We start from the raw sequence: 115,343 nt of genomic DNA on the forward strand, positions 1-115,343 counted from the left end.
GGCGACATCGACCCCGGAGTGCGAGGGCTGGGTGATGCGGGTGCGGTAACGACCGTCGAGGGTGGCGGTCGCGGTGATGTCGGTAAAGGTCACGATGGAGTGGAATGAGTCCAGTCCGAGCGCGTGCGCGGTGCGGGCCATCGCCCATTTCACCCGATAGGACGCCATGCCTGCCCCGAGCAGCGTCGCCCCGACTGCGGCGGAGGCTTCGGACCGCACGGTCAGCGAATCCGCTAGGGCGGGTACAGGGTGGGTGGTCGTGGGGACAGCAGAGCGGGTGCTCGTGGGGGCAACAGCACGGCCCGCTGTCTCGGGTTTGTCAGTCACGTTCACACTCCCCAAATTTCAAAGGTCACCACGTATTGCGCGATGTAGACCGCGATGAGGACAAGCATCGCCAGACGCGGATGACGTTCCACCAGGGTGAGAGCTCCGGGGACGGTCCGGTTCATGTCGCGAGGGGTGATGGATGAGATGTCTTCGCACCTCACTCCGTGCGCCTGCGCTTGCCTACGCACCTCCGCTTGAGCGTTTTGCCCAAAGAATCGGCTGGATAGGTTGGCGTAGCGTCTGGTTCCCGCTCCCATCACGATCACAGATTCGTAGGACGCGTCTTCTGGTGTCATAAGTTCGGCGGGGCTGAGGCTTCGGCTGAGGTCGCGGATAAACCAGATTGTCGAGATGTCTTTCCAGGCGACGGTGGCGCTGCTGACGATGCCTCGAACCCGCAGTCCGGTATTGCTGACGCAGAGCCGAGCTGCCATGGTACGCACTACGAACACGATGGCGATCAGTGCGAAGAGGATCCATAGCGCTGCGGGCAGCGTGAACAGGAGATCATGAAAGAGCCGTGGGTCCTCCCATAGCTTTTGCCCCACAAAGCTGACGATCACCATGAATTCGAGGATCACCACGAAAACTATGGCGGCGACGACTGCGCCGATCTTCGCGGCATACGGGGGACGGAAGGTGCGTTCTGCTTCCTGCCTCATCACCCGATTCTCCTTGAGTCGTAACCTTTGCTCATCCACAACCATCCTAGGATCTGACCGGCCCGGTTCCCGGTAGCATTCCGAGGGTCCGCACCGTATAGAGGAGCTTCTATGCAGGCATCCCGTCATGTTCCGCTAGTTCCCACTTCGGGGGGACGACCTGCGGTTATCGTCTCTCTGACCGGGGTGGATCCTGCGATTTTGCGCTGTCAGGCGCGCGCGGCGTCCGCGGCGCCATGTGACATAGTCGAATGGCGGGTGGATCTGCTCCGCAACCCCGACGATCTCGTCCCCTGTACCCCCACCGATCTCACTCGTGTCCCTCACGACGATCCCGTCGAGCCCATAACGGCACCGCCTGGACTGCTGGAGTTGGGCCATGAGCTGCGCGCTCTGATCGCCCCGAAGCCGCTTCTACTCACGGTGCGTACGCGAACCGAAGGCGGGGCGGCAGATCTAGATACCGTGGCCTATGCCCAGACGGTGGTTTCACTGCTGCCCGCCGCCGATGCGGTCGATATAGAGCTGAATCGCGGGGAACAGGCCGCACAAATGATTCTCAAGGAAGCGGTGGCGAACGGCGTGTTTTCTATCGCCTCGTTCCACGACTTTGGTGGCACACCGTCGCGCGCACGGCTGCACGCGGTGTTTTCGAGGATGCATACCTTGGGTGTAGATGCATGGAAAGTGGCAGTGACCCCGGGCGATGCGAATGACGTGCTGCGCATGCTCACGGTGTGCCGCGAGGTGACCGTGCAGAATCCGAAAGTTCCGGTGATCGCGATTTCGATGGGCTCGCTAGGTGTGGTGACCCGCATTGCCGGGCATGTGTTCGGCAGTGCCGCCACATTTGCCGCATTGGGTGATGCCGCGAGCGCCCCGGGGCAGCTGGACGCGGATCGTCTCTGTGAGGCATTGGATTTGTTCTGACCAGCCCTTAGCGGAAGCGCGCCACACCACCATTCACAACAACCGCGCCCTACCAAATCTCCATATGGCAATGCCCCGGCCACCATAGGGTGACCGGGGCATTGCGCCTACGGGCGTGAAGCGCCGGGGCCGATCAGTGCGCGTGGCCGGGGGCGGCCGGCGCGGCTTCTTCCTCGGGCTTGTCGACGACCAGCGTCTCGGTGGTGAGCACCAGCGCGGCGATGGAGGACGCGTTGCGCAGAGCGGAACGAGTCACCTTCACCGGGTCGATGATGCCCTCAGCGAGCAGATCGACGTAGTCGCCGGTGGCGGCGTTCAGACCGTGACCGGGCTGAGCTTCCTTCACCTTTTCGACCACGACGTAACCCTCGTGGCCGGCGTTTTCGGCGATCCAGCGCAGCGGCTCAACCAGGGCCTTGGCCACGGCGCGCACACCGACGGCCTGGTCGCCACTGGTTCCGAGGTCGCCGTCCAGCGCTTTGACGGCCTGCACCAGGGCAGAGCCACCGCCGGACACGATGCCCTCTTCGATGGCGGCGCGGGTTGCAGAGACCGCGTCCTCGATGCGCATCTTCTTTTCTTTGAGCTCGACCTCGGTGTGGGCGCCCACCTTGATGACGGACACGCCGCCTGCGAGCTTGGCGAGGCGCTCCTGGAGCTTCTCACGGTCCCAGTCGGAGTCGGTGCGCTCAATTTCGGCGCGGATCTGTGCGACGCGATCGGCCACAGCTTCGTCGTCACCAGCGCCACCCACGATAGTGGTGGTCTCCTTGGTGATCACGACGCGGTGGGCGGTGCCGAGCACCTCCAGGCCGACGGACTTCAGGTCGAGGCCGATATCCGAGCTGACCACCTGTGCGCCGGTGAGGATCGCGATGTCCTGCATCATCGCCTTGCGGCGGTCGCCGAAAGCCGGAGCTTTCACAGCAGCGCCCTTGAAGGTGCCGCGGATACGGTTAAGGACCAGGGTGGACAGAGCCTCGCCCTCGACATCCTCAGCGATGATGAACAGCGGTTTGCCAGTGTCGATAGCCTTTTCCAGGACTGGCAGCAGATCAGCCAAAGCGGAGATCTTGCCCTGATTGATCAGGATGTTGGCATTCTCCAGAACGACTTCCTGCCGGTCTGCATCGGTGACGAAGTGGGGCGAGATGAAGCCCTTGTCGAACTGCATGCCCTCGGTGAAGTCGAGCTCCATCGCGGTGGTGGAGGACTCCTCCACCGTGATCACGCCGTCCTTGCCAACCTTGTCGAAGGCTTCGGCGATGAGCTCGCCGATTTCGCGGTCCTGGCTGGAGATCGCAGCAACGTTCGCGATCTGCTCTTTGCCCTCGACGTCCTTCGCCAGCTCGGAGAGCTTCTGGGAGACGGCCTCAACGGCCTCTTCCATGCCACGCTTGAGAGCGGAGGGGGCGGCGCCGGAAGCGACGTTACGCATGCCTTCGTGCACGAGTGCCTGGGCCAGAACGGTCGCGGTGGTGGTGCCGTCACCAGCGACATCGTTGGTCTTGGTGGCAACCTCTTTGGCTAGCTGAGCGCCGAGGTTCTCGAATGGGTCCTCGAGCTCAACTTCGCGCGCAATGGTCACGCCGTCGTTGGTGATGGTCGGCGCGCCCCACTTTTTGTCGAGCACCACGTTGCGGCCCTTGGGGCCGAGGGTGACCTTCACGGTGTTGGCGAGCTTGTCCACACCGCGCTCAAGGGCGCGACGGGCGTCCTCGTCGTAGATGATTTCTTTAGCCATGGATCAGCCCTGGACGATCGCGAGGATGTCGCGGGAGCCGAGGATCAGCAGCTCTTCGTTGCCGTACTTCACCTCGGTGCCGCCGTACTTGCTGAAGATGACCTTGTCGCCGACCTTGACGTCCATGGGGACGCGCTCGCCCTTGTCGTCGAAACGTCCGTCACCGACGGCGATGACCTCGCCCTCCTGCGGCTTCTCCTTGGCAGTGTCCGGGATAACCAGGCCGGAGGCCGTGGTGCGCTCCGCCTCCAGCGGGCGAACAACGACGCGGTCCTCGAGGGGCTTGATGGAGACCGACATGCGACCTCTCCTTCGTGACTCGGTGAAACGATGTCTTGATGTCTTTGTGTCTTGTAGACAAAAGAGGTGGACGAAACGGGTGCTTCGTCGAGGAGTCCTTACGTGGTCGTCGTCGCGGTGCCAACCCCGAAGACTCCGGGTCGTTGGCACTCTCACCGTGAGACTGCCAACGCAATCCAATCTAAAGCCAGATTGGCACTCGCGCAAGGTGAGTGCTAACTATCCCCGCTTCAACCGCTACCCAATCGCTACCCGATTGCTCGCGACTGATGCGCCACAGATCACGACTGGAGGGCAATACGTCCCGCTGTGACGCACCTCCCCCCAAAAAATCTCACGATATGGAATGTCGCGTCTTATTCACGAGCGCATACCGGTCACGAAACCATAGCGTTAATACCGAGACGCACCGGCGATCCCGGGCCTCACCAGCACTAACCGACCATCACTAGGAGTGACCCTTCATCATGATGCTCAAGACCAACAAGAAGCATGCGAACCGCCGGGAGCTGCGCCTGCTCGACGTTCTGCGCCGCCGTTCCAGCCGTCCCGTTGCTGGCCCGACCGACGGACAAACCGGCACCACGTACTCGCACCTCCTGAACGCGCGCTCCGGCCAACCCATCGGAAGCTTTTCCATCCCCCGCTGAGGCCACCTAAGCCGTTTCAGTCCGTACCCCAAGCCAACTCAGACGACCTACAAGCCCACTCAAACGGACTAACAGCCATGCGGGCTTGTAGCACTGACTAGCTGCATCCAACCAAAGCTGCCGACCGACGCCCCGCCAAGAACGTCCGAGCCGTCCAGACACCTCCTACACGACAGCTCGTACGAGACACCTCCTTATTCGAGAGCACCAACCCATTCGCTTGAGCCATCCGTAAACGCCTGCTCCTTCCATATGGGCAGGCGTTTTTTCACGGTATCAACGAGGTCATCGCATGCAATAAACGCCAGTTTGCGATGGGCGGCAGCCACCGCGCAGGCGAGCGCCGTCTCCCCCACACTCAGCGTGCCCACCCGGTGCGCCAGTGCCAAGATCACTCCTGGGTAGCGTGTAGCTACCTCCCGGGCCACCTCTTCGATGACCTCCTGGGCGCTCGGGTGCGCGCTATAGACCAGACGCACCACACCGCGTCCCTCATCGTGGTCGCGCACAGCACCGTCGAAGGTGACCACGGCACCGCACCGCGGATCAATCACCATACTCGCCATCCGCATGGTGGAAATCTCGTCGGTGGTGACCTGTGTGTACCGGATTCTCTCCGCGATATCTCCGAACGCAGGATCACCCGGATGCCCAAGCACTGCCACATCCGTCATCTGTGTACCACTGCGGTCGGCGTGATTCTTCTCGGCCGTAGCATCTTGATCTGTATCGCGGTCGTGCTCGGCCACACCATTCTCCCGCCCGGCAAGGCCTTTATTCTCCCGCCCGACATGGCCTTTCTCGCTCACATGGTCGTGCTGGGTCATCAGTGCCCTCCCCCTCGGAACTGGTCGTACACATGCGCCAGAATCGGCTCCAGCACACTGATTCCATCGCGGACACCGCCTCGCGACCCGGGCAGGTTCACCACCAGGGTGCGCCCCGCAGTACCAGCAATGCCTCGGCTCAAAATAGCAGCCGGAGTCTTACTCGCCCCGAGGGCTCGAATAGCCTCGGGGATTCCGGGAAGCTGCCTGTCTAGAAACGGCAGGGTCTGTTCCGGGGTGACATCAGAGGGTGAGATCCCCGTTCCGCCGGAGGTGATGAGCAGATCGACCTGTTCATCCAGGCCCGTCTTCACCGCCTCGCCGACGGCGGGACCATCTGGAACCACCACGGGCGCAGGCACACGGTAGCCGAGTTCGCTGAGCCACGCCGTGAGAATGGGACCGGTTCGGTCCTCGTATGTACCATCGGCGGCACGGGTCGACGCAATCACGACCAGCGCCCGACGGCTATCTCCGCCCTCGACATTCACGACGTCTCCTCCAGCGACCAGTCCCCGCTTTTGCCCCCGGACTTGGCAAGCACCTCGATATCGGTGATCCGCGCGTGCTTATCGACGGCCTTAATCATGTCGTAGAGGGTGAGCGCCGCCGTGCTGACCGCTGTCAGCGCTTCCATTTCCACACCGGTGCGCGAGCTGGTGCGCACAGTCGCTCGAATCTCCACCTGGTCACCGTCCGGGGCGAAGTCCACCGTGATGGCGCCAAGTGGCAGTGGATGGCACAGCGGAATCAGATCGCTAGTGCGCTTGGCCCCCAAAATCCCTGCGATCCGAGCGACCGGCAGAGCCTCCCCCTTAGGCAAGTCGCCGTCAGCGATCCTCTGCACAACATCCGTCCTGGTCAGGAGTCGGGCCCGGGCTGTGGCTTGGCGCGAGGTCACGGCTTTGGCGGTCACATCGACCATGTGCGCCGACCCATCGCCCCGGACGTGACTCAAACCTCCGCTGCCCGCCGGTTTAGTCACGGGCGTCTCATCTGGACGCGGAATTGTTGACGTCATCCCAGAATCCTTACATCGACCTCGTCGCCGTCGCGCAGAATAGTCACGTCGGCGGGAACCCGGATTAAACAGTTTGAATCAGCAAAAGCACCGAGCAAGTGCGATGAGGGGCCTCCGACCAGGGACACCCCATCCCCAGCGACCCGGGCACGCCGCCACTGCACCAAACCCTCCGGTGAGGTCACCGTCCCCTCGGGAAGTCGCAGCGGTAGCCGGGCAAGAACCCGGCCAGAAGTTCCGCCGCGCAGGGCCGGTCGGACGAACAGTTCGACGCTGAGCAGGGCCGAGACCGGGTTACCCGGAAGAGCGATCCACGGAATCTGAGCTGCCCCGAGCGTCACCGTGCCGAGCCCCTGGGGACCGCCCGGTTGCATTCCGACCCGGGTGAAGGTGAGGTCGATAGCAGGCTTACCCGGGAGCTGTGCCGCTTGCTTCACCACTTCAAACGCCCCGGCGCTCACGCCACCCGAGCTCACCACCAGGTCAATCATGCCGGTGTAGGTGCCGATCAGTTCGCGCAAAGCCATCGGGTCATCGCTGACCACTTCGCTTGCGATCACTTCGGCGCCCATATCTTCCAGCATTGCCCTGATCCCGGTGGTGTTCGCATCGAACGCCAAACCGTCAGTGCGCAGAGCACCCGGGGCGACGAGTTCGGTGCCGGTGGACAGCACGAGCACTCGCCGTGGCCTGACCACTTCGACTTCGCTGATCCCGCAGGAGGCCAGCAGAGCTAACCGAGAGGGGGTGAGCCGGTCCCCGGCAGCGACCAAGTTCGCACCCGCGTGTGTGTCTGAACCGCGACGGCGAACATAGAGGCCTGCCAGCGGTTTATTCATCATCTCGACGGGGATGCGCAGCTCCACCCGGTCAGCTGCCTCGTGTGAAAACCGTCCGAGTGCTGAGCATTCGACGGGAATGACGCAGTCGGCACCGTGCGGCATGGCGGCACCGGTCATAATGGGCGCGGCGTGCCCGGGGGGAAGATCGACAGGCGGTGCCCCAGCTGGGGTCATGCTCGCCAGCGGAAGATCAATCCGATAGGCCGTGGCGTCAGAGGTCAGCACCCCGCGCGCACTCGACGAATCTTGGGTCACCATGCCGTTGTCGAGCAGCGTCGGCAGATCCTCCGCGCGCACCGCGTAGCCGTCCATGGCGGAGTTATCCACACCAGGCACGTCGACCGACGAGGTGATTTCATCCCACGCGCAGCGACCGAGCGCTGCGCTCAGGGGCAGAGTCAATGGCTCTCGTGAGGATGCGAGCAGGGCCCGCACTCGATCCGCATAGGTGTCGATATCCTCTCGTGCGGTGTCCGCTGGCACGCCTTGGCGCGCAGACGAATGGCGCGCAGTCGAGTGGTGCATAGTTAAACCTCACAGACGTCGGGGAACCGAGCGGCGGATGAGCGGGTAACACTTCCCATCATGGCACTTTCGTCGCGCCATGATCATCACAGCAAGTGGTGCCGTTACCGCCTCCATGAGCAGCGGCGTGGTGCTCCCGTTGCCTGACATGACGGCTATCCAGGTGATCAGTGCCTTGATCGTCACAGTGAGTAAGGAACAGATCAGACCTTTTCACTGCCCATCAGGATCGACGTGAGGATGCTCATCTCTCCGCGACCGCGCGCCTCGCTATGCTGGGGAGGCATCGCACAACGAGGGCGAGCCGACAGCAACCACCATGAAGAACCGTGAGGAGGTCGGATGCCCCGCAAGCGTGTCGAGCTGGGAATGCCGCGCATGTCGCGCAGCGTTGACCCGGTCACTATACCCGGACGGTCTTTGCCGCATGACGGCACTGGCGATGAGCGCACCCGCCCTGCGTCATCGGGTCTTGTCGATACGTATGGGCGCACCGCTACCGATCTGCGGGTTTCGCTGACGGACTTCTGCAATTTGCGTTGCACTTACTGCATGCCAGCTCAGGGGTTAGATTTTCTGCGCAAAAACCAGTTGATGAGCACTGATGAAATCGTTCGGCTCGTCGATATTGCGGTTCATCATCTCGGCGTTCAGCAGGTGCGGTTTACCGGCGGGGAACCGCTCACTCGACCTGAACTACCCGAGATCCTCTCGGCGGTTGCGTCGCTATCGCCGCGTCCTGATCTATCGCTGACCACAAATGCGATTGGTTTGGATACCCGCGCCGAGGCGCTGCGCCAGGCGGGGCTCAACCGGGTCAATGTGTCGCTGGATTCCGTGGTGTCCGAAACTTTCGAGCGTCTGACCCGCCGTCCGCTGCTGCACCGGGTTCTGGATGGGATCGACGGGGCGCTGGCTGCGGGGCTTACGCCGCTGAAGGTGAATGCGGTCCTCATGCCGGGAATCAACGATCATGAAGCCGCTGATCTTCTGGCGTGGTGCCTCGACCGCGGTCTGCAACTGCGCTTTATTGAGCAGATGCCTTTAGACGCGGGGCATACTTGGCAGCGGCGTCAGATTGTGACGGCGTCCGATGTGCTGGACCTGCTGTCGCAGCGTTTTACCCTCACTGCCCATTCAGCTCCACGCAATGGCTCACCCGCGGAACTGTTCGATGTCCGGCAGGCAGGTAGCTCGACGAGTGATCCGGTGCTGGGGCAGGTTGGCGTGATTGCCTCTGTGACCCGTCCGTTCTGCGGCGATTGCCGACGCACCCGGCTCACTGCCGAAGGCCGCGTGCGCACCTGCTTGTTTGCGCGCGAGGAAACAGATCTGCTTACCTCGCTGCGGTCCGGGGCTAGCGACACGGAGATCGCTGATCTGTGGCGCCTCGCTCACTGGGGCAAACAGGCTGGTCACGGTATGAATCGTGAGGACTTCGTGCAGCCTGAGCGGCCAATGAGCGCAATTGGCGGGTAACCCGCCGTGCACCGCATCCCTCTTCGTACCGCACCCGCCGTCATGGCGTCCGTCGAGACAGACCCAAGGAGCCTCCCATGCCCGCTGTAAACCTCCGCTTTTTCGCTGCCGCCGCCGCGACGATGCGCACCGACGAACTATCCGTTGACGCCTGCACACTCGGCGACGCCTTATCGGCGGCCAAGGCTCACGGCGAGGCGAACGGTGACTCCACCGCCGCCACGGTGATTGACCGGTCTAGCTACCTGCTTAACCGCGTCTCGTGCGCTGACCTGACCACTGGACTCTCCAACGGGGACCAGATCGACGTTTTGCCGCCTTTTGCGGGTGGGTGAGTGCGCCCACGCGCGAGGTTGGCATGGGTTGGCATCACTTCGCTAGGCCCCATGTCGATCAAGCCCCGCATCACCGCACGATCCGTCTGTCACCCCAGGACATATTTGCCGATTCGGCAAACCTGATTGCCAATCCGGTTTCCTCCTAGCGACGGTAGGTTCCCACTACCAAAACTAGGAGCACAGCATGCGACTTTCACAGGGTCAGATCTGCCAGGCGATCATCGTGGGGGTCGGAGCGACCGCCGTTATGGACGCAACGGCTGAGGTACTTCGACGCACCCGCGGGACTCGTTCCCTGGACTATGCACTGGTAGGGCGATGGCTCGGCCACATGAAGCGCGGCCAATTCCGCCACGACTCCATCAGCGCAGCGCAACCCGTCCCCCACGAACGCGCCCTCGGATGGAGTGCCCACTACGGGATTGGCGCGAGTTTCGCGGTGACCATGGCCGCAATCAAACCTCAGCTGCTCGACCGGCCCAAGCTGCTTCCAGCAGTCACGATGGGTCTCGCCACACTAGCGGCACCGTGGTTCCTCATGCAGCCAGCCTTCGGATTCGGTGTGGCCGCCTCGAAGACACCAAACCCCGCCCAAGCTCGTCTCGGGAGCATCCGCGCACACGGAGCCTACGGAGTAGGACTGTGGCTGTCCGGAATCGCGTGCACGCGGGCTCACCGCCTCATCTCGACCCCATCCCCTCACCGTCGGGCCCTATGAGGTGCATTCGCTGGCCTTGCAAACCGAGCAGACTTAAGACTTCCACGGGAGCGGAGCCAGTGCTTCCAAACCAGTGCGGGGTGCGGGTGTCGAATTCCGCCGCTTGCCCAGGACTCAGAACCTGGTCATAGTCGCCGACAATCAGTCTGAGGTCCCCAGACAGCACATACAGCCACTCATAGCCTTCATGACGGCACAGGTGTGGCGTGTTCCTCGTCGTCGGAAAAACCATCTTCACGGCCTGCTGAGGCCCGGGCACATGGGTTAGAGGGATGACCGTTATTCCGTTGCGCCGCACCGGGCGTGGGTGCACCCGAGGATCTCCAACTGCGGGTGCACCCACAAGATCATCTAGCGGCACTCCATAGACCCGAGATAACGGCAGGAGTAGCTCCAGGGTTGGCTTGCGCCCACCAGATTCCAGCCGCGACAGCGTCGAGACTGAGATCCCCGTGGTCCGGGCGAGCTCGTCCAAGGTGATGCCGCGCGCGTGCCGAACGCTGCGCAGACGCCGCCCAACTTCTCCGATCAGATCACCCAAAACTCTCCTCCGTCACCCATCCACAGGCATGATGCCTATCACTTAGCTGCCCCTAAGTCGGCTAACAAACCTCCCACAGCGCGGTCCTAAGCCCGACATGGCCCACAGCCGGGACCTTAGACCTCAATAAATCCCCTGGTCGAAGCTAAAAAAAGCTAGCTTATACCACAGTCAAGTCCCTCCCCGTCTTTCAGCTCGCTTTAATAAACCCGGGTGGACCCTGAAAAGATCACCGTGTCCGGTCGCAGAACCCCTCCTCCGGACTGTCGCGGTCCCGCGACATCGATCGTTTTCTACACCGGACGCACCCCGAGTGCGTCCAACTCATGAGAGCCCCGGAGGATCACGTGTCCACCACGTCCACCCGCCCGCGACGCCACGTCATAGAGTCCTGGAACCCTGAGGACCCCAAGAAGTGGAGCGCCAAGACCGCCTGGATAACCCTGGCCGTCTCCACCTACTCCATGACCATCGCGTTTTGCGTGTGGTTCCTGGTCAGCGCTATTGCACCGAAGCTGAACGACATCGGCTTCCACTTCGATAAGGGCCAGCTGTACTGGCTCGCAGCCATGCCAGGCCTATCAGCAGGTCTGATCCGGCTGTGTTACATGTTTTTGCCCCCGATCATCGGCACCCGCAAACTGATCGGGTTCTCGTCCCTGCTCTACATCATCCCGATGGTGGGCTGGTTCTTCGCGGTGCAGAACTCGCACACCTCGTACGTCACTCTGCTGATCTTGGCCTTTATCTGCGGTATCGGCGGCGGTTCCTTTTCCGGCTACATGCCCTCGACCGGCTACTTCTTCCCCAAGCGCCTGCAGGGAACCGCGCTGGGTATCCAAGCCGGCATCGGTAACCTCGGCATGTCGATCATCCAGTTGGCCAGCCCCCTGCTGATGGGTGTCGGCCTGTTCGGTATCACCTTCATTCCAGCGCAAAAACTCAACGATGGCGGCCAGCTGTGGGTTCACAACGCGGCCATCTTCTTCGTTCCGTGGACCATCATCGCTGCGATCTTCGCCTTCACCCTGCTAAAAGACGTTCCGGTGAAAGCGAACCTGCGTCAACAGATGCACATTTTCAGCAATGTGAACACTTGGCTGATGACCATCCTGTACGTGATGACCTTCGGCCTGTTTGCCGGGTTCTCAGCCCAGTTCGCCCTGCTGATCAACAACAGCTTCGGCAAAGCCAGCGACTTCGCCGGACACTTCGATCATCTGCCCGCAGGCGCCACCTACGCCTTCCTCGGCCCGCTCATTGGTTCGCTGGTACGCGTCATCTGGGGACCGCTGTGCGATAAGTTCGGCGGCGCGATCTGGACCTTCGTCTCCGCAGTCGGTATGGCCATCACACTGTTCATCTGCGCCGCGTTCCTCGCGCCCACCAGCCCCTCCCAGTTCCCGTTCTTCCTGTGGGGCATGCTCGCCATGTTCTTCTTCTCGGGAATTGGCAACGCTGGCACCTTCAAACAGATGCCGATGATCATGCCTAAAATCCAGGCCAGCGGAGCCATCGGATTCACCGCCGCCATCGCGTCCTTTGGCCCGTTCTTCGTCGGTATCGCGCTCAGCGGCCTCGGCCCAGTCACCTGGTTCGTGATCTGCGGTATCTACTGCGTGATCTGCGCGATCATCTGCTGGATCCAGTACGCCAGGCCCAAAGCACCCTTCCCGGGCTGATCCGCCTGTGCGGGCGCGAGCCAGTGCTGAGCCAGGACACCACCCAGTCCCTCATCCACCGATAGCACGGTTCGCGCCCATCATCTTCCTCTCGTCACTCGCCGCCATCCATTCGAGGAGTCACCTTCGATGAGCGACCCCACTCACACCACCTCGCAGACCTCCGGCTCAGCTCTGCTGCGCTTCGGTTCCTGGCTGCGCCGCGGCAAAGCCTCACCCGATGCTCGCCAGATCTTCCTCGACGGCGGACGCGATGCCGACACCTTCTACCGCGACCGGTGGAGTTACGACAAGGTCGTACGATCCACTCACGGGGTGAACTGCACCGGTTCCTGTTCGTGGCGGGTGTATGTCAAGGACGGTTTGATTACTTGGGAATCCCAGGAGATCGACTATCCGTCGACCGGCCCCGACCTGCCCGAGTATGAACCTCGCGGATGCCCGCGCGGCGCGGCGTTCTCGTGGTACGAGTATTCCCCGACCCGGATCCGTTTCCCGTACGTACGCAGCGTGCTGCTGGAAATGTATCGCTCAGCCCGCAGCCAGGGCATGGATCCGGTGGAAGCCTGGGCATCTATCGTCGAGGACCCGACTAAAGCCCGCCGTTACAAAAAAGCCCGTGGAAAAGGCGGGATGGTGCGTTGTACCTGGGATGAGGCGATGGAAATCGTCGCCGCCGCCAATGTGCACACCATCAAGACCTACGGTCCGGACCGCGTCGCCGGGTTCTCGGTGCTGCCCGCCACTTCGCTGGTGTCCTTCGGTTCGGGGTCGCGCTATCTACAGCTGATCGGTGGTGTGAACCTGTCGTTCTACGACTGGTATGCGGACCTCCCACCCGCTTCCCCCCAGGTGTTCGGCGATCAGACCGATGTCCCCGAAGCCGGTGACTGGTTCAACTCCCAGTACCTCATCATGTGGGGATCCAATATTCCGGTCACCCGCACCCCTGATGCACACTTTATGACCGAGGCGCGCTACCACGGTCAGAAAGTGGTTACGGTCTCCCCTGACTTCGCCGACAACACCAAGTTCGGTGACGAGTGGCTGCGGGTTAACCCGGGCACGGATGGGGCTCTGGCGCTGGCCATGGGGCACGTGATTCTCTCCGAGTTCCATGTGGACCGCCAAACCCCACGGTTCCTCGACTATATGAAGCGCTACACGGACTCGTGCTTCCTCATCTCCTTGGAGGAGAGCGACGAGGGCCTGATCCCCGGCCACTTCCTGACCGCTAAAGACCTGGGCGGACAGCTCGCAGAGACCGAGAATGCCGACTACCGTCTGCTGGTAATGGACCAGTCCGGGGAGGTCAAAGATCCAGGCGGCACCCTCGCGGACCGTTATGGGGAAGCCGGGAAGGGCCGCTGGAACCTCACCCTGGATGGGGTCGATCCGCTGATTAGCCTGTTCTCTGAGACCGCAGAGACTGCTGAGGTGTGCCTGCCCCGCTTCGATTTGCCCGGGGAGAAAACTCCCGAGGGTCCGGTCGGTGCCGGGGTGCTGCGCCGAGGTGTGCCGGTGCGCAGGGTGGCAGGCAAGTTGGTGACCACCGTGTATGACTTGCTGCTTGCCCAGTACGGGGTGGCGCGAAGCAACCTGCCTGGGTCGTGGCCGACGGGCTACGAGGACTCCACCCAGGTCGGAACCCCTGCGTGGGCGGAGGAACTGACCGGTGTGCCCGCCAACGCGATTGCGAGGATTGGCCGGGAATTCGCGATGAATGCGGAAGAAACCGGTGGTCGCTCCATGGTGGTGATGGGTGCGGGGATCAACCACTACTACCATGCCGATACGATTTACCGCACGATTCTTGCTCTGACCAGTATGTGCGGGACCCAGGGCGTGAATGGCGGTGGCTGGGCTCATTATGTTGGACAGGAGAAAGTTCGCCCGACCACCGGATGGGCGCAGTTCTCGTTTGCTTTGGACTGGCAGCGCCCGGCCCGACAGATGATCGCGACTGGTTTTTGGTATCTCATCACCGATCAGTGGCGCTACGACGCCACCATGGCCGACCGGCTCGCCTCCCCGCTGTCCGGGGACACCTTTAAGAACATGACCGCTGCGGATACCTTGGTGGAGGCAGCTCAACGAGGATGGATGCCCGCATATCCGACCTTTAATCGGTCCAGTTTGCAGCTGGCTGACGAGGCGGAAGCCGCGGGAATGGAGGTTCCCGCCTACATCGCGCAGGAACTCACCGCCGGTCGACTCGGATTCGCCTGCGAGGATCCCGATGGCCCGACCAACCATGCCCGGGTGCTGTTTAACTGGCGCACCAACTTGATGGGCTCCTCAGCCAAAGGCACCGAGTTTTTCCTGCGTCACATGCTCGGGGTGGATTCCGATGCCTCGGCACCGGAACTTGAGGAACCGATGCGCCCGCGTTCGATCCGGTGGCACGACAAAGCCCCCGAGGGCAAGCTCGACCTCATGGTGACTGCCGACTTCCGCAACACCTCGACCACCATCGTTTCGGATGTTGTGTTGCCTGCGGCCACCTGGTACGAAAAGTACGACCTGTCCAGCACTGATATGCATCCATTTGTGCATTCCTTCAACGCGGCGATTGATCCGCCGTGGGAAGCTCGCACCGACTTCGCGCTCTTCCAGGATCTCGCCGGTCGGGTTTCGCAGCTGGCAGCAAGGCATTTGGGTACTCGCAAAGATGTAGTCGCAGCCCCGCTGATGCACGACACTCCCGACGAGTTGCACGGTGCCGGTGGCGCGGTGCCTCCGCGCGAGGTCTGCGGCTGGGTTCCGGGCGTCACCATGCCGAAACTCTCCGTCATTGAACGCGATTACACGGCAATCAGGGAGAAGTACGACGCGATTGGGCCGCTGCTAGAAAAGGTCGGCATGGCCACCAAGGGTGTGCATTTCGATCCCACTCCCGAGGTCCAAGCGCATGGTAAAAAGCACGGTCTGCTCCCCACTCCGATCGGCCCCCGCCCAGCAATCGACACCGACATCAAAGCGGCAGAGATGATCCTGTCGATGTCAGGAACGACCAACGGGCGCCTGGCGTACACCGGGTTTAAGAACCTCGATGCGCGCACCGGCACCCAGACCGCCGATCTGGCCGAGGGATCACTCGATAAGCGCATTAGCTTTGCCGATGTGCAGTCACAGCCTCAATCCGTGGTGACCTCACCGGAATGGTCGGGCTCGGAGCACGGAGGTCGCCGGTACACCTCATTCGCAATTAACGTCGAACGCAATAAGCCGTGGCACACCCTGTCGGGCCGTATGCACTATTTCATCGACCACGACTGGTTCCGCGCCATGGGCGAATCGATGCCGGTGTTCCGTCCCCCGTTGGATCTGCATCATCTCTACGGTGAAGCCGCTCCCGGAATGCGCAGCCGAAGCGGGGATGGTGCCGCTGAGGTCGCGGTGCGGTATTTAACGCCGCACAACAAGTGGGCTATTCACTCCCAGTATTTCGACAACGAGCTGATGCTCACCCTAGGCCGCGGCGGTCAGGTGGTGTGGATGTCACCCGCCGACGCCGAGAAGATCGGTGTCAAAGACAACGAGTGGATTGAGGCCCGCAACCGCAACGGCGTGGTCACTGCTCGCGCGGTGGTCTCGCACCGTATCCCCGAGGGCACCGTGTTCTTGCACCACGCGTCTGAGCGGACCATGAACACGCCGCTGAATGCGTCGACCGGGCGCCGTGGCGGCACGCATAACTCGCTCACCCGGATCATTTTGAAGCCGTCGCATATGGCTGGTGGCTACGGTCACCTGACCTACGCCTACAACTACATCGGCCCCACGGGCAACCAACGCGACGAGGTCACCGTGATCCGTCGCACCACCCAGGAGGTGCAGTTCTGATGCGTGTCATGGCACAGATCGCCATGGTGATGAATCTCGATAAGTGTATCGGGTGTCATACCTGTTCGGTGACCTGCAAGCAGGCGTGGACCAACCGCGAGGGCACCGAGTACGTCTGGTTCAACAATGTGGAGACGCGCCCGGGCGTGGGCTATCCCCGCACCTGGGAGGACCAGGATCGGTGGAAGGGCGGCTGGGAACGCGATCAGCGGGGTCGTTTAAAGCCTCGCCAGGGCGGGCGGCTGCGGACGCTGGAGAAGATCTTCGCGAACCCGGATATGCCTGAGCTAAAGGACTACTACGAGCCGTGGACGTACGAATACGACAAACTGTTGCAGGCCCCGGCCGGGCAACAGAATCTTCCGGTGGCCCGGGCGGTCTCGAAGATCACGGGCGAGCATCAGGACACGCTGTCCTGGGGCCCTAACTGGGACGATAACCTCGGCGGTTCCATGGAGACGCTGGATAGCGACCCGGTGCTCAAGCAGATGAATCTCTCGGTCACCAAGTCCATCGAGAGCTCGTTCATGTTCTACCTGCCGCGCATTTGTGAACACTGCTTGAATCCGACCTGCGTGTCCTCCTGCCCGTCGGGCGCGATGTATAAGCGCTCCGAGGACGGCATTGTACTGGTGGACCAGGATCGTTGCCGCGGCTGGCGCATGTGCGTGTCCGGTTGCCCGTACAAGAAGGTGTACTTCAACCATCACACGGGTAAGGCCGAGAAATGCACAATGTGCTACCCGCGTCTTGAAGTTGGGCAGCCGACAGTGTGCTCGGAGACCTGCGTGGGCCGTCTGCGCTATCTCGGTGTGCTGTTGTACGACGCCGACCGGGTCGGGGAGGCTGCCGCCACCGAAAATCCACAGGACCTGTATCGGGCTCAACGTGACATTCTGCTGGACCCGCACGATCCCGAAATCGCTGGCCAGGCCCTTGCCAATGGGGTTCCGGCGTCCTGGATTGAAGCGGCCCGCCGCTCCCCGGTATGGGATCTGATCTCCCGGTACGAAGTGGCTCTGCCGCTGCACCCGGAATACCGCACGCTGCCGATGGTCTGGTACATCCCGCCGCTGTCTCCCGTCGTGGACGAGGTGACGGCCTCGGGCAACGACGGTGAGAACCACCGGATTTTGTTTACGGCGATCTCCCGGATGCGGATCCCGCTGGAATACCTGGCGGGGCTGTTCACCGCGGGTGACACCAAGCCGGTGGAGTACTCACTGCGCCGTCTGGCTGCCATGCGCAGCTACATGCGCGATGACTTCAACGGCAAAACTCCCGACGAGGAAATTGCCCGGGCTGTCGGCACCACCGGCGAGGACCTGAAAGCGATGTACCGGCTGCTGTCCATTGCGAAGTACGACGATCGTTTCGTCGTACCCACGACCCATCCGGAGCTACCCCGGGGCATTTCCGAGCTGGAAGGGTGTCCGCTGAACAACCCGGGCGGGCCGGGCATGGATTCGATCGGGTCCTTCCACGGCATTGCCGAGGGCCGCAAGCGTCTCCCCCTGACGGTGGTCTGAGATGGCAGCCACCTTCGTGGGCGCTCCTCGATTGCCGTTCGCTACCCAGGTGGAGTGCACCCCGGAGCAGAAAAGGGTGCTGTTCATGGCGCTTTCGCTGCTGCTGGATTATCCGGGAGAGGATGCCTTCCAGCACCTGGACGCGGTGGAGCAGGCGCTCGATGAACTGCCCGAGCACTTGGCGCACAACATCAGCGCTTTTGCGTCGTCGGCACGTGACCTGGGGTTGTCCTGCTTGCAGTCCCATTACGTCGATACCTTCGATCAGCGCCGACGGTGCGCCCTGTATCTGACCTATTACACCGATGGGGATACCCGCACCCGGGGTTCAGCGCTAGTGGCTTTCCGTGAGTTACTGGCCCGCTCGGGGTGGGAGATTCAGCGTGGTGAACTGCCCGATTATCTTCCGCTCGTGCTGGAGTTCTGCGCCCGAGAAAATTCTGAGGAGGCTGGCGAGCTGCTGCGAGCAAGCCGAGAGGGACTGGAGGTGATCCGGTCCGCACTGATGGGGTACAACTCGCCCTATCAGCACCTCCTCACCGCCCTGTGTGCAGCGTTACCGCCGCTGACCGAGGAGAAACTGCGCGCCTACCGTCGCCTCATCAGCCAGGGTCCACCCACTGAGCTGGTCGGGATCCAGGACGGCACTATGCCGCCCTTTGGTGCCAACCACGGGTCGATACCGGCCGCGCTCGCCGCAACCCAGCCGACGACTGGCCATCATGCTCCTGCCTCCGATGGCCGTGAGCAGCTGCAACCCCTGAGCAGCGAAAGCACCCTTCATCCGTCAGCGGTTGCGCCCGACTCCGCTACCCGCCCCGATTCGACCGAGGAGTGAGGACATGAACGCCCTCGACATCATCCTGTGGATCGTCCTTCCGTACCTGTCCATCGTGATTTTGATCGCCGGATTGATCTGGCGCTATCGCACGGACCAATTCGGGTGGACCAGCCGATCCAGCCAGATTTATGAGCGCCGTATCCTGCGCTGGTCTTCTCCCCTGTTCCATATCGGGATGCTGTTTGTGTTTATCGGGCACCTGATGGGCCTGGCGATTCCCGAGTCCTGGACGTCTGCTATCGGGATCTCCGAGTACGCCTACCACTTGATCGCCACGATTCCCGGCACTATTGCTGCCCTCATGGTGATCGTCGGGCTCGCCGGTTTGATCTGGCGGCGGATTGTCAATAAGTCCGTGCGCCTGGCGACCTCCCCGATGGACAAGGTTATGTACGTCCTGCTGTCGATTCCGATTCTGCTCGGTGGTGCCGCAACCGTTATTCACCAAATCTTCGGTGGCGGGTACGATTATCGTCAGACAATCAGTCCGTGGTTCAGGTCCATCGCGCTCCTGCATCCCGATCCACAGCTCATGTTGTCGGTTCCGCTGGTCTACCAGTTGCACATTATCGCCGGCATGCTACTTCTGTGCCTATGGCCGTTTACTCGGCTCGTGCACGTGGTGTCTGCACCGGTGGGATATGTGAGCAGGCCGCATGTGGTCTACCGCTCACGGCGCCCCGCAACCTCGACCACACCCCGTCGTCGAGGCTGGTGATAGGCGCCGGCACCGCTCGACCCGCTTGTCGCCCCTCCCCCGAAAGGACGCAGGCATGCACCACACGAGGAGATGTTGTGTCCGATCACACCGCACGGCTGGACTTGAGCGCGCTGCTGCGCACCATGAGCACGCTGACCCCTGCTCAGCAAACCGTTTTAAATACGATTGATTCCTTTGATGCACCGGTGACGGTGGCTGAGCTGGCGGCCAAGCTCGGGCTGCACGCCAATTCGGTGCGGGAGTCCATTGATGCACTGTGCGCGCTCGGGGTGGCCCGGCGCGAGCGTCTTCCGGTAAAGGGCCGGGGTCGTCCGGCGTGGGGGTATACGGCGCTGGTTCCCAGCCAGCCTGATTTCCCGATTCTGCTGATGCGGCTGTTTGTGGACGCCACCGTGCAGTTTTTGCACGAGAACTCATCTCAGCCCACCCAGGATGCCACCCGCATTGGCAAGCTGTGGGCTCAGCAGCTGGTCCGTGCCGGAACCATTCCCGACCACTCCGGCAGCATCCCCGGGGTCGGGGCCGGGGGTACACACGGAGCGTCCGCCACTGCGGCCGCAAATGACGCGTCACTCCCGTCCGGCGGGGGTTCCTCTTCCGGCGGGGCCTTCTCTTACGGAAGCGACCCGAGCAAGACTTTCCGGTCCCGGGTCGCAAAGCTGCGTCATCTGCTCGCCGCGATGGGTTTTGGCGCTACCATGCCCGAGGACTCTAATCTGCGGATTGACCTGCACTCATGCCCGTTTATCGATAATGGCACCGTGGACCCGTTGGTGTGCGCTATCCATGCCGGGCTGATGCAAGGGATTCTCGACAACACGTCACAGGGTCGAATCGGCGCCGACCTTGAACGCGGCCAGGCGGATGGCAGTCACGACGGCACCTGCGCTGTCACGCTGGTTCCGACCGGTCATCACGGCCCACCCGTTCAGACTCTGGCGACCGCGGTACCGAGTGCCCCTGCGGCTGCGGCGGCCACTGTGGTGTCCGGCAGCCGTCGTCGCGCTGAGTCTGCTAGCCGACAGGTGCTCACACAATAGTCGCCGCCCATGCCCATGCCCATGCCCATGCCCATGCCCATGCCCATGCCCATGCCGTAGTTGGCGTCAGCTCCATAGCTGTTGTCAACGTCCAAAGCTGTTATCGATGCCCGAAGCTGTTATCAATGCCCAAGCATGCTCTGGGCAGCCGAGTACCCGCCATTCATAGTGAGCGCATTGAACCCGGCCTCAGCCAGGCGTGACCGGGCAGCTGCCGACCGAATCCCCCCTTGGCAGTACAAAACAGCGCCGCTCAGGCCCGTCGCAATGCGGTAGCGTTCACGCAAAAGGCGGTCGGCCGCATGCGGATCATCGAGCAGACGATCCATCGGAATGTGCACCGCCCCGGGCAGCATCCCAAAAGCTACTTCGTCATCGTTGCGAATATCAACCAGGGCCCGGCCAGAATCCACGAGCGCGGCGACATCTGCGATACCAACCCCACCATCTGCCCGCGGAACCCCGCAAAAATCCTGGTAATCGACCAGTTCGGTGACGGCAGCCCGGTTCGGGTTGCGCGCAATATCCAGGTGCGTCCAGCGCGCGCCTAACGCGTCGTACAGGGCGATACGCTCGAGCAACACGTCTCCGATCCCGGTCAGGATTTTTACCGCTTCATTTGCCATCGCGGATCCGATCTGGCCGCACAGCATGCCGAGCACTCCGGCTTCCGCACAGTTTTGTACGCTGCCCGGTGGCGGCGGAGTGGGGTGCACATCGCGGTAGGTGACACCGCGGCCACCCGCGTTCCAGAACACCGCGAGCTGGCCGTCGAACGCGAGGATCGATCCCCAGACTAGGGGGAGGTCAAGAATCTCGCAGGCATCCGAGACCAGATAGCGGGTGGGGAAATTGTCGGTCCCGTCGATCACAACATCGTGGCCCGCAAGGATGTCCAAGGCGTTGCTGGAATCGAGCACCTGGGGAATGCAGCTCACCGTAACCAAGGGGTTGATGGCCGCGATCCGTGCAGCAGCGGAGTCAACTTTCAAGGTGCCGAGGGTGTCGTGGCCGTGGATGATTTGGCGTTGAAGATTCGTGTCATCGACCTTGTCTGCGTCAATCACCGTCAGGTGCCCGACACCTGCGGCTGCCAAATAGAGCAACACGGGTGAGCCGAGTCCTCCCGCGCCGACAACGGCGACGCGGGAGTTCTTCAGCCGACGCTGACCGAGGTCACCGAATACCGGCAACGTCAGGTGCCTGGCGTAGCGGCGACGTTCTTCATCGCTCAGTTCCGCGGCGGGGGTCACCGGCTCGGGCCGGGACATGAGGCGAGGCTGTTCATCCAATGCGGGCATGTATCCATTCTCCCGCACCGCGCGAGTCCTTTGCTGGACCGAATAGCCCTGACAGAGCTAGTTCTAAACAGCCTCACCTGAGTCGGCAGAATAGTTTTACCGGCCGATCACCAGCTCAGCTCTTTAACTTGGGTGAGCCCTTGGTATAGCCGACCATGGTCCAATCCAGGCTCTGGAACCCGCGCGGCCCGTAGTTTGCGAGCGTTTCATCCAAGACGGTGAAGTTGTAGGCCTGCCAGAGTGGCAGGGTGCCCGCCAGGGTCCACAGTTTGGAATCGAGCTCGTTTTCCAAGTCGATTCGCTTTTTCTCATCCGTCTCTTGGGCGGCCTGATTCAGTAGCTTGTCGACCTCGGGGTCGCTGACTTTGCCGAAGTTCTGCTCTCCGTTCGTGCGCCAGATCGCATCACTTCCGGAGAAGAAGGGGGTACCCAGCCAATAGAACATAGCCAGGTCAAAATCCCCGGGGATTACATATTTCGAGAACAGGTCACTCGGCGGCACTTTCTGAATCTTCAAGGTGATACCAGCATCTTGAAGATTCTTGCGCACCACCGGAATAATGGCTTCATTCTCTTTGGCAACAGCCGCGTAGACATAAGAGATTTCCAACGGCTTGCCGTCCTTCACAGCCTTGCCGTTTTGCATCGTGTAACCGGCCTCTTGAAGGTGCTTCTTGGCAGACTCCAGATCATACTTGCCGTACTCAGCTGAGTTATCTTTATATCCGTCCTGATTGGTCATAATCATGTGGTTACCCAGCACGGAGGTTTCCTTCGGATACGGCATGGTTGAGTTCACCGAAAGGAATGCTTCCTTGCGGTTAATCGCGTTGAACACCGCGCGCCGCACATGAACGTCGGCCAGCGGGCGACCCTCCGCGCCATTGAGCGTAAAGTGAGCCCAGTTGGGTCCTGCAGCTTTACGCAAGGTAATCCCGTTCTTGCCGACCATCCCTTTCACCACAGAATAGACCGCGGGGATGTTCGCGCCGACCACATCGAGCTGACCATTTTTAAATGCCGTGGCCGCCGCGGACATATCCTCAACCGTGGTCCACAGGACCTGCTTAAGGAAGGGTTTATCTCCCGCCCAGTTCTCATCCGGAACCAGGGTGACGGTCTTATTACCCGGATCGATTTTGTCGATTTTGAAGGGACCGCCGGTGACCTTCGGCCCATCAGCCCAGCCAGTATTAAATGCCTCCGCTGAGGCCGCGAGGGAGTCGGGCATCAGTCCCAGAAGCCTTTTCCAGTCAGCATAGGGCTCTTTAAAAGTGATCACCGCGGTGTGATCGTTTTTGCCCTGCTCAATCTTTTCGACCTTGTCATACCCCTCAGACGAGGCAACCTGATAACCAGGCTTGGAGCCATTCATCACCGTGAACACGTTCTCGATCGACTTATAGTCGATTGGGGTGCCGTCTGACCATTTAAAACCGGGTTTCAGTTCAGCCTCGACGGTGAACGGATTATCCTTCACCTTTTCAATGCGCAGTGTGGTTTGCGGATCCTTGGTAACTTCACCTTTGGCATCCGAGACAATCATGCCCGGTATCACCATGTCCATAATGCTATTGGTCTCACCGTCGTTGCCGTCAGCGGAAAAGGCGTTCCAGTTCGCCGGAAACGCTCCAAGAGCTAGGCGCAGGGATCCACCCTCGCCAATCTCGTCTCGCTTCTTGGGATTCATATCGTTCTGCTTGGCGGCGATTTTCTCACCGGTGCGGCCCGCTCCACCTTTGTCACCGTCGGCACCGTCCCCAGCTTTGGAGCACCCTGCTAGAGCCACTGCGGACAGAGCGGAGGCACCGAAGAGAGTGCGTCGCGTGAGTTTCATACCTGCTCCTTCATCCTTTTCGGGGCGGAAGCACCCCGCTGCATTGCGAGAGGCGGCCAGCCAGACGGTCCATGGTTCATCGTGCTCCTCTGCGATACGCGATTCCCACTCACGCTGCGCCAACCGCCTTTTAGTCCCACCGAGCACATACGTGGGCCATGCATGATTCGGGCGCAGTTGTGATAGCGAAGCTATCCCCTCATTGTTTCCAATCAGCCGCATCCGATCAGCACCGCTCAATGCGCGTTACTCGATCTGCACTAAGCATCCCATTTACCGTGAAGGGACTCAACGTCTTACGGCAACAAATACGTTGCAATCAAGAGGAAAGGGGCTGAGTACTTACGCACTCAGCCCCTTAATAGCTCTGCGGGCCATACCTCGTCACATGGATAAGGTGTACCGCATTAAGCGATCAGCTCTTCAGCTTGGGCGATCCCTTGGCGTAGCCGATCTTGGTCCAGTCCAACATCTCAAAACCGCGCGCCCCGAAGTTCGCGAGGGTTTCATCCTGGGTGTAGAAGTCGAAGGACTGCCACAGCGGAAGTGTGCCGGCGAGTTCCCAGAGCTTGGTATCGATCTCGTTCGCTTCGCTAATCCGCTTGCTGTCGTCGGTTTCCTTCGCTGCCTTATCGAGCAGCTTATCGACCTCGGCGTCTCCGACCTTGCCGTAATTCTGCTGACCGGTGGAGCGCCAGATGGCATCCCCGGAGGAGAAGAACGGATTTCCGACCCAGCCGTACAGCGACAAATCGAAGTTCCCGGGGATCACGTACTTTGAGAATAGGTCCGTCGGCGGCACCTTCTGCACCCGCATGGTAATGCCGATTTCCTGCAGATTCTTTTGCACAATCGGCACCACGGCCTCATTGGTCTTGGAGCCGTCGTTGTAGACGTAGGTGATCTCCAGCGGCTTGCCATCCTTCACGGCTTTGCCGTTTTCAATCTTGTACCCGGCCTCTTCCAGATGCTTTTTAGCCGCTTCGGGATCAAACTTGCCGTAATCGCCAGAGTTATCCTTGTACCCTTCCTGATTCGTCATCAGCATGTGGTTATTGAGCTGAGGATTATCTTTCGGGTATGGCATGGTTGCGTTCACTGAGAGGAAGGTGTCCTTGCGGTTAATCGCATTGAACACCGCCCGGCGCACATGGACGTCTTCCAAAGGCCGCCCTTTAGCACCGTTCAGCGTAATGTGCGTCCAGCTCGGACCGGCGGCCTTGCGCAGCGCAATCCCATTCTTGCCCACCATGTCCTTGACCACGGAATACATGGCCGGAACCGTGTTGTTGAGGGCGTCGAGCTGGCCGTTTTTAAACGAGGTGGCCGCCGCGGCCGGATCCTCAATTGTGGTCCACAAAATCTGCTTGAGGAACGGCTTATCGCCACTCCAGTTCTCATCCGGAACCAGGGTGACGGTCTTATTTCCCGGATCGAGCTTGCCAAGCTTATAGGGGCCCGCGGTCACCTTCGGTGCATCGATCCAACCGGTGTTGAAAGCTTCCGCGGAAGCCGCCAACGAATCAGGCATAACGGCGGGCAGACCCATCCAGTCAGACCAGGGTTCCTTAAACGTCACCACGGCAGTGAGGTTGTTTTTACCCTGCTCGATCTTCTCCACCTTGTCATATCCCTCCGAAGAGGCGATCTGGTAGGCGGGCTTAGAGCCGTTCATAATCGTGAATACGTTCTCAATCGACTTGTAGTCAATCAGGGTCCCATCCGACCACTTCAGATCCGGCCTGAGCTCGATTTCAATGGTCAAGGGCTCATCCTTAACCTTTTCCATCCGCTTCAAGTAATTCAGATTGGGTCCAATATTCCCCTTGGCGTCGGCCGTCCACAGTTCCACCGGGAAGATGGCGCGCATGATCTCGCTGGTATTTTTTTCATTGCCATCCGAGCAATACGGATTCCAGTTCGGCGGATAGGCATTATTGGTCAGCCGCAGCGAGCCGCCCTCACCGATCTCATCGCGCTTCTTCGGGTTGATGTCGTTCTTATCAGCCGCGATCTGCTCGCCAGTGCCTCCAGCTTTGCCGCCGCCACCATTGGAGCCGTCCTCAGCCTTGCTGCAACCGGCCAGCGCTACCGCAGACAGCGCGGATGCGCCGAAGAGGGTGCGTCGTGTGAGCTTCATACCTGCTCCTTAATCGATCCTGGGGCGCAATGCCCTATGACACCTGAAGAGACGCCGCCCGCTCCACAAAGTGGCACGCCGCGGCATGATCGCCTCCTGCTCCCACCAGAGGAGGAACCTCCCGGGAGCAACGTCGTTTTTCGTCCTCACCGAGGAGATCCCGATACACGGGGCATCGCCCGGCAAAGCGGCAGCCGTCTGGGATCTGGTCCGGAGAGGGGATATCTCCGGTGAGCACCACACGGCGCCGCGTCCGCTCAGTCGCAGGATCCGGAATCGGAACCGCCGACAGCAGAGCCTTCGTGTACGGGTGGCGGGGATTGTCGAATACCGACGAAGTCTCGCCGATTTCCACAATCTTGCCGAGGTACATCACTGCAATTCTGTCAGAGATGTGACTCACCACAGAGAGGTCATGAGACACGAATAGGTAACTAATTCCTAACCTATTCTTCAGATCGTCGAGCAGATTGATCACACCGGCCTGAATCGACACATCCAGCGCGGATACCGGTTCATCGAGCACAATCAGCTTGGGGTCACACGCAAGTGCCCGGGCGATGCCCACCCGCTGGCGCTGACCGCCGGAAAACTCGGTGGGATAGCGCGAGGCCTGCTCTGGGAGAAGACCGACCGTCTGCAAGAGCCAGTCAATCTTTTCGGACATTTTCTCCTGGCTGTAGCCCTGCACCTTCATGGGCTCGCGCAGAATATCGCCGATGGGCATCCGAGGATCCAACGAGGCCATCGGATCTTGGAACACGATCGACACATCTGAACGCAGCGTGGCCCGCTGTTTACGAGTGAGCAACGAGGTGTCCTGCCCACCGATGCGGATCGTGCCCTTCTGCGGAGCCCGCAGCTGCATGATCTCCATAATGGTGGTGCTCTTACCGCAGCCGGACTCACCGACCAACGCCAACGCTTCCCCGCGACGAATATCGAGGTCGATATCGTCAACAGCCCGAACCTCTCCGAGCTTGCGGCGCACCAGCGCACCCTTAATCACCGGGTACACCCTGCGCAGACCCTCGATCTCAAGCACCGGATCGCGCTCCTCACGGGGCGAGGTGACCGACGGTTTAGCAATCTGTGGCCGCGGGAAAATCTCCTTATTCTGGGCCAAAAGATCGCTGTGATGGCAGGCAGCGAAGTGAACGCACTCGTGATCGCCCTCGCCGATGACCACCGGCTTCGTTCCTGGTGCCTGCTCAAACCGCGGTTCGTCCCGGTGGCAGACGTCCGTGGCGATCGGGCAGCGCGGCGCAAACGGGCACCCCGCCGGAATATCCACCAGCGAGGGTGGATTTCCCTTCACCGAAATCAGTGGATCTTTAGAGTCAGCATCGGCACGCGGAACCGAGGACAGCAGGCCCAGCGTGTACGGCATACGCGGTGAGCTAAACACATCGTCAATCTGACCAGCCTCCACGGCTTTGCCCGCATACATCACCAGGATGCGGTCAGCGAATCCTGCGACCACCCCCAGGTCGTGAGTGATCAGGATGCTAGCCGCACCGGTCAGCTCCTGGGCGGTTTTCATCAGCTCCATCACCTGCGCCTGAATGGTCACATCCAGGGCAGTAGTGGGCTCGTCGGCGATAATCAGCTCCGGGTCGTTAGCGATAGACATCGCGATCATCGCGCGCTGCCGCATGCCTCCGGAGTACTCATGCGGATACGACTCGGCACGGCGCTTCGGATTGGGAATGCCAACCGCTTCCAGCAGTTCAACGGCACGCTTTTTCGCCTGGACCTTGCTACCACCGCGGTGAATCATCACCACTTCGGCGATCTGATCCCCAACCTTGTACACGGGGGTGAGTGCCGACAGCGGATCCTGGAAAATCATCGAGATGCTCTTGCCGCGCAACTTCGACAGCGCGCTGTCGCTCATGCTGAGCATCTGGTGGCCTTGAAATTCAATGCTGCCGCTCACGTCCGCGCTCTGGGGAAGCAGGCCCATCACCGCGAGCGAGCTCACGGACTTACCGGAACCGGACTCGCCCACAATGGCCAGGGCCTCACCCTTAGCCACGTCGTAGGAGAGGCCGCGCACCGCGTGCACCAGCCCGGCCTCAGAGCGGAAGCCGACGGTGAGGTCCTTGACGGAGAGAATGGGTTCAGAAGTCATCGAATTACCTCAGATACGGCTGGATCCGCTGGTCGGGTCGAGGGCGTCGCGCAGCGCCTCGCCCATGAGATTGATGGAGATGACGAGCGCCGCGAGCACCGCAGCCGCCGGAATCCACGTGTACGGAGCGGCGATGTTGTAGTCCTGCAACACGGTTCCAAGCGAAACCATCGGGTACTGAATACCAAATCCGATGAACGACAGGCCAGTTTCGCCGAGGATCGCGCCACCCACCCCAAGCGTGGTGTCGATAATGATCCAGCTCGCAATATTGGGGATGATGTGCCGCATCACGTTGACGACGGGGTTGACCCCCATGAAGCGTGCCGCCTCCACGTAGTCGGTGCGCACCAGCTGCTGGGTCATCGAACGCAGAACACGAGCGGTGAGCATCCAGGAGAACACGGCCAGCAGCGGGATCATCATCAACCAGCTCGCCCGCTGCAAAACCGGGCTGAACAGCATCAGCAGCAGCAGCGAGGGGATAATCAGGAACAGATTGATGCCGTTGACCATCGTGCCGTCGATGAAGGCGCCCAGTTTGCCTTTGTGCCCGATATAACCGGCGATGGTGCCGACGGTGACGGCAATGATCGTGGTCAGGATGGCCGTGCCGATGCCGATTACCAGAGAGACCCGGAGCCCGGCCATTGTGCGGGCGAAAATATCCAGGCCGTTTTCGTTGACGCCAAACCAGTGGTACTGCGACGGACCGGTCAGCGAGTTACTCAAATCGAGGTCGAATGGCTTGTACTGGTAGAACATCGGGGCGAACACGGCTGCGATCACCAGCAGCCCAAAAATGCTCATGCCGATCCAGGCACTCGGGTTGCGAAGGAATCGACGGCGCAGCAATTCACCGCGCCCCATAGCCCGAACCCGTTCGGTCTCGGCAATGGCAGGAGTCTCGGCGTCTTTGAGTAGATCCTCTTCTAATAGATCGCTTTCGACCCTGGCCTCACGGTCAATGTTGGGGATGTCGCTGGGATTAACGCTCATGATGCTTGGTCACCGGATCCTCGGGTCGAGAACACCCTGGAGGAAATCGGCCAGGGTCGCGGACAGGAGGGTCAAGATCGCCGAATACAGCACAACACCTGCCGTGCCGTTCACATCGGCCATCCCGAGCGCTGATATGGCGAAGGCGCCAATGCCTTGCCAGTTGAACATGCGCTCAACGAATAGGGAGCCGGTAAAGGCCGCACCCACGGCGAACGCAAAGTACTGTCCCATCGGGATCAGAGCCATGCGCAGGCCGTGGCGGGTCATGGCTTTGCGGCGGGATAGACCTTTCGCCCGGGCGGTGCGCAAGTAATCGCTGCCGAGCACATCGAGTGTGGTGACCTTCATGTACCGCGAGTACGAGGCCAGTCCGAACAGGGCCAGCACAATCGTTGGCATCACCAGCGCCTTGATTTGATATTCGATCGACGCCCAAGACCCGGCGGGAAGCAAGGGGTTAACGGGGTTAATGGCGGGCAGACCGTAGCCGGTGACATCCTGGATGAACTGGTTGACCTGCTGCACGATCAGGATCACCACGACGGTGGGCAGCGAAAGGATCGCGAAGGATCCGAGGGTGGCCACTTTGTCGCCCCAAGAGCGGCGGCGAACCGCGCTCAGCATACCGACCAGGATGCCCAGCACCACACCGATGATGGTTCCGAGCACCACCAGGCGCAGGCTGATCGGCACGCGGGTCAGCAGCACCTCGGTCACCGGGACCATGGCCTTATTGGTGCCGGTGGTGACCCCGAGATCGCCGCGCACCAGACCGCCGAGCCAGGTGACGTAGCGTTCAAACAGGGGAACATCGGGGTTGACGTTGCGGGCGTTCAAATACGCCTGGGCCGTCTCGAAGGGAACTGGCTTAGTCGCCATCGGCGGGTAAAGCACTTCTTCGGGATGCATCAAGCTTGCGGCAAGCAGGTAGGTAAAGCTCGTCGCGATAAATGCGAGCAACACGTAGGTAATGAATCGCGTCGCGATGAACTTAGCCACGGCAGTACCAGCCTTCCATCAGCCACTACTTCCTCTCGTGCACCGGGGTTCAGACAAAGTGTTGTCGTCCCGGAAGCTTAACTAGGGTCAGGCTCGTCAGCGCGCCTGTACGGTGCGGTTCCCGACAACGCGGGGACATCTTCCTCAAAAATATCTTGATTCCGAAGTGTGGTCAGAGTATCCCGACGTTGCCAGGAGCGCACATCAGGAAAGCACCTACTATCAAATCGTGACCTTCTTCCATCTCCTGTTGGTGGCCCTAGGCGTCGTAGTGGCGCTAGTGGCGGCTGACATCTTCGGGCACCGCGGCTGGGACCGTTGGCCGTTAGTGCTGGCGGCTCTGATTCTGGTGGTGACCTCGGGTTATCTGTACAGCGCCGAGCTGCTAGCCTTCACATTCGGCGCATCCCTGGCCATTTCGTGCGTCACAGTGGTCTCCTGGGGTCGAAGCTTTGCCCGCACTCGCCAGAGGTACAAGGAAGCCCGGGAGGCTCGTAGGCGGGAGGAGCAGCGGCGCAAGAATATCGTTGAGGGGCGGGACTGACGCCGCGGCCCCGACGGCCTAGCCGCCACTGTGACAGCATGGGCGTCGAGTCCGACGTCAAAGCCGGTAGACCTGGACACAAAGCAGAGGAAACCGGCGAAATCGCGCGAGATTACTCGGAGTTGCGGAGTCCGTCGCGCATCGCGCGGGCAGCCATATCGCAGGCCTCCACCAGCGAGCTGGCGCGACCTGACCCGTATAAAACCCCTGCGAATAGGGTGGCGACGGGTGCAGCGGGACGCACCACCTCGGCAGCTGAGGCTCCGGCGAGCGCGAGCACCGCGTCTAAAACCTCGCCGTCCACGGGGTCGGCGACACCTAGATCATTGCCGACGCGCTTGGCCCAGGCGTGCAGGGTGTCCATGGTATTCGGGTCATCGTGACGTGTCATACATTCACCGTAACCCACCGGCACAGCCTGTGCATACCGAAGATCCTGAAAACTGCCGACATCCTCTGATAGATAGGCGCTCCACACCTGCCACACTCACCGCAGTCGTAGTGAGAGCCACACAACGACTCATATCAACACGAGCCCGAACAAGCCAGGGCCCAAACAAGCTGAATACCGAGCTGCTCAGACCCCGGATCAGCAGGAGTTTGAATCAGATCCCCAACAGAGCGACGTTGACGAGATCGCCGGGAAGAATCTGCGTGCGCCCTTCGGTAAGGCCCCAGCCTGCCAGTACCACGGCGTTGGCTCGGGCATACGGAGCGAGCCTGCGCCCGGGGGTGAGGGCCACGCCGGTGGATTCGAGATTGGCTGCCACGCACATCAGACCGTGGCGACGCAATCGCAACCCGTCGGCGCCGTCACCTCCGGAGCGTGTATCCACGCCGTCCAGGCCACCGCTCCCCGCGGGCACCAGCGGCATGGCGGTAATCACTGGAGGTTCCCGCAGAACTATCCGTCCAAACAGGTGCATTCCCAGTAACGCTCCGACCGGAGTTCCAGGGCAGTGCACAACCGGCGTTGAGCCAATCACCCCGCATCCCTGCGGCGCACCAGGACGCATGTGAAGGTGGGCAAAGCGCGAACTGTTGCGCCCGTCCGGGCCAAGAGCCGCTTTAACCACGTCATAGGAGCCAGCGCCGATTCCGCCGGTGGTGATCATGAGGTCCACCTCGTCGGCAAGCGCGTCGAGGAGGTCGAGCAGTGCGCGAGGATGGTCTCCGGACACATGCCGGGTGACGTCGTGCCCCAGCTGCGCGAGTGCGGCAGACAGCATTCGGGTGTTAGATTCGCGCACTTCGCCATAGCGCAGGGACCCCTCATCATCGCGGTGACTGCTATCGGCCGGATGGGGTTCGGCCCGCACGAGTTCATCACCGGTGGCGACTACGGCGATGCGCTGGGGCGCGAGTACCTTCAAACGTTCCATTCCTAGTGCGGCGGCCACTCCCATGAAGCCGGGGCCCACGAGGGTTGCAGGTCCAGCCAAACGGCTTCCCCGGGCGATTTCTTCACCGACAGCCCGCACATGATGGTGCGGGACCGTCACGGCGTCACCTGAGATCCGCACGGTGGCGGGCAGGGGATCTCCCGGGTTACTGTCGGTTTGTTCGACGGGGACGACGAGATCTGCTCCGGCGGGCAGCGGCGCCCCGGTCATAATGCGGGCGGCCATGCCGGGGGCTAGCGGTGCGGGCTCCCCCGGTCCGGCGGGAATATCGTTGGCGACTGAGATCAGCACGTCGTCTCCACGGGTGCCATCCAGTCTGCGCAGTCGCAGCAGATCGGCTGAACGCAGGGCAAATCCGTCCATGGCTGAGCAGGGCACATCTGGCAGCGGACTCGGCGCAATAAACGGTTCGGCGAGTCTTCGACCGAGGGCATCGCCTAGGGGGACCTCAAGAACGCGCCGGGGCAGGGGCGGTAACGACGAGACCACCTGGCGCCACTGGTCGAAGGACAGTTCGTCGTCCGGGTGCCGCGCGGTCGTGTTCACCAGATCCTCCTCCGTATTGCTGGTGCCCAACCGCCGGATGGGACCGGGCCGTCACCACGATACGCAGGTTATTAAGGGACCTAGCCGTTATGACGATGTCGGAGTATGACGGACGGTCGGGGCCTTCGTATCGGATGATGACGCGGGATTGTTTGAGGTGGTGCCCGCGCGTTCAATAGCGCGGCGCAGCGGCGCGTAGTGGTTTTTCACCGCGGTGCGGTAGGCCGAAACATCCCCGATTTCGAGCGCATCCAGCATGCCTCCGTGCGCGGCTGCGGTGTCGTGAATGTCATCGGGCTGCGGGATGCCGAGCTGGGGCACGGTGACGGTGTGCACTTCCCAGAGGGCGGCCACTAGTTGCTGCACGAGCCGGTTGCTGCTGCCGCTGAGTAGCGCGGTGTGGAAGGCGATGTCGGTGTCTGGGAACGAGTGCCCGTTGGCTGCCTGCTCGCGCATGGTGTCCACCAGGCCTCTGAGATGCGGGTCGGGGCGGCCTCGATGCAAAGCGACTAGTTCATCGGAAAGGGCGAGGTCGATCCCTTCGCGCAGATCCACGACTTCCAGCAGGGTGGCGCAGGTGCCGTCGGGGTTCATGAGACTGCGGAATGCAAGCGCATCAATAAAGGGAGACAGCGAGAGCTGCCCGACGGTTGTGCCGCGACCGTGGCGCACTTCGACGATGTCCAACGAGGCGAGGGTGCGGATCGCCTCGCGCACGGACGAGCGGGACACGCCCAAGGTTGCGCAGAGCTCTGCCTCGGTTGGGATGGGGTCACCTGGGCGCAGACCATTGCGCAAAATGAGGTCCTTAATGGCCTCGACCGTTGAGAACGCTGCTTTGCGTCTATCCACGTCACTACTCCTCATCAAACGTCGTGTTGCCAGCCATCGCCGGGGCCGCGACGATCTCGTGCAGCGAGCCAAGTTACATTGTGGTCACAGAATCGCAAGGCTCACGCCCCGACTTGACCAGCCCGACCCACCGCGCCTATGGTCATTATAAGCATGTCAGACATCGGACGTCTGATAAACCGTCGCAAAGGAGCCTTGACATGACGGCCTCGCCCCACCTCCCTCGCTCCCGCCGAGACTTCTTCAAGCTCACCGCCACCATTGGTGCAGCCGCAGGCATCACGGCAGGCATCGCAGCGTGCGCACCGAAAGGTGACACCAGCACCGGCCAAAGCGCCGCCCCCGCAGGCGACGCCAAAAAAGACGGCACCATCTCCGCCGCCATCTCCTACGAGCTCGGCACCAATGGGTACGACCCCATGACCACCACCGCCGCACTCACAGTCGCCGCCAACTGGCACACCCTCGAAGGCCTTACCGAACTCGACCCAGCCTCGCGTGAGGTCTACGCGGCACTCGCCAAAGAGCTACCCACCAGCACCGGCACCACCCACGATATCGTCCTGCGCGACGGCGCCGTCTTCCACGACGGTTCCAAAGTCACCGCCGACGACGTCGTCTTCTCCTTCCAGCGAGTCCTCGACCCAGCCAACAACTCGCTGTACGCCAACTTCATCCCCTTCATCGACAAGATCGAAAAGAAGAACGACTCCACGGTCACCATCACCACCAAGTACCCGACCGGTGTGTTCGCCGAACGCCTGGCCGTCGTCAAAATCGTGCCCAAGGCCGCCGTCGAAAAAGACCCCAAGGCCTTCGACGCCAATCCCGTCGGCTCCGGCCCATGGAAGATGACCGACAACAGCGCCACTTCCAAGAAGGTTATGTTCGAGCGCAACGACGCCTACAACGGCCCCAAGCCCGCCAAGGCCAAGAAAATGGAATGGCAGGTCATCCCCGATGCCGCCACCCGCACCAACGCAATCCAGTCCAAGACCGTGCAGGCCATCGACTCGGTCCCCTACCTGTCCATCGACCAACTCAAGGCCAACTCCAAAGTCGAGTCCGTCCCCGGGTTCGGCCTGCTGTTCGCCATGTTCAACCAGTCGCCAAACAACCCGTTCGCCGACCTCAAGAACCGTCAGGCGTTTATGTACGCCATCGACATGAAGAAGGTCATCGACACCGGTCTGCTCGGACAGGCTGAGGCCGCCACCTGCTTCCTTCAGAAGGATCACCCCTTCTACAAGCAAGCCTCCACCGTCTACACCCACAAGCCCGACGAAGCCAAAAAACTCTTCGGAGAAACCGGGCTGAAGAGCTTCCGGATGCTGTGCACCGACCACGACTGGGTCGCCAAGTGCACCCCGATCATCCAAGACTCCCTCAAGTCCGCTGGTATCGACGTGAAGTTCGAGCAGAAGAAATCAGCTGACGTCTACAACACCATCGACAGCAAGCCAGAGTCCTACGACGTCGTGATCGCCCCCGGCGACCCCTCGGTGTTCGGTAACGACCCCGACCTGCTCATGCGCTGGTGGTACTCAGGTGACACCTGGACCGACAGCCGCATGCACTGGAAGGGCAGCGACTCCTACAAAGAGGTGCAGAAACTGCTGGCAGAAGGCCTGCAGGCCACTGACAAGACGGTGCAAAAGGCCACCTGGGGCAAGCTGTTCGACACCCTGTCGGACAACGTCCCGCTCTACCCGCTCTTCCACCGCAAGTCCCCCACTGCTTGGGACTCCTCGACCTTGGTCGACTTCAAGCCGATCTCCCTGACCGGCCTCAGCTTCGTGGGAGTCGGCACCACCAAGTAGTCCCCTCGGCCAACTCCCGCTCGTCGCCAGACCCTTACCTCGGCACGGTCGGGAGTGCCAACCACTGATAAATGTCGGTGGCATCCGCGATGCGCCACCCCAGCGGATGCCACCCTCACCTTGTCACCGACCGTCCGCGACACGACAGCCGGAAGGAGCCTGTTCCGTGTCCAACCTTCTGCGCCTGATCGGCAGACGCCTTATCGCCTTCCCGATCATGGTCCTCGGGGTCACATTCCTCGTGTTCTTCGTTATGTCGTTCTCACCCGCCGACCCGGCGCGGCTGGCTCTGGGTGAGTCCGCATCCCAACAGGCTCTAGAGGCCTACCGGACAAGCCATGGCCTGAACGACCCCATCTTCGTGCGCTACGGCAACTTCCTATGGGGCATGATCCACGGTGACCTTGGGACGACCAGCGGCAACACCCCCGTCACCGAGGTCATCGCCAAAGCGTTCCCCATCACCCTGCAGCTCACCTTCCTCGGCCTGCTGATCGCCGTGGTGATCTCGCTGGTCCTCGGTGTGCTCGCGGCTCTGTACCGAGACCGGTGGGTGGACCAGCTGGTGCGCGTTATCTCCATCGCGTCACTGGCCACCCCGTCGTTCTGGCTCGCGATCCTGCTGATCCAATGGCTGGGCACCGTTCCCGGCGGCTGGGGCATGTTCCCCGCCGTCATCAGCTCATGGACCTCAATCTTCACCGACCCGTACACCTGGGCCAACAACATCATGCTGCCCGCGTTCGCGCTCGGCGTCCCCGTGGCCGGAGCATTGACCCGCGTGGTACGCACCGCCATGGTCGAAGAACTCGACAAGGACTACGTACGCACCGCCATCGGCTCAGGTATCCCCTACCACATCGTGGTCGCTCGCAACGTGCTGCGCAACGCGCTGATTACCCCGATTACCGTGCTCGGCCTGCGCGTCGGCTATCTGATGGGTGGCGCGGTCATCATCGAAATCATCTTCAACATCCAGGCCATGGGCCAGTTGATCCTCGACGGCGTCACCCGAAACGACGTCTTCCTCGTCCAGGGCGTGACCCTGACGGTCGCCATCGCGTTCATCATCGTCAACATCGCCGTGGACGTCCTCTACGTCCTAGTGAACCCGCGGATCAGGAGCATCTGATATGCGTCGCAACCTCACTCAACGCCTCAGCTCCGTCCAAGGCGCACGCCTGGGCGCACTGCGCAAACTCCCGATCACCTCAAAAATCGCGATCGGCTTCCTCACGATCCTCGTGATCGCCGCGATCTTTGCGCCGCTCATCGCCCCGTTTAATCCACTCGCAACCGGCCTCCCCCAGGCAGCTCAATCCGGCACCGGAGACCTGATTCGACCCACCGTCCCCCCGGATGGCACCTTCTGGTTCGGTACCGATAGCACCGGGCGCGACGTCTTCTCCCGCGTTCTGTACGGTGCACGCTCCTCGCTGATTATCGGCCTGTGCGCCACCGGTTTCGCGCTGTGCGCCGCCGCCATCCTCGGCTCCATCGCCGCCACCGCCCACAAATGGGCCTCGGAAGTGCTGATGCGCATCCTGGACATCGTCATGTCCTTCCCCGGCATCGCACTGGCCGCGGTGTTCGTCGCCGTGTTCGGCACCTCCCTGCCGGTTCTGATCTTCGCCATCGGGTTCTTATACATCCCGCAACTGTCGCGCGTCGTGCGCGCCAACGTGCTGTCCCAGTTCGGCGAAGACTATGTGGCCGCCTCCAAGGTTATGGGCGCTTCCACCACTTGGATCCTGATTAAGCATGTGGCCCGCAACTGCATGGCACCGATCATGGTGTTCGCGACGGTGCTGGTCGCCGACGCCATCGTGTTTGAAGCGTCGCTGTCATTCATCAACGCCGGCGTGCAGCCGCCCGACCCCTCGTGGGGCAACATCCTCGCCGAAGGTAAGCAGGTTCTGCTCGCCGGCTCCTGGTGGCCAACCTTCTTCCCCGGCCTGATGATTCTGATCACGGTGCTCAGCCTGAACATTCTGTCCGAAGGCCTCACCGACGCCCTAGCTAGCCCCCCGGTCCGCCGCGGCGTAGACGTCGAAGCTGATGAGCAGGCACTGCGCGAAGCCCAGGGCCTGGACGCAGTCACCGCCGATGCGGCACACCCGGCAGCCGAGCTGGACCAAGCGGTCGCCTCACCGACCCAGATGATCGCCCCCGCGCACGCCGACCGGCATCGCGACGAAGAGATCCTCACCCAGCTGACAGAGGAACGCTCCGGAAAGCACCGGGCCGACGAACCCAAGCAGTCTGAAGCCAGCCTCAAAGTCAAAGTTCTCGGGGCCACCGACAACGCCACCTCGCGCCGGCTACTCAAAGAGTCGCTCGATACGCTCAACCGCACCGAGTCGGCTCGCACAGATCGTCTGATCTACACCGACACCAGCGCGAAACCGCTGCTGGACGTCAAGAACCTCAGAATTGCGTTCCCCGACGCCCACGGCGACGTCGATATTGTCGACGACATCTCCTTCACCGTCCGGCCCGGCGAGACAATGGGCCTGGTGGGCGAATCCGGGTGCGGTAAATCCATCACCTCCATGGCGATCATGGGTCTGCTGCCGCGCACCGCGCGGATCACCGGTGAAATCCTGTTCGACGGCAAGAACCTGCTGGAGATGACTCCCAAGCAGCGCAATGCCCTGCGCGGACACGATATGGCCATGATCTACCAGGACGCGCTCAGCTCGCTCAACCCGTCCATGCTGATCCGAGCCCAAATGAAGCAGCTGACCTCCCGCGGCGGCACCCGCACCGCCGAGGACCTGCTGGAACTGGTGGGCCTGGACCCCAAGCGCATGCTGAACTCCTACCCGCATGAGCTCTCAGGCGGTCAGCGCCAGCGCGTGCTGATTGCTATGGCGCTCACGCGCGACCCGCAGCTGGTCATCGCCGATGAACCCACCACGGCCCTCGACGTGACCGTGCAAAAGCAGGTGGTGGATCTTCTGAACTCGCTGCGTGAACAGCTCGGATTCGCCATGGTGTTCGTCAGCCACGACCTCGCGCTAGTCGCGCAACTCGCCCACCGCATCACCGTGATGTATGCGGGTCAGGTCGTCGAGCAGGGCAGCACCAGGGAGCTGCTGACCGATCCCCGGCACGAATACACTCGCGGCCTCCTCGGTTCGGTGCTCTCGATCGAAGCCGGTGCCGAACGCCTGCACCAGGTGCCAGGTACCGTCCCCTCGCCTCGCGAGTTCGTCAGCGGCGACCGTTTTGCCCCCCGGTCCGCGAACCCCACGGTTGGTTTAACGACGCGTCCGCATATGCAGCTGATCCACGGCACGACGCATAGCTACGCCACCACCGACAGTGACCGCCAATCCGAGGCCACGGAGCAGACAGGAGATCCGCGATGAGCACGGCCGCAAAGAAACCGGTGAACAGCGCAGATACCCCGGTCATCGAGCTGAAAGACATCCATGTGGTGCACCGGCTGCGCACCGGCAAGCTGTTTCGCCCGGACCGTATCCGGGCCGTGGACGGCGTGTCCTTTACGGTGCGCCGAGGCGAAGTGGTCGGCATCGTCGGCGAATCCGGGTGCGGTAAATCCACCCTCGCCCGCGTCATGGTGGGCTTGCAGCGCCCCACATCGGGAACCCTGCTATTTCGCGGGCGCGCCGTCGGCCATGGCCGGGCGGCCCGCCGCGAACTGGGGCGTGCGGTCTCGGTGGTCTTCCAGGACCCGGCAACCGCGCTCAACCCCCGCATGATCGTGCGCGACACCCTGCTGGATCCCCTGCGTGTGCACGGCATCGGCTCCCATGCCGACCGCATGAACGCGGTGCGGGACCTGGTTCAGATGGTGGGTCTGCCACTGTCGGCTTTGGACGTGCTCCCCCGGCAAATTTCGGGTGGTCAGCGTCAGCGCGTCGCGATTGCCCGCGCGCTTGCGCTCGGCCCCGACGTGATCGTGGCGGATGAGCCGACCAGCGCCCTGGACGTGTCCGTGCGCGCTCAGGTGCTCAACTTGCTCATGGACCTCAAGGAACAGCTCGGACTCGGGCTGGTGTTTATCTCCCACGACATGAACACCGTGCGCTACGTGTCTGACCGGATCACGGTGATGAACAAGGGCCGGATTGTCGAGCAAGGACCAGCGGAAGATGTGTTCGCTAACCCTACGGATGCCTACACCCGCACGCTGCTCGCAGCCACCCCGTCACTGCTGTAAAAACCTTTAAAAGGCCTGTCCTAGCCCAAAGGCCTGTCCCGGCCCTGGTCCAGGGCAGGCCTTTGGGCTAGCACAGGCCCGGCGGTTAGGGCTAGGACAGGCCCGGTGAGGCCGCGGCGTACGGATACGCCGCGGCCTTTGCATGCTCAGACCCCTTCGGTGACCACGATCCCGGAATCGAATTCAAATGCGATGCGATTGCGAATACCCCAGGCCGGAATCGGGAAGGGATTGGTCCACGCGGCATCGATGAGAAACTGTCCGTTCACGTTCACGTGCCGGTACAGCGCGATACCTCAGCCCAAATATGCCGTGAAAGTTTGGCTTTTGGTCAACTCAACCAAGACATCTTCCGGCGGGAAGAAGTAGTCATCACCCAGACGGACCGCCTGGACGGGACGGGCAATTACGACATCGCCATTGTGGGCGGTAGCAGCTCTCTTTTTCGTAGCGTTCACCCTAAAACATGGCGACTTCACATAGGTCGCGATACCGCGAATCGGAGGCTGTCTATCGCCGGGTTTCCGGGCGCGAAATGCCGGTTAGTCCTGGGCGCCCGAGGTCTTGATCATGCGTCAACACTCAAGGCCCCGGCCATTCGTCGATTGACCCCGCCTCATACCCGACGAAGTCCTTGAGGTGACTGCGGTGTGACCCCCATGATGTTCTTAAGGTTTAATGCGGCGCAGCACCGTCCGGCATGAGTCCCGGGACCACCACGATTCCCGAATCAGGTCGAAACGCGACGCGATTGCGCATGTCCCAGCCCAGCGGGAGAGGAAGCGGAGTGGTCCATGCGCCATTGCGGAGATACCGGTCGTTGATGTTTACGTGAAGGTAAAACGCGATACAAAGGCCCATGGCGAAGGTGAAATCCTTACTGGGGACAAGCTCAACGAAGATGTCTTTCCGAGGAAAGTAAAATTCGCGCTGCATCAAGACCGCCCGCGTCGTGCGAGCTATGACGATATCGCCATACAAAGCGGTTGCGGATCTTTTCGCCACGGCGTTTCTCCCAGTCGTCGAGCCGCGAAAACACGTTGCCCACAGACTAAAACAAAGCGGACGATCCGACTTGGGGCCATCCGATGTCCGCCTCATCTTCGGCACGGCGGCACACGCGGCAATCCGAGCTAATTTCGCCGCATACGCCCTCATCGCCAGCCGACCAGCTCGGGAGACCGTAATCCTTAACGCACCTTCGGTAGTGATTCCGCGGTGACCACGATCCCCAAGGATGGCTCAAACGCAATCCGCCGTCGAATACCCCATGCCAGCGGTAGGGGCAACGGATAGGTCCAGGCGGCATTGTGGAGAGTGTGACCCTCCACGACGACATGCCGGTACCGCGCAATCCCCTTCCACGGACACAGCGTGGTCAGGGCACTCGGAGCGAGGTCGGCGTCAACGTCCTCCAGTGGAAAGTAATAGTTTCCTTCGACACGCACAGCCTGTGTGGTGCGGGCGATCACGACATCGCCGTACCGAGCGATAGCAGATCTCTTTTTCATCCCGTTTCTCCCCTTTGGCAAGCACGTCTAGCGGTGTCGCGTCGCAAACCACCACCGGGCACAGCGTAGATAAGTAGGCTGAACGATATGTGCGTATGACACCTGAGACCGAGGACGTTTACTCGGTCTTCCTGAACGGATTGGCACATCGAGTGGCGGACGTCAGAGAGAAACAATGATTACATCACCCATATCGCCGCCGGTTCTGGAACTCAGATCAATCTCTAAAACCTATCCAGACACGTCCCAAGGCAACGGGGCCACAACCGTTGAGGTCTTGCAGGAGGTGAGCCTCAACCTCAACGCCGGGGAAACACTATGGCTGCGCGGGCCGTCTGGATCCGGGAAATCCACGGTTTTGCGCATCGCCGGGCTCGACCACGACAATGCACAGCGTGTCCTCGACCAGGTAGAACGGGTCCGCGCCGCAGGGTGCGGGGTTTTGATCGCTAGCCATGACCCTGCAACCGAACGTGTAGCCCAGCGCGTGCTCAGCCTTCAGGGAGGTCATCGTGACTGACGGAACCCGGGTTCTTCTCCGCTCAGACCTACGAGCGATGATAACTACCCATCGCCCCCTCTTTACTCTTCTCCTTGCCGCCATCGCGCTTCTTTTGGCGACTCAGACGGTGGTCGGGGCCGGTCTTGCGCATTACGCTCATCAGGCGCGGACGACCTCGGCGCTGAACCTGATTGAAGTCTCCGCAGCGGCCCCGTCGGCGCAGCGCGACCTATCGGCACCAAATCGCGCACTCATCGCTAAAACTCCGGGCGTCACGCACGTGTATCCGTGGTATCAGGTCAGCCTGTCACTGCACGAGAGCAGCGATTGGCCCGATCCGATGACCAATCCCGGTGAGATTTCAGGCTCTCCCATCATTCCTGGACTGATGCCTCCGCTGGTTGCCGGGGATCTTCCGCCGCAGGGACTGGCTGACGACCAGATCCTGCTCCCCAAAAACGTTCCCGGTGGAAATACGCTGAAGCTCCTCCACAAGAAAGTATCGATTGAATTCACCGCCGATAGCGGCATCGTCGGAGTCGGACAGCCGGGCACTCGCGAGTTCACGGTGGTTGGCATCGTGGATAATAGTGTCCCGGGTAAGAGCGGCCCTCAGCCCGCGTTCCTATCCGATGGCGCACTGTCCAGCCTGCTTCATGCCAGTGCGGGAAAACCCAGTCTGGACAGCGTTCTGACCACGATGTACGTCCAGACTGCTGACGCCGATCAGGTCGCTTCGGTGCAGAAAGCGCTTTCCGAGAAAGGTTTTGCCGTCTCTAGCCTGCGCGATCAGATGCCAGACCTGGGCGGTCTGTTCACAGTCCTAGGTTTGGCGTCGTGGGTGCTCACCGCTGCGGCAGCCGTTTTATGCATGGCGATCGGCGCCTCGGCGGGAACCACGTGGGTTCGGCAGCGACGGCGCGAGATCGGCATCTTAAAAGCCCTCGGGTATAGCAATGGGCGGATTGGAAGAATCATTGCGGCGGAATTGTTTCTGGCCGGAGTTTTGACGGCGGTGATCGGCATCCTGGTGGGCATCGTGCTCTCGCTCATCGCGACGACGGCGGTCTCCTACGCTGATATTTCTCTTCTGCCGGTGGCTCCGTGGGGTTTGCCGTCGTGGCAGAGCGTAATCATCGTGCTGGTGGCTACCCCATTTTTCCTGACCCTGGGTGGTCTGCGGCATGTGATCGCGTCGGCTCGTCTGGAGCCTGATGAGGCGCTGCGGGATATGTAGCCTCGGCGCCCCAGGGGGTGGCCTGCCTGCGCAGCTCGCTGCCCTGGCGACTCCGCAGTCCCGCCGAGTCCGCCGCCCTGCCTACTCTCATGTGACACTGCGCCGGCGCAGGGAAATTGACATCCTTCGAGGAGTTCGGCTACCGTCATTAGGACATCAGATGTCTGACAACACTTTCACCTAGGTGGCGCGCCCTGAGAAACACCTGTCCCTCACCGACGAGCCCGTTTCTCGACATCATGTCCACGCCCATCCGCACCCCCGCACCCGAAAGGCGCACCTCATGAGCACCAACGCACTACGCGGCGTCGTCCCGCCGCTGCTCACCCCGCTGACCGCCGACGGCGAACTCGATCGCCCCTCACTTGAACGCCTCATCGCCCGCCACATCGAAGGCGGCGTCGATGGCCTTTTCGTCCTCGGATCCAGCGGCGAAGTCGCCTACTTTGACGACGCCATGCGCAACCGAGTACTCGAAAACGTCCTCGGAATCGTCTCCGGCCAGGTCCCCGTGATCGTCGGCGTCATCGACACCCAGACCTCCCGCGTTATCGAGCACGTGCGCGCCGCCGCCGCTCAGGGCGTAGACGGATACGTCGCCACCGCCCCCTTCTACTCGATCACCGGCCCCGAAGAGATCGAAAACCACTTCCGCGCCGTCGCAGCAGCCTGCGATAAGCCGCTCTATGCCTACGACATTCCGGTGTGCGTCCACACCAAGCTCAGCCCGACCCTGCTGACCCAGCTCGGATCCGAAGGTCTTTTGGCAGGCGTCAAAGACTCCTCCGGCGACGACGTCACCTTCCGCCGCCTGGCTGCCATGAACCGCGCCGCCGGCTCCCCGCTATCGCTGCTCACCGGCCACGAAGTCGTCGTCGACGGCGCCTACCTGGCAGGAGCCGACGGATCCGTCCCCGGCCTGGGCAACGTTGACCCCGCCGGATACGTCCGCATGGACCGCGCCGCCCGCGCCAACGACTGGGAGACAGTGCGCCGCGAACAGGACCGCCTCGCCGCCCTGTTCGAGATCGTCTTCACCCCGGCCGACAAGACTGGCCCCGCTGCCGGAGTCGGCGCCTTCAAGACCGCCCTGCGCGAACTCGGGGTGATCTCGACCAACGCGATGTCCTCGCCAATGACCGCGATTGAGGGCCCCGCCGTCGAGCGCATCCGCCAGATCCTGGACGAAGCCGGGCTGCTGTGAACAGCGGGGGCGGAGCGCAGCTTGTTCTGACGCTGGATTTAGGCGGAACCAAAACCACAGCCGCGATTATCGCGGTGAGGTCGCAGCGTTCCGACACTCACCCGAGCGCGCAGCTTCTCGTCTCGCGCACCGCCCCCACCCCGCCCGCCTCGGAGCCCAGACGGTTCTCAAATCCGCCCTGGACCTCGCCGACGGCGTACTGCGCGAGTTCTCTAACTCGTCCCCCACTCCACAACAACCCGTCGCCGTCGGGATTGCGTCAGCAGGCGTCATCGACCCGGTGCGCGGAATCGTCACCCACGCCACCGACGCCCTGCCCGGCTGGCCCGGCACCGACCTCGCCGGAGCATTCTCCGCACGATTCGGCATCCCCGCCGCAGCCCTGAATGACGTGCATGCGCACGGGCTCGGGGAAGCCCGGTTCGGCGCTGGCCGCGGCACTCAAGACATGCTGTTGGTCGCTGTCGGCACCGGAATCGGCGGGTGCATCGTCGCCGGCGAGCGCCTGGTGATCGGCAACCATCACGCCGCCGCCCACGTGGGGCATATCCCGGTTCCCGAAGCCAACGACGTACTGTGCTCCTGCGGCCGCACCGGACACCTCGAAGGTCTCGCCTCTGGGCCCGGCATTCACGCGGCCTATCAGCGGGCAGGTGGACAGGCCGCCGACACCCGCGAGATCGCCGCCCGTGCCGCCCAGGGTGAAGAGCTCGCCCGCACCACCATCACCATCAGTGCTTTTGCTACTGGTCGCGCTATCGGCGGCCTGCTAAATGTGCTCGACCCCGACCTGGTTGTGCTCACCGGAGGAGTGGCGGGCATCGGCCCGCTCTGGCGCACCGCCGTCACCGAGGGCATCACCTACGACGCCATGGATGTGGTTGCTCACACGCCGATCTGCGATGCCACCGCCGGGGTGGAAGCCGCTCTGCTCGGCGCCGCAGCCTGGGCACTTGATCGGCTCTAGAGCACGCGACTAGAGGGCGCGGAGTAACGAATACTTCGCGCCGTCGTGTGTGCGTGCAAGCAGACCGGAATCCACCCCATCTCGGCGCACAACCGCAACGTCCGGCGTGAACATAGCGACCGCGGCATTCAACTCCGCTTCACTCATCGCGCGCTGCGCACCGACCCGCGCGAAGACTTCCCGAATAATCTCCTGGGAGGCCTCAACGCGCTCTTTCTCGCTCGACGGAAGCTGCTCCCGGCGACCCACCCGAATAATGAGGTCATCCTCTAAAAGACCTTTTAAACGGTCGGCTGTTGTCCGTAGCAGCGCGATATCGACGTGACCGTCCTGAAGCCAGTCATACCGAGGACCAGACACTGATTCTTGATTATTAGAGTCCTGAGCGGTCAACTGGCGACACAACTGGTCCCGCAGTTTCGGTGTCGCCAAAGCGGAGACAATCATGCGTGCCCGCTTCACAGCATCAGCGTCATCGGAATTCAACGCGGTACCCATGTATGTTCCTCACATCGTCGTCTATATATCGTCTAGATCGTCGCAATATGCGCCCTGCACAGATAGTACCCGTCACCAACACCGCGCTATTTAGCCCCAAATATCTCAGGCCTTCAGCACGGGCTTGCCAGGCTGGGTCAGTGGTCCTAGTATTTCTCCAGCCGCACCCACTGCTGGGTGTGCTTAGCAGGATTGTGACTCATGTGAGGCAAGACCTGATACTTCTCCCACCCCGGAGATCTCATGTCCTCACCCACCCCGACCGCCCCTGGCACACGCAGTTTGCGATCTCGCCTCGGAGCTCCGTTTAAGAACTTGCAGAAGGTCGGCAAAGCATTCATGCTGCCGATCGCAATCCTCCCCGCCGCGGGCCTCCTGCTCGGTATCGGCGGAGCCCTGTCAAACCCGAATACGGTTGCTGCCTATCCGATCGTGGATAACAAGATCCTCCAGGCGATCTTCACCGTGATGTCCGACGCCGGTAACGTCGTCTTTTCCAATTTGGCCCTGCTGCTGAGCATCGGCCTGTGTATCGGTTTGGCTAAGCGCGATAAAGGCACCGCGGCACTTGCGGGCATCGTCGGATACCTGGTGATGACCGGCACCACCGCGTCACTGCTAAAAATCTTCGACCCCAAAGGCGACCCCATCGACACCGGGATCGTCGGCGCCCTGGTAATCGGCGCGTTGGCAGTTATGCTGCACAACCGGTACCACAACATCCAGTTACCCCAGGTGCTCGGCTTCTTCGGGGGTTCCCGGTTCGTCCCGATCATCGTGTCGCTGGTTGCCATTCCGATCGGTGCCCTGTTCTTCCTCATCTGGCCGCCGATCCAGCACGCCCTGATTGCCAGCGGCGAAAGCATCGCGCAGCTCGGCCCGTTCGGCACCTTCCTGTACGGCTTCCTGCTGCGCCTATCTGGCGCGGTCGGACTGCATCACATGATCTACCCAATGTTCTGGTACACCCCGCTTGGTGGCACCGAAGTGGTGGCCGGGCACACGGTCTCCGGGGCACAAAAGATTTTCTTCGCCCAGCTCGCCGACCCCAACCACCACGGCCTATTCACCGAAGGCACCAAATATTTCGCGGGTCGTTTCGTCACCATGATGTTCGGTCTGCCCGGCGCCTGCCTGGCGATGTACCACTGCGTCCCCAAGGGCAAGCGCAAGGTCTACGGCGGGTTATTCCTGGGCGTGGCCCTCACCTCGTTCGTCACCGGCATCACCGAGCCGATCGAGTACATGTTCCTGTTTGTTGCGCCGCTGCTGTACGTGGTGCATGCGCTGCTGGACGGCCTGTCCTTCCTGCTCGCGGACGTGCTACAAATCCGCATCGGCAACACGTTCTCCGGCGGCGTCATCGACTACATGCTGTTCGGCGTGCTGCAAGGCGAGGACAAGACGAACTGGCTATATGTGTTGCCGGTTGGCGCCTTCTGGTTCGCGCTGTACTACGTGATCTTCCGGTTCGCGATTACCCGGTTCAACCTGGCAACGCCGGGCCACAGCGATGACGCCGACGTTGTTGAGACCGGTGCCGCAGGAACCTCCAGCACCGCGTCGCACTCGGCGGGCTCAGCGGGGGCGTCCTCGGCATCGTCATCTACAGCCGCTGGACCAGCCGGTTCATCAGGTGTCGCAACGGCAGCTCATGCGGCCACCGCCATCGCCGATACTCCCGCTTCCGCCGGGTCGAGCGCACCGGCCTCGGGACCGGATGCGCTGCGCGCCACCGCAATCCAGATCATTGATGCATTCGGCGGAGCGGATAACCTCGAAGACGTGGATGCGTGTATCACCCGTCTGCGGGTATCCGTGGTCGATCCGGCCAAGGTCGATAAACAACGGCTGCGTAACCTGGGCGCCATCGACGTGTTCGAGGTCGCCGGTGGCGTGCAGGCCGTGTATGGAGGAAAGGCTGTGCTGTACAAGTCCGTGATTAACGAAATCATCGGGCACGACGACTAATCGTCCGCGCGCGCGGTCGCCCATGCTCCGCGTTCCGCGCGCGCTACCGGCGTAGCCCGGAAGCCATCTCAGCCCGATGCGCGATACGCGATACGCGATACGCGCCAGGTTTGCTCACTGCCCAAGGTTCGCCCACTATTCAAGGTTCACCCACTACCCGAGAGGATTCTCCGTGTTCGGTATCTTCCGCCGGAAGTCATCCCCGTCATCGTCCGCTGAGACAGCGGCTGCTACCACCCATGCCGCGGCGGCTTCGGACGCCACACCGGCTCCGGCCACCACAACGGATTCGGACGTCGCGGCTACCTCGCAGGCCGCACCAGCCGCAGGCGCCACGGCTGTCTCCCAGGCGAAGACCGCTTCACACAGCGACGAAAACTCCGGCTGTGAGATCTATGCCCCCGCACCGGGCAAGGTCCTTTCCCTCGGGGAGGTTCCCGATCCGGTGTTTTCGCGCGGGCTGGTCGGTCCGGGGTTTGCGCTGGTCCCCAGTGCGAGCCCCATGTGTGCGCCGGTCGAGGGCACCATCACCTTGATCCCCGACACCCTGCACGCTTTCGGTATCACCACCGACTGCGGTCTGGAGTTGCTGGTGCATGTCGGTATCGACAGTGTGGGCCTCAAAGGGCAGGGGTTCACCGCGTTGCGCGCGGTGGGCGAAAGGGTCAAGGCAGGTGATCCCGTGCTGGAGATTGATCTGGATCTGTTGCGCGAGCAGTTGCCGTCAGTCGCCACGCCGGTGGTGATCACGAACCTCGGCGATGCCCGGCTAGATGGCCCCTCGCTGGATGCGGGTGAGGGCGAGCCCGTCCTGAGAGTGACCCGAGGCTGATCTCCATGCGGAATGGCGCATCACCAGCTCCTGATCATCCAGGACACCGCGGACGGTTGGTCGCTCACCGAGTGCACAACAACAACGTGGTGCTCGCGACAGATCGCGCGGGGCGCACGGTGCTGGTGACGGGCCCGGGGGTCGGTTTCGGGGTCCGCCGCGGAACACCGCTGGATCCGGCCCGGGTTGAGCTGGTCTACGTGCCCGAAACTAAAGAGCACGCCGGGCGTCTTGCGGGCGCTCTGGCGGAGCTCGACCCCTCGATTCTGACTGCGGCGCAGACCATCGTGCATCATGCTGAGTCCTCGCTCAACCTCTCCCGACCTGAGGCTCTGCTGCTGCCAATTGCCGACCACCTGGCCTACGCGATCCGGCGGGTTCGCGAGGGCATGGTGATTGAAATGCCGCTGGTGTGGGAAGTGCGGGCGCTGTATCCGCGGGAGCTCGCCGCCGGCCAGGCTGCGCTCGGCATTGTTCGGGACACGCTCGGGGTGCCTCTGCCGGATGACGAAGCGGCGGCTTTTGCCCTGCATTTTGTCAGCGCTCAATTCGGCGCGCACCCCATTGACCGCACCGTTCTCATGACTAAGACGCTGGGGACCATTTTCGATGTGCTCGATGAGTGGCGCGGGCAGCCGTTGGACCGCACCGGGCAAGCGGCGACCCGGTTTGTGACCCACATTCGCTACCTGTTTGTGCGCCTCAGCGAGGGGCGCGCCCCTCACGATGCCCCGCAGCTGGTGCAGGAAGCACTGATGTCTGCGCTTCCTGAGGCGATGCGGTTGGCCCGGAAGGTGGCCGACATTCTCGAAAGTGCGTGGCAGCAGCCCGTGGGCGCCGACGAAACCGCGTATATCGGTCTGCATATTTACCGGTTGTTGGCCGATGCCGGAGAAGGCACATCGCCTGCCGGAGAGGGCGCACCGCCGGCCGGATAAGGCGCTACTTCGGCTAGGGGAACGCGGGTCTGGTCGAAGCGAGCACTAGCCCGTAGGGTCCAGGGTTGGCCCACTCGCGCGACCGGGCGGGTGAGCAGCCATGCAGCTCTTCCCGCCACGGCGCCGTCCTCGGCGGTAGGATATTTAACAGATAAGACGTCTGATGTTGGTCCCGACGGGCCGCGAAAGGATCACCCATGGACTCCCGACTGCTTCCGCTGCGCAACACCCTAATCGTCTCCTGCCAGGCCTACCCCGGCGAACCCATGCGAGATCCCCGCACCATGGCACAGATCGCCGCAGCCGTGGAACAGGGCGGCGCATCAGCCGTCCGCGCCCAGGGACTCGAAGACATTCGGCAAGTCAAAGCCGCCGTGTCCGTGCCCGTCATCGGGATCTGGAAAGACGGCAAGGAGGGCGTTTTCATCACCCCGACCCTCGACCACGCCCGTCAAGTAATCGCCGCAGGCGCCGACATCCTCGCCCTCGACGGAACCCTGCGCCCCCGCCCGGATGGACTCAGCTTCGCTGAAACCGTGCGCCGTGTGCGTGAGGACAGCGATGTGCTCATCATGGCCGACTGCGACAGCCTCGAATCGGGCCTGGCGGCAGCCGAGGCAGGCGCGGACATTATCGGAACCACCCTGGCCGGATACACCGATGCCCGCCCCAAGACAGATGGGCCTGACCTGGAGCTGCTCTCTGAGCTCGTGCACCGTCTGCCCGAGCACGCAGTGGTCGCCGAAGGTCGCATCCACACCACTGAGCACGCCCGCGCCGCCCGAGACACCGGTGCGTTTGCGGTGGTCGTCGGCACCGCCATCACCCACCCGACCACGATTACGACCTGGTTCCGCACCGCCGTCACGGGCTAAGGCCAACGTCACCGGCTAGGCGCTCACTTGTCCTTAGATAGGTCGGGTGCCCTAGCCGCAACATAAACACCAGGTATCGCGTGCTAGCCCAGCAGGAGTCGTCGCGTTTTAGCCCGCCGCTGCCTACGATAGTCACCCGCTATAGAAGCGTCCGCTCGACGGCTTGGGCCTGCGAGGGCACCTCCGACACACCCCACGTGAACCGTCGGCATCTCCCATATATCCCCTCCGAAATACCCCTTGCCGATCCCCGATCCGCATAGCAGTAGCGCCCGCAGCACGAAACCAACCTGAAGAGGGTCACCACAGGTGTGATGATAGGGCTATGCGCGCGATCACACTCCACGAATTCGGCAGCCCCAAGGTCCTCACCCTGGAAGAGCTTCCCGACCCAGAACCCAGCCCCGGTGAAGTCCGCATTCGTGTGCTGGCCGCAGGCTTAAATCCCCTGGATTACAAAATGCGCGACGGAAGTTCAGGGATGTGCTCGCGGATGAGCTTGCCCACCGGTCTGGGCCGAGAACTGTGCGGCGTCGTCGAAGCCCTCGGCGACGGAGTACCCGATACGCCGCTCCCCTCCGCTGACGGATCGGTCCCAGATACGGCAACATTGATCGGCTCCACCGTGTTCGGGATGCGACGTCCCTCGGATACCCGCGGCTGTTACGCAGATGAAGCGGTGATCGCCCTCGACGAGTTGGCAGCTGTTCCCGCTGGTGGGGACCCGCTCACGTATGGCGGTCTTGCTCTGGCCGGGCTAACCGCACTCACCGCGGTGGAGGATCAAGCACGCATTCGCGAGGGTGAGACCGTTCTGGTGCACGGAGGCTCCGGAGGGGTCGGCCAGATCATTGTCGCTTTAGCGCGTGCCGCCGGTGCGCGCGTGCTCGCCACCTGTAGCGCGGCAAATATCGACCGGGTACGCTCGCTCGGGGCTGAGCCCTTCGACTACACGGGCACCGGACAGGATGCCTGGCCAGCTGCCGTACTGCGCGCCACCGATGGCAATGGGATCAATGCGGTGATCGACACCCATTACTTCAGTACCTTCGTGCCCAGCCTGGATGTACTCGCACCCGCCGGACGCATCGTGGTGCTCCCAACACTGGCCGACACCACCCCAGCAACTGCCCGAGGCATTGAGGTGCACGTTCCCTCCGTCGCTCCCCACCGGGCACGGCTGCAACGGCTCACCGAGCTTGTCACCGACGGCACCCTGTCCGTCGAGGTCAGCGAGGTTTTCCCCCTCGACGAGGTGGCACGGGCCCATGCATTGCTGGAAACCGGCCATACCCGCGGCAAGATCATCCTGCGACCCTGAGGACCAGTTCCACGGTGGCTAGAGGCAAATCGACAGACCAATGGCCAACATACCCAGTAGTCAAATTCGCCCCTTTTGACGCATTACCTGAGTGCGACCTTACGGCGCGAGCAGACAGGTAACTCACCCCTATCTTCCACTGCAACCGTCAGACCATAACCATATACACCTCAAATTCAACTAGCTTCCGAGGTGGACTCAGAGGGAAACATCCAGGTTCCCTACAAGCAAGATCTGTGATACAGTCCACATGGTGTGATGGCCAACACATAATCGAGATAACTCTAGCCGCTAGGAGAGCATCATGGGATCAACACGTAGCGAACTTAAGAAGGCGACCGCTCAGCTTGCCGAAGACGAGACCTTCGACTTTGACTTCTTTCTAGAAGAAACAGATCAAACCGAATCGGAACGTGCCGCGCACAGTTCCGTAACGAAGGCTTAAGTTGGACAGCTTTAGCCTCAGAGCGGCGTCTCGGTCCAAACTGAGACGCCGCTCACAACTTGAGCGGTCACGGCATTTATCGCAAGCAATAGCCGAGGGTTACGCCGCACTTGCTAGCGAAGGACTACAAATTAAGTTACAAGAAGTTGACCATAGCCCCGAAAGTGGGTTACGCATAGTCCAAGCCAAAGCAAAACAACAACGCTCAGCAATCGTGGTGTACGCGGTGGGTAAAGGCATTGATCGACAGAGTGAAGCAAGCGCCATTTTTGAAACAATCGAGCATGCAGCCGCTACAGGAGTTATCGGGACAACGCGAGCGCAGCCTACGGAAGTTACCGAGGGGGAAATTATTACCGATACTTTATCTAGGTATGCATTAAAAAATAATATCGCTCGTTACACAAAATTTTATAAACTAACAAACAAATATGATCTTTCAACAATTTCCGGATATTACCCAACAAGCGCATGCGACCTAAGCTCAACTCCAATTACGTCCGCCGAGGAAACTTTATCTAATTACTGTTCTTCGACTGGCTACGCCGCAGGGAGCAACATTCGCGACGCTATCCTTCACGCTCTAAATGAAGTAATCGAAAGAGACGCTATCGGTACCCGATTAATTAATTTCATAATCAAAAAAGAGAATCCACAATATCACAAAACTTTCGATGATGAGACACTTAATCACCAGTCAAAATCAATTTCAAAACAGATAGGTCGTCAACTACGCTTCGTACAACTACCAAGCTTAGCTGGTACAACGATAGCCGCGTATGCTAGTTCCACACCGTATAGCAAAACCGCCATAGTTGGCTGTGGGAGTAGTTGGTCTGCCGCATACGCTGCCGAGCGGGCAATCGCAGAGGCGCAACAAGAGCATTGGGCAAATTCCCAGGAATTTGGCATTGAACACGATGGAGGGGTCACATCGGAAGTGGCACTCGCACGTTACCCCGTTCTTCTTCATGCCAAGCGAACACGTAATATGTTCTACGACGCTACCCAGTCAACCTCAGATTTATCAACAAAAACGCGAGATAAAAATACTAATAGTCGATCACTCGTAGCAGAACTAAACAATCGTGGATATGAAGCATACGGGAGAGTGGTTTGGATGGCGAAGACTGGCGGAGCGGCAGTTTGCCAGGTCATAATCGCTGGCGCCGAGCGATTCAATATGATTAAATTCGGGATTCCCATACAGGCAACTGGGCGACTTGTAGATAAAGAAACTATTAAACACCTAATTAAGAAAGGAATATGATGTTTACAGAAAATAAAACCACTATCAGCAAGGCTATTAAATCTTTGGTAGGTGGCCGATACGGAGATTCCAAAATCATCGACACAGTGTCTCGCACTTGGTATGAAAGCTTTGGAGCGCCCATGGAGCTTTACGACACAGATGTCCTCCACCCCGGCGCCGAATCTTTACTGGAAACTCGAGCTTTGAATTCGACAGCTGTTTTATGGGATTCCCAGCATGTCTTTCAACCGCTTAAAACACTTAAGGGCGACCCAAAGTCACTCAGCGCAACTGATCATCCAGCTGATCACGAGGTCGACGTTGAGGTCTCATCCAGGACTGCCGAACCCATTGTCCCATTATCTTGGGAAATAGAGCACAAAATTAAACAGTCCTTCCAAGATCTCCTAGCCTATGGTGGAGCCATGGGGCAAGACGCAATCAAGTACCTTAAACGGCTACGCCTTGTGAGTGGAAAAACTGTTGTAGGCGGCACTTTTACTGACCTTGTAGGTTTATCATACTTTGACGTTTCGACATTTAGCGACTCTGAAGAAGGATCAGAGTCCCTCCTTCACGAGTGCCTCCATTCCAAAGCGCAACGTATCACAAGAGGATTTGACCGCCCATTTCTTGACGATCAGGCCCCGGAAACGCTAGAGATTCCATGGTGGCGAACTAATAAATCAAGGGTTTTCTGGAACACGTCTCGAGCTTTTGATGCGTTCCATGTTTATTCGCACATTTCATTACTTGCGGCAGCTCGCTATACAAAAACACAATCATCCAAGACCCTTCGCCGTTGTCAGATCGCCGCATTCCGGTCAGCATATCTATATAGCATTCTTAAATCCGCTTCAGACGCAGATCTAGACGAAGAGCGTCGTCTGATGGCGGTTTGGATTAAAGAAATTACTCTGCCCCCTTTTGGTTTAACTAAAGAAGCTGCTGATCTTATTGATTCACCATTAGGAGTGAAGTAGTTTGGATCCTCGCGACAAATATGAAATCGGGGATGAGACTTCCGTCGCAATCAACAGATATCAATTACTGAAGACGATAGAAGTTTGTCGAGCAGCAATTGACCCCCAGAAGTTGGAATCATATTTTGCCCTAAAGGCGCTACTGTTACTGGAGGTAGAAAGTGCAGTTCAACTTGATGGTCGACAAGACTATGATTCTCTTAAAAAGAATTTAATAGAATCACTGAAAGTTGCACCATGGCCGAAATCGAGACGCAGTGCCGATTAATACGTCCATAGTTCGACGCGCCCAGCTCCTGATGGTTACCGGGCTACTCTCTTCATATATCGGGTCCCAAATAATTGAAGGAGCAGTCTCCGGTTTCATTACTTTGGGGCTCTTCCCGGTGATGTGGGTTCCTATTTACCGCACCGTCACTGATTTCCAGGATGCCCTCGCGTCAGGCATCTCAAAGCTGATCGAAGGCCGGGATCCTGGTCGCGTTCTGGTTACGTGCGAGGGCGTCGATATTTGCGTCACCGCGGTCACCATGGTGGCGCTGCTCTTATCGCCAGAAAGTATCCGCACACCGATCCTGGTCATATACCTTCTCGCTGTTTCTTTTCTTCCGCTCATCGTCGATCTCGCCGAGGAGTTCTATCTCAACGACATCGGCCAAGTGGATGCCTCGCTGGTTATCCGCGCGAACACACTCATCGTGGTCGGGACCGCAGTGAGCGGATTGGTCATAGGTCAACCAGTCGGCGCTCTGATCAGCCCGGCGGGTATCGTCCTCATTCTCGGTCTGAATCTGGTGGCGTCCCTGCTCGCCATCTACTTCAGGACCAGATCAGCGAGGATTTTCAGTCCGCCCCATACGGTTGACGATACGGACGCCGACCAAGCGTTGAACGCTCGCTCAATTATTCGATTCTTTATTCCGTCGAGCCTGAGCATCCTCACTAGATTCGGCTACCTGTCACCCTTCTTTTCGTTTGTCGTGTCATTTAGCCCGGCCCTCATTGGGACCTATATTCTCCTGTGGGCAGTTGGCAGCGGCCCTCACGCCACCAAGTCGCTCGGCGGACTGCTCTTTGTCGTGGGTGTAATCGCCGCGGCGAGCCCATATCTGATCGGACGCCTCATGCGTCGATATCGCGAGTCGGTACGCATTATTTTGCGCTATCTCCTGTGGGGAGTGCTGGCCGGATACTGTTGCAGTCTGGCTGGGATTTTGTATTCCGACAGCGCGCGTACCAAGTCGATCATCGTAATCACTGGATTTCTTATCGCTACCGTCTGTGTAACCGGAGTTCGCTTCGCTATTTCGACGTCGCGGCAATCCGCGCTAAAACAATCGGACTTTCGCGCCGTCGTCGGCTGGTCTTACTCCATGACCGCACTCGGAGGCATAGCGGGCTCGTGGGTCGGGCTATGGCTCGGGGTGGCGCGTAACCCGACAATCGCCTTGGCTCTCGCAGCCGCGACGATGCTTTGTGTGGCGATCTGGGCGACACTGTGCCGCGCCCCGACAGCGGCCAGCGCGAACGCCTAAAAACAAGCCGGCAAAAACACCTAGCTTCGTACACCCGTCGTCGCGCACATCCTGCCTACACAAGCACCTAGCTTCACGCACCCGTGGTCGCACATATCCTGCCCGCACAGCCCGGCCATTAGGATGAACCCCATGGAACAAGCGGACGGAAGCGGCACCAACAGCAGCGGTGAGGATGCGTTCCGACGCTCGCTCGCCCTCGTGCTTGAACCCGAGGGCTGGGCACTGTTGAATTCACTTCCCCCCTACGATCCAGACCATGCGCTATCGCTCGGCGAGCGCTTGCGTGCACAAGGATATGAGGCCGACCTGGTATCCGCAGTGCTCACGCAATCCCGGCTGCGGGCAAAAGCCGCCGACAAATTCGGGGAGTTCGCTTCCTCGATGCTGCTGACCCCAGACGGTCTCGAACAGTCCACCCGGCTTCCCGTCGCCGTGCATCATGCTCGCCGTTTCGTGCAGGCTGGGCTCAGTTCAGTAGCCGATCTCGGGTGCGGACTCGGCGGTGACGCGATGGCCAGCGCAGGCCTTGGCCTGGATGTTGTGGCTGTTGACCGCGACCCGGTGATCGCGTCCCTCGCTCGGATTAATCTGATGCATCTTCCCAATGCCCGGGTGGACATTGGCAGCGCCGAAGATCACGATCCGGCCAGCACTGATGCCGTGTGGTTAGATCCCGCACGCCGCACCGAACGCGGACGCATTTTCGATCCAGAAGCCTGCTCCCCGCCGCTGTCCTTTGTCGTCGACCTTGCGCACCGCTTGGAGGTTGCTGGGAAAGGCGCCGCCGTCGGTGCGAAGCTCGGGCCCGGTATCGCCCATGACGCGCTGCCTGCCGAAGCGGAAACAGAGTGGATATCGTGGCATGGCCAGGTCCTGGAGGCGACCGTGTGGTTCGGCATTCTGGCGCGAGACTCCGTGAAGCGGTCGGCCCTGGTGATCAACGCGCAGGGAACCCACCTGCTCACTGATCGCAGCGTGCCCGCGACACGTGCAGGCACCGCACAACCGGACTTGCTGGAGGTTGACGATCTCGGCGATTACCTCTTCGAGCCCGACGGCGCGGTAATCCGGGCGGGCCTCATTGCCCAGGCCGCCTCCCCCATGCAGGCACGTCTCATTGACCCCACAATTGCCTATCTCACCGCTGATCAGCCATTCACCTCCCCCTTCGTCACCGGATATCGCGTCCGCGAGGCGATGCCATTCGGTGTGAAACGGCTGAAGTCGTATCTGCGTGAACACGGTATCGGACGCCTCACGATCAAAAAGCGAGGCACCGCAGTAGAACCTGATCAGCTACGTCGGCAACTGAGACCGCGCACTTTCGGCGATGGCGAAGCCACCCTGGTGCTGACCCGGCTGCGCGGCGAACAGTCTGTCATCGTGTGCGATCCCATCGCCCCCGAGAAGGCGTCAAAGAACTGACCGATGTCCGCATCTGCCCCGCCCCTCCTGCGCGGTTCCGTCTCCTCTCCTCCCCGGCGGATCGCACCGGCGCGGTGGCTGATTGCGTCTGCGGCCAGTGCAGTTGTGCTCACCTTGGTGGGGCTCGCGGTGCGCACCGGGCGCGGACCACTAGGCCATCGGGTACCGGTTGACTACTCGCTGACGCCTCCATCCCTGCGCAGGATGCCAACCTTCACCACACATCCGTCGTTACCCAGCGGCTCCACCGCCCACGAGGTCACCGTCATCCCTCATGACGCACCCTGGTTCACCACGCTCATTATTGGAACGCTGTGGGTCGCTGCGGTGTTCGGCGCCATCATCGTGATCTGGCTGGTGCTGTGGGTTGTTCGCACTCGCCGTCACACCCGGGAGGTGGCCGATGATTTTGCTGGTGATACCGGTTTGCTGTCAGTTCACGAGGCCCGCGCCAGTATCGAGCGTTCGCGTGCGGCACTGACCTCGCAGCCTGATCCGCAGCTCGGGATCGTCGCGGCGTGGCGGCACCTGGAAGGTCTCGCTGCTGGATCGGGGGTGCGCCGGGCCAGCCACCAGACCGCCGGAGACTATGTGGTGTGCGTGCTCGGATCCTTACCGGTGCACGCGGATTCCCTGCAGGAATTCGCCGACCTGTATCGCACGGCCCGGTTTAGCCCGCACACGCTCAACCCCGCTGCCCAGGACCGCGCATTAGCCCTGTTGACCAGGCTGTCTGCGGATCTTGGCGAGCCTGCCGAGGCCTCTACCGGCACCCCAACCGGCGCCCTGGCCGCTACTCAAGCAGGGCCAACAAACCCATCAGGTCCAGCAGCCGCCTCCCAAGACGAAACGACCGCTCCCCCTGCGGAAACCACGGAGAGCCGACCGTGAACACCACGGTGACCCGAGAGCGAGATCAGCACAACCGAGCGTCAACTCGGCGGCTCAGGCGGCTCGCCCTAGAGACCGTTCTGATGGTGATTGGCGCCATGGCTGTGATGGTGCTGGTGCGCCTGGGCGGATATGCCATCGAGCCTGCCCCGCTGATTGCGTTAGCGCTCAGTGTCGCCGTCGGCCGCTGGCTCGTGCGAAACGGCACCCAGCGGGCAGCACCTGCCGGATGGGATCAGGTCGATCTGGACGTTGATTCCAGGCTCGAAGCATCCAAAGACGTGCGGGTTCGCCGCATTGAGGACATCCTGTCGAGTTCCCGCAACCTTCGCAGGCATGCCAGTGACGACGTCGAACAGCTCCTATTGAGCATCACCCGGGAAACCCTGCATCGTCGCCGCGGCCTCAGCCTTCCGCTCGGGAATGACACACCCCAAGATGCACCGCCGTATGCCCCCGCCCCTGCACGTCACATCAGCGACCATCTCACCGTTCACCGCACCGGGCTATCCCCCGGGTTCCTCGCATATCTAGGGGCGGCAGCCGATCCTCACCGTTCCGCTCCACGCCTCGACCGACGCACCCTGCACCAATATCTTCAGGAGATTGACTCGCTATGACACAGCATCACGATGAGGCCACGCCGCCCATCACCGCGCAGGAGGCCAGTCAGCTCGCTCAAGATGTTCTCTTCCAGGTTCGTCGCGCAGTAGTGGGCGCCGACGCGGCGTTAGAGATGGTGCTCGCAGGCATCCTCGCCGGAGGCCATGTACTGCTGGAGGACCTTCCGGGGTTGGGGAAAACCCTAGCGGCCAGATCGTTTGCACAAGCCCTGGGGCTACCGTTTACTCGCGCTCAATTCACCCCCGACCTGCTTCCGGCAGATCTCACCGGAAGCTATGTCTACGAGCAAGCACGCGGAGAGTTCATCTTCCGCAAGGGTCCTGTATTTACGGGCCTGCTGCTGGCGGACGAAATCAACCGCACCCCTCCGAAAACTCAATCCGCGCTCTTGGAGGCGATGCAGGAACGTCAAGTGACGGTTGAGGGCACGACGATGCCGTTGCCCTCGCCTTTTCATGTTCTGGCCACATCGAACCCGGTGGAACATGAAGGCACCTATCCGCTGCCGGAAGCCCAGCTGGATCGATTTTTGCTGCGGCTTTCATTTGGTTACCCGACTCCCGACCAGGAATGGGATGTCCTGGCCCGGAGAATCCAGCGTCGTCAGGAGGAGCAGAGCGTGGATCAGGTGCTCAGCCCAGGGCGACTGCTTGCGCTGCAACAAGCCTGCGAAGATGTTCACGTCGCCGAAGACGTCGGTCGATACGCGGTCGCGATTGTGAGCGAAACCCGGCGCCACCAGCAGGTTCTCATCGGCGCTTCCCCGAGAGGGTCCCTGGCGCTGCTCACATGCGCCCGGGCTCTGGCGGTGATCCGCGGACGGGATTTCGTTGTACCGGAAGACATCGTGGCGCTCGCCCATCCGGCGCTGGAGCATCGGATCACCGTCCGCCCTGAACTGTGGCTTCAAGATGTGACCGCCCGAGACATCATCGGGTCGGTTGTGCACAGCGTGCCGGTGCCGGACGCCCCAGCCCAGGACGACCCAGCCGAGGACGACCCCGTTCCGGGCACTCCGCAACGGTAATGCCTACTCGTCGGCGTCTGGTTCCCACCACCGCATTCATGAGGGCGGTGGCGGTCGCCGCATGTTCATTTCTCCTGGCTATTGGCACGCATCGGATCGAACCCGCCGTGCTGGGCGTGCCATTTTTGATCTATGCGGCGTGGGCGTGGGCGCGTCATAGGCCGGTCGATAACGCGCTGCCGCCGCCGGACGTGCTCTCATCGTCGCGATCTGTGCGGGAGGGTGACACGGTCAGGCTCGCTCTGCGCGATGACGGTTTAGGTTTGATACATACCGTGCATTGGCCGGTGGTCGCCTCGGCGCATGCCCAGCCGCGTTGGGCATGCGCCGTCGATATCAGCCATCCCCACCGGGTGAGGCCGTCCGCACCGGCAGAGCACGCCGCTAAGGTTCCATCCCATGAGGCGAAGGCTCCGTCCCTTGAGGCGAAGGCTCCGTCCCCCAAATCCACCGTGGCACCCATCACCTTCACCATGCGTCGTTGGGGACGCTACGACATCGGGCCGGGCCGGATCCTGCTAGCCGATCCGCTCGCCTCCCACCGGTGGACTGGAACATTGCCCGCCGTCGAATTCACGGTGATCCCCATCTCCCCCATTCTCGATGCATCGACACAGGTCACACGGCCTATCGGTATGACTGGCAGACACACCTCCTCTGCTCGAGGAGACGGGTCAGCCCTGGCCGATGTGCGCCCCTTCCAGCATGGCGACCGGCTGCGTCGCATTAACTGGCGGGTCACCTCCCGCACCGGGACGCTGCACACCAATTCCACCCTGACCGACCGCGACACCGATGTCCTCATCGTCGCCGACACACTGGCTGATCTGCGACCGGCTGGGCCCGGGGTGCGCGTCACGGCGCTAGAGGCCGAAGAATCCAGCCTGGATATGACCGTGCGCGCCGCAGCCGCTATCGCACACCACTATCTCGGGGTCGGTGACCGCGTCGCGTTGCACGATCTGGGGCATCGCATTGGACATATTCCCCGCGGATCTGGTCCCCGGCACGTGCGCAGGGTGTTCGATTCCCTGTCCCGGGCACGTCGGGAACTGGTCACCCGCGACCGTTTTCAACCGCTGCTTTCTCTGCGCGGCGGAACACTCGTGTTCGTCTGCTCTCCCCTTCTGCTTCCCCCGGTCGTCAACGAGATTGTTCGCCTGGTTCATCTGGGAGGGGAGGTCGTGGTGATCGACACCCTTCCCAGTTCACTGGGATCGCTGCACCACCTGGGCCGGGATGGGAACCAGTCTTTGGACCGACCACCTGGACCCTCGTTAATCCAGATCTCCGGTGTGACGGCGGGGCAGACTCTCACCCAGTCTCTGGACCGGGCTCTCGATTCATCGCCGGACGCCCCTTTGCGACCCAACCGAGGACCGCTGTCTGATCCCCATTTCTGGCAAGAAGCGTGGGTTCTTCGGCGTTTAGAACGCGAGCAAACCGTGGATCATTTACGTCGGCTCGGCGTTCCAGTCACCCCGTGGACCGGCCCCTCAGCACTTACGCAGGTCCTCCAGGCCATGTCGCGAGCCAGGTCCGCGCCGCGGCTTCGGAGGTCTCGATGATGCGCCAGCTGGGTATTCAGCTCACCGATCTGGTCGACCGCGCACGAGCGCTGAGCATCGGCCAGTTTTTCCTGCGGCTCACCGGCCTCATCGGAGGTGAACTCAGTCTGATCCTGGCTTCTTTATGGACACCTGGCGGCATGACCGCCCCCGTCGTCTGGAGCACTATCGCTATGGTGATTGGCACCGTCGGCTGTGTGTTCTCGACCCTCAGACCCGACTCGACGGCGACGCTCGCCGTCGCTCTGATATGCCTGGTGAGCATCTCCTTCTCCCCGGGATCAGGTGATCTGCTGTCTGTAATCCGTCTGATCCTGATCGGACTTTTTCTTCTCATCACCCATATGAGCTGGGCTTATGCTGCGCTCGGTCCGGGTTACGCACGGGTTTCGCCGCGGCTTGTGCGCATCGGCGCCTTCCATACCGTCGTGATTGCGTTCATCTCGGTCCCGGCTGCGGCCTGGTTATGGTTCATGCCCGCTGCGGGTGGCCCCACCGTCGGAAAAGCGTTACTGCTGAGCGGTACCGTCGCGGTTCTCGGGGTTACGGTGGCGGTTTTACATCGGAGACATTGAGTCGGAAACATTGGGGCTGGTGCGGGCCAACCTCCCTCCCACCTCACGCTTCGCCTTGACCTCGGGGCTACGGTTAGGGGTATGTGGCAGCTGATGGACATGGTAAACAGGCATAAAAAGCGGATGGTCACGCGGGAAGAGGCACTACCTGGACGAAGCGCCTACAGCTACTCGCTCGCTCGGCGTCATGCGGTGCTCGGCACCGACATGCTCGGGCCCTGCTCTGCATCCGAGTATCCACCGGTGATCGACCGAGACCGCAATGCGGACCTGCCATCGTGGCCCGCCGACGCCGAGTCGATCGTGTTAGCCGGTGGCTGTTTCTGGGGCGTTGAACGCATTCTGTGGCAGCTTCCCGCCGTGCATGTGACGGCCTGTGGCTATGCCGGCGGATGGACCTCGCACCCCACCTACGACGAGGTGTGCAGCGCACAAACCGGCCACGCAGAGGCGGTGCTAGTCGTCTACACCCATGGCACATCGACACTTCGGAATCTTCTGGAACAGTTTTGGCAGCAGCACGATCCGACCACAGCCATGCGTCAGGGGAACGACATCGGCACCCAGTACCGCAGCGCCGTCTACTGGACCACGCCCGAGCAGGAAGAGCTGGTGCGCCAGGGTGCGAGGACATACCAGAGCGCACTGTCGGCGGCTGGGCGCGGACAGCTCACCACCGAACTCCTCCCCCTCCGCGAGGCCGGATGCGGGCAGTTTTTCTACGCAGAACCGGACCATCAGCAATATCTCGCCACACATCCAGACGGATACTGCAACCACGGTTTCAACGGGATCACCTGCCGGATTGCCTAATCCGCCACGCTATCGGTCCCCGAGTTGCCCACGGTGAGCCTTGCGGCGTTAGCTTGGGTAGCCGCACGCTACGCAACCAGTGTCTCCAGTTGGCGGCACATAGGCCGCTATAGAGGAGGATCCACCGGGTGAGCACTATCCAGGCCACACCTATCCAGCGCCCATTAGCTGGCCCCACCGGCACGGGGTCGCACTGTGCCTCACCTCGGCGGCTACACCAGCGTCGTCGTAAGCCTCTGACTGCCATCCACCCGGTAACACCGCGCACCCAGACCTTTATCGCGCTGGCTATCGCGGTTTGCGCCATCGTCGCCTACGGTCTGCTGTCGAGTTTGCAATGGCGCAACATTGTGGCGCCCTCCTGGGACCTAGGGATTTTCTCTCAGCTGGCGAAGGCATATGCGCACTGGTCAGCGCCGATCGTACCCATTAAGGGCCCGGGCTTTAACCTGCTTGGAGATCACTTCCATCCGATCTTGATCCTGCTCGGCCCCATATGGTCGGCGTGGCCATCGGGCTTAGCGCTGATGTGGACCCAAGCCGTTCTGTTCGGCATATCCTCAATTCCGATCACGCGTTTGGCGATTGAACGACTCGGTACGGGTTGGGGCACCGTCGTGGGTGTGGGCTACGCGTTCGTCTGGGGTCTTCAAGCGGCCCAGGCCGTACAGTTCCACGAAATTGTGTTCGCGGTGCTCTTCATAGCGTTCGGGCTCGTCGCCTACCTGCGGGGACGCTATCTCACCGCAGCACTATGGATCGCTCTGCTGGTGTTATGCAAAGAAGATCTCGGTCTCACCGTTGCCGTCTTCGGGGCAGTGCTCGCCTGGCATCGCCCCCAGTTACGGCGACTCGGCGTGGGGGTTGCCGCCTGGGGCGTCGCTTGGTTCCTCTTATCAACGTTCGTCATCCTGCCTGCGCTCAACACGGGCCACCGCTACGACTACACCGGCAACATCGGCTCACTGCTCGACATCTTCACCCCGGCTGACAAATGGGTGACTGTGATCATGCTGATCTGCACCGCCGGAGTGATTGGGCTTCGCTCACCACTCATGGCCTTGATGCTCCCGACATTGGCCTGGCGGTTTATTGGCACGGTCGACTTCTACTGGGGGTGGACGTGGCATTACAACGCCGTGTTGATGCCAATCGCTGTCGCCGCGTTAATCGAGGTGGCACCCACGGTCGGCCGACGGATTCGCAACATCGCCATCGCGGTTCTGCTTGCCATCACCGTGTCGTTGAGCGGGGCGCTCCCCTTGGCTTCGTTGCTGCGTCCGGCCTCATACACACCGTCCTGGCGGATCCCATTTGCCAATCAGGCAATAGCCGCTGTACCGGATGGTCAGACAGTGGCCTCTGATCTCACGCTCCTTTCGTATCTCGTTCCCGATCATGAAGTGCGCTGGCTGCACGGACCAGGGGACGCCTGGGCACAGGACGCACCCGACTGCGCCGTATTGGACCAGTACTCGGGTGCTTGGCCCGATGGCCTGCCAGCTGACCCAGCCGCCTGGCTCGCAGAGCGCTTCGGCCACTCTTATCAGGTCAGGGAGGACGGCGGCGGTTTCGTCGTGCTGTGCCAACCCTGACGGGACGGACGGCGGCCCCACGGATCTCGTTAGCCAAAGAGCGTACGCACGCTAATTATGGCCAGTAGGGCTAGTAATGGTTGAGAACGGTCCAACGCGACGAGATACGTTATCGAACACCGTGACAAAATCATGAACTTCGCCGTGCAATCACTGAGTAAATCCAGTTAAAATGGATACGTAGGTCCGGAGCATTCCCAAGGAATCATCGCCGCAAAAAGCTTCTCTACCGATGACCATTCTCATTGCTGAATATTAGTTAGGCCCTTAGTCTTGGGCAGATTCCCTCGACCGGCTCGTATTTATAGAGATTCGAGCTATCCCATAAATCTTCCGAGACTACTAACCTACGACTCGGAACACACGATCAGCACACTCAAACAATAGGCAGCCGCCATCAAAGCCACCGTTGACGAGGCGAGAGAAGACATCAACATCGATGCACGCAACGCTGCCAATGCGCCCGTCCACCTCACTCTTGCCCGCACCCGGAATCAGTCCGTCGAGTTATGCATATTAAGTACAACGTTAAGCATGAAGCCCCGACCCAGAGGGGCGCACTTGCCTCGATCTTCCCGATTCTATCCATGAGTTACCGATGTCGTCTTTCAATGTCCTAAATGCCGTCGATCCCCGGACGGACCACTGGCCTACATGGAAATGTTATGTATCGAAGCTCCGGCCAAGATCATCGCAAGTGCAGTAAGTCAACCCACCTGACAATGTCCCAATGCGAGCATTAAGCACCTGAACCAAGTCAGGCACCCAAAAGGAGACAAGCACCTTGAGCGGACGCACCACATAGAACGCTATCTTGTCATTCGCAATTAATTTACAGGTTCAAGCCGTAAGCACATGTCATCGCGCAATACAACCGATCATAAGAATAGTCGAATAACATGTTCAAGGCTTACAGGACAAATGTTCACTATCGCATAAAAATATACACTATCGACCACCAGTAATACAGGCAATAGACCAGCTCGCCAAGCCGAGCCGAGCCGAGCCGAGCCGAGCCGATTAATAAAAACATGATTTTACATAAGATCCAAGTCAGAACTAACCGAAAGGGCATACAACAGCATTTACATCTTAAACCGACAAGGATGCCCGAAGTGATGCCCTCGCACTCAGTATGCGATCAACCGAACAATGACCGACAAACCTTTAAAAGGATCGCCCACTCGAGAACGTCTCCACATACACCCAGCATATACGGACTCTATTTCATATATATATAGAAATAGAGGCTACACAAAATGCAAAGTCAGGCCGAGGGCACATCAACCTGACATGATGCATGTTCGGCAGGAAAATACGTGTTAATGTATCAGCTTTACACAGAATAGTGCGCGACATTGTTGAGTTATTTCCCTAAAGTCAATCTGATACCTTCTTGGCAGAACGAAACATCCGAGGTGTCAACATCTCTACAGGCACGCCCAGGGGACGCAACCAAGACGCGCCAAAGCGTGAGAGAAAGACGCGCGAGGGCTAGTGAAATTAGGAATCTCGAAATCCGGCCCCACCCCCAGATGCGGCCCATGCGCAGTAGACGCCTTGCCCATTGACAGCGTTAACTAAAGTTAATTAATAGTCTTTATACGCCCTACTCGCAGCAAAATTTAGGGAAAAGCAGTACAAATATTCCATGCAGCTACTTCGTCAACAAAAAGCACCAACAACTTTCACCTTAAAACTTGTAGAACTAGCCGAGAAGTGCCTCCATGTGCGGTGCGGCAGGTAACCCGATGCGCGCGATCAGAGGGTATGGCTAGAAGGATTTACACGTATTTATTTTCTTTTTAGGGTTTAGGGTCGATTGAACTGATGTGCAGCGAAACGTTTGGACGCAAGCGGGGAAATGAACTCTACACCGATCTCCGATATCCATACCATCAACTATTCACAAGTCCAAGCTTATGCCTATAATGGAGCTCTTTTGAAGCAAATTTCGAGCTTGCGCTATTCCAAAAAAATATGATGGCGAACAGAACCAAACGGTTACCGGGCCACACATCCAAATCCAACCTCTACACCGGTTTTTCCAGGATACCCTTACATGATGCCTAAGTATTTGATATAGGCAGGTATGCCCACTTAAAAACGTGCCCAATGTTGACACCCATAACTCCCATGTTAGATATAAGCGTATTACCAGTGGCGACATCCATGAAAAAGCGATTAAATCTAAACCTATCTCAAATCGCTCATGCATCCTTATCAAGAACACTCACGAACCACACAGATTTATTGAGGTTCAATAGAAGGAAGAACTAAAGCGCCTCAATGCAAACCCTCGAGACGTAACACTTCGCGAAAAGCGGAGTATGTAACATTCGTTATTGACATGAATATGCAAGTTCCGAGCATAACGTAAAACCTCGCCAATACCTCCTCAAGGATAGCAAAGGGGCACCAGCTTTATTACGTCATCGATGCGTCTGACGGATCTATGGTCAGGCTGTCGCTACCAAACATATGACAACTTTAGTTAGACGTACGCCGCCAACGCATGAGGTCCACGGCAACACAGCCCCGCCCCACCAACATCACCCCTACCCCACCTTCACGGCGTGTCATGTCACATCTTTTTCAGCCGCGTGGCGTACGTACGGGCACCGTCGCGCACACTTGCAAGGAAAAGCTCGTCATTCCGAACGGTCAGCCAGATCGCAGCAGTACCAAAAAGCAGAGCGAGAATCTGTTCAGCCAGTACATCGATCGGTACATCCCACAATCCCCCTGAGCGGTCCGCAATGGCATGCAGCATTTTGACGGCTTCGCGACGATAATGCTCAGTTCCCGCTTGCACGTGCGGCGCCAAACCTGGGTCTCTCAAACCAAGCAAGTAGAGTTCCTGGACAACGGCTTCCGCGCTGGCGTCATCAATAACATCCCGGGTATGCCCGATCAAAGCCCGTTCCAAAATATCTGCTGGTTCTCCGCCCTCATCCAGAGCAGACCGAAAACGCCGAGTGGCTCGCTCATTATCTGCGTCGAAAACAGCCACGATCAGATCATTTTTAGAACCGAAGGCGTAATGAACACTTCCCAAAGATATTCCGGCCTCTTCCGCAACGGCCCGAGTCGTCAGTGACCATGCGCCGTCGCGTCGCATCACTTCTATTGCAGCTCGAACTATTTCGCGACGCCGTTCAGCAACAGGCCTGTAAGCTCTCCGCGTCCGGCCCTCCCGAGCCTTCCCGACCTGTTCCGCCCCTCCCGATGGTTCGGACTGACTTGCCTGGTCATATGCATCCGCATCAGCGCGGTCACACTCATGATGTTGGTTCATCTGCGGACCTCCCTGTCCTGATTTTATGAATATAGTTTTTATCTTTATGCGTCTTCTGCCGCATCATTGTGCAGGTCGAAACACACCAGCTTCTCGCTACCCATGCCAGACACAGCTAAAGCCCAAACTCTCTAAGACGCCATACTCTAGCGGTTTATCCAGAACTCGGCAGAAGCCGAATCTTTCAAAACCGCGAATCCTCGCTCACGTTAAAGGGCAACGTCCGTTCCTCATCCCTGCTTAACCGCCTCCCTGTGGGCATCTCCTGCCCCGTCCCGCGCAGCCGGGGCGCTCTGCCGCATCAACGTGTATGCCATAAGCGCTCCACCTGCGGAGAGGATCGCGCCACAGAGCATCACCACGTCAAGCCCTTGCACGAAGGCAGAGTTTGCGACCTGAGTCAGGTGCTCACCCGCCTGGCTCGATAATGAGGTGGCTACTCCGTGAGCCTCTCCGAGGCTTTCGCGGGCAGAGGTCAACGCGGAATCCGAAGCTCCGGGCACCGTCGTCAGGTGAGCGCCGTACACGGCCAAGCCGATGCTGCCCAGCACCGCTGTTCCCATAGCGCCGCCGAACTCATACCCAGTTTCGGAAATTGCCGACGCAGCTCCGGCGCGCTCGGGCGGAGCCACCTCCAAAATCACGTCGTTCGTGAGGGTTTCCCCGAGCCCAACCCCGAGTCCCATCAGCACCCCGGAGACAACAAAAATAGGAAGATCGCTGGGTCCGCCGCTGAGCTGAGTGGCGAGCAGGAAACCTGCCGCGGTCAGGCCCAGTCCGAGCGCCACCACCGTGTGAATGGGCAGGTAGCGAGCCAAGCGGGGCGAAAGCAGCGCTCCGGCGAAGGTCACCGCCGCAAGCGGCACCATCCACAGCCCCGCCTCGAACGGGGTCTTCCCCAAAACCAGCATGAGGTGCTGAGGGAGGAAGAACATCTCCCCCGCCATCGCGAAGACGGTAATGAGGTTAACCAGCACCGCGACGGTAAACGCCCGGTGAGTAAAGAGCCCCAAATCGATCATCGGAGAGGGCAACTGTCGCTGTCTGCGAATGAACAGCGCAAGAATCACGACCCCGATCACCAGTGCGATGAGTGCCGTGAGATCCGGGTGCTTCGCCGCGGTTTTGATGGCATACACAATCGGGAGAATGCCTGCGATCGACATGAGCGCCGACAGCGGGTCGAACGGGCCGGGGTTCGGGTCTTTCGACTCGGGAATGAACAGCAATGCCCCGATCACCAGCAGGATCATCACCGGGGTGTTCATCAAGAACACCGACCCCCACCAGAAATGTTCCAGCAGGAATCCGCCGATCACCGGCCCAATGGCCGCTCCGCCGGAGAACGCAGCGGCCCACACTGCGATCGCTGTGCGCCGCTGCGTCGGGTCAGTGAAGATGGATCGGATCAGAGCCAGCGTGGATGGCATTAACGTCGCCCCGCCGAGCCCGAGCAGGCCCCGAGCAAGGATCAGCATCTCCGAGCTGGTGGAGAAAGCAGCTAGGACCGAAGCGATGCCGAAGGCAATGGACCCGGTCACGAGAAGGCGACGGCGACCGATGCGGTCCCCGAGACTTCCCATCAGAACCAGCAACCCGGCCAGCACGAACGAGTACAGGTCGATGATCCACAGCAGCTCAGCGGAACTGGGACGAAGATGGTCGCTGAGGGCGGGTACAGCAATACCCAAAACGGTCATGTCGATGCTGATGAGAAGCACCGGAAGCACGAGAACCGCGAGTGAAACCCAGCGGCGACGGGCAGACATGGGGGCCTCCTGATCTGGCGCGGCCACCCTGAAACGGTGGCGCGCATACAACAGCGGCACACCGTGTGGTCGCCGCTGAGCTCAGACTCCCACAGTTTTGGTCAAGCGTCCAATTCTTATGTGCGAGGTCTCAGGGCCCACATATAAACCGGTACCACCAGCATCGTCGGCCTGCACGAGACCGGCACACGCTCCGCCGACACGGCCCTCAAGGTATGACCGACACCGCCTTCACGGCATGGCCAACACTGTTGTGACGACATGGCCGACCCACTAGCCCAACCCATCCGGCAGCGCTATCGGACACCAGCAGGTCAACCGTTCACATCCGCACCGGTGGGGCCATCCAACTCACATCCGCACCGACCTGGTCAAGCGTTCAGACCAGCATCGACCTGGTCAACCGTTCAGAGACCGGCACCGATCGTCTGCCACAAGAAGGTGTGGATGAGAGCGTTCATGCGGGCGGCCTGCTCATTAGTGGCCGCACCGCCATGTCCACCTTCGATGTTCTCCCAAAAGCGCACGTCCTGGCCCATAGATTCCAGGGCAGCGACCAGCTTGCGCGCATGCCCCGGATGCACCCGGTCATCGCGCGTCGATGTGGTCACAAAGGTCGACGGATAAGTCACGTCCTCGCGCAGCAGATGGTACGGACTGAAAGTGCGGATGAAGTTCCAGTCCTCGGTATCGGGATCCCCATATTCGGCCATCCACGAGGCCCCGGCGAGCAAATGGGAATACCTCTTCATATCCAACAGCGGCACCTGAATCACCACGGCACCAAAGAGCTCTGGATACTGCGCCAACATGTTGCCGGTGAGCAGACCACCGTTCGATCCCCCGCGGCACGCCAACCGCTCGGTTACGGTCACCCCGCGTTCAATCAGATCCCGAGCGACCGCGGCGAAATCCTCATACGCTTTATGCCGCTTCTCTTTCAATGCGGCTTGGTGCCAGGTCGGCCCATATTCACCGCCGCCGCGAATATTAGCCAGCACGTATGTGCCACCACGTTCGAGCCATGTCTTGCCCACCGCCCCGGGATAGGCAGGGGTCAGCGATATCTCAAACCCGCCATACCCGTATAGCAGTGTCGGGTTCTTTTCCGCCGGCGAAGCATCGACATGGCCAATCTGGAAGTACGGAATGCGAGTGCCGTCCTCGCTCACCGCAAAGTGCTGCGTCACCTCGAGCCCGCTCGCATCGAACGTTGCCGGAGCGGACTTCATCCTCACCAGATCACCCGGTTGCCCACCATCGCTGACCGGACCGATATCCCCCATCCACAGCGTGGTCGGTTCGAGGAAACCAGAGGCGCTCACCCATAGCTCATCGGTCTCGTCGGCATCGACCGCACTGACCGACAGCGACCCAGGCAGATCGGGATACAGATCAGATCGCACCCATCCCCCATGATCATCTCGGACATGCACTTCGAGCCGGTGTTTCACATCTTCCAAGATGGTCAGCACCACGCAATGCCTGGTAAGCGTCACATCCTCCAGAGACGCGGATTGGGATGGTTCAAACAGCAGCGTCAGGCGGCGCTCCCCCGCCAGGTAATCATCGAGGTTGCACACGACCAGCGACCCGGCGGGATATACGTCCTCGCCCACAGTCCAGTCCATGCGCGGCATAAAGCAGATGAGATCCCGGTGAGGCATGATCTCGACGTCGGAAGGAATATCTAGCGTCACGAGCCGTTCGGACTCGCCCGGCTGTAACAGCATCTGCTCGGTGTCGTAAAACGCACGCATCCGGACCACCCAGTCTCGTTCAAACCCGGGTGAGGATTCGTGAACGGCGTAGGCCATCATGTCGGTCTCATCGGCCTCGAAGATGAGGTCGGCGTGATTGAGCGGAGTCCCCCGCGTCCACCTGCGGACCTGGCGCGGATACCCCGAGAGCGACATGCTTCCCGGGCCGAAATCCGTTGAGACGAACACGGTGTCTTCGTCAATCCAATCCATCGACCCCTTGGCGTCGGGCCGGACAAAACCGCCGTTATCTTCCGCCACAAAACGCTTGTCGACCAGGTCGAACTCGCGCGTCACGTCAGAATCTGAGCCGCCATGGGACAGCCGAATCAGGGCATGCCGGTACGGTGCGGCCATCCCCGGTTGCGAGGGCCGAGGACGCAGCACGGTCGCCCCGTGCCACACCCAGTCCTCACCTTCTTGTTCGTTGAGCGCATCGACGTCAATCAGCACCTCCCAGTCGGGCTGATCGGTGCGATAGGACTCCATCGTGGTGCGACGCCACACACCTTTGATGTGATCGGCATCGGTCCAGAAGTTGTAGAGGTAATCGCCCCGCTTAACCACGCCAGGAATTTTGTCTTTGGAGTTCAAGATCGCCAGCGTCTCATCCGCGAGCACCGACGATAACCCGTCCGCATCCAGCTCACGTTCTGCTCGAGCGTTGCGTTCTTGCACCCAGCTGAGCGCCTGCTCACCGTCGACGTCTTCCAGGGCAATCCACGGGTCTGATGAGCCATCCGGGGCCGGCAAGATCGCTCCCACTCCCGCCTCCGATATCGCGCCGTGCTCCACCTCGTGGCTTCCCGCAGTGCTCGTCATCTCGTCCATAACTCCTTCGTCAACAATCGTTTACTACCGGGCGCCTGGTTCTAGCTCGCAGGCTGTCTACTGACAGGGCTCCCATATCCGGCTTCACAGGCGTCCACGTCAACACGCCCGCTTGGCCTGATGACCGGCCTCTATCTAGGTTCCTAGACAGCGCCCTATCTCCACAGGGTTCCACCAGAGAGAACACTCATGTACTTACCGAACATCCGCGTCGTCGCCGCGCCGTGACACTGCGCCGCCGACGGTGATCAGATGATTCACCGGACCATGCCCGGTCTCAGGTGCCCGGGAAATCTCCCAGTCGACCGCGTTCTCAATCGCATCGGCCAAGAATTCACGAGCTGAGGCCACCACCATGCGGTCATCAGCACCTTGCGCGTCCTCTTGCCGAGCATACGCGGCCATGCGCGCATACTGCGCAGCAATAGCCGATGACAAGGTGCAGCCGGTGCCGTGCGTATTGCGAGTCTTCAGCATCCGTCCGCGCAGCAGTTCCACCTGCCCGGCCCCGTCGACGAAAACGTCAATGGAGTCATGACCTCGCAGATGACCGCCCTTGAGCAGCACACAGCGAGGCCCAAGCTCGCGCAGGCGCTGAGCTTGCTCTCGCATCTCTTCCGCGTCGCAGGCCATATCCGCCCCGAGCAAAAACGCGGCTTCGACAATATTCGGGGTCAGCACATCGGTGAGCGGCAGCAGCCGTTCAATGACGACCCTGCTCGCCTCCTCCGTGAGAAGAGGTGCGCCGCTGCTAGAGATCATGACCGGATCGAGGACGACCACACCCAGCTCGTCTCGTCGGGTGCTGAACAGATCACCGAGCCTGTTGACGATCTCCGCGTTAGCAAGCATGCCGATTTTGGTGGCATCCACCGGCATATCGTCGAGCACCGACGTCACCTGCGCTTCGACGAAATCGGCATGAATCGCGTGCACTCCGTGGACGCCCTGCGTATTTTGCGCAGTCAATGCGGTCACTGCCGCCATGCCGTACACACCGAGCGCGGTGAATGTTTTCAGGTCAGCCTGGATTCCTGCGCCACCGCTCGGATCGGAGCCGGCGATGGATAGGGCGATAGGCGGGCGCATAACAGGTTTCCTCCTGGCGGTGGGTCGCACTGCGCGACGCGTCGTTCTGACCCTACACGGGCGTATCCCCGACTGTCAGGGCTCAGATCCCAAATGCCTCCGTAAGTAGCCCTAGAACTCGACTGTTAGCCAAAGAATCCCGCGCGTAACCCCGGAGAATCCAGTACCTGGCTCCAGACGTCTGGACGCATTATGAAGCCATGGGCGACATAGTCGATAGGTTGTAGGTTCAGACATTAGTCCGCTGGGCGACATGACCCTCGCTATGGAAAACTGGAGGTCAAATAGTCCCGGAAAGGAGATCTGATGGGTGCATCTGGCCTACCTCCGGTTGATCCCGAAGACAGCGGCACGCCGGAACTGCCAGACCTCTTCGCTGAACGGTCTCCTCACGGCCCCGCACTGAGGGCGCTGGAAATCCGGCACACCAAACGCCACAATATGGTTAAATTATTCCTTTTTATGGCGTCCTTGTTTCTCGTTCTCGGGGTCCTCCTCAGTCAGTGCGCCCCGGGGTCGTCAACCAATAGCAACCATCCAAAGAATTGGGTTAGCGAACAGCCCATCGCCCATCAGCGTGAACCGGAATATATACCTAACCCTGAAGACCCTCTCCTCCAACCACCGCCGCTGGTTTTCACAGAGCAGCCAACGTCACCGTGCCCCTCGACATCATCGGTCCCGACAACGCCACAGACGCCGGACGAGACCCGCGGTGGCGCGCTGAGCTTTCACAACCCACCCGGGTTCAGCCAAGCCTGGGCCCATCGAGATATCCCCTACACCCAGGACCACAATGGGGTGGCTCGCCACGTCGAGAAAAACTGGTTTAGTGCCATCGGTGTGGCCGAAGTGTCGTGGCAGGGCGGTCCCTATCCCGGGAACGAAAAAGCGGCGGCCGCACTATTTCAGTGCTACGCGACTTCGGCAAGTGTCTATGAACAGTTCGGAGATGACTCCTCAATCACCGATTACCGCAGCGAGCAGATGACCGTCGATGGCCACTCAGCCTGGATTGTGCAGGCCACCTATCATTTCCCGAAGCGAAATTTGTCCACAACCTCGTCCTCTATTGTGACCTCCATCGTGGTCGATACTCCGCACGGCCACGGTGTGTTGATCTCAGATGTCGCCGCGGACTACCCCGAGCACGTGCAGGCGCTTCATGAGGCTATTGCCAGCCTCCGGGTCGGGCCATAAGGGCCACACGGATATAGGGGCCAGCGCATCGCAGCGGTGAGCAACCGCTTATGCGCTCAGCGCGTCTACACAATCGCAGAGGCCAGGCGACACAGATTATCCAGGTATTTCACCAAACGCGGGCGCGCCCGCCATTCTTCTAAGGTGAGTTCCCGGCTAGCCGCGCGGTACTGGCGTTCGACCTCATGCATTTTCTCCATGAAATCGCGCCCACCGATCATCAGTGAGGACTCCATATCGAGGAGGAACGAGCGCATATCCATGTTCGACGACCCGAGCACGGCCACAGAATCATCCACGGTGAGGTGCTTGGCGTGCAGAATATATGGCTCCCGATACAGCTGGATTTTTACCCCGGCGGCTAACAAGCCCTCATAGTAGGAACGCTGGGCGTGGAACACCAAGAACTGGTCGCCAATTTCGGAGACGAACAGTTCCACTTCGACCCCTCGCCGAGCAGCCGTGACGAGTGCCGCCAGCATTGATTCGTCGGGAACAAAGTACGGGCTGACTGCGGTGATCTTGTGCTGGGCGCTGTAGAAAAGCTGATTAAACAGCAGCAGGTTATTTTGCTCGACGTAGCCGGGGCCACTTGGAACTAGCTGGCATTCGTAGGCGCCATCGGTATCCTCCGCCTTGACCACTAGGGAGTCCATCGGCAGGGTCTCCCCTGATTCAAAAAACCAGTCCGTGCCGAAAAGCAGGTTGAGCTCCGAAACAATCGGGCCGCGGAACCTCCCCATGGTTTCCTGCCATTTCAGCCCCCGCTTTTTGTTGGCCCGCTTGTCGTAGTGACGAGCGATAAGGTTTTGGCTCCCGACCCAGCCCACCTGGCCGTCGATCACCAAAATCTTCCGATGATTACGCAGGTCAGGACGCTGGAAGGCGCCATCGCTAAACGGTTTAAACGGCATCATCGGGTAGTGCTCAGCACCGATACGATCCAGGAATTTACGCATCCGCCGATACCCGGGTTTGCGGAACACCGAACCGAGGTGGTCATACAGAACCCGCACCGGGACTCCACGGGAGCGCACCTGTGCTAGCGCCTCAAAAAATGGTGCGGTGATGTCGTCATAGCTCGCGGTATAAAACTCGACGTGCACGAATTTTTCCGCGGTTACCACATCTTCGGCCATCCGCATGATGGTGTGGTCGTAATCGGTAAACAAATCGGCTGAATTATTTCCAGTCAGCGGGAATGCTCCCAGTTCGCGGTTGAGTCGAATCGCTGACTGCAACCAGCTGGGTGTGTCCAGGTCCAGCTCGGCATCGGAGATCTGATCAGAGCGTTCACGCATCAGCTCTGTGACGCTGCGCTGTTTGCGACGGCGTTTACGCGGCAGCTGCGCTTTGCCGAGCATGAGGTACAGCGGAAATCCGATGATCGGGAAGATGAAGATCGCAAACAACCAGGCAATCGCCGAACCCGGACGCCGATTGCGCGGCACCACGATTAAGGCAACCAGACGCAAAGTGACGTCCAGTAGCAGAGCAGCCCAGGCCACCACCACAACAACTTCGCCCGGCAACCAGAAAAAGAGGCTGCGGATAAAACCCAACGGGTCATTGAGAATAGAAATGATCGACGGCACGCCCTCAATCACGGTTGCCTCCCATGTGTCGTCGAGGCCGAGCTCATCTCGACACCCGAGGGTGTGACCACAGATCCATCACTGAAGACTGCGGAGGGTGCAGCCACAGATCCATCCTGGACGGCTGCGCTCACGGCATCCCTCATGCGATCTATCACCCCGAGTGCACTTTCCGCGAGCGCCCGTTGGTCTGGGTGAACCATCTGGTCAGAGCGCGCCTTACCCTCCAACATTGGGCCTTCTACTGCCTTAGCCAGGTCCCGGATAATAAGCGCACACAGGTCGAGAGCATGCTGCGCGGATACCGCGGGCAGGGGCCGTGCAGGCCGGCTAACTGCCTGGCGCTGCACATCGGCGAGGTCTTGTACCAGGGGGCGAAGCGCAGCCCATAACGCATCGGCTCGAGGAGGGGGCACTGCGCTCCAGGCTGTGAGCAGTTTGGTCGCTTCTGATTGGATGAGGTCACTGCGCAGCATGGGCACCGCACTATCTAAGGAGTCTGATGCCGGGGCGGCAAAAGGGGTGATGGGGAGGGTCATAATCACCTCAGGATACGGTGCTGCACCGACATCTCGGGAACCCGCCCAATACTTAAGCGCTGATTCACCATGGAACAGACCCTTCTTAGGTCTGCCTCACCATGCATTCCCGGCAACGCAACGGCCCGCCGCTACGAGTGAGCGACGGGCCGTTACTTATGGTTCAGTGGGCAACCCGGAACCGAGCGACGCGATGGGCGCCTCAGTTATTGCCGCGGAGAATTGCGAGAATCCGCAGAATCTCCATGTACATCCAGACCAAGGTCACGGCAAGACCGAAGGCGCAACGCCACGCGAAGACCTTCGGAATACCGTTGTTCACGCCGTTCTTAATGTCCTCGAAGTCCATAACCAGCGAGTACGAAGCCAGCAGCACGGCAATAGCGCCGATCAGAAGACCCAGCGGGCCCGAGCGCAGACCGAAGTCGCCGCCGACCACGTTGAACATCATCAGGACGACGTTCGCGAGGCTGAACAGCAGATATCCGATCAGCGCAACGAAGAAAATCTTGTTCAGGCGGGGGCTCGTACGAACCACCCCGAACCTGAAGAGCACCAGAACAGAAACTGACACGGCCATGGTGGCCAGAACTGCCTGGACAGCGATACCCGGGTAGCGAGACTCAAAGAACGCAGAGATTCCGCCGAGTGCCAAACCTTCAAACGCGGCGTAAGCCATGATTAACGCGGGGGACGGCGTCCGCCTGAAGGAGTTCACGAGACCGAGGACGAGACCGCCGATCGCTCCCAGAATCATTAGACCCGTGGTGATGGCTGAGCCGGTGCCGCGGGCACCTTCACCGCCGACCAGACCAAATGCGATCGGCAGCACGCCGCTGATCAGGGCAACCAGCGTGATGATGCCGAGCACAATGGCCGACTTGTTCATCACGTCTTCGTAGCGCATCCGACCGGTGTCGAACGCGGTGGCCGACGGCTGGGCAAACATCTGCTCCATCTGCTCGGCGGTGGCGCCGTGCTCAGGAGAAGCTGACTGCTGCTGGTTGCCGTAGCCGTACTGGGTTGAAGCGGGCTGGCCGTACTGTTGTGACTGCGGCGCATAGCCGTATTCAGTCTGCACGTACTGGCCTTGGTAGCCGTACTGGCTCGGAGCGGTTTGTCCGTGCTGTGGCGCCTGGGCGTACCCGGCGCCTCGTTGAGCCTGGTCGAAGGACGCGTAACCGCCCGGCTGGAACAATTTGTCCCCGCCGAGAACTGGGTTATGCCTCGCCATAGTGCCTCCTAGGCGTCGTAAAGGCGTCACCCGCCGGAGCCGACGGATGTAGTGACAACTACCTTAACCTCAGTCGCGCATTATCTATTCCCGACGATGGTCTAACCTGGACGACTTTGTGAGCCCAAGTGCGAGCCCGCAACGTGGGGACGGGGTCCAAACGCCGCCGAACCGACCCGAACCAGCGTGGAGCCTTCAGCAATCGCAAGGTCCAGGTCGCCACTCATCCCCATCGACAATTCACAGCGCCCAGTGCTCCACGGCACTGCGCCAGCCAAATCCTCACCCAGGCTCCGAAGCCGAGCGAAGGAGTCTCGCACCCGGATGGCATCGTCGCTGTGTGCGCCGATGGTCATGAGACCACGCACTCGCAGCCGGCCTCCATCCGTCAGACGAGAGGCAACCTCGGCGATGAGGTCTAACTCCGGCGCGAATCCGGCTTTGCTGCGTTCGCCCGATGTGTTGACCTGGATAAACACATCTCTGCAAAGATCATCCAGCTCTGCGCGGCGGTGAAGAGCAGCAATGACGTCATCACGGTCCACGGACTCAATCACGTCGCAGGCACGCATCACATCGCGCACTTTATTGGTCTGTAAGCGTCCGATGAAATGGAGTTCTGGCGGGTTTGCCTCGTCTCGAGCAACCTCATGTTTGCCCAGTTCTTGCGCTCGATTTTCTCCAAACAGCGCGGGCCGATTGTGCGCACGCAGCGCCTCGCCGGCGCACCGCACCTCGTCGGCGGTGCGGGTTTTGGTTGCCAGCAAAATAGAGACATCCTCCGGACGCCGGCCCGCCTGGTGCGCTGCTCTATGAACCCGTTCCACGACCTCGGCAATTCGCTGTGCGATGCCATGTGCTACCCAAGCGTGCTGTTCACCCTCAACCACCGTCATTCACTCCCCTTAGATGCCCTGTCATTTTTCACTCCCCCTAGCCGCCTTGTCATTTCATGCCATCTGTCATGTCGTGCCACCTGCTATTTCATGTGGTTTTTCAATGCCATACCGGTCGTCATGCCATGCGGTTTTTCGTGTCACGCAGCCTGCCAATCCATGCGGTTTGTCATTGTGCCCACCGCATCAGCGAGGATGACTCCATCACCTCGCGCACTCGCGACGATTCCGTGATCACCGGCCTGCCGGGTATGAGCCGCCCGTTCTGAACGAATCCCTCCTCACGCCCCTCCAAAGCGACGATCAGGCGGCAGCGAAGATCGTCCCGCACCGTGTGATCGGTGTCGTCCCGGGGCGCCGTGACGAGATCATTCAGTTCCTGCGGGTCGGAATCGAGGTCGAAGAGCTGTTCCCGGCCACTGCCGCTAAACCAACAGAACTTGTGTCGACGGGTACGGATCCAGTGCATGGATTCTCGGCATCCAAAATGGTCAATGACATGTTCGCCGTGCAGATCTTCCCTCCAGGGCGGCGCATCGCCACCGGTCACAAGCGGAAGCAGACTGCGCCCATCGACGCTCTCGGGGATCTCGGCCCGGGCAAGGTCCAGCACGGTCGGCATAATGTCGCGCAGCTCAACCACCTCCCGGCAGCGCAGGCCCGGTTGGACATGGTTCCCCTGCGCAAGCCGGGGCTGCCATCGAGGCGGGACCGACATGATCAACGGCACCCGCGCACTGCCTTCGTACCCGACCGACTTCCGGTACATGTAATGATCACCCATCATGTCGCCGTGGTCGCTGACAAAAAGTATGACCGTGTCCTCGGCCAGCTGATGGTCGCCGAGGGCTTCGAGGAAGCGACCGATCTGGTGGTCAATATGGGTGATGTTGCCGTAGTAGCCCGCCACGGCCCGCCGATGAACATCCTCGTGCTGGCGACCAAATTGCGCCTCAGCGTCGTGGTCCGTGCGAAAACCAGCTAGATCGTGCACCCACTGTCCGATCGGCGGCTTCGGTAATGGCGAACCGAGGTACTGGTCTAGCGCCCAGCCTGGCGGGTCAAAGGGTGCGTGAGGGCGGTGAAACGACAGGTAGAGGAAGAACGGACAGCTCACATCCCGACGGTCGAGCCAGTTGATCGCTTCGGTCACCGCCCATGTCGTCGGATGATAGGCCTCCGGTTTATCGAAGGGGCGGGCAACCAGCGAGTTACAGCCGACCCCATCATCATTGATGTCGACACCTGCCATGCCCGGTTGCGCTCTGAGCCAGGTGAGGTAGTCGTCGTGAGCGGTTAGATGGCGGTGCCCGTAGCGGCGTCCCACGTGGAGGAAACCGTCGTGCAGGCGCACATCGTCAAACCCGCATCGGCTCCGTTCGGGGAAAACATGCATTTTCCCGATGGCCTGCGTTTGGTATCCGTGCTCGCGCAATACCCCCGGCATGGTGACCGGATGTGCGTCGGGAAACGGCACCTGTTCGCGATATCCGTAGCGCCCATGGCGTTCTTGGGACTGTCCCGTGAGCAGACCAACGCGCGCTGGCACACAGGTAGGGGTGGCTGAATAGGCGTGCTCGAACACCACCCCGCTCTGGGCGAGGGCATCTAGCCAGGGCGTTCGCACCACTGGATGCCCCAGAGCGGATATCGCATCTGCTCGCATCTGATCCACGCAGATCAGAACGATGTTCGGGCGTTCTTTAGATGTGTGGTGCACGAAACCAGGGTATGCCGGTTGGTGCTCATGAGCTACTTACCCTGATCGATACTTCTGTGGACTCAGAGCAGGCGTGGAGCCATAGAGTTTGCGCTACACAGTTCTTGTGGCGTACATGGAATCGATTTGGCGAAGGATCACGTCAAAGAACCGCCCCGCTGGAAGCACATGCAATTCGACGGTGCCTTCTTCCGGCATGATCGCCTCGAATAAACCTTTATCAGGAACGTACACTGCTCTCCACCATCCATCCGGGTGCCGGATGAGGAGCTCGGTCCACGGTTCGCCACCCATACTCCCGTCAACCCGCCCTTTGTATTCCTCATGTGGGATGCGCCATGGAAAACCGAAGCGAATCGCGGGAACTACTCCCAGCCATGCAGCTACATCCGCGGGTAAACGCTCTGGGCCAAGTCCGTATGCTTCCACATTGGCCGTATCTAACGCGTACGCGGACTGTCCGCTAGTGCGTATGACGAGCACTCCGTCCCTACCTGAGTAGGCCACATAGAAGCCTTCTTCCGAACCACGAGTGATACCCGCGTGAAACACCTTAGGACCGTCAACTCGCACGCCCCAGGCGTTGGCCAGCATCCCAATCATGGATTTCGACACGGGGCGCGCGGATTCCGGCACGGCTGCTGGGATCACGGCAAGATCTTCGAAAGGAAAGCCCGCTCGAGTGCTCGCGTACTCGTCAAGCTGGACACCTACTTCGCTGGTCCCGGCTGAGGCCGTGAGAATCGCCTTGGCATCTGCCGCAAACCCTAGGTGCGCCGCAATCCAGTCGAATGCTCCCTCGATGTTGAGCGCTTGGGATGGGAGAAACGATGCCGAGACATGCAGGTGGTGCTCGCCGGTGGCGAAAACCCACTTCTTCACCATGACGTCGAGATGTTTCTCTGTGGGGTAGGTAAAGACGATCACGCGGCCGAGCGGGGGATCTTCGAAGAAATCAGGAGGCTGGTGGAACCCGTCAACACTTACTAGTTTGGCGCCCGGATGCTGCTGGAAAGCTGCATTGATCGCAGCCATGGAAGCGTCGACTAGCGGGGCTGTGTTCTTCGTTGAAGTGAATACCACATTGGGGGCGAAAACGGAGATTATTGCCGTCCGCGACAAGCACGAGTTCGACATCGTCGATGTTCCCTACATCCTCAACCCGGAACAGGGTCGGATACTGAACGACGAAATGCTCGGTCTCCACCTCGTGAAAAGGGATCTCGGGGGGCGCCTCGGGGGTGGCGTGGTGTTGATCAGTCATCGCCTCCGATTTGCCTTCCTTAATTCCCGAGCGGTTTTCCTTTGATCCCTAGCCGCACGTTCAGCCTGCCGACGCATTTCACGGCCTTCAACAAACCACCTCGGGAGCATAAAATTCGGCCACATCCCAAAGAACCCGAGAGTTCCAACTATCCCAAATACAGCAATGGAGATACTAAAAATCTTCACACCTACCCCTACCCCCAACCCGGAGCGAAAAATCCGGGTACACCCAGCACGATCAGCATAATTCCGAGAAATAGCAGAGAAAAACCGCCACAGGATTCATAACCGCTCGCATAAGCCCATCTCTTCCATCTGCCTGTGTAGGCCAAAATCCCGCCGACACAGCAACACAGACCGATCAAGATCAAAACAACACCCATGTTATGCACCATCCGCTCGAACTGATGGGGTAAATCGGCGCAATAGCACCGTTATCGCAATGATAGTCGCAACCTGGGATGATTGCGGCCAGCACCATTCGTGGGGTCGCGACGCCGCAAAGCCCACACTTCGACACTTCAGTGCCCCCGCCGGGACTCGAACCCGGACTGTGAGGATTTTAAGTCCCCTGCCTCTGCCAATTGGGCTACGGGGGCCGGTGCACGGCCGCAGCACTAAGGATACTGGTTTTTGGGGAGTCCTCGCGCACGTATCCTGGAAGGACCATGGCGGCGCGTCCTCGTTCGCTCGCAGATTCACTGCGCAGCTTCTCCGATGACCGGCTCACCGAGTTGTTCTCGGCCCGGCCTGATCTTGCAACGCCCGTTCCCAAGGGGATTTCTCAGCTCGCGGCCCGAGCCGCCGGAACCGGCAGTGTGCATCGCGCCCTGTCCAGCCTCACCCTGCCAGAGTTTCGACTCGCGGAAGTGTTATGTGCTCTGCCCGACGGCACCTCCCTGCAAGCTGTCGCCTCTGCCTGCGGGTGCACCCCCACCGCTGTGCGCGGCCCGTTATACCGTTTGGCTACCCTCGCGCTCGTGTGGGGGGATAAGAATCTGACCCCGGTGAGGTCGCTGCGCTCCATCCTCACCACTCCGGCGGGCTTGGCCCCGGTCCATGAGAACGATCCCGACCCCTCAACCACAGCCGCCCTCATCGCACGACTCGATGATCGGGATCGCGCTCGCGTAGACCAACTGGCATGGGAAAGCAGCCGGTTGCGCGGGGACCCGTCATCGCCGACAGCCTCTCTCCTTCTACGCTCAGGCATAGCCCGACAAGACGGCGATGACCTGGTCATTCCCCGGCCCGTGCAGCTGGCGTTGCGGGACGGGCTGGTCTATCCCAGTCTCCCGGTCGATCCCCCGGCGATTCCCTCCGGAGAGGGCCGCAACGAGGTGCCCGAGAGCACAATTCAGGCGCTGACAGCCCAGGCCATTGATGCCGCGTTTGAAACCATCCGCGTGGTGCGTCAGCTCACCCTGTTCGACGATGATCCTCCATCCGTTTTGAAGCGTGGCGGTTTAGCGAGTCGTGACCTCAAACGGTTAGCGACCCGCGCCGAGACCACCTCGTTTGCTTTCGCAACACTGCTCCACACCGCATGGTCGGCCGGGCTACTCGGCCACAACGGACAGGTATGGCAGCTGACCAGAGACTATGACGAGTTCGCCGGACACGATTCGGCTGAACGCTGGTCAGAGCTCGCGACCGCCTGGGCCGGAAGTCACCTCGTGACCGGCCTGGTGGGAACTGCGGAACCAGCTGGACGCCTGATGGGACAGGCGCCCTCAAAGTCTGCCCCTCAGCCTCGGCCCGCGCTGTCCGACTCCCTTGCACCACCCGGGGCCCGCACCCGTCGCCGGATTCTTCTGCGGTTTCTGGCGCGTGGTGGATGTGCCGTGCGCGTTGAACCATCCGTTCTCACCGACGTTCTATCATGGTCATTCCCACTGGTCAGACGCAGTTTATTGGAGGTTGAAACCGACTCCTTTTGCCGGGAGGCCAGCGTTTTAGGCTTGCTCGCCGGTGGGGTGCTCTCACCCCTTGGCCTCGCCCTCGCTTCTCACCTCGGCGGGACCGATGTTGAAGCTCAACGCGCCGCTGCCCGCACGTTTACCGATCTCGCTCCTGCCCCCGTCGAGGACATTTTGTTGCAGGCGGATCTCACCGGGGTTATTCCTGGGCGCCCGGGTCGCCGCGTCGCCACCGTGTTGAACTGGTCCGACACGGTATCGCGCGGAGGCGCTGTCACCGTCCGTTTCAGCTCATCCTCGATTCGCCGGGCTCTTGAGGCTGGACGGGATGTCGATGACCTGCTGGATGTTCTTGGCAGCTGCGCCCCCACGGGTATTCCGCAAGCATTGGAGTATCTGATCGCGGATGAGTGTCGCCGGGTTGGCCAGGTCAAAGTGGGGCGGGCAAGCACGTTTATTACCGGTGATACCCAAATACTTGACCTTTTGCTGGCCCGTTCCGAAGCTGCGGTGTTGGCTCTGGCACGGATTGCCCCCACCGTCGCGGTCACCAGTTCCGACCCGGGATTTGTGATGCAGGTGGTGCGCTCATGCGATCTGGCACCGCTCGCGGTGGGAACAGCGGGACGGACCGTGCGTCTGCCCTCTGAACACGGTCTGCGTGGCGGCCCCGTGGAGACGCCGCGCATTGAGCGCAATAACCAGCCCGAATTACAGCTTCCCGCCGACGAGGTCGTGCGCAGACTGCGCACCGCCGATGCCCATCCAGATCAGACTTTCACGGTCACTGACCGGCTCCTTGAGGCCATCGCGGAAGGCCAACCACTACACATCGGGATCGTCGATGGGAAAGGCGGAATTATCACTAGGCAGGCCGTTCCGCTATCCCTGGACGGGGGTCGACTGCGCGCCCGCGATGTGCGCGGTGACGACGAGTTCACGGTGTTGGTGCATAGAGTGACGCTCGGATAATGTGAGGCTTTGTCACGCAGTCACGCCGTCACGAAAGTCACCTGGACGGCAGAATCCGCGTCATGGACAATATTCGCGATAGTTTGCCCTTTTCCGCAGTTCACTCTCCCCGAGGATGTCATGAGCGATAACAACCCCTACACCCAGCAGTCGCCCTACAACCCGGGCGAGCCCAGCAACCCAGGCGAGCCCTACAATGCAGGCCAGCCCTACACCCAGGCAGCCCCCTACGCCCCGGCGGTCCCCAATGCTGGCGATGTCGAGTCGGCGCGCACTCGGGCTCTGGTCGCCATGATCATCGGGTTTGTGTGTGGCGGCACAATCCCCGGCATCCTCGGCCTCGTCGCCTTCCTCAAAGCCAATGATGACCCGCAACAGTCCCGCACCCTCACCAAGTGGGCATGGATCGTCTTCGGGATCTTCTGGGCAATCGGAATTATCTTTTTTATTCTCTATGTTGTGCTCATCATCTTCGTGACAGCCGGCACCGCACCCTCAGGAGTCTGACCAGGCGGTTTAGCGACGGGCTCCGCGGCACCCGGATCGCCCGTATGAGCACGGTGAATGCCTCCACGGCACCTCACCCAAGAACGGCAACTTCACAGCTAACACCTGACCCAATCCGGTGTCGGCATCGCCATCAACCCTCAGTAGCGCACGTGGGCCGGCATCCTCAATGAGGATGCCGGCCCACGTCAGTAACCAGCCCGCGTCAGCTAAGAGTCAGTGCGAGGATCCCTCCGACTCAACTTCCTGACGGTCCTCCGACCACAAAGTGTGAAAGGTGCCGGGAGCGTCAACGCGCTTATAGGTATGCGCACCGAAGAAGTCGCGCTGCGCCTGCACCAAAGCGGCTGGGAGTCGTTCGGCACGGATAGCGTCGTAGTACGAAAGCGTCGAGGAGAACACCGGGGCCGGGTACCCCGAGGTTGCCGCGAAGGCCACGATGCGCCGCCACGCCGGCACCACCTTGCGCATTTCCTCAGTGAAGTATTCGTCCGACAGCAGCAACGGAAGATCGCTGCGCCGCTGGTACGCCTCGGTGATCCGATTGAGGAACCGAGCCCGGATAATGCAGCCACCGCGCCAGATTCGAGCCATCGCACCGCGGTCGATGTTCCACCCATACTGCGCGGCCGCAGCATTGATCTCGTCGAAGCCCTGCGAGTAGGCCACTAACTTGGATGCGTAGAGCGCCTGACGCAGATCTTCAATGAACGCGTCGCGGTCAGCGATCTCGACCGTCTCGGCGAGCGCGGGCAGGCTAGCGCGGGCAGCCTCACGCTGAGGCACAGAACCGGAGACAGAACGGGCAAAGGTTGCCTCGGCAATACCGGTCACCGGAACCCCAAGGTCCAGCGCGGTCTGCACGGTCCAGGTTCCCGTGCCCTTTTGTCCAGCCTGGTCGAGGATGATATCCACAAACGCCTCGCCCGTCTTTGCATCGACGTGGCGCAACACCTCGGCGGTGATCTCCACCAGGTAAGACTCCAGTGGTCCCCGATTCCATTCAGCGAACACGTCGCCAATCTCCTGGGCGCTCATGCCGAGCGCGCGGTGCATGAGGTCATATGCCTCGGAGATCACCTGCATGTCGGCATATTCGATGCCGTTGTGGACCATTTTGACGAAGTGTCCAGCGCCATCGGCCCCCACATACGTGCAGCAGGGTTCCCCGTCCACATGGGCCGAAATCTTCTCAAACATGGGCCCGAGCCGGTCATACGATTCGGGGGTGCCACCCGGCATGATCGACGGCCCGTTCAACGCGCCTTCTTCACCGCCGGAAACTCCAGCCCCCACAAAGTGCAGCCCCTTCTCGCGCAGGGCCGCCTCACGCCTGAGAGTATCGGTAAACAGCGCATTCCCGCAGTCCACGATGATGTCACCCGGTTCCATCCGGGAGGCGAGCTCATCAATCACTGCGTCGGTTGCACGTCCGGCTTTGACCATAATGATCGCCACCCGAGGTTTTTGCAGGGACGCGACGAAGTCATCCATGGACTCCGAGGGGTAAAACGAACCTTCATCCCCATGCTCATCCATCACTTTCTCGGTTTTGGCCACGCTGCGGTTGTGGATCGCGACGTTAAAACCTTTGTGAGCGAGGTTGCGCGCGAGGTTGGATCCCATCACCGCCATTCCGGTCACGCCGATATCGGCGACGTTCGCGGGCGAGGGTTCAAAGCTAGCCATATAGATGCTCCTTGTGCTGGTGCGGGAACGGCGCGCGGTCGTGTATACCCTGCAAGGCCCGTATCGCGGCGAGTTACCACCGGGCTACGGGATCGACCGGGCTCAATGGGCAAGAGTTTAGTCATGCGAAACGAACGGAACCTGATTCCTGGTCGAATGCGGGACCGCAGTTCGCATGCACGGCACTGTTGCACAGCGGATGTGAGGCACCGTCACCGCACATAGGACAGGTGAAGCACTAACCGGTGGTATACCCAGGGCACGTGAATCACTGCTGTTGCACAGCATGGCGTGCGCAACGGCGGTGATACCGGCGCTGAGCAGTGTCTGCGGGCTCCGGCATGCGCGCAGATAGAATCGGCGGGGGCGAGATCGGATACAGCAATGGATGGCAATGGCGTGAATAACGGCGGTATAGGCGGTAGCAGCGTGAGCGGCGGAGCACTCATTGTTCAAAGCGATAAATCTTTACTCCTGGAAGTTGCCCATCCAGATTCGGAAGCCGCCCGTTTCGCCATCGCCCCTTTCGCTGAGTTAGAGCGCGCACCCGAACATGTGCACACCTATCGGGTGACAGATCTTGGACTGTGGAACGCCCGCGCTGCTGGGTACGACGCGGAAACCGTGGTGTCTGCCCTGGTGGAACACTCCCGCTACCCGGTTCCACATTCGCTGCTCGTGGATGTGGCGGCGATTATGGACCGTTTCGGGCGTCTCCAATTGCAGGCCGATCCTGCACACGGCCTAGTGCTGCACGCTTTAGACCGGGCTGTGTTGGAGGAGGTGCTGCGCGCTAAACGAGTACAGGGCATGCTCGGTGCTCGGCTGGATGAGGCCACCGTACTGGTGCATCCCTCGGAGCGAGGGAACCTTAAACAAGCGTTGTTAAAGCTGGGGTGGCCCGCTGAAGATCTCGCCGGATACGTGGACGGCGAGGCACATCCGATGGCGCTGGTGGAGGACGGATGGTCGTTGCGTTCATATCAGCGCGAAGCAATTGACGCTTTCGCCCATGGCGGCTCCGGTGTGGTGGTTTTACCCTGCGGGGCCGGCAAAACAGTGGTCGGTGCCGGAGCCATGACCCGGATTGAACGCACCACACTGATTTTGGTGACGGGGACGGTGGCAGCGCGGCAGTGGAAGTCTGAGCTGGTGCGGCGCACCTCGCTCACCGAGGACGAGATCGGTGAGTACTCCGGTACCACCAAACAGATCCGCCCGGTCACCATTGCTACCTATCAGGTCCTCACCTCGAAACGGGGTGGAGTGCATCCCCATTTGGAGCTGATGAGCGCTCGCGATTGGGGCCTGATCGTATACGACGAAGTTCATCTGCTTCCGGCGCCTGTGTTCCGCATGACCGCTGATTTACAGGCTCGACGCCGTCTGGGGCTGACGGCGACTTTGGTGCGCGAGGATGGCCGCGAGGGTGAGGTGTTTTCACTGATCGGGCCGAAGCGGTACGACGCCCCGTGGAAGGATCTGGAGACCCAGGGATACATTGCGCCTGCGGATTGCACCGAGGTGAGGATCACCCTCCCGGATGCGGACCGGCTGGCGTATGCGATGGCGGAGGCTGAGGATCGCTACCGCCTGGGGGCCACGCATGCGGCAAAGGTTCCCGTGGTCAAGGCCCTGGTTGCTCGTCATGCGAAGGATCGAGTGCTGGTGATCGGGCAGTACTTGGATCAGCTGGAAGAAATCGCCGCGGCGCTCGGGGCTGACCTCGTGACAGGTCGAACCAGGGTGTCCGAACGCGAGCGACTATTCGAGGCGTTCCGCAGCGGGGAGATCACTCGTTTAGTGGTCTCGAAGGTGGCGAACTTTTCCATCGATCTTCCGGAAGCGGGCGTGGCGATTCAGGTTTCTGGGACCTTTGGGTCGCGTCAGGAGGAGGCTCAGCGTCTCGGTCGTATTTTGCGGCCCAAGGGGGATGGTCGGGCAGCTCATTTCTACACTTTGGTCACGCAGGATACGCAGGATCAGGATTTTGCCGCGCACCGTCAGCGTTTCTTAGCGGAGCAGGGGTATGCGTATCGGATTGTGGATGCCGATGACATCCCCAATGCATAGGGCTCCGCTTTTCGGCTCCCTTTTGAATTTCCCCTATCTAGGCTCTCCCCAGCTGGGCCTGGACCAGCGACAATGAGGCCCTGGGGCGACTAAAGTGAGGGGTATCCCGCTCGAGGTGATCCAATGCGGCCCGTCTCGGTGGCCGCTGCCGCGATGAGATATCCGAGATGTGAAAGGCCTTGCCATGACCACCCCTGATCCCGTTCCTCCCGCTGACATTCCGGCAACCTCGAACCCTCAGCCCACCGCTGAGCCGAGCCCTACCTCTGCTCGCCGTTCCACAGCGGCCCCGGCCCCGGCCCCGAAGGTTAAGGCCTCGCCGGAATCGGCTGATCATCAGGGCGGAGGTAAAACAGCTGCCGTCTGGATTTCACTGATTATCGGCGCGGTCATCTTGGTTTTGCTGCTGGTCTTCATCATCCAAAACAGTGCGTCGACTCAGTTCACGTACTTCTCGGCGCAGTTCTCGCTGCCGCTCGGGGTCGCGATGCTGCTCGCGGCGATTGCGGGCGCTCTGGTGATGGCGCTGGTGGGGTCGGTGCGTATGTTGCAGATGGCGATGCGCATCCGGCGACTGGAGAAACAGCAAGCTAAAGCGAAACGCGCTTTCGAGTGAGCGTGATGCGGGGTGCGTGTCTGTGCGGGGGTGTCCTCGCGCAGCCTCGGATCCAGCCAGCCGAGATGCTATCAAAGTATGCTCACCCGACACTCAGGAAAATCACAAGATTGTCCCGGAAAATCGTTGCATGAGCACCGATCAGGAATACGAGGCACGGCTTCTCGTCGTCGACGACGAGCCCAACATCCGTGACCTACTGGCGACGTCTCTGCGCTTCGCCGGATTCGAGGTCTTTACCGCATCCAATGGCAACGAAGCGATCCGTCAGGCCACCGAAAACACCCCTGACCTGATCGTCCTCGACGTCATGCTGCCAGACATGGACGGATTCACCGTCACCCGTCGACTGCGCGACCGAGGCGAACACTTCCCGATCCTATTCCTGACCGCCCGGGACGACACAAAAGACAAGGTGGCAGGCCTAACCGTCGGTGGAGACGACTACGTCACCAAACCATTTAGCCTCGAAGAAGTCGTCGCACGCATCCGCGCCGTGCTGCGCCGCACCAGCATCCAAGGACAGGACGCCTCAGACAGCGCACTGATCGTCGGCGACCTTCGCCTCGACGAAGATTCCCACGAAGTCACCAGAGCCGACTCCCCCATCGAACTGTCCCCCACCGAGTTCAAACTGCTGCGCTACCTGATGCTGAACTCCGGACGGGTTGTATCCAAGAACCAAATCCTCGACCATGTATGGGATTACGACTGGTCAGGAGAGGTCGGCATCGTGGAGTCCTACATTTCTTATCTGCGTCGAAAGATCGACATCGTCGGCCCGCCTATGATCCACACCAAGCGGGGCATCGGCTACGTGCTGCGCCCTGCTGAGAGCCGCTAACGCAGACGCCCACCCGCGTCCCCATCCGCCGTGCGTCCTAGGTTCTTCGATTCGTCCCGTCCCGTTTCACTGTGGACACGCTTTGTCGCGCTCGTTGCCTTTGTGCTCATCGCAGGCACGCTGATCACGGGGATCGCGTCTCTGTTTCTGCTGCAGCGCACCCTCATCCAAAGTGTCGACCGGGACCTAGAACGCGCAATCACCCCGATGGTGGCGCGGGCCAACGATGAACGGCAACCGTCCGAACTGATCTCGTTCTCCCCTATCGATTTCGTCGTGGAGTATCAAAATACGGCGGGCGAATCCGAGGGGAGGTACACCCACGCCCCTCAGGAAAACGTTCCGGTCAAGTTCCCACCACTCACCCGGGCTCAGGTGCTCGCCCTTAACGGCAGGCAATTCACCATCGTTGACTCCAACGACACCCGGTGGCGAGTGATGGCCGTTGCCAGTAATGTCCCCGACGGGGACTCCGTGCTCGTCGCCCTGCCGCTGCGCAGCGTGGACCGGACCATGCACGAAATGGGCATCGTAGTGATGATCGTGGGCAGCCTCGTCGTACTGGTGGGCATGTGCACCGGCGGGTTCCTTGCCCACCGGGCACTAGCTCCGCTGCGCGACGTCGAACTCACCGCCAGCCAGATCGCCGCCGGAGAACTATCTAAACGCGTCCCCGTCACCGATTCGTCCTATGAAGTGCACCAGCTCGGAATCTCTCTCAACGAGATGCTGATGCACATTGAACGCTCATTTGAAGCGCAGGCAATTTCCGAGAACAAAGCCACCGCCTCCGAAGCGCGCATGCGCCGCTTTGTCGCCGATGCCTCCCATGAGCTGCGCACACCCCTAGCCGCTATCCGCGGATTCGGCGAACTGTATCGTATGGGTGCGCTCACGAAAGACGACGACGTCGCCTCCGCGATGCGGCGCATCGAAGACGAAGCCCAGCGCATGGGCTCACTGGTCGAAAATCTTTTGCGTCTAGCCCGGCTCGATGAAAACCCGCACGTCGATCTCAAACCAGTTGACCTCACCGGTGCACTCTTCGACGCCGCCCAGGATCTAAGAGCTCTGGACCCAGCCCGCACAGTCATGGTGTGCTCACTGGCGGGCACACCACTCACCGTCTCCCCGCATGTTCCAGTCACGGTGCTCGGCGACGAACCGGCACTGCGCCAGGTCATCCTAAACCTGGTGGGCAACGCCAACCGACACACCCCGAAGGGTTCCCCCGTGGAACTGGCAATCGGCACTCTCCGGCCCGGCGTTATCGCCTTTGAAGTGCGCGATCACGGTTCCGGAATCAGCCCGGAACAGCGGGAGCGGGTTTTCGAGCGGTTTTACCGCATGGACTCATCGCGTCAGCGCAAGCCCACCCAGGGAGGTGGAGCGGGCCTCGGTTTATCCATCGTGGCAACCATCGTCGAACAGCATGGCGGTCGGGTATCCATTCACGAAACCACGGGCGGGGGCGCCACCTTCCGTGTCGAACTGCGCGCCGCACCCGATGAGCATGCGGATGAGCCCGTGCCCGATGTTACCGCTCCGAGCGAGCCCACATGCTCACAACGCAGCGGTACAGCTCCCACCGAATCCTAGTTTCTCGCCGACACGGTAAGCACCGTCTAGTTTCAGTCAGTGACCTGCCCAATCCACTGCCGACGCAGCCCCTGTGCAGGATCTGTATCCCAGCGCCCGACAGCCACAGCCCCGTCCACGAGCGCGAGGGCAAACGCCCCAGTCTGATCAATGCACCCCGTGTCCACAGCCTGATTACCACGGCCCGACATCACAGCTCGACCCCTGCGCGCAGAGGCCACAACCCGATCAACACGAGCGAGAAACGATGCGGCCCGCTCACGACCGAGCTCGTCATGAGCCTCGATTCGAGTATGAACCCGAAGGTCGTATCCATCCCGCGGCACAGTTCGCGCCGCTACAAGCCCCATCCCGTACCGACCGAGATTGCGGGTGATCCGGAATGCACCGGGGCGGGCAGGAAGATCGACGGTGTGTCCACGCATCCCGCAGATGAGATCGTCCGGGGCGCTAATTCCCAGATCAGCGGCAGCTTCTCGGGTGCGGCGACACCGAGCCGCCTCCCGCATGCGCGCAGGAATCCGAAGGCCGCTGCCGATCAGTGCTCGCACCAAAATATGCGAGTCCACCGGCTGCGCTCCGGCCTGGAGCAGCGCCCGCGTTGCACAGCGCGGATAGTCATAATGGTCGAGGTCAAAGCTTCGCGGGTGCAGCCCCGCACGGGAGGCAACCTCGTGCAACTCCGCGAGCGAGGTGTCCGAGACGACATGACCCCATTCGGTGCCATACCGAGGCCAGGTCGCCGGGTCGAACACAACACTCACGCACAGTATTGTCGCCCCGCCCCAAGCTGTATCGGGTGGGGCACTGCACGTTTCAGCTCGCAGCTAACCCAGGACGGCGCCGCCCGTACATCAAACGGCGCTGAAGAACCTCAAAGGGTCCGCGGCGTCCACGCTTATACAGGAACCACGCCACGCACATCGTGCCAACCCAGGTAGCGACCCCGATCAACGCCGCTTCGCATGAGCCGACCTGACTTCCCAGCCCGACGGTGAATTGGGGAAAGACAATGAAGGACACAATCGTCTGAGCCAGATATCCGCTCAGAGACATCGACCCCAGCGCAATCGCCGGAGTCAACACGGTGCGCACAACCGGCCAGGTCGTCGCCCGATAGGCAATCAGCGCACAAGCCGCCGCAAAACCGATCCCCCCGGCGAGTCCGGTGAGCTGGTGAACCGAGGTAGTCGCCACCAGCACAACCCAGTGCCCAGTAAGGTGTCCGGGACTTTCCTGGGCCAGGATCATCGCCGCCGGAATAGCACCGAGCACCGAAAACCCCGTACCCGCGTAGAGGAAAACACGGAGCAGACGCAGATGCTTGTGCGGCTCTTCCAAAAGCTTCGACCGTGCCATCAACAGACCGATCAGCATCGGCACAAGTAGGCCCGTCGATAGTGGAATCGTGGTCACAGTAACCAGACCCCATTCGATGAGGCGGGCGAGAGTGGCCGTGAAATAGTCCGGGGCCGTCGCTGAACTAAACGGGGTGCCAGCAGCTCCGGTGAAATAGGTACCCGCGGCGTCGAGCGCGCCAAAAAGAATCAACCCGGGAATATGCAGCGCCATCACCAAAACCACAAGCGATCTAGACAGTGGGGCCAATAGCGTGACGACAAACCCGATAATCGCGTACGCGGTGAGGATGTCCCCAGCGAACATGAAAATACCGTGCGCCGCACCTATCGCAAAGAGGACGGCATAGCGCCGAAACATGGTGTAGACCCATTCGCGGGTGGTTTCCCCTCGCGCAAGCGAACGGCGATATAACACCCCGATCCCGTACCCGAAAAGGCATGCAAACAGCATGATTCCTCGGTTGTCGATAAAGAGCGCCGTGAGCACGTTCGTGACGCGATCGGCAAGCGACGCGTCAATCGGCTTCATCAAGATCGACGTCGGTGACCCGCTGAGGTACACCACGCTGTTAGCGACCACAATTCCAAGCAGCGCGATCCCGCGGGCGAGGTCTGGGGCCATCGCACGCTTGGGTGCCGCTCCGCGTTGCACATCCGCCGCGCACTCCGAGCCCCTAGCGTGTTGTAGATCCCCCTTGTGCATAGCTACGGCGCTTTGTGGTTGACCGGCGGGTAGAGAGCCGGACGCTTTTAGCCCTAAGGGTTGTTGGCGTGCATCTTGGTCGTCTGAAGTTACTGGAGGGGAAGTCGTCATGAAGGCGTCTCCTCAATAATGGCCTGAATAATGGCGAGGTTATAAGACAATACCCGCGACTCAAGGGCGCTGCGCTCAGAGCTCGATGACGCCGCGACAACAAGTCAACGATGCTTCACTCACGACACAATGGTTCCCTGGCGGAATCTCAGCAGCCAAGGACCTTCGCCGTCGTGGCTAAGTTCGCGAATCCACAGGGATGAGCGCATCACGATTCCATGCTCAGACTCAGTTTGGTACGTCACCAAAATGGCACGCGGTGCAACTAACACCGCACGAAAATCAGTAGCTGACAGTTCAGGATCCCATCCTTCAATGTGATTGGGCATCTTGCCGTCGGCACCGGCCAGGATGGCCACCCGATCTGTGCGTTGCCCCAAGGACCCGATACTCTCGAATTCCGGGTGCAGCAGTTCTTCCATGCGGGTGCGATCTGTATGAACAGTCTCGGTCAAAAGCGAGCGTTCCAACCGCAAAACGTCCTGCTCATCGGTATCGAGCGCGGAGGACTCGAAATCAGCAAACGCCGAAAACAGGTCCAGTTGCAGTTCGTCCATGTCAGCATCGCCATTGGCGTCCGTATTCGCGGTGACACCTGAGGGAACCGGCGACGTCTCGACCGGGCGTTCCTCTAACGCGGCATCTCTGGTGAAACCGGGACCCGTCGGAGCCGAAACCCCTTTACTGAAGGCCGTCGCAACCGCCCGCGCACGCTGATCGGCAGCCTCGTTGAGGTCATGCCCGGCGTGCCCCTTTACCCATTCAAACTCGACGCTGCGCCCCTCTAACGCCGTATCAATGCTCTTGAGGAGATCAACGTTGAGAACTGGTTTACCGTCTTTCTTTTTCCACCCCTTCCGTTTCCATCCTGGCATCCACTTGGTCACGGAATTAATCACGTATTGGCTGTCACACAAGATCAGCAGGTGTTCGTCGGCGCGAGAGGCCGTAGATTCAAGCAGATCTAGAACAGCCTTTAACTCCCCCATATTGTTGGTGCCGTGTGCCCACCCTCCGGCATGCCAGGTGTTCTCGTCGATGTACCAGGCCCACCCGGCAGGCCCCGGATTGCCGAGTGCGGATCCGTCGGCGGCAGCAGTAATCGTCATGGCCACCATCGTGACACACGGGGATGACATCGCCGGGCTCGGGAACCTCACCCGTCTCCCGCGCGGGCGGAAAAGCTGGGTCGGTTCCCGTCTCTACGCGCGCGTTATCCGCGCTGTGGACGTCGGCCTGAACACGAGAACCAACGCCAACACACCCAAAGCGATGGTTGCGGAGACCACGGGAAGCCACACGAACGAAGCTCCGACGATGACAGCGCCGAGCGCTGAACCGCTAGCGATACCGATTTGCACGCTGGTGACGTACACGGCAGACGCGCGGTCGGCATCGCCCTCAGCTATGTGCATGACCCCGGTCTGAAAAACTGGACCGCTCGCGGCAAATGCCAACCCCCAAAACGACACGGCAACAACCATGCTGATGCTTCTCACAAGGTGCGACGCAGGCAGCGCAGTGAAAGCGAGCAGACTAAGTCCGCTAACAAAAGTCACCATGGTGACTATTTCAGCGCGGCGCGCCCCGAGGTCGATGATGCGGCCAATGAAGAACGTTCCGATAGCTCCAGTGATACCGAACAGTGTCAGGATACCGATGACGGCACTCGCACTGCCGATGGTCTCGGTGATGAGAACGGCCACGTATGTGTAGGTGATGAAGTGTGCCGTGACCAGCAGAACCGAGATTCCGCACAGGGTGAGTATCGCCCGCCAGGCCATTGATTTCAGCTGCCGGGTTACCGATGCAGGCCCCTGTTTTGCCACCCCCTGCCGACTTCGTGACGCGCCGAGCCGGCTTGCGGCCTCGGATGCGAGATGAGTTGTATCGCCCTCCGCGCGGGGAGTGCGCACCGCCCATAACACCGCGAACGTCACGAGTACCGTCGCGATCATCAACACACCCGCGGTTGCCCGCCAGCCCATCAATTCGCCGATGAAGGTAGTGCCAGGGCTGCCGAGAATGAGCGCAAGAGAAGATCCACCGAACACGACCGCAGTCGCCGTACCCACCCGCTCACGCGGCACCAGATCTGCCGCAGCAGGGTCGACCAGCGACCAAAGCACTCCATGGCTGATCGCGGCGCTGAAACGGCTAATAGCCAGCATGACGAACGTCGTTGAGACAATCGTGATGATTTCCGCGATAACCAGGCACACCAGAGATGCCACGAGCGCGGTTCTGCGGGAAACCCGCGAGGCCAAGGCCACGGTCGGAATGGTGCCCAAAGCAGCGACGACGGCATAACCGCTCACAAGTAGCCCAGCCTGCCCCGTCGAAACATTCACGCTCCGTGCAATGTCTTGAATCAGACCGACCGGGAATACCTCGAAGGTGACATAGACAAAAGTTGCCCCGGCGAGCGCAGCCAAGCGAGCACCAGGTGCGGCATCAATCTTGGCTTGATCCATCAGCGGGCACCGTTACCCCGGAGGCGCCCTGACAGATGAAAATCGGCCCCCGTTAGCTGACGATGCGCCGTCGCCACGCGCTCACCACGTGATCGCGTCGCGCACAGAGGGCAGCTTCGTGATGCCATCGGCGGCGAGAAAGTGTCCAGCCCCCGGGACGATTCGGGCCGACGTGCCGAACTGGCGAGCCACATGATCAGTCAATGCCGGAGGGACCAGCGGATCATCGTCGGAGCGGATCACCGCGAGATGCCCAATATGCTTGGCGAGACCCGATACATCGCACCCGTCACCGATGAAGGCGTCCAATTCTGGCAGGGCAGGAAGCCGGTCGGTGAACCCGGCGACCAGCACCAACGTGCCGAGCCGCCACACTCCGGGAAGCGCACTCAGGTAGCGCATGACGGCTAAGCAGCCGAGGCTGTGCGCAACCACGATCGTGCGGTCATCCGGTTCGCCGAGCACCTCTCGCACACTGTCGGCCCACTGAGTGGGGTCGGGATCGGATGGATTCGGCAAAGCCGGGACCAGAGTGTGAATACCGTCAGCTTCAAGCTGGCCGGCCAGCCATCCGAACCAGTGATCATCGGGCGTCGCGCTATAGCCATGGAAGATCACGGCACCGAGCTTGAGATGTGCCCTCAGCTCCGAGCCGAGCTGGACTCCATCGCCAGCTATCTGAGCGCGAAGCAAGCCGAACTGCGCGATACGCAACAGCGACTGCACCGGCTATCTTCCGCAGCGAGCTAACCGACCGCGGTCGCCAGAGCCCAGAAGCATTCCGGCAGCGCGGAATTCTCATCACCTCCCGTTCATTGTCGAGAGCATGGCCGACGCCGGGCAGTTTTCTAGCTCAACGATCAGCCCCCAGTTATTACTTCAGATAGACGCGCTGCCCTGATCACAGAGGGCATGGTTATGGCATGGAAGCGTTACTGAAGGCACAAAGCCCATCCAAGGCGTGCCGAAACCGCCAGGTCGTCGACGATGTCTTCCGGACACTGGTGGCTGGCCGAAGCCGATGGATAACGGTATGACGACCAGAGGAAATCACGATGCAGATCGACGTAAGATAGGCAACCCGCAGCGCCACTCCTGGATCTCTCGACCCGCGGTGCGCGAGACGTTACTTATCGGAATCTCCGCGATACTCAGCATTACGTCCTACCTCATCAATCTCGCGATCGCACGTCTCACCGAACAACCGTGGGCCGCAAGCGGAAACTGGGTGACCATTGCGCTGCTGTTGATCATCGCTCAAGCAGCAATGCTCCATTGGCGGCAGCGACGGCCATTTCTGACTTTTTGCATCATCTACCTCCTATCTATCGCCCTCACGGTAGTGCTTGGGAACAGGAGTCTCGCAGCCGGACCTACCCTGTGGATCGCCATTTTCTTCCTCGCCGCCAACACGGGCGCGAGAATCTCGGTCAGCACCCTGCTCTTCGCCGCAATGATCGATGTGGCCCTCCAGGCTGCGGTGATGGATATGGCAACCCAAATTCCAGCCCTCGCCGGAACGGATGAGCTGACGAGAACACTCTGGCTCGGCTCCGCCATTGTCATCAACGTGGCCGTGAAGTATACGATCTGCTCATTCCTGGGAGCATGGGTGGCGTTGCAACGCAGAAGAACCGAACTCGCCGTAGAGCGCACAGCACTGATCCGGAGAGAAAGCGAGGCCCGGGTTCGTGAAGCGGTTGCCCGTGAACGCGCCACTATGGCACGCGAGCTCCATGATGTCGCTGCGCACCATCTTTCAGGAATAGCGGTCCAGAGCAGAGCCGCGCTTCACGTTCATCCGTCTGAGCCTGACACAGTCGGTGAGTTGTTGCGCGGCATCCGAGACCAGAGCCAAGACACCCTCACCAGCCTCCGCCAGATCGTCGGAATTCTTAGAAAAGACGAGGACCAAGAGCTGTCGCCCCAACCGATGATCGAGGACATCGGCGAGCTCGTCGAATCGATCCGTCGTCTCAACACCATTGTCAAATTCAGCGTGGACGGCAACCTGAGCAAACTCTCTCCAGCCGTTTCACTTGCCTGTTACCGGGTTGTGCAAGAGTCACTCTCAAATGTGCAAAAACACGCATCCGGAGCCAGCGTATCGATCTATATCCAGAATCACGAAGACCGGGTAGAGGTTGAGATCGAAAACAGCCGGCCAGCCCACGAGCCGGACCGCGAAACCGGCGTTGTCGATGGAGGTTTCGGACTCACCGGAATGCGGGAACGCGTCCAGATTCTTGGCGGGCGATTTGACGCGGGCCCAACCGAGGGCGGCGGATGGAGCACCAAAGCGGTCATTCCTACGAGAGAAAGAACAGAAGTCCGATGATTCGCGTTCTCATTGCCGATGACCAGCTCGTCATTCGCAGCGGCTTCAAACTCTTCCTCCGAGACGAGCCGGACATCGAAGTCGTGGGAGAAGCCTCCTCTGGATTGGAAGCCGTGCGCAAGGCGCGAGACCTCAACGCGGATGTAGTCCTTATGGACATCCGCATGCCCGGAGGAGATGGCATTACCGCGACCCGCGAGCTAACCGGCCCCGGGGTGGCTGATCCAATCGCCGTCATCATCGTCACCACTTTCGACCTTGACGAGTACATTTTCGGCGCGCTTGAAAGCGGAGCAGCAGGATTTCTCCTCAAAGACGCTGATCCTGATGCGCTCGCATGGGCGGTGCGTGCCGCTGCCCGCGGCGACGGGCTCGTCTCACCTTCAGTCACTCGCCGAGTAATTACCGAGTTCGCACGCCGACAGCGGCCCAAAGCACTCGATGTGCTGCGCTCACCTGACCTACTGACGTCGCGAGAACTGGACATCGTGCGGGCACTCGCCAGAGGCATGAGCAATCAAGAGATAGCCGACCAGCTGCACCTCGAAGTCGGCACGGTCAAGACTCATTTGAACCGGATCACGACGAAGTTAGATCTCCGAGGCCGAGTGCAGATCGTCGTATGGGCCTTCCAGCAAAACCTTCCGGGAATCTGGGAGGTACCCGTCGCTTCCGACTGGTACACGCAATAAGCCGAGAGGTCCTCTATTGCACATTCCGATAGTTACAGCAAAACATCTATCGGAAGATGGACGCGCTCTGCTGACGTCTTCGCAAGGATTTAATTATGGACCTTTCGCATCGACCACCGCGGCCGCACGGTGCCGACAGCACTCCGGGTATCGCCACCAAATACATCGTGACACTCATCATCGGTGCCTTCCTCACCGTATGCGGACCTGGTCTCGGAGTGCTCATCGGAACCATCTCGCTGGTTCCCTCTGCATTCGGAAGCGCCAAACACAGTCAGCTGTCCCCGTCGACATCTATCGATCTCGATGCTGGTGAGTCGGTCTTCCTCCTGGTGCCAGTTGCAGAACTCGAATTTGCCAATTACCGAGAATGCACAGCAAAAGCAAGTGACGGGGTCGAGGCGGCGGTCTCATATCAGCCGGCCAGCGCCTTAAATACCATCGCGAACGGAACCCGCTATGAGTCCTTCGGGAGTATTACAGCTGAGAAAGCTGGTACTTACACGGTCTCCTGCGGAACTCAAAAGAATGTGATTATGGCGCCGCCCTTCGATATCGGATTTATTTTTGGCCCATTCGGGTGGTGGACTGCGGGAGGCTTCCTCGTGTCTCTCGGCGGGATTGTCATGGTGATCATCTCAATCGTTCGGCTCGCCACTTCGACCAAAGCGACCTGAGCCCCTACGCCTTTAGGTATCACCATGGGAGCGACAATGTTACAAGACTCCGCCGCTAACCGGCTTCCGGGCTTCGCCTATGCAATCGCTGGTCTCACTGTCACCAGCATGATCGTCTGGTCGTTCGTTCAGTGGCCGGAAATGGCGCCGAGTATCATCACCCGCGAAGCCGCAGGTAACCATGGCACGAGCAGTGTTCCGCGCTTGATATCAGCAGGAGCAATGCCGATGGCCCTAATTCTGCTGACGATCTTCATGGGGTTTGCCCCACGGATCGACGCGCGTTACCTAAAGCTTCTAGGAGACCCTGGCACTGCTGGGCCGAGCAGTCAAAAGGCCACCCCGCGGGTGCTCGGACTCATTTTAATCGGGATGAGTGTTCTTCTCGGCACGCTGCACGTCGTCATCGTCGGCCTTTATACACCAGGAGAGCTCCCGACCACCTCGCTGATCGCTTCTGCGGTCGGTGTGTTTATCCTCGTGCTCAGTTTCGCGTTTCCTATGATCACACCACGACCCGTGACTGGGTACGAATTCGAGCACCGCCTCCGCGCTACGCAGCGCCGCGCATACCGCACCGTAGCTCCACTCGTCATGATGGTCACGGCAGTAGCGATGATCGTCGCCGCCTGGATCGCACCGAACCTCGCACTCCCCATCGGGATCAGTGGGGTAACGATCATGTTCGCCGGTATCGCCATTGCCGCAGTTTTCCGAGCCCGACGACCATGATAGATAGCTAACGGCCATTCCCTGAGGCTAGGCCACCGGTCGTCTCGTCACTGGCGTACCTCGTCGGTATGTCCACCCACAGGATGGTACGAGGTGCACAAGGGTAGCCCGCAGTATGTTGTCATGCCAGGTCACGGCGGGGTGATATGGAGGCTATGGACCTTAACCACCCGCACGCTCTCTCGCGTCTTCAGCCTACCCGGCGTGGTGACAGTGCACACCGTAACGTCGGGGCAGCCCCCTGGCAGAGCGGGAACGTAACCGGGAGGATAATGGTATGACCGGTCACCAGACGGCATCCGTTCCTGTCCACGAGATGCCTGCACATATGTCAGACCTGTCTGGGTCGCTGCCATCGGGGCGGCTACTTCCATCCAACGTGGCACCCCAATCAAGCGCTATCCAAAACTTCATCCAGCGTGTCCTCCCCCGCCGATATCGGCCCGGCAGGCTTCTATCCTGGCGCACCCCTCAGGCCCGTTTTGGCGCAGCCCCCAGCGGTGGCGGCAGCACCGCCGTGTGGCATGGTCCCTGGCTGTATGAAGGGCTGGAGGTTGATCCGAATACTCCGACGCCAATCGGTTTGAAGATCGCTCGCTGGTCCACACCGGTTGTGATGGCGGCGTCGGTCGCACTGTTGATTTACGGGTACATCAGCGGTGCCTTTTCTTCGGTTCCGGAACTGCAGCAGACCATGGCTGAGCTCGGTTGGTGGGCGCCGATCCTGTTCATCCTGCTGCAAGCGGTGCAAATCGTGTTCCCGGTGTTACCCGGTGGCATCGGCATCGTGGCTGGTCCCATCCTGTTTGGGCCGGCGCTCGGTTCGCTCTACAACTATCTCGGAATCTGTATCGGGTCCCTCTACGTCTTCCATTTAGCGCGTATGCACGGGGTTCCGCTGATCTTAAAAGTCTTCCCTAAAAAGCTCTTTATTCGCTATCGACGCTGGACCGAGCACCCCCATTTCACCCGCTGGTTCGCCGTGGCGATTGTGTTGCCCGTGGCCCCGGATGACTTCCTGTGCTATCTCGCCGGGACAACCAAAATGTCGGCCCGAACATACTGGCTCATTATTTTGCTTGGGAAACCGTGGTCAATCCTCGCGTACAGCTTCGGATTGATTTACCTGATGAATATGATCCCGGGAGTGCACGTATGAGCCTCCTGCGCCGACACCTAGCGCGGCACCTACGAAAGCGCAGGCGCGCATCCTTAACCGGTGCATCCAGCTTCTCGCGTCGGCTGATAACTCGGCGCTCCGCGGCAACCTCCCGTCGAGCCTCGTCAGGGTCCAGCCAGTCTCCTTTAACGTCACACGAGTCTCGGACAGCACCGGCCGGTCACTGCCCTGCACAGACCCACCAGAACCTGTCTGATCCAGTCACGATCTGTCAGTACACGGGTCTGTTGCGGCTGCTAGATGCAAGCGGCCTTGGGGTGGCGGTCAAACACCAGCGCGAAACCTACCGCCGTCTGGGGGTTCGCCTCACCGAGTCACCTCTGCGCTGCGATGCAGTCCACCTGAACTCTGTGTTTCCGGATTCGGTGCTGGTCGGGTGGCTTGCGCGACGGCTAGGTCGTCCGGTGGTGGTTCACGCCCACTCGACCGAGGAAGATTTCCGTGGTTCGTTTCGCGGCTCTGACCTTCTCGCCCCGTTGTTTCGCCACTGGATTCGCTTCGTGTATTCCCAGGCCGACCTTCTGCTCACCCCAACCGAGTATTCAAAGCGCCTGGTGACGGCGTACGGGGTGCGCAGACCCGTGGCCGCGATCTCCAACGGCATTGATACCGACACTTTCGCACCCGATCCCGCCGCCGGGCAGCGTTTCCGCGAACGCTACGGCTTGAGGGGTGATGATCGGGTCGTCGTCAGCGTTGGTCACTATTTTGCGCGCAAAGGCATTATCGAGTTCGTCGAGGTTGCCCGCCAACTGCCCGATGTTCACTTTGTGTGGTTCGGTTCGACACCCCGGTCCGTTCTCACCCCGGATGTCGCCCACGCAATAGATACCGCGCCGACGAATGTTCTATTCCCCGGCTTTGTGCCCGCCGACCAGATTCGCGATGCTTTTTGTGGGGCCGACGCATTTTGTTTTCTCACCCGGGAAGAGACCGAAGGCATTGTGGTGCTGGAGGCGCTGGCGTGTGAAACTCCGGTGATCGTACGAGACATCCCGGTCTATGAGGGCTGGCTGAGCCCGGACGCCACGGACAAAATCGATGCCAGCGATTACCCGGCTATTGCGGCGCAGGCTGCGCAGTCCCTCCGTTCGATCTTTGCTCTTACCCCTGATCAGCGTGCGGCACGGGTGGCCCGCGGTCGCGGTATTGCCGCTGACCGGAGCCTCGACGCGGTGGCGCAGCGACTCGCGTCACTTCTGGAGTCCGTTGGGGTGCCGACGCTGAGCCATATCCCGGAGCGCGCTCAACCGCCGATGCCCACCCGGCGGTCAGAGCACACCGGCAAAACCAGGCTCAGCCGTATCAAGGGACTTCACCGAGGGCCACACCGTGGCCACACTGCAGGTGATAAAAAACGCGGCCCTTTATCTCACGTCATGCGGACACCGCAGGGAGATAGCGACAATACTGGGGGTAGCGACCGTGACAATGAATGGTGATTTGATGAGTGAACAGACCGCGCCGGGTTCTCAGCCTCCGTTGCGCATCGCCATCTTCACAGAGGTTTTCTTGCCCAAAGTCGACGGCGTTGTGACAACTCTGTTGCACACTATTGATGAACTGACAGCTGCCGGCCACGAAGTTCTCGTGTTTGCCCCGGGTAAAGGTCCGGATCATTACGGCTCATGTCGAGTGGTGCGCGTGCGTGCGCTACCATTCCGACCCTGGTACCCAGAAATCTCGGTCGGGATGCCGGGGCCGACAATCTCTCGGGAGTTCATGCGTTTCCAGCCGGACGTCGTGCACGCATGCAGCCCGGTATGGCTCGCTGCCTACGGAGTTTTGTATGCCCGACGCCGTCACACCCCGATCGTAGCCTCGTACCACACCGATATTCCCCGGTACATGGATGCCCTGGGGCTTAAGTACCTGCGCCCGGCGGCAACCGCTTGGCTTCGACGTCTACACAACAGCGCAGACGTCAACCTGTGCCCGTCCCGGCCCCTCATTGACGAAGCCCGCGCCGGGGGACTTAACCGGGTCAGTCTGTGGCCCGGTGCTGTGGACACCGCCCTATTTCACCCGACGCGCCGCTGCCAGGAGATGCGGGCCCGGCTCACCAATGGCGACGTTGATCGGCCTGTGGTGTTGTCTGTTGGCCGTCTATCTAAAGAAAAAGGGCTGGATCAGCTGATCACCACGATGGAGATGCTGCCGCACGCCCGGATCGCGTTCGTGGGCAGCGGCCCGCACGAAACGCAGCTGAAGCATCGGTTTGCTCACCTTCCGGCCACGTTCCTCGGTCACATGAGCGGCATCGAACTCGCTACGGCATTCGCCAGCGCAGATGTGTTCGCGTTCCCGTCGTGCACCGACACACTCGGACTGGTGTCGTTGGAGTCGATGGCTTCGGGTGTGCCTGTTGTCGGGTGCCGGGCCGGAGGTATTCCCGACACGATTCGTGACGGCGAAACAGGTTTTCTAGTTGATCCACATGACCCTCACCAGATGGCTGCCCGCCTCGGAGTGATCCTCGATAATCCGGGAATTCGCGACCGGATGGGGGCTGCTGCCCGCCTGGATGCAGAGAAGCGGTCGTGGTCACTGGCAACTGCCACCCTGCTGTCGGCCTATCGCACCGCCATTGCGCGGCAACGGGTCGGAACCGTTACTGACCTGATGCGCACCTTCGACACGGTCGAAGCCGCCTAACGCATACCCATAGCAAGGCGCCCCGCCTCCCATAGGAGACGGGGCGCCTTATTCGCTTCTGTGCACCATCGCGGGTTACTCCCCCGGATGACTGGGCACCGCGGTCCGCACCCGCGTTGACCGCAGCCGACGGGTGCGATCACACGGATGCTAGACCGCGTGGCGAATGGGAACAGCTATGTGGAATGGAACCAGCCCTGAGGCTGGATCACATCATGCCGCCCATTCCACCCATGCCCATGTCTTCGCCACCGGCAGCCGGCTTCGGCGGCTCCGGCTTGTCGGCGACAACAGCCTCGGTGGTCAGGAACAGACCCGCAATGGAAGCCGCGTTCTGAAGAGCCGAACGGGTCACCTTCACCGGGTCGATGATGCCAGCGCCGATCAGGTTCTCGTACTCGCCGGTCGCAGCGTTCAGGCCCTCGCCAACCGGCAGACCCTTCACCTTTTCCGCGACGACGCCGCCCTCGAGACCAGCGTTCACAGCGATCTGCTTCAGCGGAGCCTCGATGGCAACCTTCACGATGTTGGCACCGGTAGCCTCGTCGCCCTCGAGCGACAGCGAACCGAATACCTCTTTGCCTGCCTGCAGAAGAGCCACGCCACCACCGGCGACGATGCCTTCTTCAACCGCAGCCTTGGCGTTACGCACGGCATCTTCAATGCGGTGCTTGCGCTCCTTCAGCTCAACCTCAGTGGCTGCACCCGCCTTGATCACGGCGACGCCACCAGCGAGCTTGGCCAGGCGCTCCTGAAGCTTCTCGCGGTCGTAATCGGAGTCGGAGTTCTCGATCTCCTTGCGGATCTGGGAGACGCGTCCGGCGATCTGGTCGGCGTCACCCGCACCCTCAACGATGGTGGTTTCGTCTTTGGTGACAACAACCTTGCGTGCCTGGCCGAGCATTTCCAGACCGGCGCTCTCCAGATTGAGACCAACCTCTTCGGAGATGACCTGGCCACCGGTGAGGATCGCCATGTCCTGCAGCATCGCCTTACGACGATCGCCGAATCCGGGAGCCTTCACGGCGACCGATTTGAAGGATCCACGCAGTTTGTTCATGATGAGCAAGGCGAGAGCTTCACCCTCGATGTCCTCGGCGATGATCGCCAGCGGCTTGCTCGACTTGATGACCTTCTCCAGCAGCGGGACAAGGTCCTTCAGGGTGGAGATCTTGGAGTTCACCAGGAGGATGTAGGGATCCTCCAAGACGACCTCCTGACGCTCCGCATCGGTGACGAAGTAGCCCGAGATGTAGCCCTTGTCGAAACGCATGCCCTCGGTCAGCTCCAGCTCGAGGCCCATGGTGTTGGATTCCTCGACGGTGATGACGCCTTCCTTGCCAACCTTGTCCAGCGCCTCGGCGATGAGCTCACCAATGGCCGGATCAGCTGCGGAAATGGCTGCGGTGTTCGCGATCTGCTCTTTGGTCTCAACCTCAACGGCCTGATCCAGGAGCTTATCGGTGACAGCGGTAACTGCCTTGTCAATACCGCGCTTGAGCGCGATCGGGTTCGTGCCAGCGGCCACGTTGCGCAGACCTTCGCGCACCAGGGCCTGAGCCAGCACGGTAGCGGTGGTGGTGCCGTCGCCCGCGATGTCGTCGGTCTTCTTAGCGACCTCTTTGACGAGCTCCGCACCGATTTTCTCGTACGGATCTTCGAGCTCGATCTCCTTAGCGATCGAGACGCCGTCGTTGGTGATGGTGGGGGCTCCCCACTTCTTCTCCAGCACGACGTTACGGCCCTTGGGGCCGAGGGTGACCTTGACGGCGTCCGCAAGCGAGTTCATGCCTCGCTCAAGGCCGCGCCGGGCCTCCTCGTGGAAAGAGATGATCTTGGCCATGATGGATTGATCTCCCGTGTGTGTTGTTGTTCCTCACCTGTGCCCGCGACGGACGGGACAGGTGCGGGCGTTCACGTCACGGCCACACCAGGCCCTCACAGGTTCGGACAGTTCGTGGTCGACCTCGGGTATACCGGGCCGAACTGCACTCCTGGTTCTTAACTTGTGATCCCTCGACTGAGCTGCGCAGCTGGGCGCAGATCAGCCAAGTTTTGTCACTCTCAACCAGAGAGTGCTAACCCATCATAAGCACTCACCGGGTGCGAGTGCTAATAGTTCGCCGAGGGAATATTGACTACTGCCCGGGGAGCGAGTGCAGCTCGCTGACCGTGACGAAACGCCATCCATCCGCTGTCATCTCAGCGACGAGGCGGTCGAGCTCACGCATCAACGCATCGGTGGGATCACCCCGCCCATCATGAGCCAGCACAATGGACCCAGGGGTTGCCAGCCGTTGCACCTGCTCGCGACACCACCCGGGTTCAGCCCCGGTGACATGATGGGACCACAGCACCAGATCAAGACCGGCCCGGGCGGCAGTAAACAGGACCGGGGCGCTCAACCCTCCGTACGGGGGCCGCCACAAAACAGGACCTGCTCCGGCAGCGCGCAACGCATCCAGACCACGACGAACCTGGTCGGTCACCACCTCAAGCGGTTCCGGGCCCAGATTGGTGTGGTCATACCCGTGCAACGCCACCTCGTGGCCGTGGGCGATCACCTCCCGAGTCAGGTCGGGATGTTTCGCAGCAAACTCACCGAGCTCAAAAAATGTGGCCCTCGCCCCGTGACGACCCAGGAAGTCCAGCACCTGGGGAGTCCAGCGAGGATCCGGTCCATCGTCGAAGGTCAAAGCGATCACGCGTTCAGCCACCTGTCGCCGAAACAAGACCGCGGGGGCAATTTCATCAGCGGTTCGTTCATCGCGCGGAGGGGCCGCATTGCGCCGCAGTTCACGCCGCATCCACTGCTCACCCGCCACGGCTGTTGAACCGGCCCCTAAGGCGCATGCCCCGACCCCAATCCCCGCCGTCACCAGGGAACGGCGACCTGGACGGGTGCGTGCACCCCCTCTGCCCGACGCAGGCCCATTGGACACGCCGGCGACTAGACGGTCAGAAGGCATGCGGTCAGTGGCGGATACCCGGGCACCTCTGGGCGCGCGGCTCGTCGTCGATGCCCGGTCAGATGAGTTGAGCGGACCCTCACGTGGACCCTGGGGAGCAACCATATGCGGTCAGTTCCCCGGTTCACGCGTGGCAATGAACGTGATCGGAGATTCGTAGTCGGAGGATTGCTGCGGCTGTCCCGCCCCAACTTCCTGAGCCAGGGCTTCAGCTGCTCCTCGGTTCGCCTCATTTTTGTAGAACACGATCGGATCCTGCTGCCGATTAGCGGAGTTGCCCGTCCCGACATTGGTCCAACCGCTGCGTTGCAAAGACCGCTTCCAGTCGCCCGCCAAACCGCTGATACCACTGCCGTTGAGCACCCGGACCTTCAGCGTCTTATCCACGGCAGCGGGTGGCTGCGGATTGTGTGTCGGCGATCCACTTGGACCGGCTGCCGTGGGTTCCGCCGATGGCTGCGATCCTTTGTCTCCGACACCCCCGCCCGTGACGATCAGAGAAATCACGAGGGCAAGGACAGCGATTAGCGCGACCGCACCGACGATGAGGTAGACCAGGTTCCGGCGCCAAAATGGCTCCTCAGCGCGGTGTGCGCCTTGGTGTCGTGTCTGCTGCGCCTCAAAGTCAAACTCGTCGGGCGGGTGCGGGTAGTCGGAATCAGCCACGCTTCCATTAAAGCGGGTCAGCAGAGGAAAGCAGAGCAGACGCCCCGAATCTGAGCTATCTAGCCTCCTATGCACACCTTAGTTCGACCATAAATCTGGTTTTAGACGGCTATTCAGTCCCCTCACCGTGGGGATGATGGTCGCTATTGCGCAGAGGATGCCGTGCGACTGCTGATCCGGCGAGCACGCAGACGGTTGATCAGAGCCGGTGCAGCGGCGAGCGCAGCCGGGTTATCCAGCAGACGATTGAGCCGGATCAGGTAGACAGTCGGGCTCAATCCCAAGTCCTCACGGATGCGTCGTTCCTTCGCTCCGGCGTATCGGAATGTCTGCGCTTCGAGTTCGAGGATGCGGCGTTCCAGATCAGTCAGAGCATGGTCTGCTTGGCTGTTGGGACCGCCCGAGTCGATGGCAGGGGACATGAGAAAAAGGGTAGTCCACTGCGGGTTTACTGCAGGACCGTTCAGCCAGACAAGCCGCCCATCATCTTTGACAAGCCGAATACTCACCGAGGATCTGAAACACTAAGGGCATGTCGCGTCCTTTGGCAGAGATCATCGCCCCCGACTGGGCTCACGCCCTCGCCCCGGTGGAGAACCTGATTCATGAGCTCGGAGAGTTCTTGCGCGTCGAAAGCCGTGCAGGCCGGCGATATCTTCCCGCCGGCGATCGCGTTTTGAGGGCTTTTACCCGCCCGATGTCCGAGGTAAAGGTGCTGATCGTGGGGCAAGATCCGTACCCCACGCCCGGACACGCCGTGGGGTTGTCGTTTTCAGTCGAGCGCGATGTTCGGCCTTTGCCGCGCTCGCTGACCAATATTTACGCGGAACTGTCTTCCGACCTGGACATCACTCCCGCCCCTCATGGGGATTTATCAGCCTGGGCGGACCAGGGGGTGTTGCTGCTCAACAGGGTGCTGTCGGTGCAAGCGGGCACTCCGGGCTCCCACCGCGGTAAAGGCTGGGAAACAGTGACCGAATGTGCCATTAAGGCGCTGGTAGCTCGGGGCGGTCAGCTAGTTGCAGTGCTCTGGGGCCGCGATGCGCAGTCGCTCACCCCGTGGCTCGGGAATGTCCCCTGTGTGGCTTCGGCCCATCCGAGTCCGCTGTCGGCGTCCCGCGGTTTCTTCGGGTCGCGTCCGTTTTCCCGGGTCAACGAATTGCTCGGACAGCAGGGCGCTTCGCCGGTCGATTGGCGTCTTCACGATTAAGGGTCGGCGCCCGGTGTGCGCTGGCCTGTGCTCGGGCCAGGCGCCACATCGGCTCGAAGCTCGCAGTAGCCGAGTGCGCGGGTCAGATGACCTGCTGGGTCAGATGACCTCCCGAGTCAGGCGGACGTCCGTTGCTATTAGGCGGACGCCCGAGTCAGGCGGTCACCCATTGCTAACTGAATGCCTGGGTCGGGTAAAAGGCTGTGACAGGTGGACGGCTGACTTAGGCGGACGCTGGCGTCAGCTGAGCGCCCGGCCGCGACACCAGTACCCCATAAACGCCACTTGGCGACGATCTATCCCGAGGTCGCGGACGAGATACCGGCGTATCCCTTTAACCACACCTGACTCTCCCGCAATCCAGGCGTACAGATCTGACGTCGCGCAGGCATCACCGACAGCTGAACCCCGCGGCACGACGGAGTCTGCATTGCGGGGCACATCCCACAGCAGCGGGTCATCGGTATCGACCTCGTCATGACCAGCGCGGTCACCGTCATGACCAGCGCGGCCACCGTTATGACGACAGTCACTGCGCTCACAGCGGTCACCGTCATGACGACGGTCACTGCGGCGTGTGCGATCTCCGTCAAACACCGCGTCGTCGATGCGGTGAGAACTTACGGACGCAGAGGCAAGGTCACGTACCGCCTGGTCTAGTCGCTCCCCCAGTCGCGCGCCATCGCGCGGAAGCCACACGATATCCATATGCGGGCTGGCACAGCGCACATCGTCGAGGATGTCCTGGGAAGTCGGCACTTCCAGTAAAGCGGCGCCGCGAGCTGTCTCCGGTAAAGAACTGAGGATCGAGCCCATGGCCGGGACCGCGGTTTCGTCTCCTGCCAGCAAGATCTGCTCAGCTGAACCGGGCCTGAATTCAATGGCGGAACACTCTCCCTCGGCGGTGTAGTCGGGACCCAGAATGAAAATGGTGTCGCCGGGGCGCGCCTCAGCCGCCCACGCCGCAGCTGGGCCTCCTCGCCCGTCAGCGTCAGTGTGCATGACCACGTCGACGTCAATTTCGCCTCCGACGCCTCCTGGCCCGGGCCGCCACGTACGGACGGTGTAGGTGCGCATGACGCCACGGTCGGTTTCGGGGAGGCGCAACCAGGGCTGATACCAAGAAAAGTCCTCGCCGTCGAATGAATCGATGAAGGCAGGCAGGTCAAAGCGTTGGGTCTGCGGCGCGGCCTGAAGAGTGGGAACCACCAGCTTGATCCGCAGGTCAAGGACATCTTCGGTAAGACCGAATCGGTCAAGGCCCGGCCCGCCGAACGTGATGCGACGAAAGGCAGGCGATAAGTCCCGGGTCGCGAGCACTTCGGCATCTAAGCAGGCGATGGCACGACGAGTCCGAGTCATAGTGGCTCCGGGGAGAGGTGATGGCGGCAGAAACTCAGCTTATCGCAACACGATTATTGCGAATTGATGTCTCACGGTGGGGCTGCACGATACCCCAGCCATCCTTCTCGCCCGATGAGGCCTCCCGTCTATAATCCGGCCATGCCAAAATCCCGTTCACATGATGAGGCTCTGCGCGGGGATCTCGTGCTTCAAGCCGCACAGATGCTCGCTGAGAACGGAGCCGACGGGTTATCTCTGCGAGATCTCGCCAGCGCCGCCAACACCTCCACCACCGCGATTTACACGCTCTTTGGCGGCAAGCAGGAACTGATCGACGCAGTCCTCGCCGAAGGGTTCGCAAGCTTCAGTATTTCCCAGGCATCGGTTGAGCTTGGCGACGATCCGCGCCGCACCCTGGTGGCGCTCAGCCACGCCTACCGCGCATGGGCGCTGGAGAATCCTGCCCTGTACGGGGTCATGTTCAGCCGGCCAGCGATCGAGGTCGACCCGTCCTCGGTGCTCGCCTCCACCATGATTGCCTCCATCGGCCCCCTGCGCGAAGCCTGCGAGCTGCTAGCCCGCGCTGCTGACGAAAACACCGACGAAGACCCCAACCAAAACACCCCGCGCCGCATCCAGACGAATACTCACCGCTTCCAGCACACCCCCCATGCGGATTCGCTGGCTCGCACCCTGTGGGCCGCCCTCCATGGCTGGGTGGAATTAGAGCGACAAGGCTTACTCGGGGGCCCGCTCGATCCCTTTACCTGCGGCACCACGCGGGCAACCAGCGAGAATTATCCCGACACCGACACAACGTTTGAACACTTCGTGGCGGGGGTCGTCGCTGGTCTGCACTAAAAGATCACTCCGGCTGAGTTCCTGACCAATAGGTTCCACAGCAGAGACATCCCCATCAAAGAGTCCGTCACTAAAGACGTGCTCGTTCAAAGCTCCCGCCGCCAAAGAGCTCCCGACCCACGAGATCATCGCAGGTTATCGCCAACAAGCGACGGCCTACACAAACACAAAAACGATTGCCGCCGAAACTGAGCACGAAAAAGCCGGGTGGGTAAGAATCTCAGACTCTTACCCACCCGGCTTTACACGGTCACACCGCTTTCCGGGTCTAGATCACCAGACACCGGCACTGAGCTGGAGACGGGACTTGAACCCGCAACCGCCCGATTACAAGTCGGGTGCGCTACCAATTGCGCCACTCCAGCACGGCGACTGCTGCGATGAACAGCCCCCGCTAGTGTAACCGGCTCAGTAACCTATAGCAGTCGTGACCGAGGTGGAATCGCTCTCACGCGGTTAGGCACCCGCGCGAGCAGCCTCGATTGCCTTGCCCAATTCTCCGGGCGACGTAAAGTCACCCTTCCACTGCTTACCGTTAATCAAGATGGTGGGAGTGCCCTGGGTATCTTTTTGAGCTTCCACCTCAACAACCTTCTCAACCCACGGAATGTAGGTGCCATCAGCAATGCACTCTGCCACCTTGGGGCCGGCACCCGCCTGGGTGGCAAGGTCGGTAATCTGCTTATTCGGCAGGCCCGCTGAACCTTCCGGCGGCTGGTTAGCAAACATCAGCTCGTCGAACTTCATGTAATTGGCTTTGTTGTCCGCGTACACACACACCGCGGCGTTCGCGGCCCGGCTGGAGAAATCACCGGTGGTTGACATGCGGTTCAGGAACGTCCGGGGGTGGAAACGCACGGTGGCTTCGTTGTTAGCGACAACCTTTTGCAAGTCGGGGCCAGATGCGTGAGTGAATGCACCACAGGCTGGGCACATAAAGTCGACGTACACGTCAACGACCGGCTTGCCCGATCCCTCTCCCGGACCGAGCTCCAGGTAGCTCGCACCCTGGGCAATCCCGGGAGGTGGCGTCACCGGCTTGTCCGGCTCCACGCTGCGATAAATCGCATATCCAATGCCGGACACGATAGCGAGCGCAATAATCACGCCCGCGGTAATGATGATGGTCCTCAGACGGCGCTGCCTACGCAGTTCCGCTTCTCGCTGCTGGCGCAATGCTTCGCGTTGGGCCGCGCGCTTGTCCTTCGCGGACTCTGACGCGGAACCCTTGCTGGGCGGGGTCATGGGGCCTCCTGCTAGTTCGTGTCCGTATACGGTTAGTCCGTGTCCACGTGCGATTAGTTCATGTCTATATGCGGTGGTATCCGGCTTGAGCGTGAGTCTATGGCGGACTAGAGCCCACATTCTATGGCCGAGACCACCATCGCAGGTCATGGCATTGGACCTGCTCCCTGCTCGGCGACCATGCTATTGGCCTCACCTGAGGCAGCAGCTGCGTATCGAAACGCTCCGGGCCACACCCGGGCACCCCGTTATGAACGCCAAAATGCCAGCCACTGCATGAGCTGTGCCTGCGGAAACGGCACATAGTCAACGTGTCCGTGGCGGGTCATGGCGGCGGCGATGATGCAACCCGCCACCACAATAAGCAGGGCGAGGATACCTGCGGTCCAGCCAAAGGTGGGTGCGGCTGCATCAACCAGCCGATGCGCACCATCCCGGGTCATCCGCGATGCCGGCCCCACCCAGGTCAGCAGCAGAACAATGGCCATCATGCCGGCGGTCACGAAAGCGTCAGACGGGGCCACCGCGCCGACGAAGTGGAGCAGTCCGACCGCCGAGAAGGCGAGCAGCACCGCGAGTAGAACGGGCAGCATGCTCATGAGGATGGATTCCGCAAAGGACCAAAGCAGTCGCCACGGGCTCACCAGTCCGACCGCCCAGGCGTCACCCGCGCGCGGGCCGCGTTCGCTGCGGCGTCGTTCGAGTTGGCGAGCGCCGCGCAACCAGGTTCGAGCCACCGCGTTAAGCAGCAGGAAGAGCCCGAAGGCGAGGTAGGGCACCACGGTGGCTAGCAGCACGAGCAGGAGGTGCCCGCACCATATGATGCCCGGTCTGCGTCGAACAGATTGCTGGGACTGGACGGGGTCAGGGGGCCATGGTGCGGGTGGCGCACCGTAGGCCGGCTGGGCGGCCAGGTCATAACCAGGTTGGGCGGGCATGTGGTAGCCCGGCTGAGTGGGCATGCCATATCCCGGCTGAGGCGGTACCGCATAACCCTGCCCATAAACCTGGGTGGGAGCGGAGTTCGTTCCCAGGTTCGGCAGCACCTCGGTTCGATCACTGGCGACGTGTCCATGAAGGACTTCGGTGCTGTCTGCGTTGTCTCGGGGGCCGCTTTCAGCCCCTAACCCTGCGGCGCCTACGCCTAGTGCGCCCGCCATACGCGAACCTGCTACACCCGCGCCTGCCATACCCGCATTTGCTACGCCCGCACCTAGGGACCCCATGCCCGCCGTTCCCGCACCCGCCGCACCCGCCGCACCTGCGGAAGGTAGGGCACCATGTAGGTCCAGTGGGCTCAGTACCGTCGTCGGGGCATCAGACGCATCGTAACGACCGGATATAACCTCGGTTTTCAGATCGTCCTCTCGCGACCTGCCGGTCAGACCAGGAGCCCCGGCTGGAACAGGCACCGTCGGCGGGAGGGGAGTCACTGGTGAAGCGGGAGGCATCCCTCCCACGGGGGTGGGCAGCGGCTCAGAGACCGTGGAGAGCGGCGATGTCACTGCTTCTGACGATGCTTCAGACGCCGCGGCACCTGCACTCTCGCCGCCACCGGAGTGAAGATCCGATACGGAGAGCACTTCTGTGGCACCGGGGTCGTCGTAGACGGTGAGGTCGAGCTGAGCGAGCCGTTGGATTAATTGGCCGGGATCAACGCGGTCGGCAGGGTCGGGCTGAAGGGCGTCGCGCAACCACCTTCGCAGTTCAGCTGGGGCTCCGGCGCTATCAATTTCGCCTTTTTCTGCCCGCATGAGAACGAGGTCTACCCGCCCGGATCCGAAGGGGTCGCGGCCGGTGGCTGCGAACGCGACCAGGGCAGCCCATGCCCACCAGTCTGCGGCGGGCCCGGTGATGTTTGTGCGGGCCAGTTCCGGGTCCAGGTAGGCGGCTGTTCCCATGACCAGGCCTGTGGAGGTGAGGCGGGATTCTTCGGCTGCTTGGGCGATCCCGAAGTCGATGATGACCGGGTCGAGACGTTCGCCGTCCGGGTCGAAGGAGATGAGATCGGTTTCGGTGGCGCCGCGCAGCAGGATGTTGGAGGGTTTGAGGTCGCGGTGGACCAGGCCTGCGCGGTGGATGGTTTGGAGAGTTTCGCCGAGCATGACCCCGATTTCGCGCACTGCTTCGGGGTGTAGGCCGCCGTGACGGCGGGCTGCCTCGTCGAGCGTGGGTCCCTGGATGAACTCGGTGACGATAAAGGCTTCGTCGGATTCAAGTTCGGCATCAAGTACTTGGGCGATGTTGTCGCTGCGTACGCGTTGGAGGGCTTTGACTTCGCGGGCGAGTCGCTGGCGGGCCTGTTGATCGCCGCCGATTTCTGGGCGAAGCATTTTGATCGCCACGTCGCGGCCTTCGGCGTCTCGGGCGCGGTAGACGATGCCCATGCCTCCGGAGCCGATGCGTTCTGCGACGTCGTAGCCCGATTCATCGGCCAGAGCCCGGCGTCGGAGGTCGCCGCCGCTTGCTCGGTAGAAGTCGGTCATGCCCGCCACTCTATAGAGATAAGCGGTGCGGTGGCGTTGCGGCCACCTAGACGGTCTTGCTCCTCACATTTACTGCGCCATGACATCTAAGGGGCCACGTCAGCCCCTTTTCTGAAAGACTGCTGAATATAATCTGAATATTGGCAGGCTAGACAAGATACCCCTGGGGGGTATTATTAACTGTGTTCCCACGGAGAACCCGACGGAACACCCCCGGTGCGCACCACATGCCCACCGAAACGCTAACCACAAGGAGCATCACATGACCACCACGACCTACCAGGTAACCGGGCTGACC

At 60.8% G+C, this 115,343-nt stretch carries 100 protein-coding genes and 2 tRNA genes (2 of these 102 only partly in view); 55 read left to right on the plus strand and 47 right to left on the minus strand.

All coding sequences use genetic code 11. The features are described 5' to 3' along the window. Window positions 1-327, minus strand: the 5' portion of a protein-coding gene (locus BN1724_RS07270) for a threonine/serine exporter family protein (RefSeq protein ID WP_058234824.1). The gene continues 1,020 nt to the left of window position 1, outside the view; 327 of the gene's 1,347 nt are visible here — the first part of the coding sequence; its start codon is at window positions 325-327; its stop codon lies beyond the left edge, outside the window. A 2-nt stretch (window positions 328-329) separates the two neighbouring features. Next, window positions 330-992, minus strand: a complete 663-nt coding sequence (locus BN1724_RS07275) for a hypothetical protein (protein ID WP_058234825.1) — start codon at window positions 990-992, stop codon at window positions 330-332. 111 nt (window positions 993-1,103) lie between these two features. Between BN1724_RS07275 and aroD the strand changes: the two genes are divergently transcribed. Further along, window positions 1,104-1,922, plus strand: coding sequence for a type I 3-dehydroquinate dehydratase (gene aroD / locus BN1724_RS07280; protein ID WP_058234826.1), 819 nt, complete (start codon window positions 1,104-1,106; stop codon window positions 1,920-1,922). A 133-nt stretch (window positions 1,923-2,055) separates the two neighbouring features. Here the strand turns inward: aroD and groL (BN1724_RS07285) are convergent, their stop codons facing one another. Both groL (BN1724_RS07285) and groES read right to left on the minus strand, forming a co-directional pair. Next, window positions 2,056-3,666: a chaperonin GroEL gene (gene groL, locus BN1724_RS07285; protein ID WP_058234827.1), complete on the minus strand. Its 1,611-nt coding sequence runs from the start codon at window positions 3,664-3,666 to the stop codon at window positions 2,056-2,058. A 3-nt stretch (window positions 3,667-3,669) separates the two neighbouring features. Continuing rightward, the gene (groES, locus tag BN1724_RS07290) at window positions 3,670-3,966 is read right to left on the minus strand and encodes a co-chaperone GroES (protein ID WP_058234828.1); all 297 of its coding nucleotides are present in this window, start codon (window positions 3,964-3,966) and stop codon (window positions 3,670-3,672) included. Between the two features lie 467 nt (window positions 3,967-4,433). Between groES and BN1724_RS07295 the strand changes: the two genes are divergently transcribed. After that, on the plus strand, window positions 4,434-4,616 hold the full coding sequence (locus BN1724_RS07295) for a hypothetical protein (protein WP_058234829.1): 183 nt from the start codon (window positions 4,434-4,436) through the stop codon (window positions 4,614-4,616). Window positions 4,617-4,810: 194 nt separating this feature from the next. On the opposite strand, the gene BN1724_RS07300 is transcribed toward BN1724_RS07295, so the two are convergent. From BN1724_RS07300 to BN1724_RS07315, 4 genes are read right to left on the minus strand one after another with little or no spacing between them, the layout of a single operon-like run. Then, the gene (locus BN1724_RS07300) at window positions 4,811-5,443 is read right to left on the minus strand and encodes a molybdenum cofactor biosynthesis protein MoaE (RefSeq protein WP_407919298.1); all 633 of its coding nucleotides are present in this window, start codon (window positions 5,441-5,443) and stop codon (window positions 4,811-4,813) included. Further along, window positions 5,443-5,934 carry a MogA/MoaB family molybdenum cofactor biosynthesis protein gene (locus tag BN1724_RS07305; protein WP_058234830.1) on the minus strand — a complete coding sequence of 164 codons (492 nt, stop codon included), beginning with the start codon at window positions 5,932-5,934 and terminating at the stop codon, window positions 5,443-5,445. The genes BN1724_RS07300 and BN1724_RS07305 overlap by 1 nt, the downstream gene beginning before the upstream one ends. After that, entirely contained in the window at window positions 5,931-6,464 is a 534-nt protein-coding gene (moaC, locus tag BN1724_RS07310) for a cyclic pyranopterin monophosphate synthase MoaC (RefSeq protein WP_058234831.1), read from the minus strand. Before moaC ends, BN1724_RS07305 begins: the two co-directional genes overlap by 4 nt. Then, window positions 6,461-7,831: a molybdopterin molybdotransferase MoeA gene (locus BN1724_RS07315; RefSeq protein ID WP_067635254.1), complete on the minus strand. Its 1,371-nt coding sequence runs from the start codon at window positions 7,829-7,831 to the stop codon at window positions 6,461-6,463. The genes moaC and BN1724_RS07315 overlap by 4 nt, the downstream gene beginning before the upstream one ends. A gap of 342 nt (window positions 7,832-8,173) precedes the next feature. Here BN1724_RS07315 and moaA point away from each other — a divergent pair, with 342 nt between their 5' ends. The 3 genes from moaA to BN1724_RS07330 all read left to right on the plus strand — a co-directional run bounded on the left by moaA (window position 8,174) and on the right by BN1724_RS07330 (window position 10,366). Then, window positions 8,174-9,310 (plus strand): GTP 3',8-cyclase MoaA, encoded by a 1,137-nt coding sequence (gene moaA, locus BN1724_RS07320; RefSeq protein ID WP_084252856.1) that lies wholly within the window; start codon window positions 8,174-8,176, stop codon window positions 9,308-9,310. Window positions 9,311-9,387: 77 nt separating this feature from the next. After that, complete coding sequence (locus tag BN1724_RS07325) at window positions 9,388-9,645, plus strand: MoaD/ThiS family protein (protein WP_058234832.1); 258 nt, start codon at window positions 9,388-9,390, stop codon at window positions 9,643-9,645. A gap of 187 nt (window positions 9,646-9,832) precedes the next feature. After that, entirely contained in the window at window positions 9,833-10,366 is a 534-nt protein-coding gene (locus BN1724_RS07330; RefSeq protein WP_058234833.1) for a DUF2938 domain-containing protein, read from the plus strand. On the opposite strand, the gene BN1724_RS07335 is transcribed toward BN1724_RS07330, so the two are convergent. Then, on the minus strand, window positions 10,329-10,907 hold the full coding sequence (locus tag BN1724_RS07335) for a helix-turn-helix domain-containing protein (RefSeq protein WP_058234834.1): 579 nt from the start codon (window positions 10,905-10,907) through the stop codon (window positions 10,329-10,331). The genes BN1724_RS07330 and BN1724_RS07335 overlap by 38 nt on opposite strands. Before the next feature lie 347 nt (window positions 10,908-11,254). On the opposite strand from BN1724_RS07335, the gene BN1724_RS07340 reads away from it, so the two are divergent. The 6 genes from BN1724_RS07340 (at window position 11,255) to BN1724_RS07365 (ending at window position 20,566) form a co-directional block, all read left to right on the plus strand. Further along, window positions 11,255-12,589 carry an MFS transporter gene (locus BN1724_RS07340; protein WP_231928191.1) on the plus strand — a complete coding sequence of 445 codons (1,335 nt, stop codon included), beginning with the start codon at window positions 11,255-11,257 and terminating at the stop codon, window positions 12,587-12,589. Window positions 12,590-12,718: 129 nt separating this feature from the next. Continuing rightward, window positions 12,719-16,435 carry a nitrate reductase subunit alpha gene (locus tag BN1724_RS07345; protein WP_058234835.1) on the plus strand — a complete coding sequence of 1,239 codons (3,717 nt, stop codon included), beginning with the start codon at window positions 12,719-12,721 and terminating at the stop codon, window positions 16,433-16,435. Further along, window positions 16,435-17,964, plus strand: coding sequence for a nitrate reductase subunit beta (gene narH / locus BN1724_RS07350; protein WP_058234836.1), 1,530 nt, complete (start codon window positions 16,435-16,437; stop codon window positions 17,962-17,964). The genes BN1724_RS07345 and narH overlap by 1 nt, the downstream gene beginning before the upstream one ends. A 1-nt stretch (window position 17,965) precedes the next feature. Beyond that, window positions 17,966-18,802, plus strand: coding sequence for a nitrate reductase molybdenum cofactor assembly chaperone (gene narJ / locus BN1724_RS07355; RefSeq protein ID WP_084252858.1), 837 nt, complete (start codon window positions 17,966-17,968; stop codon window positions 18,800-18,802). Between the two features lie 4 nt (window positions 18,803-18,806). After that, entirely contained in the window at window positions 18,807-19,523 is a 717-nt protein-coding gene (narI, locus tag BN1724_RS07360) for a respiratory nitrate reductase subunit gamma (protein ID WP_058234837.1), read from the plus strand. Between the two features lie 77 nt (window positions 19,524-19,600). After that, entirely contained in the window at window positions 19,601-20,566 is a 966-nt protein-coding gene (locus tag BN1724_RS07365; RefSeq protein ID WP_058234838.1) for a helix-turn-helix transcriptional regulator, read from the plus strand. Window positions 20,567-20,688: 122 nt separating this feature from the next. On the opposite strand, the gene BN1724_RS07370 is transcribed toward BN1724_RS07365, so the two are convergent. From BN1724_RS07370 to BN1724_RS07395, 6 genes are all read right to left on the minus strand, one after another. Continuing rightward, window positions 20,689-21,867: a ThiF family adenylyltransferase gene (locus BN1724_RS07370; RefSeq protein ID WP_084252859.1), complete on the minus strand. Its 1,179-nt coding sequence runs from the start codon at window positions 21,865-21,867 to the stop codon at window positions 20,689-20,691. A gap of 115 nt (window positions 21,868-21,982) precedes the next feature. Then, window positions 21,983-23,557: an ABC transporter family substrate-binding protein gene (locus BN1724_RS07375; RefSeq protein WP_231928192.1), complete on the minus strand. Its 1,575-nt coding sequence runs from the start codon at window positions 23,555-23,557 to the stop codon at window positions 21,983-21,985. A gap of 562 nt (window positions 23,558-24,119) precedes the next feature. Then, window positions 24,120-25,844, minus strand: coding sequence for an ABC transporter family substrate-binding protein (locus tag BN1724_RS07380; RefSeq protein WP_058234839.1), 1,725 nt, complete (start codon window positions 25,842-25,844; stop codon window positions 24,120-24,122). 34 nt (window positions 25,845-25,878) lie between these two features. After that, on the minus strand, window positions 25,879-27,978 hold the full coding sequence (locus tag BN1724_RS07385; RefSeq protein ID WP_058234840.1) for an ABC transporter ATP-binding protein: 2,100 nt from the start codon (window positions 27,976-27,978) through the stop codon (window positions 25,879-25,881). A gap of 9 nt (window positions 27,979-27,987) precedes the next feature. Further along, the gene (locus tag BN1724_RS07390) at window positions 27,988-28,977 is read right to left on the minus strand and encodes an ABC transporter permease (RefSeq protein ID WP_058234841.1); all 990 of its coding nucleotides are present in this window, start codon (window positions 28,975-28,977) and stop codon (window positions 27,988-27,990) included. 9 nt (window positions 28,978-28,986) lie between these two features. Further along, entirely contained in the window at window positions 28,987-29,979 is a 993-nt protein-coding gene (locus BN1724_RS07395; RefSeq protein ID WP_197671770.1) for an ABC transporter permease, read from the minus strand. Window positions 29,980-30,208: 229 nt separating this feature from the next. Between BN1724_RS07395 and BN1724_RS07400 the strand changes: the two genes are divergently transcribed. After that, on the plus strand, window positions 30,209-30,523 hold the full coding sequence (locus tag BN1724_RS07400; RefSeq protein WP_157085810.1) for a hypothetical protein: 315 nt from the start codon (window positions 30,209-30,211) through the stop codon (window positions 30,521-30,523). Window positions 30,524-30,635: 112 nt separating this feature from the next. Here BN1724_RS07400 and BN1724_RS07405 read toward each other — a convergent pair whose 3' ends face one another. From BN1724_RS07405 to BN1724_RS07415, 3 genes are all read right to left on the minus strand, one after another. Further along, the gene (locus tag BN1724_RS07405; RefSeq protein WP_157085811.1) at window positions 30,636-30,914 is read right to left on the minus strand and encodes a DUF6457 domain-containing protein; all 279 of its coding nucleotides are present in this window, start codon (window positions 30,912-30,914) and stop codon (window positions 30,636-30,638) included. Between the two features lie 214 nt (window positions 30,915-31,128). Beyond that, entirely contained in the window at window positions 31,129-32,472 is a 1,344-nt protein-coding gene (locus tag BN1724_RS07410) for a molybdopterin molybdotransferase MoeA (protein ID WP_058234844.1), read from the minus strand. Window positions 32,473-32,559: 87 nt separating this feature from the next. Further along, window positions 32,560-33,324 (minus strand): FadR/GntR family transcriptional regulator, encoded by a 765-nt coding sequence (locus BN1724_RS07415; RefSeq protein WP_231928193.1) that lies wholly within the window; start codon window positions 33,322-33,324, stop codon window positions 32,560-32,562. Between the two features lie 200 nt (window positions 33,325-33,524). Here BN1724_RS07415 and BN1724_RS07420 point away from each other — a divergent pair, with 200 nt between their 5' ends. The 4 genes from BN1724_RS07420 to BN1724_RS07435 all read left to right on the plus strand — a co-directional run bounded on the left by BN1724_RS07420 (window position 33,525) and on the right by BN1724_RS07435 (window position 39,333). Next, the gene (locus tag BN1724_RS07420; RefSeq protein ID WP_058234846.1) at window positions 33,525-35,144 is read left to right on the plus strand and encodes an ABC transporter substrate-binding protein; all 1,620 of its coding nucleotides are present in this window, start codon (window positions 33,525-33,527) and stop codon (window positions 35,142-35,144) included. A gap of 166 nt (window positions 35,145-35,310) precedes the next feature. Next, entirely contained in the window at window positions 35,311-36,276 is a 966-nt protein-coding gene (locus BN1724_RS07425; protein WP_058234847.1) for an ABC transporter permease, read from the plus strand. Window position 36,277: 1 nt separating this feature from the next. Next, window positions 36,278-38,518 (plus strand): dipeptide/oligopeptide/nickel ABC transporter permease/ATP-binding protein, encoded by a 2,241-nt coding sequence (locus tag BN1724_RS07430; protein ID WP_058234848.1) that lies wholly within the window; start codon window positions 36,278-36,280, stop codon window positions 38,516-38,518. Beyond that, window positions 38,515-39,333, plus strand: coding sequence for an ABC transporter ATP-binding protein (locus tag BN1724_RS07435; RefSeq protein ID WP_058234849.1), 819 nt, complete (start codon window positions 38,515-38,517; stop codon window positions 39,331-39,333). Before BN1724_RS07430 ends, BN1724_RS07435 begins: the two co-directional genes overlap by 4 nt. Window positions 39,334-39,479: 146 nt before the next feature. Here BN1724_RS07435 and BN1724_RS13435 read toward each other — a convergent pair whose 3' ends face one another. The 3 genes from BN1724_RS13435 to BN1724_RS07445 all read right to left on the minus strand — a co-directional run bounded on the left by BN1724_RS13435 (window position 39,480) and on the right by BN1724_RS07445 (window position 40,844). Then, window positions 39,480-39,602, minus strand: a complete 123-nt coding sequence (locus BN1724_RS13435; RefSeq protein ID WP_269447056.1) for a hypothetical protein — start codon at window positions 39,600-39,602, stop codon at window positions 39,480-39,482. Between the two features lie 406 nt (window positions 39,603-40,008). Further along, window positions 40,009-40,338, minus strand: coding sequence for a DUF427 domain-containing protein (locus BN1724_RS07440; protein ID WP_172797098.1), 330 nt, complete (start codon window positions 40,336-40,338; stop codon window positions 40,009-40,011). A 185-nt stretch (window positions 40,339-40,523) separates the two neighbouring features. Further along, a complete protein-coding gene (locus tag BN1724_RS07445; RefSeq protein ID WP_058234851.1) occupies window positions 40,524-40,844 on the minus strand; it encodes a DUF427 domain-containing protein in 321 nt (106 codons plus the stop codon). 175 nt (window positions 40,845-41,019) lie between these two features. Here BN1724_RS07445 and BN1724_RS07450 point away from each other — a divergent pair, with 175 nt between their 5' ends. The 4 genes from BN1724_RS07450 to BN1724_RS07465 all read left to right on the plus strand — a co-directional run bounded on the left by BN1724_RS07450 (window position 41,020) and on the right by BN1724_RS07465 (window position 44,754). Then, a complete protein-coding gene (locus BN1724_RS07450; protein WP_058234852.1) occupies window positions 41,020-41,364 on the plus strand; it encodes an ATP-binding cassette domain-containing protein in 345 nt (114 codons plus the stop codon). Next, entirely contained in the window at window positions 41,357-42,583 is a 1,227-nt protein-coding gene (locus BN1724_RS07455; protein ID WP_058234853.1) for an ABC transporter permease, read from the plus strand. The genes BN1724_RS07450 and BN1724_RS07455 overlap by 8 nt, the downstream gene beginning before the upstream one ends. Before the next feature lie 283 nt (window positions 42,584-42,866). After that, window positions 42,867-43,787 (plus strand): dihydrodipicolinate synthase family protein, encoded by a 921-nt coding sequence (locus tag BN1724_RS07460; protein ID WP_058235857.1) that lies wholly within the window; start codon window positions 42,867-42,869, stop codon window positions 43,785-43,787. Beyond that, a complete protein-coding gene (locus BN1724_RS07465) occupies window positions 43,729-44,754 on the plus strand; it encodes an ROK family protein (protein ID WP_084252860.1) in 1,026 nt (341 codons plus the stop codon). The genes BN1724_RS07460 and BN1724_RS07465 overlap by 59 nt, the downstream gene beginning before the upstream one ends. Window positions 44,755-44,763: 9 nt before the next feature. Here BN1724_RS07465 and BN1724_RS07470 read toward each other — a convergent pair whose 3' ends face one another. Further along, entirely contained in the window at window positions 44,764-45,252 is a 489-nt protein-coding gene (locus BN1724_RS07470; protein ID WP_058234854.1) for a DUF2087 domain-containing protein, read from the minus strand. A gap of 243 nt (window positions 45,253-45,495) precedes the next feature. On the opposite strand from BN1724_RS07470, the gene BN1724_RS07475 reads away from it, so the two are divergent. The 17 genes from BN1724_RS07475 to BN1724_RS07545 all read left to right on the plus strand — a co-directional run bounded on the left by BN1724_RS07475 (window position 45,496) and on the right by BN1724_RS07545 (window position 63,925). Further along, on the plus strand, window positions 45,496-47,223 hold the full coding sequence (locus tag BN1724_RS07475) for a PTS transporter subunit EIIC (protein WP_084252861.1): 1,728 nt from the start codon (window positions 45,496-45,498) through the stop codon (window positions 47,221-47,223). Between the two features lie 172 nt (window positions 47,224-47,395). Beyond that, window positions 47,396-48,055 carry a PTS sugar transporter subunit IIA gene (locus BN1724_RS07480; RefSeq protein ID WP_058234855.1) on the plus strand — a complete coding sequence of 220 codons (660 nt, stop codon included), beginning with the start codon at window positions 47,396-47,398 and terminating at the stop codon, window positions 48,053-48,055. A gap of 5 nt (window positions 48,056-48,060) precedes the next feature. Further along, window positions 48,061-48,993, plus strand: a complete 933-nt coding sequence (locus BN1724_RS07485) for a PRD domain-containing protein (RefSeq protein WP_084252863.1) — start codon at window positions 48,061-48,063, stop codon at window positions 48,991-48,993. A 197-nt stretch (window positions 48,994-49,190) separates the two neighbouring features. Further along, window positions 49,191-49,868 (plus strand): N-acetylmannosamine-6-phosphate 2-epimerase, encoded by a 678-nt coding sequence (locus BN1724_RS07490; RefSeq protein ID WP_058234857.1) that lies wholly within the window; start codon window positions 49,191-49,193, stop codon window positions 49,866-49,868. A 325-nt stretch (window positions 49,869-50,193) separates the two neighbouring features. Next, complete coding sequence (locus tag BN1724_RS07495) at window positions 50,194-51,189, plus strand: NADP-dependent oxidoreductase (RefSeq protein ID WP_058234858.1); 996 nt, start codon at window positions 50,194-50,196, stop codon at window positions 51,187-51,189. Between the two features lie 304 nt (window positions 51,190-51,493). Beyond that, on the plus strand, window positions 51,494-51,634 hold the full coding sequence (locus BN1724_RS12930; RefSeq protein ID WP_157085812.1) for a hypothetical protein: 141 nt from the start codon (window positions 51,494-51,496) through the stop codon (window positions 51,632-51,634). Window positions 51,635-51,860: 226 nt separating this feature from the next. Further along, a complete protein-coding gene (locus BN1724_RS12620) occupies window positions 51,861-52,904 on the plus strand; it encodes a YcaO-like family protein (protein ID WP_172797099.1) in 1,044 nt (347 codons plus the stop codon). Further along, on the plus strand, window positions 52,901-53,869 hold the full coding sequence (locus BN1724_RS07500) for a hypothetical protein (protein ID WP_157085813.1): 969 nt from the start codon (window positions 52,901-52,903) through the stop codon (window positions 53,867-53,869). Before BN1724_RS12620 ends, BN1724_RS07500 begins: the two co-directional genes overlap by 4 nt. Window positions 53,870-54,126: 257 nt before the next feature. Continuing rightward, window positions 54,127-55,404 carry an MFS transporter gene (locus tag BN1724_RS07505; protein WP_157085814.1) on the plus strand — a complete coding sequence of 426 codons (1,278 nt, stop codon included), beginning with the start codon at window positions 54,127-54,129 and terminating at the stop codon, window positions 55,402-55,404. Window positions 55,405-55,536: 132 nt separating this feature from the next. Next, entirely contained in the window at window positions 55,537-56,832 is a 1,296-nt protein-coding gene (locus BN1724_RS07510; RefSeq protein ID WP_058234861.1) for a class I SAM-dependent methyltransferase, read from the plus strand. Window positions 56,833-56,835: 3 nt separating this feature from the next. Next, window positions 56,836-57,723 (plus strand): DUF4129 domain-containing protein, encoded by an 888-nt coding sequence (locus tag BN1724_RS07515; protein ID WP_058234862.1) that lies wholly within the window; start codon window positions 56,836-56,838, stop codon window positions 57,721-57,723. Then, the gene (locus BN1724_RS07520) at window positions 57,720-58,343 is read left to right on the plus strand and encodes a hypothetical protein (RefSeq protein WP_058234863.1); all 624 of its coding nucleotides are present in this window, start codon (window positions 57,720-57,722) and stop codon (window positions 58,341-58,343) included. The genes BN1724_RS07515 and BN1724_RS07520 overlap by 4 nt, the downstream gene beginning before the upstream one ends. Then, window positions 58,340-59,374: an AAA family ATPase gene (locus tag BN1724_RS07525; protein WP_058234864.1), complete on the plus strand. Its 1,035-nt coding sequence runs from the start codon at window positions 58,340-58,342 to the stop codon at window positions 59,372-59,374. The genes BN1724_RS07520 and BN1724_RS07525 overlap by 4 nt, the downstream gene beginning before the upstream one ends. Continuing rightward, window positions 59,374-60,942 (plus strand): DUF58 domain-containing protein, encoded by a 1,569-nt coding sequence (locus BN1724_RS07530; RefSeq protein WP_058234865.1) that lies wholly within the window; start codon window positions 59,374-59,376, stop codon window positions 60,940-60,942. The genes BN1724_RS07525 and BN1724_RS07530 overlap by 1 nt, the downstream gene beginning before the upstream one ends. Then, window positions 60,939-61,517, plus strand: coding sequence for a hypothetical protein (locus tag BN1724_RS07535; protein WP_058234866.1), 579 nt, complete (start codon window positions 60,939-60,941; stop codon window positions 61,515-61,517). The genes BN1724_RS07530 and BN1724_RS07535 overlap by 4 nt, the downstream gene beginning before the upstream one ends. 123 nt (window positions 61,518-61,640) lie before the next feature. Continuing rightward, window positions 61,641-62,330 (plus strand): peptide-methionine (S)-S-oxide reductase MsrA, encoded by a 690-nt coding sequence (gene msrA / locus BN1724_RS07540; RefSeq protein ID WP_231928194.1) that lies wholly within the window; start codon window positions 61,641-61,643, stop codon window positions 62,328-62,330. 128 nt (window positions 62,331-62,458) lie between these two features. Continuing rightward, window positions 62,459-63,925: a DUF2079 domain-containing protein gene (locus BN1724_RS07545; protein ID WP_084252865.1), complete on the plus strand. Its 1,467-nt coding sequence runs from the start codon at window positions 62,459-62,461 to the stop codon at window positions 63,923-63,925. Between the two features lie 2,584 nt (window positions 63,926-66,509). On the opposite strand, the gene BN1724_RS07550 is transcribed toward BN1724_RS07545, so the two are convergent. The 4 genes from BN1724_RS07550 to thiD all read right to left on the minus strand — a co-directional run bounded on the left by BN1724_RS07550 (window position 66,510) and on the right by thiD (window position 72,672). After that, window positions 66,510-67,223 (minus strand): TetR/AcrR family transcriptional regulator, encoded by a 714-nt coding sequence (locus BN1724_RS07550; RefSeq protein ID WP_058234868.1) that lies wholly within the window; start codon window positions 67,221-67,223, stop codon window positions 66,510-66,512. A gap of 230 nt (window positions 67,224-67,453) precedes the next feature. Continuing rightward, on the minus strand, window positions 67,454-68,992 hold the full coding sequence (locus tag BN1724_RS07555) for an MFS transporter (protein ID WP_058234869.1): 1,539 nt from the start codon (window positions 68,990-68,992) through the stop codon (window positions 67,454-67,456). A gap of 407 nt (window positions 68,993-69,399) precedes the next feature. After that, on the minus strand, window positions 69,400-71,583 hold the full coding sequence (locus BN1724_RS07560) for a prolyl oligopeptidase family serine peptidase (RefSeq protein WP_407919299.1): 2,184 nt from the start codon (window positions 71,581-71,583) through the stop codon (window positions 69,400-69,402). A 195-nt stretch (window positions 71,584-71,778) separates the two neighbouring features. Next, entirely contained in the window at window positions 71,779-72,672 is an 894-nt protein-coding gene (gene thiD, locus BN1724_RS07565; RefSeq protein WP_058234870.1) for a bifunctional hydroxymethylpyrimidine kinase/phosphomethylpyrimidine kinase, read from the minus strand. A gap of 306 nt (window positions 72,673-72,978) precedes the next feature. On the opposite strand from thiD, the gene BN1724_RS07570 reads away from it, so the two are divergent. Continuing rightward, window positions 72,979-73,872 (plus strand): hypothetical protein, encoded by an 894-nt coding sequence (locus tag BN1724_RS07570; protein ID WP_058234871.1) that lies wholly within the window; start codon window positions 72,979-72,981, stop codon window positions 73,870-73,872. Between the two features lie 65 nt (window positions 73,873-73,937). On the opposite strand, the gene cls is transcribed toward BN1724_RS07570, so the two are convergent. From cls to BN1724_RS07600, 6 genes are all read right to left on the minus strand, one after another. Beyond that, a complete protein-coding gene (gene cls / locus BN1724_RS07575; protein ID WP_407919320.1) occupies window positions 73,938-75,434 on the minus strand; it encodes a cardiolipin synthase in 1,497 nt (498 codons plus the stop codon). Between the two features lie 41 nt (window positions 75,435-75,475). Next, window positions 75,476-76,006, minus strand: coding sequence for a hypothetical protein (locus tag BN1724_RS07580; RefSeq protein WP_058234872.1), 531 nt, complete (start codon window positions 76,004-76,006; stop codon window positions 75,476-75,478). Between the two features lie 202 nt (window positions 76,007-76,208). Beyond that, window positions 76,209-77,240: a Bax inhibitor-1/YccA family protein gene (locus BN1724_RS07585; RefSeq protein WP_058234873.1), complete on the minus strand. Its 1,032-nt coding sequence runs from the start codon at window positions 77,238-77,240 to the stop codon at window positions 76,209-76,211. 101 nt (window positions 77,241-77,341) lie between these two features. Further along, window positions 77,342-78,136 (minus strand): YggS family pyridoxal phosphate-dependent enzyme, encoded by a 795-nt coding sequence (locus BN1724_RS07590; protein WP_058234874.1) that lies wholly within the window; start codon window positions 78,134-78,136, stop codon window positions 77,342-77,344. A gap of 169 nt (window positions 78,137-78,305) precedes the next feature. Then, window positions 78,306-79,856 carry an arylsulfatase gene (locus tag BN1724_RS07595; protein WP_231928195.1) on the minus strand — a complete coding sequence of 517 codons (1,551 nt, stop codon included), beginning with the start codon at window positions 79,854-79,856 and terminating at the stop codon, window positions 78,306-78,308. A gap of 93 nt (window positions 79,857-79,949) precedes the next feature. Continuing rightward, window positions 79,950-80,891 carry a hypothetical protein gene (locus BN1724_RS07600; RefSeq protein WP_058234875.1) on the minus strand — a complete coding sequence of 314 codons (942 nt, stop codon included), beginning with the start codon at window positions 80,889-80,891 and terminating at the stop codon, window positions 79,950-79,952. On the opposite strand from BN1724_RS07600, the gene BN1724_RS07605 reads away from it, so the two are divergent. Next, entirely contained in the window at window positions 80,890-81,165 is a 276-nt protein-coding gene (locus BN1724_RS07605) for a rhodanese-like domain-containing protein (RefSeq protein WP_058234876.1), read from the plus strand. The genes BN1724_RS07600 and BN1724_RS07605 overlap by 2 nt on opposite strands. Window positions 81,166-81,647: 482 nt before the next feature. On the opposite strand, the gene BN1724_RS07610 is transcribed toward BN1724_RS07605, so the two are convergent. After that, window positions 81,648-81,721: transfer RNA gene (locus BN1724_RS07610), tRNA-Leu, on the minus strand. Between the two features lie 69 nt (window positions 81,722-81,790). On the opposite strand from BN1724_RS07610, the gene BN1724_RS07615 reads away from it, so the two are divergent. Continuing rightward, on the plus strand, window positions 81,791-84,013 hold the full coding sequence (locus BN1724_RS07615; protein ID WP_058234877.1) for a helicase-associated domain-containing protein: 2,223 nt from the start codon (window positions 81,791-81,793) through the stop codon (window positions 84,011-84,013). 120 nt (window positions 84,014-84,133) lie between these two features. Next, complete coding sequence (locus tag BN1724_RS13315) at window positions 84,134-84,520, plus strand: hypothetical protein (protein ID WP_231928196.1); 387 nt, start codon at window positions 84,134-84,136, stop codon at window positions 84,518-84,520. 216 nt (window positions 84,521-84,736) lie between these two features. On the opposite strand, the gene gndA is transcribed toward BN1724_RS13315, so the two are convergent. Beyond that, on the minus strand, window positions 84,737-86,209 hold the full coding sequence (gndA, locus tag BN1724_RS07625; RefSeq protein ID WP_058234878.1) for an NADP-dependent phosphogluconate dehydrogenase: 1,473 nt from the start codon (window positions 86,207-86,209) through the stop codon (window positions 84,737-84,739). Between the two features lie 429 nt (window positions 86,210-86,638). Here gndA and BN1724_RS07630 point away from each other — a divergent pair, with 429 nt between their 5' ends. From BN1724_RS07630 to BN1724_RS07645, 4 genes are all read left to right on the plus strand, one after another. Continuing rightward, window positions 86,639-88,282 carry a DNA repair helicase XPB gene (locus BN1724_RS07630; RefSeq protein WP_058235864.1) on the plus strand — a complete coding sequence of 548 codons (1,644 nt, stop codon included), beginning with the start codon at window positions 86,639-86,641 and terminating at the stop codon, window positions 88,280-88,282. Between the two features lie 184 nt (window positions 88,283-88,466). Then, window positions 88,467-88,898: a LapA family protein gene (locus BN1724_RS07635; RefSeq protein ID WP_058235865.1), complete on the plus strand. Its 432-nt coding sequence runs from the start codon at window positions 88,467-88,469 to the stop codon at window positions 88,896-88,898. Between the two features lie 130 nt (window positions 88,899-89,028). Then, window positions 89,029-89,742, plus strand: coding sequence for a response regulator transcription factor (locus tag BN1724_RS07640; RefSeq protein WP_058234879.1), 714 nt, complete (start codon window positions 89,029-89,031; stop codon window positions 89,740-89,742). 30 nt (window positions 89,743-89,772) lie between these two features. Beyond that, window positions 89,773-91,341, plus strand: coding sequence for a sensor histidine kinase (locus BN1724_RS07645; RefSeq protein ID WP_231928197.1), 1,569 nt, complete (start codon window positions 89,773-89,775; stop codon window positions 91,339-91,341). Between the two features lie 32 nt (window positions 91,342-91,373). On the opposite strand, the gene BN1724_RS12625 is transcribed toward BN1724_RS07645, so the two are convergent. The 5 genes from BN1724_RS12625 to BN1724_RS07670 form a co-directional block, all read right to left on the minus strand. Further along, entirely contained in the window at window positions 91,374-92,105 is a 732-nt protein-coding gene (locus tag BN1724_RS12625; protein WP_084252866.1) for a DUF4031 domain-containing protein, read from the minus strand. Window positions 92,106-92,157: 52 nt separating this feature from the next. Then, window positions 92,158-93,516 carry a DUF418 domain-containing protein gene (locus BN1724_RS07655; RefSeq protein WP_084252867.1) on the minus strand — a complete coding sequence of 453 codons (1,359 nt, stop codon included), beginning with the start codon at window positions 93,514-93,516 and terminating at the stop codon, window positions 92,158-92,160. A gap of 119 nt (window positions 93,517-93,635) precedes the next feature. Beyond that, the gene (locus BN1724_RS07660) at window positions 93,636-94,625 is read right to left on the minus strand and encodes an RNase H family protein (protein WP_058235867.1); all 990 of its coding nucleotides are present in this window, start codon (window positions 94,623-94,625) and stop codon (window positions 93,636-93,638) included. A 93-nt stretch (window positions 94,626-94,718) separates the two neighbouring features. Then, the gene (locus tag BN1724_RS07665; protein WP_058234881.1) at window positions 94,719-95,990 is read right to left on the minus strand and encodes an MFS transporter; all 1,272 of its coding nucleotides are present in this window, start codon (window positions 95,988-95,990) and stop codon (window positions 94,719-94,721) included. 81 nt (window positions 95,991-96,071) lie between these two features. Further along, window positions 96,072-96,716, minus strand: a complete 645-nt coding sequence (locus BN1724_RS07670; RefSeq protein ID WP_231928198.1) for an RBBP9/YdeN family alpha/beta hydrolase — start codon at window positions 96,714-96,716, stop codon at window positions 96,072-96,074. Between the two features lie 307 nt (window positions 96,717-97,023). Here BN1724_RS07670 and BN1724_RS07675 point away from each other — a divergent pair, with 307 nt between their 5' ends. From BN1724_RS07675 to BN1724_RS07705, 7 genes are all read left to right on the plus strand, one after another. Next, window positions 97,024-98,328: a sensor histidine kinase gene (locus BN1724_RS07675; RefSeq protein WP_058234882.1), complete on the plus strand. Its 1,305-nt coding sequence runs from the start codon at window positions 97,024-97,026 to the stop codon at window positions 98,326-98,328. Continuing rightward, on the plus strand, window positions 98,325-99,020 hold the full coding sequence (locus tag BN1724_RS07680) for a response regulator (RefSeq protein WP_058234883.1): 696 nt from the start codon (window positions 98,325-98,327) through the stop codon (window positions 99,018-99,020). The genes BN1724_RS07675 and BN1724_RS07680 overlap by 4 nt, the downstream gene beginning before the upstream one ends. A gap of 95 nt (window positions 99,021-99,115) precedes the next feature. Next, window positions 99,116-99,697 (plus strand): hypothetical protein, encoded by a 582-nt coding sequence (locus BN1724_RS07685; RefSeq protein WP_058234884.1) that lies wholly within the window; start codon window positions 99,116-99,118, stop codon window positions 99,695-99,697. Between the two features lie 24 nt (window positions 99,698-99,721). Then, window positions 99,722-100,429 carry a hypothetical protein gene (locus tag BN1724_RS07690; protein ID WP_157085816.1) on the plus strand — a complete coding sequence of 236 codons (708 nt, stop codon included), beginning with the start codon at window positions 99,722-99,724 and terminating at the stop codon, window positions 100,427-100,429. 277 nt (window positions 100,430-100,706) lie between these two features. Then, window positions 100,707-101,588 carry a TVP38/TMEM64 family protein gene (locus BN1724_RS13195; protein ID WP_197671771.1) on the plus strand — a complete coding sequence of 294 codons (882 nt, stop codon included), beginning with the start codon at window positions 100,707-100,709 and terminating at the stop codon, window positions 101,586-101,588. Beyond that, complete coding sequence (locus BN1724_RS07700) at window positions 101,585-103,051, plus strand: glycosyltransferase family 4 protein (RefSeq protein WP_084252869.1); 1,467 nt, start codon at window positions 101,585-101,587, stop codon at window positions 103,049-103,051. The genes BN1724_RS13195 and BN1724_RS07700 overlap by 4 nt, the downstream gene beginning before the upstream one ends. Before the next feature lie 4 nt (window positions 103,052-103,055). Next, window positions 103,056-104,264, plus strand: coding sequence for a glycosyltransferase family 4 protein (locus tag BN1724_RS07705; RefSeq protein WP_231928199.1), 1,209 nt, complete (start codon window positions 103,056-103,058; stop codon window positions 104,262-104,264). A 208-nt stretch (window positions 104,265-104,472) separates the two neighbouring features. Here BN1724_RS07705 and groL (BN1724_RS07710) read toward each other — a convergent pair whose 3' ends face one another. From groL (BN1724_RS07710) to BN1724_RS07725, 4 genes are all read right to left on the minus strand, one after another. After that, window positions 104,473-106,107: a chaperonin GroEL gene (gene groL, locus BN1724_RS07710; protein WP_058234886.1), complete on the minus strand. Its 1,635-nt coding sequence runs from the start codon at window positions 106,105-106,107 to the stop codon at window positions 104,473-104,475. A gap of 295 nt (window positions 106,108-106,402) precedes the next feature. Next, on the minus strand, window positions 106,403-107,233 hold the full coding sequence (locus BN1724_RS07715) for a polysaccharide deacetylase family protein (RefSeq protein ID WP_197671772.1): 831 nt from the start codon (window positions 107,231-107,233) through the stop codon (window positions 106,403-106,405). 111 nt (window positions 107,234-107,344) lie between these two features. Beyond that, window positions 107,345-107,899 carry a LytR C-terminal domain-containing protein gene (locus BN1724_RS07720; protein WP_058234888.1) on the minus strand — a complete coding sequence of 185 codons (555 nt, stop codon included), beginning with the start codon at window positions 107,897-107,899 and terminating at the stop codon, window positions 107,345-107,347. A 143-nt stretch (window positions 107,900-108,042) separates the two neighbouring features. Continuing rightward, window positions 108,043-108,321 (minus strand): DUF3263 domain-containing protein, encoded by a 279-nt coding sequence (locus tag BN1724_RS07725; RefSeq protein WP_058235871.1) that lies wholly within the window; start codon window positions 108,319-108,321, stop codon window positions 108,043-108,045. A 110-nt stretch (window positions 108,322-108,431) separates the two neighbouring features. On the opposite strand from BN1724_RS07725, the gene BN1724_RS07730 reads away from it, so the two are divergent. Continuing rightward, on the plus strand, window positions 108,432-109,109 hold the full coding sequence (locus BN1724_RS07730; protein ID WP_058234889.1) for a uracil-DNA glycosylase: 678 nt from the start codon (window positions 108,432-108,434) through the stop codon (window positions 109,107-109,109). A gap of 240 nt (window positions 109,110-109,349) precedes the next feature. Here BN1724_RS07730 and BN1724_RS07735 read toward each other — a convergent pair whose 3' ends face one another. After that, complete coding sequence (locus tag BN1724_RS07735) at window positions 109,350-110,471, minus strand: siderophore-interacting protein (RefSeq protein WP_058234890.1); 1,122 nt, start codon at window positions 110,469-110,471, stop codon at window positions 109,350-109,352. A gap of 141 nt (window positions 110,472-110,612) precedes the next feature. Between BN1724_RS07735 and BN1724_RS07740 the strand changes: the two genes are divergently transcribed. Continuing rightward, window positions 110,613-111,314 (plus strand): TetR/AcrR family transcriptional regulator, encoded by a 702-nt coding sequence (locus tag BN1724_RS07740; protein ID WP_058234891.1) that lies wholly within the window; start codon window positions 110,613-110,615, stop codon window positions 111,312-111,314. Window positions 111,315-111,606: 292 nt separating this feature from the next. Here BN1724_RS07740 and BN1724_RS07745 read toward each other — a convergent pair. From BN1724_RS07745 to BN1724_RS07755, 3 genes are all read right to left on the minus strand, one after another. Further along, a tRNA-Thr gene (locus BN1724_RS07745) sits at window positions 111,607-111,679 on the minus strand. Window positions 111,680-111,770: 91 nt separating this feature from the next. Next, window positions 111,771-112,559, minus strand: a complete 789-nt coding sequence (locus tag BN1724_RS07750; RefSeq protein ID WP_058234892.1) for a DsbA family protein — start codon at window positions 112,557-112,559, stop codon at window positions 111,771-111,773. 248 nt (window positions 112,560-112,807) lie between these two features. After that, window positions 112,808-115,045, minus strand: a complete 2,238-nt coding sequence (locus BN1724_RS07755) for a serine/threonine-protein kinase (RefSeq protein WP_058234893.1) — start codon at window positions 115,043-115,045, stop codon at window positions 112,808-112,810. A gap of 262 nt (window positions 115,046-115,307) precedes the next feature. On the opposite strand from BN1724_RS07755, the gene BN1724_RS07760 reads away from it, so the two are divergent. Further along, window positions 115,308-115,343, plus strand: partial view of a heavy-metal-associated domain-containing protein gene (locus BN1724_RS07760; protein ID WP_058234894.1) — the start only. The gene runs 189 nt beyond the window's last position; 36 of the gene's 225 nt are visible here — the first part of the coding sequence; the start codon lies at window positions 115,308-115,310; its stop codon lies beyond the right edge, outside the window.

The organism is Devriesea agamarum (genome assembly GCF_900070355.1).
Lineage (GTDB): Bacteria > Actinomycetota > Actinomycetes > Actinomycetales > Dermabacteraceae > Devriesea > Devriesea agamarum.

Coding starts and splice junctions, on each gene's coding strand:
- BN1724_RS07275 (WP_058234825.1), bottom strand. CDS start 992: ATGAGGCAGGAAGCAGAACGCACCTTCCGTCCCCCGTATGCCGCGAAG.
- aroD (WP_058234826.1), top strand. CDS start 1,104: ATGCAGGCATCCCGTCATGTTCCGCTAGTTCCCACTTCGGGGGGACGA.
- groL (WP_058234827.1), bottom strand. CDS start 3,666: ATGGCTAAAGAAATCATCTACGACGAGGACGCCCGTCGCGCCCTTGAG.
- groES (WP_058234828.1), bottom strand. CDS start 3,966: ATGTCGGTCTCCATCAAGCCCCTCGAGGACCGCGTCGTTGTTCGCCCG.
- BN1724_RS07295 (WP_058234829.1), top strand. CDS start 4,434: ATGATGCTCAAGACCAACAAGAAGCATGCGAACCGCCGGGAGCTGCGC.
- BN1724_RS07300 (WP_407919298.1), bottom strand. CDS start 5,443: ATGACCCAGCACGACCATGTGAGCGAGAAAGGCCATGTCGGGCGGGAG.
- moaC (WP_058234831.1), bottom strand. CDS start 6,464: ATGACGTCAACAATTCCGCGTCCAGATGAGACGCCCGTGACTAAACCG.
- BN1724_RS07315 (WP_067635254.1), bottom strand. CDS start 7,831: ATGCACCACTCGACTGCGCGCCATTCGTCTGCGCGCCAAGGCGTGCCA.
- moaA (WP_084252856.1), top strand. CDS start 8,174: ATGCCCCGCAAGCGTGTCGAGCTGGGAATGCCGCGCATGTCGCGCAGC.
- BN1724_RS07325 (WP_058234832.1), top strand. CDS start 9,388: ATGCCCGCTGTAAACCTCCGCTTTTTCGCTGCCGCCGCCGCGACGATG.
- BN1724_RS07330 (WP_058234833.1), top strand. CDS start 9,833: ATGCGACTTTCACAGGGTCAGATCTGCCAGGCGATCATCGTGGGGGTC.
- BN1724_RS07345 (WP_058234835.1), top strand. CDS start 12,719: ATGAGCGACCCCACTCACACCACCTCGCAGACCTCCGGCTCAGCTCTG.
- narH (WP_058234836.1), top strand. CDS start 16,435: ATGCGTGTCATGGCACAGATCGCCATGGTGATGAATCTCGATAAGTGT.
- narJ (WP_084252858.1), top strand. CDS start 17,966: ATGGCAGCCACCTTCGTGGGCGCTCCTCGATTGCCGTTCGCTACCCAG.
- narI (WP_058234837.1), top strand. CDS start 18,807: ATGAACGCCCTCGACATCATCCTGTGGATCGTCCTTCCGTACCTGTCC.
- BN1724_RS07370 (WP_084252859.1), bottom strand. CDS start 21,867: ATGCCCGCATTGGATGAACAGCCTCGCCTCATGTCCCGGCCCGAGCCG.
- BN1724_RS07375 (WP_231928192.1), bottom strand. CDS start 23,557: ATGAATCCCAAGAAGCGAGACGAGATTGGCGAGGGTGGATCCCTGCGC.
- BN1724_RS07380 (WP_058234839.1), bottom strand. CDS start 25,844: ATGAAGCTCACACGACGCACCCTCTTCGGCGCATCCGCGCTGTCTGCG.
- BN1724_RS07385 (WP_058234840.1), bottom strand. CDS start 27,978: ATGACTTCTGAACCCATTCTCTCCGTCAAGGACCTCACCGTCGGCTTC.
- BN1724_RS07390 (WP_058234841.1), bottom strand. CDS start 28,977: ATGAGCGTTAATCCCAGCGACATCCCCAACATTGACCGTGAGGCCAGG.
- BN1724_RS07405 (WP_157085811.1), bottom strand. CDS start 30,914: ATGACACGTCACGATGACCCGAATACCATGGACACCCTGCACGCCTGG.
- BN1724_RS07420 (WP_058234846.1), top strand. CDS start 33,525: ATGACGGCCTCGCCCCACCTCCCTCGCTCCCGCCGAGACTTCTTCAAG.
- BN1724_RS07430 (WP_058234848.1), top strand. CDS start 36,278: ATGCGTCGCAACCTCACTCAACGCCTCAGCTCCGTCCAAGGCGCACGC.
- BN1724_RS07435 (WP_058234849.1), top strand. CDS start 38,515: ATGAGCACGGCCGCAAAGAAACCGGTGAACAGCGCAGATACCCCGGTC.
- BN1724_RS07445 (WP_058234851.1), bottom strand. CDS start 40,844: ATGAAAAAGAGATCTGCTATCGCTCGGTACGGCGATGTCGTGATCGCC.
- BN1724_RS07450 (WP_058234852.1), top strand. CDS start 41,020: ATGATTACATCACCCATATCGCCGCCGGTTCTGGAACTCAGATCAATC.
- BN1724_RS07460 (WP_058235857.1), top strand. CDS start 42,867: ATGAGCACCAACGCACTACGCGGCGTCGTCCCGCCGCTGCTCACCCCG.
- BN1724_RS07470 (WP_058234854.1), bottom strand. CDS start 45,252: ATGGGTACCGCGTTGAATTCCGATGACGCTGATGCTGTGAAGCGGGCA.
- BN1724_RS07475 (WP_084252861.1), top strand. CDS start 45,496: ATGTCCTCACCCACCCCGACCGCCCCTGGCACACGCAGTTTGCGATCT.
- BN1724_RS07485 (WP_084252863.1), top strand. CDS start 48,061: ATGCGGAATGGCGCATCACCAGCTCCTGATCATCCAGGACACCGCGGA.
- BN1724_RS07490 (WP_058234857.1), top strand. CDS start 49,191: ATGGACTCCCGACTGCTTCCGCTGCGCAACACCCTAATCGTCTCCTGC.
- BN1724_RS07495 (WP_058234858.1), top strand. CDS start 50,194: ATGCGCGCGATCACACTCCACGAATTCGGCAGCCCCAAGGTCCTCACC.
- BN1724_RS12930 (WP_157085812.1), top strand. CDS start 51,494: ATGGGATCAACACGTAGCGAACTTAAGAAGGCGACCGCTCAGCTTGCC.
- BN1724_RS07500 (WP_157085813.1), top strand. CDS start 52,901: ATGATGTTTACAGAAAATAAAACCACTATCAGCAAGGCTATTAAATCT.
- BN1724_RS07510 (WP_058234861.1), top strand. CDS start 55,537: ATGGAACAAGCGGACGGAAGCGGCACCAACAGCAGCGGTGAGGATGCG.
- BN1724_RS07515 (WP_058234862.1), top strand. CDS start 56,836: ATGTCCGCATCTGCCCCGCCCCTCCTGCGCGGTTCCGTCTCCTCTCCT.
- BN1724_RS07525 (WP_058234864.1), top strand. CDS start 58,340: ATGACACAGCATCACGATGAGGCCACGCCGCCCATCACCGCGCAGGAG.
- BN1724_RS07530 (WP_058234865.1), top strand. CDS start 59,374: ATGCCTACTCGTCGGCGTCTGGTTCCCACCACCGCATTCATGAGGGCG.
- BN1724_RS07535 (WP_058234866.1), top strand. CDS start 60,939: ATGATGCGCCAGCTGGGTATTCAGCTCACCGATCTGGTCGACCGCGCA.
- msrA (WP_231928194.1), top strand. CDS start 61,641: ATGGTCACGCGGGAAGAGGCACTACCTGGACGAAGCGCCTACAGCTAC.
- BN1724_RS07550 (WP_058234868.1), bottom strand. CDS start 67,223: ATGAACCAACATCATGAGTGTGACCGCGCTGATGCGGATGCATATGAC.
- BN1724_RS07555 (WP_058234869.1), bottom strand. CDS start 68,992: ATGTCTGCCCGTCGCCGCTGGGTTTCACTCGCGGTTCTCGTGCTTCCG.
- BN1724_RS07560 (WP_407919299.1), bottom strand. CDS start 71,583: ATGGACGAGATGACGAGCACTGCGGGAAGCCACGAGGTGGAGCACGGC.
- thiD (WP_058234870.1), bottom strand. CDS start 72,672: ATGCGCCCGCCTATCGCCCTATCCATCGCCGGCTCCGATCCGAGCGGT.
- BN1724_RS07570 (WP_058234871.1), top strand. CDS start 72,979: ATGGGTGCATCTGGCCTACCTCCGGTTGATCCCGAAGACAGCGGCACG.
- BN1724_RS07580 (WP_058234872.1), bottom strand. CDS start 76,006: ATGACCCTCCCCATCACCCCTTTTGCCGCCCCGGCATCAGACTCCTTA.
- BN1724_RS07585 (WP_058234873.1), bottom strand. CDS start 77,240: ATGGCGAGGCATAACCCAGTTCTCGGCGGGGACAAATTGTTCCAGCCG.
- BN1724_RS07590 (WP_058234874.1), bottom strand. CDS start 78,136: ATGACGGTGGTTGAGGGTGAACAGCACGCTTGGGTAGCACATGGCATC.
- BN1724_RS07605 (WP_058234876.1), top strand. CDS start 80,890: ATGGAAGCGTCGACTAGCGGGGCTGTGTTCTTCGTTGAAGTGAATACC.
- BN1724_RS07600 (WP_058234875.1), bottom strand. CDS start 80,891: ATGGCTGCGATCAATGCAGCTTTCCAGCAGCATCCGGGCGCCAAACTA.
- BN1724_RS07615 (WP_058234877.1), top strand. CDS start 81,791: ATGGCGGCGCGTCCTCGTTCGCTCGCAGATTCACTGCGCAGCTTCTCC.
- BN1724_RS13315 (WP_231928196.1), top strand. CDS start 84,134: ATGAGCGATAACAACCCCTACACCCAGCAGTCGCCCTACAACCCGGGC.
- gndA (WP_058234878.1), bottom strand. CDS start 86,209: ATGGCTAGCTTTGAACCCTCGCCCGCGAACGTCGCCGATATCGGCGTG.
- BN1724_RS07635 (WP_058235865.1), top strand. CDS start 88,467: ATGACCACCCCTGATCCCGTTCCTCCCGCTGACATTCCGGCAACCTCG.
- BN1724_RS07640 (WP_058234879.1), top strand. CDS start 89,029: ATGAGCACCGATCAGGAATACGAGGCACGGCTTCTCGTCGTCGACGAC.
- BN1724_RS07655 (WP_084252867.1), bottom strand. CDS start 93,516: ATGACGACTTCCCCTCCAGTAACTTCAGACGACCAAGATGCACGCCAA.
- BN1724_RS07660 (WP_058235867.1), bottom strand. CDS start 94,625: ATGACGATTACTGCTGCCGCCGACGGATCCGCACTCGGCAATCCGGGG.
- BN1724_RS07665 (WP_058234881.1), bottom strand. CDS start 95,990: ATGGATCAAGCCAAGATTGATGCCGCACCTGGTGCTCGCTTGGCTGCG.
- BN1724_RS07675 (WP_058234882.1), top strand. CDS start 97,024: ATGACGACCAGAGGAAATCACGATGCAGATCGACGTAAGATAGGCAAC.
- BN1724_RS07680 (WP_058234883.1), top strand. CDS start 98,325: ATGATTCGCGTTCTCATTGCCGATGACCAGCTCGTCATTCGCAGCGGC.
- BN1724_RS07685 (WP_058234884.1), top strand. CDS start 99,116: ATGGACCTTTCGCATCGACCACCGCGGCCGCACGGTGCCGACAGCACT.
- BN1724_RS07690 (WP_157085816.1), top strand. CDS start 99,722: ATGGGAGCGACAATGTTACAAGACTCCGCCGCTAACCGGCTTCCGGGC.
- BN1724_RS13195 (WP_197671771.1), top strand. CDS start 100,707: ATGACCGGTCACCAGACGGCATCCGTTCCTGTCCACGAGATGCCTGCA.
- BN1724_RS07700 (WP_084252869.1), top strand. CDS start 101,585: ATGAGCCTCCTGCGCCGACACCTAGCGCGGCACCTACGAAAGCGCAGG.
- BN1724_RS07705 (WP_231928199.1), top strand. CDS start 103,056: ATGAGTGAACAGACCGCGCCGGGTTCTCAGCCTCCGTTGCGCATCGCC.
- groL (WP_058234886.1), bottom strand. CDS start 106,107: ATGGCCAAGATCATCTCTTTCCACGAGGAGGCCCGGCGCGGCCTTGAG.
- BN1724_RS07715 (WP_197671772.1), bottom strand. CDS start 107,233: ATGCCTTCTGACCGTCTAGTCGCCGGCGTGTCCAATGGGCCTGCGTCG.
- BN1724_RS07725 (WP_058235871.1), bottom strand. CDS start 108,321: ATGTCCCCTGCCATCGACTCGGGCGGTCCCAACAGCCAAGCAGACCAT.
- BN1724_RS07730 (WP_058234889.1), top strand. CDS start 108,432: ATGTCGCGTCCTTTGGCAGAGATCATCGCCCCCGACTGGGCTCACGCC.
- BN1724_RS07735 (WP_058234890.1), bottom strand. CDS start 110,471: ATGACTCGGACTCGTCGTGCCATCGCCTGCTTAGATGCCGAAGTGCTC.
- BN1724_RS07740 (WP_058234891.1), top strand. CDS start 110,613: ATGCCAAAATCCCGTTCACATGATGAGGCTCTGCGCGGGGATCTCGTG.
- BN1724_RS07750 (WP_058234892.1), bottom strand. CDS start 112,559: ATGACCCCGCCCAGCAAGGGTTCCGCGTCAGAGTCCGCGAAGGACAAG.
- BN1724_RS07755 (WP_058234893.1), bottom strand. CDS start 115,045: ATGACCGACTTCTACCGAGCAAGCGGCGGCGACCTCCGACGCCGGGCT.